This window comes from Mesorhizobium sp. L103C131B0 (assembly GCF_000502275.1).
Lineage (GTDB): Bacteria > Pseudomonadota > Alphaproteobacteria > Rhizobiales > Rhizobiaceae > Mesorhizobium.
The window spans coordinates 389,662-505,004 of the sequence record NZ_AYXC01000002.1 but is presented as its reverse complement, the minus strand read 5'-3'; the positions used below and the strand labels follow the sequence as shown (position 1 = coordinate 505,004).

Below are 115,343 nucleotides of genomic sequence, written 5' to 3'. Positions count from 1 at the left end.
TCATACCGCTTCAACGAGGCGGCAGCGGCTGCCTACCGCTTCGTCTGGAACCTGTTCTGCGACTGGTATCTCGAACTGCTCAAGCCGGTGTTCATGGGCACTGACGAGGCGGCCAAAGCCGAAAGCCGCGCCTGCGTCGCCTTCGTGCTCGACGAGATCTACAAGCTGCTTCACCCCATGATGCCGTTCATGACGGAGGAGCTGTGGGCGCAGACGGCAGGTGAGGGCAGGACGCGCGCAACGCTGCTGTGCCACGCCGCCTGGCCGTCGCCCGACTTCGAGGACGCCGATGCAGCCGCCGACATCAACTGGCTGGTCGATCTGGTCTCCGGTATTCGCTCCGTGCGCTCTGAAATGAACGTGCCGCCGGCGGCGATCGCGCCGCTGGTGGTGGTCGGCGCCAGCGCCGAGACTCACCAGAGGCTGGAACGCCATGCGTCCGCCATCAAGCGGCTGGCGCGGGTCGGCGACATCTCGCTGCAGGATGCCGCACCCAAGGGCTCGGCCCAGATCGTGCTCAACGAGGCGACGATCTGCCTGCCGCTCGGCAGCCTGATCGATCTCTCCGCCGAGGCGGCGCGGCTGCAGAAGGAACTGGCCAAGGTGACCGAGGAAATCGCGCGGCTGCACAAGAAGCTGTCGAACGAAAGATTCGTCGCCAGCGCGCCGGAAGAGATCGTCGCGGCCGAGCGCGAAAAACTCGACGAATACCGCGATCAGCAGGAGAAGCTTTCGGTGGCGCTGACCAGGGTGCGCGACGCCGGTTGACGGCCGGATTCGCGAGACGCTTGCAGCGCTTCGCGAAGGTTCTTTTGCTCGAAAAATAGGCGTTCCGTTGCGTTAATATTGACGTAAACGGAAAGTTTCGACCCCATTGTTGCCATAATGTAACAATGGGGCCGAATGCCAGCAAAATAGCCGGTTTTGGTGCCGTTTTGAGCGGTTTTTTCTGATTTGTTCCCCAGTCTGCCGCCCAAATGGTCATTTTCGAACCTACCGGCCAGGCCGCCACTGTGTTCGAAATGCGGTCCGCAAGAGTGTACATGTACGCTATGTGAATTCATTGTTGCGCCGTTAACCCGAATTGGTTCTAGCTTGACGCACTAGTATTTCGGGGAGGACATCCATGAACAATTTGCGTTTGAAAACACTGCTGGGGGCGGGGTGTTTTTCGCTGGCTTTGATCGGTTCCGCGATGCATCCGGCGCGTGCCGGCGGCCTGGAGCGCGGCGGCTACGATATCGATCTGCTGTTCGATGCCTCGCCGTTCGCGACGGAAGCCGAAGCGACTTATGTGATGCCGGATCGCAAGTACAAGAATGCCCTCGGTCCAGCGAAGCAAGACCTTGGCCTGGGCACTTCGGCCGATGGTGCCGAGGGCTATTGGGTGCCGCGTATCGGAATGAAAGTTCAGGTTGTGCAGGGTGTCGACTGCATGGTCGACTATTCGCAGCCTTGGGGTGCCCACACTGCGCCCGGTGCCGCTTGGAACGGTGCGTTTTCCAATACAGAAACCGATATCAAGAGCAACAACTACGCCGGCACCTGCTCATACAAGTTTGATGCCGGTAAGGGTCAGCTCCGTTTTATCGGTGGCGTGTTCTATCAGGATATCTCGGGCTTCAAGGAAAGCCTAGTGAACCTCCTTCCGGCGTTGACAGGTCGTGTCGACCTGGAGACCAGCGGTTGGGGCTGGCGCGCTGGCGTTGCTTACGAAATCCCCGACATCGCGCTGCGCGCGAGTCTGGTCTACAATTCACAGGTTAAGCTCGACAATATCTCTGGCTCGCTGACTTTGCCGGATGGCTTGGGAGGGACCATCGTCAGGCCCATCTACGGCTCCACGCAGTACATGCCTGATTCCTTGGAGTTGAAATTGCAGTCGGGTATCGCTCCAGGCTGGCTAGCCTTCGGTTCGATCAAGTGGGTGAACTGGAGTGTGCTGCAAAGTGTTCCAATCTGCCCGACCGGCCTCGCTCCCCCAGCGGTGTGTTTCACGAACGGTCCGGGTCAAGTGACGTCGCTCGATCTGATGTATCGTGATGGCTGGACTGTTTCGGGCGGTATTGGTCACAAGTTCAACGATCAGTGGAGTGCTGCCGGTCAGCTAGCTTGGGATAGGGGAACTTCGCATGGCTACGGTGCGCAGACCGACACTTGGACGTTGGGTGGCGGCGTCGCCTATACACCGACCCCAAACGTTGAAGTTCGCTTGGGCGGTGCGGTCGGCGTGCTGACCAGCGGCCATTCCGGCACATTGGCCGGAGAGAATGGTTATGTTGCTGGCGAAGACTCCAGCTATGATTTCGGCAACGATCTGGTCACAGCTATTTCTGGTGGCGTTAAAATTAAGTTCTAAGTCTTTGGAAATAAAAACAAAAGGCCGGGTAGCGCTCGGCCTTTTTGTTTGCGCGGTTAGCGTCAGATCGGATCGGCAAGGGCCAGCGTTGCAAATCCGTCGCATCACTTCACCTCTCGCAATTGTGACGTTTTGGCAACAGTTCCCGACCAACCCCCGCGCTACAGCCTCGACCGAAGAAATTGCCCATTTCCCGCCATAAACCCGGCGCACCTCGAATTCGTCTCGGGACACGCACCACAAGGCTCGGCGATGAGGCAGGCCGCACCGCCCGCGGCAAGGAAGAGAATGGACGCCAAAGTCATTTCCAAGGCTAAGCTCCCTAGCCGCCATGTGACCGTCGGTCCGGCGCGTGCGCCGCACCGTTCGTATCTCTATGCCATGGGCCTGTCTGCCGCCGAGATCGCACAGCCGCTGGTCGGCGTCGCCTCCTGCTGGAACGAAGCGGCGCCTTGCAACATCTCGCTGATGCGCCAGGCGCAAGTGGTCAAGAAGGGCGTCGCCGCAGCCAACGGCACGCCGCGCGAATTCTGCACCATCACCGTCACCGACGGCATCGCCATGGGGCACCAGGGCATGAAGTCGTCGCTGGTGTCGCGCGATGTCATTGCCGATTCGGTCGAACTCACCATGCGGGGCCATTGCTACGATGCGCTGGTCGGCCTTGCCGGCTGCGACAAGTCGCTGCCCGGCATGATGATGGCCATGGTGCGGCTCAACGTGCCGTCGATCTTCATCTATGGCGGCTCGATCCTGCCGGGCTCCTATCGCGGCCGCCAGATCACTGTGCAGGACGTGTTCGAAGCAGTCGGCCAGCATTCGGTCGGCACGGTCAGCGATGCCGAACTGCTCGAGATCGAGCAGGCGGCGTGTCCGTCCGCCGGCTCCTGCGGGGCCCAGTTCACAGCCAACACCATGGCCACCGTCGCCGAGGCGATTGGCCTCGCGCTGCCCTATTCCTGCGGCGCGCCGGCGCCTTACGAGATGCGCGACCGCTTCAATTTCGCCTCCGGCGAAAAGATCATGGAGCTGATCGCCAAGAACATCCGGCCGCGCGACATCGTCACGCTGAAGGCGCTGGAGAATGCGGCGACCGTGGTCTCGGCCACCGGCGGCTCGACCAATGCGGCTTTGCACCTGCCGGCGATCGCGCATGAGGCAGGCATCAAGTTCGACCTGTTCGACGTTGCCGCGATTTTCGAGAAGACGCCCTACATCGCCGACCTCAAGCCGGGCGGCAAATATGTCGCCAAGGACATGTTCGAGGCCGGCGGCATTCCGCTGTTGATGAAGACGCTGCTCGACCACGGCTATCTGCATGGCGACTGCATGACCGTGACTGGCCGTACTTTGGCCGAAAACATGGAGCATGTTGCCTGGAATGATAGCCAGGATGTGGTCCGTCCCGCCAACCGACCAATCACCCAAACCGGCGGTGTCGTGGGCTTGAAGGGCAACCTTGCCCCCGAAGGCGCGATCGTGAAGGTCGCGGGCATGACGGAGCTGAAATTCTCAGGTCCGGCACGGTGTTTCGATTCGGAAGAGGAATGTTTCGAGGCGGTCACGCACCGCAACTACCGGGAAGGCGAGGTTCTCGTCATCCGTTACGAAGGTCCGCGCGGCGGCCCGGGCATGCGCGAGATGCTGTCGACGACGGCGGCGCTCTACGGCCAGGGCATGGGCGGCAAGGTCGCCCTCATCACCGACGGTCGTTTTTCGGGCGCGACGCGCGGTTTCTGCATCGGCCATGTCGGGCCAGAAGCTGCCGTTGGCGGCCCGATCGGACTGCTGAAGGATGGCGACGTGATCTCGATCGACGCAACCAAAGGCACGATCGAGGTCGACCTGTCCGAGGCTGAACTGGCAACGCGGGCGAAGGCCTGGAAGGCGCGCACGACCGACTATCAGTCGGGCGCGATCTGGAAATATGCACAGACGGTAGGGCCAGCCCGCGACGGCGCGGTCACCCATCCCGGCGGTGCCAAAGAAACACATTGCTATGCGGATATCTGAGTTGTTGAGGTCGTCTGTCCTTCCGGCACTGGTCGCTGTTGCGATCTTTGGCGCCGTGGGCCAGGCCATGGCCTTCGACGACAAGGTGTTCGACGACAAGACCGGCGTGAAGCCGCAATCGAGCCCATGGGCCGTGTTCCAGTTCGGCTTCTCCGCCTACAAGAGCGGCCACAAGGAACAGGCGGTCGAGGCCTATAAATACGCCGCCGAAAACGGCCAGATCGGCGCCACCTGGAAGCTCGCGCGCATGTATGCCGAAGGCGACGGCGTGACGCGCGACGACTATGCGGCGTTCAAGTTCTTCTCCGAGATCGTCGATCAGGATGTCGAGCCGGGGTCGCCGGAGGAAAGCTATGTCTCCGACGCGCTGGTGGCGTTGGGCGACTATCTCAGGACAGGCATTCCCGGTAGCCCGGTCGAGGAAAACGAGGTCGCGGCGCAGGAATATTACATGCGTGCGGCCGCCAACTACCGCAATCCGAACGCCCAGTTCGAGATGGGCCAGATGTTTTTGAAGGGCGAGGGCGGCGTGAAGGCCAGCGTCAAGCAGGCCGGTCGCTGGTTCCAACTCGCCGCCGAAAAGGGCCATGCCGGCGCCCAGGCGACGCTCGGCAATCTTCTGTTCCAGAGCGGCAAGATCGTGCGCGGGCTGGCCATGATGACCGCCGCGCTCGAACGCGCCTCGCCGAGCGACCAGCCGTGGATCCGCGGCATGCAGGAAGAGGCATTTGCCGCCGCCGGCGAAGCCGACCGCCGCACGGCGATTTCGCTTGCCGACGATATTCTCACCAAGGGTGGTGACGACCAGTGAAATTGCCAATCTCCCCCTCAAGGGGGGAGATTAGCTCACATCCATCAGTTCTCGGTGAGTTCCGCCGGCACCGCTCTGTGCACCGGCATCGAGATCGGCGTGACGTGCAGATGCGGCTTAATCGTGCTGTCGGGACAGGTATTGCCGATCTTGGTCCATGAGGTGTTGTTGAGCACCAGGTCGCAGCGGGCCATATGGCTCTTGTCTGAAACCGTCAGGCAGGTGACCTGGCCGACCTGGTAGGACTTGCCATTGGCCAGGCACTGCTGGTCGGCAAGTGCCGCTGCAGGGGAGGCCATGGCAAATGCTAGGCCGATCGGGCAAAGGAGGAATCGTAGTGCCATGGAACCCCAGCCGCCATGCTGATCTCTGACTGAATGGCGCGATTGTGGCGATATCAGGGTTTCGGCTGATATCAGGCCGGCAGCAGCGCCAGATCGATCGCCACCGGCACATGGTCGGAAGGCTTTTCCCAGGCGCGCACATGCTTTTCGATCGAGGCCGAGGAAAAGCGGTTGGCCGCTTCGGGCGACAACAGCAGATGGTCGATGCGGATGCCGTTGTTCTTCTGCCAGGCGCCGGCCTGGTAGTCCCAGAAGGTGTAGACGTCGGCCGCATCGGTGACGGCGCGCACCGCCTCTGTAAAGCCGAGATTCTTCAGCCGCCGGAAGGCCTGCCGGGTCTGCGGCTGGAACAGCGCATCGCCAAGCCAGTTCTCGGGGAAGCGCGCATCGACCGGCTCGGGGATGACATTGTAGTCGCCGGCCAGCACCAGCGCCTCCTCCAGAAGCAGCCGCTGCTCGGCCCAGCGATGCAGCCGTTCCATCCAGGCCAGCTTGTAGGGAAACTTCTTCTCATCATCGACCGGGTTGCCGTTGGGCAGATAGAGCGAGGCGACGCGCAGCGCGCCCTGGTCGGTCGAGAACACGCCCTCGATGAAGCGCGCCTGCTCATCAGTCTCGTCGCCTGGCAGGCCTCTGATAACCTCGTCGAAGGGAAGCTTCGACAGCAGGGCGACGCCGTTAAAGCCCTTCTGGCCATGGGTTTCCACGTTGTAGCCAAGCGCCTCGATCTCGGCGCGCGGGAACTGCTCGTCGACCGACTTGATCTCCTGCAGGCAGACGATGTCGGGCTGGCTTTCGCTCAGCCAGTGGGTGAGGTTGCCGATGCGGGCGCGAATGCCGTTTATGTTCCAGGTAACGATTTTCATGGGCGGCCTCAGGGATGTTCGGGCGAAAGACGTTCGACAAGCCCGATCGTATTGCCTGCCGGGTCCTTTAGAAAGGCCATCCACTCGCTTTCCCCCGCCGTTCCGAACGTGCCTTCGGTGTCGTTGTGGACGAGCGCCGGCGGTGCGGTGAAGGGAACGCCGGACGCTTTCGCCTCGGCGTGGAAGGCTTCGAGCCCGGCTATATCGAGATAGACGGTGCCGGCCGGAACGCCATCGGTGAACAGCAACCTGATATCACCGGCCATGATGAAGGCGATGCCCGGCGGATCGTAGCGGGCGTGAACGTTGAGGCCGAGCACATCGCGCCAGAAGGCCAGCGTGACGTCGAGGTCGCGCCCGGCCGACAGTGCTACCTGACGGACCGGGCCGACGCCGGACATCTGCCTAGATGGAGAAACTGGTGCCGCAGCCGCAGGAGGCGACTGCATTGGGGTTGCGGATCTGGAACGATTGGCCCATCAGATCGTCGACGAAGTCGATCACCGAGCCGCCCATATAGACCAGCGACAAATCGTCGATCAGCACGGTGGCGCCGTCCTTTTCGATGGCGACGTCGTCGTCATTGCGCGTATCGACCAGGTCGAACTTGTAGGAAAAGCCGGAGCAGCCGCCGCCCTCTACGGAGACGCGCAGCGCCGTCTTGCCGGCCTCGCCAGAGACGATTTTCGCAATCCGCCTGGCGGCGGCGCCGGTCATCTCGACTTTCATGGCAGTCTTGGCATCAGCGCCCATGGCGTCACCTTGCTTTCGGTTTCACATGATAGGTATGAAGCGGGAAGGGGCAAGTCAACTGCGGCGGCATCAGCCATGACAAATGAGCTTGGCGACATTGGGTTCGGCTATCGGCCGCGCGCGGCCTATGCCAGCGACCCAGCCAGGTCGCGCGGGCGGCTCTATGACGAGGTCGAGAGCCCGACTCGCACGCCATTCCAGCGCGACCGCGACCGTATCATTCATTCGACTGCCTTCCGCCGCCTGAAGCACAAGACGCAGGTGTTCGTCGCCCATGAAGGCGACCACTATCGCACCCGGCTGACGCATTCGATCGAGGTGGCGCAGATTGCGCGGGCTCTGGCGCGAGCGCTGCGCGGCGACGAGGATCTGGCCGAGGCGGTCGCCTTGGTGCACGATTTCGGTCACACGCCGTTCGGCCATACCGGCGAGGACGCGCTGAACGAGCGGATGGCCCAATGGGGCGGCTTCGACCACAATGCGCAGTCGCTGCGCGTGGTGACGCGGCTGGAGCGGCGTTATGCCGAGTTCGACGGGCTGAACCTGACCTGGGAAACGCTGGAAGGCCTGGTGAAGCACAATGGCCCGCTGACCGACGCCAAGGGAAAAGGGCTCAAAGGCCCGGTGCCGCAGGCGATCCGCGACTATTCCGAGCTGCACGACCTCGAACTCGACCATTTCGCCGGCATCGAGGCGCAATGTGCTGCGATCGCCGACGATATCGCCTACAACACCCATGACATCGACGACGGCCTGCGCTCCGGCTTCCTGACATTGGACATGCTGGAAACGGTGGCGCTGCCGGGATCGATCCTGGCAAGCGTGCGCGCGCGCTATCCGGGCCTGGACGATGTGCGCACCGGCCATGAGCTGATGCGCCGGCAGATCACGATGATGGTCGAGGATGTCATTGTTTCCACCACCGCCAATCTTGAGCGCATCAAGCCTGACAGCGCCGAAGCGGTGCGGGCGGCGGGCGAAACGATGGTGACCTTTTCCGCTGACGTGGCGGCGACCGAGAAGGAATTGAAGACCTTTCTCTACAAGCATCTCTACCGGCATGACGAGGTGATGCGCGTGCGCACTCAGGCCGAGCAGATCGTGCGCGACCTGTTCGATGTCTATTACGCCGATCCGCGCGCCATGCCGGACGGCTGGCGGGAGGGGCTCGACCGGGCGGAGGACCGCATCAAGGCGCGCAGCGTCGCCGATTTCCTCGCGGGGATGACGGATACCTACGCCTTGAAGGAACACCGCCGTCTGTTTGACCATACGCCCGATTTAAGCTAGGGCGGGCGCGATTTGCCGGCCAATGAGCCGGTTCCCCTGCACAGTCCGCCAGAGCAAGACCCATGAACATCTTCGCCGATTTCAGCGCGCGAATCACAAAAGCCGTCGAAGCGCTTGATTTGAAAGACAGTAATGGCGTTTCGCCCGACCTGTCGCGCATCGCCGTCGAGCCGCCGCGCGACGCCAGCCATGGCGATCTCGCCACCAATGCGGCGATGGTACTGGCCAAGCCGACAGGGCACAACCCGCGGGCGCTGGCCGAGCGGCTGGTGGAAGTGCTGCGCAGCGACGCCGATGTTGCCGAAGCCGACGTCGCCGGTCCCGGCTTCGTCAATCTCCGGCTCAAGGACGCTTTCTGGCAGGCACATCTGACCGCGGTGCTCGGCGAGGGGCAAAACTACGGCCGCTCGACCATTGGTGGCGGCAAGAAGACCAATGTCGAATATGTCTCGGCCAATCCGACCGGGCCGATGCATGTCGGCCATTGCCGGGGCGCGGTTGTCGGCGACACGCTCGCCAATCTGATGGCCTTCGCCGGCTATGACGTCACCAAGGAATACATCATCAACGACGCCGGCGCGCAGATCGACGTGCTCGGGCGTTCGGCCTTCCTGCGCTACCGCGAAGCGCTGGGCGACGACGTTGGCGAGATACCGGCCGGCCTCTATCCCGGCGATTACCTTGTGCCGGTCGGTCAGGCGCTGGCTGCCGAATTTGGCCGCAAGCTCTTGCAGATGCCCGACGATGAGTCGCTGGCAATCGTCAAGGACCGCACGATCGACGCCATGATGGTGATGATCCGCGAGGATCTGGCGTTGCTCAATGTGCATCACGACGTTTTCTTCTCCGAGCGCACGCTGCATGCCGACAATGCCAAAAAAATCCGCTCGGCGATCAACGATCTGACGCTGAAAGGCCATATCTACAAGGGCAAGCTACCGCCGCCCAAGGGCGAGAAGCCGGACGACTGGGAAGACCGCGAGCAGACGCTGTTTCGCTCGACGGCGGTCGGCGACGACATGGACCGGGCGCTGGTCAAGTCCGACGGCTCGTTCACCTATTTCGCCGCCGACGTCGCCTATCTCAAGGACAAGGTCGACCGCGGTTTCGTCGGCCTGATCTATGTGCTGGGCGCCGACCATGGCGGCTACGTCAAGCGGCTGGAAGCGCTGGCGCGGGCGATTGCAGGCGATGATCTGAAGCTGCAACTCACGGTGCTGCTGTGCAATCTGGTGAAGCTGTTTCGCGATGGCGAACCGATTCGGATGTCGAAGCGGTCGGGCGACTTCGTGACCTTGCGCGAAGCGGTGGAGGAGGTGGGCCGCGATGCGATCCGCTTCATGATGCTCTACCGCAAGAGCGATGCGCCGCTCGACTTCGATTTCGCCAAGGTCACCGAACAGTCCAAGGACAATCCCGTGTTCTACGTGCAGTACGCTTCGGCGCGCTGTCATTCGGTGTTCCGGCAGGCGAGCGAGCAACTGGGCGAGGCCAATTTCGACCGCAACAGCCTGGCCGCGGCCTCGGCGTCGCTCACCGATGAGGGCGAGATCGGCCTGATCCGGAAGCTGGCTGAATATCCCCGGCTGGTCGAATCTGCGGCCCTTGCGCTGGAGCCGCACCGGCTGGCATTCTACCTCTACGATCTGGCTTCCAGCTTCCATGGACACTGGAATCGGGGCACCGAGAATGCCGACTTACGTTTTATTAAGGTTAACGACCGACAATTGACTCATGCCAGACTAGGGCTGGTGCAGGCTGTTTCGGATGTTTTGACCTCCGGCCTGACGCTGATTGGGGCTGATGCGCCCACTGAGATGCGTTAGGTTTAACTAAAACACCTGTCACCATTTGCCCACATTGCGCTGGTAAGGGCCAACCCTACGCGACGTCCATGGCGTCCGAATGAGTGCGAGTTCGGGAACAATAATGGCAGACAGAACCCAGCTGAGAGTAGCCGACAACAACGACATCGCCGAAGATGATCCGTTCGCTGAACTGACCAGGATCATGGGTTTCGATCCGCGCCAGCCGGTCAAGCCGCAGGCGCCAGCCGTCGAGACGGCTGCGGACGAGGGCGATTTCGACATCGACCTCGAGAAGGAGTTGATGGGCGAATTCGGCGATGAAGTCGGTTCCATGGAGGCCAGCCAGCCAGCTCCCGAGGTTCACCAGCCTGCCGCTGAGCCCTACGAACCTGCTGCCGAGATTCGCGAGCCGGCTTTCGAAACCACCGATGCCGCGATGGACGATGCGCTGGCTGCTTCGCTGGAATATGATTTCGTCTTCGACGATGCCGCCGATCTGGATTTCGGCGCTGCCCCGCAGGCTGCGGCTGCTCCCGTTGAACCCTCGTTTGCCGAACCTTCGTTTGCCGAGCCCGCATTCGACGAAGCTGCATTCGACGATGATTTCGACAATGCCGTGGCCAGCTCGCTGGAAAACGTATCGCCGCTCGAAGACGACCTGCCGATGGACGACGACCTTGCCGCTTCGCTCGAGCAGGGGTTGCTGCTCGATGACGATGCGACCGTCGCCCATGCCGCAGATGTCGCCCAGGTTGCTGCTGCGCCCGCCGACGATGTCGCGTTCGACGATGATTTCGACAATGCCGTCTCGATGTCGCTGGAAGACGAGCTGACGCTGGACGGTCCTGCGCCGGCGCAGGACCAGTATGCCGCGCCAGTAGCCGAGGCGCCGGTCGTCGGAGTCGCCGACCACACTGTTGCCGACGAGGATTTTGCGGGTCATTTCGATGACGCGATGGCCGATGTCGACATGGACTTTGCGGCCCAGGATTTTGCAGCCCAGGATTTTGCGGCCGAGCATTTCGAGCCGCAGGCTTTCGAGGCTCAGCCTGTTGAGGCCGAGGATCCGGAAGAGAGCGATCTGCAGGTCAGCGCGCCGGTTGAGATGGATGCGCCGGAAGTGGACGAGACGCCGGCCTGGACCGTGGAGGCCAGCCCCTCTCATGAGACTGCGCACGAAGCATTCGACGATTTCGATCTGAGCATCGATGATGCGCTTGCCGATCACGAGCCGGTAGCCGAGACCGCACCCGCTCCGGTTCAGCTAGCTCCGGTCGCACCAGCCTATGTGGCGCCTACCAATATGGCGACCCCGGCCGCTCCGGTCGCTGACGAACGGACGTTGGAAGATGAACTCAACGCGCTGCTTGGCGCCATGACCACACCACGCCCGGCGCCAGTCGCGCCGATTCCGCTCGTCACCGAGCCCACCAGGGCTGCCGCCATCGAGCCCACCAGGACTTATGAGTCGGTTGCCCCGGTGCAGCGGTCCGTCGCAACGCCGGTCGCTCCGGTCGATAATCTCGACTGGGACCTGGACGAACACGCGCCGGCTCCTCAGGAGGCCCAGGCGGACGATGCCGATTTCGACGATCTGCTTGCCGGCGAACTCGAGGGCCATGAGCCCGAGATCGAGTTCGATGATCATGCCTTCGATGCGGCGCTCGCCAAGGGCATCGATCTCGGTAAGGACACGGCAGCACCGGTCGCTGGCGATTGGCGCTCGACGCCGCCGGAGCCGGCGCGTTCGTGGAGCCGCGTGACTCCCACCCCGGCCCAGCCTTCCTTTGCAGCGCAGCCGCAACCTTCTTTTGCAGCGCAGCCGCAAGCTTCTTTTGCAGAAAAGCCGTCCATGCCGCCAGCGGCAGCGCCAAGCTATCGCGACCAGCCGGTTGCCGCTGCTGCCTATGTGGCGCCGACGCCATCGCGCCAGGCGCCGCCTCAGGCCTATGACGAGATGCCGGATGTCGAGACGGTCGATGTGCCGGAGCGTGTGGTGGCGATTGCCGACGACCTCGACATTCCAGAACTCAGCTTCGAGCAAGACGAGCCCGCCGCCTATGACGACATCGACGCCGAATTCGCCGGCATGCTCAACGAGATGAACGCGGTGGAAGTGGCGCCGCCCACTGCCGCACGCAGTGCCGGCTATGATGACGATTCCTACAGTTCCGGCTTCGGTTCGGGCCACGAGCTCGACCAGCGCGCCTATGCGGCGCGGCCAGCCGAAGTGCTTGCAGCCACGCAAGCTCACCACGCCGATGCCGCCGGCGGCTTCGACATGGACGATCTGCCCGGCAGCCAGCCGGTTTCGCAGGCCGACGATTTCGCGGTCGACGAACTCGACTACGATCCGGATCTGGACGAGGCAATGGCGGTGCCGGGCCTCGCCGAGCAGGAAGCCGCACGGCCGCGCAGGAGCGGCCTGCTGGTCGCGGGCGTCGTTGCTGCGGTTGCGATTGCCGGCGGCCTTGGCGCCTTCGCCTTGTCGTTCGGCGGCAAGGGCGGCAGCGATGCGCCGGTCATTGTCAAAGCCGACAACAGGCCGATCAAGGTCAAGCCCGAAAATCCGGGCGGCGCCGTGGTGCCGAACCAGGACAACAAGGTTTATGATGCGGTCGCCAAGGGCACCAAGCCGGCCGAGCCGGTTCAGGAGAAGCTGGTCACCAACACCGAAGAGCCGGTCGATGTGAAGGCGCAGGAGCCTGAAAGCCGCGTCGTCGATCTGTCGCCCGACGATACTGCCCCAGGCCCGGACGCTGCCGGCAACCCCGAAGCTGCCGTCAACCCCGACGCTGCCGGCAACCCCGACGCGGCTGTCGCGCCGGCGCCAAAATCCGAGGACCGCATTGCGCAGGTGCTGCAGGAAGCCGAGAAGAACCCCGATACGGTCGCCGTTGCCCCGCGCAAGGTGCGGACCATGGTGGTCAAGCCCGACGGCTCGTTGGTGGCACGCGAGGACTCGACGCCGGCCGCGCCGCAGGTTGCGGCGACTGAGCCGCTTGACCCGGCGCCGCAGCACGTCGCCCCTTCGGCCGATGCCGAGCAGACCGGCACCGTGGCGCCTGCCGATCAGGCAAATAGCGACCAGGCAAGTGCCGAGACCGCCAAGCCGGTCAAGCCGGTAAAGCCGGCGGCTGCGCCGAAGGCTGAGACCCAGTCCGCCAACACGCCGCAGACGGTTGCCGTAGCGCCGCAGCGCCCGTCCGACCAGCCGGTCGACGTGGTCGGCGAGGTCAAGCCCGACCAGGTTGCCTCCATCCCGGCGACGGCTTCGACATCGGGCGGTTCGTGGTCGATGCAGATCGCTTCGCAGCCGACGGTCGAAAGCGCCCAGGCCAACTACGCCGACCTGCAGCGCCGCTATGGAAATGTGCTCGCCGGTCGCACCGCCAACATCGTCAAGGCGGAGATCGCCGGCAAGGGCACCTTCTACCGTGTCCGGGTGCCTGCGCAATCGCGCAACGATGCGATCAATCTGTGCACCAGCTACAAGGCTGCCGGCGGCAACTGCTTCGTGTCGCGGTAAGGCCGGATCCAATTATCAGAGCCGGCGCGTTCCCAAGGGTCGCGCCGGCTTTTTCATGTGGATGGGCGAGAGGTTGAGGCGCTTGCCGTCCGGGGAGATTCCCTTTGCCGGCGCGAAGCCCTAAACTGGCGGAATGACCGAATCAAAATCCATGATCCTCGGCTGTGCCGGGAAATCGCTGACCCGCGAAGAAATCCGTTTCTATCGCAATGAATGCCCGTGGGGCTTCATCCTGTTTGCGCGCAATATCGGCGAAACGGAGCAGATCCGCGATCTGGTCGCCGAAATGCGCGACTGTATCGGGCGCCCCGATGCGCTGGTGTTCATCGATCAGGAAGGTGGCCGGGTGCAGCGCCTGCGGCCGCCGCTGGCGCCGAACTATCCCGCCGGCGGTGCGCTCGGCGCATTGTGGCGCAAGGACCATGATGCCGGCACCCGGGCTGCCTGGCTGATGGCACGGCTGCACGCCTTCGACCTGTTGCGCTACGGTATCTCTGCCGATTGCCTGCCGGTGCTGGACGTGCCGATCGAGGGCGCCAGCGACGTCATCGGCGCGCGCGCCTATGGCAAGGAACCGCGCCCGGTCATCGAACTCGGCCGGGCGGCAGCGGAAGGGCTGATGTCGGGCGGCGTGCTGCCGGTCATGAAGCACATTCCGGGCCATGGACGCGCCTTTGCCGACACGCACTTCGAACTGCCTGTGGTCGATGCCTCCCTGAGCGACCTGCAGCGGCATGATTTCGCCCCTTTCCGCGAGCTTAGCCATCTGCCGATGGCGATGACGGCGCATGTCGTCTACAGCGCCATCGATCCGAACAACCCAGCGACCACCTCAGGCAAGGTCATCGACGAGATCATCCGCCGCGAGATCGGCTTCGACGGGCTGTTGATGAGCGACGACACCTCGATGAAGGCACTTTCTGGGGATTTCCCGACAAAGGCGGCCTCGATCCTTGCGGCGGGCTGCGATCTGGTCCTTCACTGCAATGGCGTTTTCGAGGAGATGGCGGGCATCGCATCGCGAACCACGGGACTTGAAGGGACGTCGCTGGAGCGCGCCAAGCGGGCGCTGACCTATATAAGGGATCGCGACCGGGCCGACGAAACCGAGATACGCGCCGAGTTTGCCACCTATTTCGATGCGGTGGCCTAGAGACGGATGATTTCAGGTCTGTTCGACCTGAAATCTGAATCCGTCTCTAAATTAGATAGAGAGAGCATGATGTCGTCCGAAAACCGCTTCACACTTTTCGGCATCATGCTTTAACCAGAGGTAAAGGAACAAGTGGCGGAGACATTGGACAGCAAGGCTGCGAAGGCCGCACCGATGGACCGTCTGTGGGCCGAGAACGACGATTCACGGGTCACCGGCGACCCGTCGCTGGTCGTCGACGTCGCCGGGTTCGAAGGTCCGCTCGACCTCTTGCTGCATCTCGCCCGCAACCAAAAGGTCGATCTGTCGCGGATTTCCATCTTGGCGCTGGTCGAGCAATATCTGACCTTCGTCGAGACGGCGAGGGCGCTAAGGCTTGAGCTTGCCGCCGACTACCTGGTGATGGCGGCGTGGCTGGCCTTCCTCAAGTCGAAGCTCCTCATCCCCAAGCAGCCCGGCGAGGAAGGCGAAAGCGGCGAGGAACTGGCCGCGGTGCTGCAGTTCCGGCTGAAGCGTCTGGAGGCCATGCGCGACGCCTCGGCAAGGCTGGTCAACCGCAACCGGCTCGGCCGCGACGTGTTTGCACGCGGCATGCCTGAAATGGTCATCGTCGAGAAGCGTAACGCCTATTCGGCCTCGCTCTACGATTTGCTCACCGCCTATGCGCAGCAGCGCCAGAAACAGGCGATCACCAATGTGACAATTGCCCGGCGTGGCGTGTGGTCGCTCAAGGATGCGCGCGATATCCTGACCCGGCTGATCGGCTCGCTGCGCGACTGGACGGCGCTGGACAGCTATCTGATCAATTACCTGACCAGCCCGGACGAACGGCGTACCGCGATTGCCAGCTCGTTCGCGGCGTCGCTGGAACTGGTGCGCGAAGGCAGCATCGAGATGCGACAGGACCAGGTGTTCGCGCCGCTCTATCTGCGCGGCCGCGCGCAACCAATCAAGGCAGTCGAGGTGGCATCATGAGCGAACGCGCCAACGCTTCGGTCATTCCGTTCAAGGTCGAAGAAGAGACCGAGGAGGGCATTATCGCCCAGGACCCGACTGATACCCTGCTTCTGAATCCTGGCGAACGGCTGCATATGGCCGAAGCCATACGCATGGCCGAGGCGATCGTGTTCGCCAGCGCCGAGCCGGTCAGCGAAAAGCAGCTCGCAGCCAGATTGCCCGATGGCATCAGCATTGCCGCTGCCATGGCTGAGCTGCAGCAGATCTATGCGCGGCGCGGCGTCAATCTGGTTCGGGTCGGCGATGCCTGGGCGTTCCGTACCGCCGGCGATCTCGCCTTCCTGATGAGCCGCGACACGGTGCAGCAGCGCAAGCTGTCGCGCGCCGCGCTCGAAGTGCTGGCGATCATCGCCTACCACCAGCCGGTGACGCGCGCCGAGATCGAGGACATCAGAGGCGTCGAGACCTCGAAGGGCACGCTGGATACGCTGCTCGAAACGGAATGGGTGCGCATGCGCGGCCGCCGCCGCACGCCCGGCCGTCCCGTCACCTACGGCACGACAGACACTTTCCTCGACCATTTCGCACTGGAGGAGATCCGCGATCTTCCCGGGATGGACGAACTGAAGGGGGCAGGGCTGCTCTCCGGCCGCATGCCGTCGAATTTCGCCATCCCGTTGCCGCCGGCCGATCCGGACGCGCTGACCGAGGACGAGGATGCGTTGACCGACATCGATCTCGAGGAACTCGGCCTGCTGACGCCGCGCGTCACGGAAGATTGACCGCAAGCCGCTGTCAAAAAGCTGCATTGCTGCGGTAGATGCGCCGATTGGTAGCGGGCAGCTTTGCCGAAAATGCGTGACATAAGCCGCGCCTTCATAAACTTTGTCGCTGTTGTGTTTGAATCCCAACGCGAAAACGCATAGATCATCGCCAGGGAAAACATTCGAGAGAGAGTTACAATGGGTTCATTTTCGATTTGGCACTGGATGATCGTGCTGGTGATCGTGCTGCTGGTGTTCGGCCGCGGCAAGATACCCGAGCTGATGGGCGACATGGCGAAGGGCATCAAGAGCTTCAAGAAGGGCATGGCCGACGACGATACCGCCGAAGACAAGCGCACCGTCGAGCACCGCCCGGACGAGACCGTTTCGGCAGTGAAGGAAAAGGCCAGCAAGAGCTGAGCCCGAGGTTGTTGCTTTTGAGCAAGTCGTGTCCAAAAGCCGCTTCGCACTCTTGGGCGACAAGCACTAGTCGGAACTGATTGCCATGTTTGAAGTCGGCTGGACCGAAATGCTGGTGATCGCGATCGTCATGATCGTGGTCGTCGGACCCAAGGATTTGCCCAATATGCTGCGCACCTTCGGCCGCACGACGGCGAAGCTGCGTGCCATGGCCTCCGACTTCCAGAAGCAGTTCAACGAGGCGCTGAAGGAAGCCGAGCTCGACGACGTCAAGAAGTCGGTCGATACGCTGCGCGGCCTCAATCCGGCGGCCGAGATCCGCAAGCAGCTCAATCCGTTCGAACAGGCGGCAGCAGAGGTTCGCTCCGGCGTCGATGCGGTGATGAAGCCGAAGCCCGCCGTCGATCCCGCAACGCCCGCGGCAGAAACACCACAGGCGGCCGAGCCGCTCAAGAACGGCGCGACGGTGATGCCGGGTCTCAACGGACCGGAAACAGCGCCGGCGGCGCCGATCCTTCCGGCGATGACCGACGAGGCCGTGGTGACACCGGCTGCAGCAACAGCAGCGCCACGAAACGCGCGCGCCAAGGGGGCTGCGATATCAAAGGCCCCGGCAACCAAAACAACGGCAGCCAAGGCAGCACCGGCAAAGCCGGCGCCTGCGGCGAAGGTTGCGGCCAAGCCGTCAGCGGCGCCCGCCAAGGCTGCACCCGGAAAAGCCGCCACCAAGCCCGCTGCGGCACCGAAGGCAGTCGCAAAGGCTGAGCCGAAGCCTGCGCCGGCCACGAAGCCCGCGTCCAAGAAGACGGCGGGGGCCGCCAAGTGAGCATTACGGACAGCGAAAAGGACGAGATCGAGAAGTCGTCGGCTCCGCTGATGGAGCATCTGATCGAACTGCGCCGGCGGCTGATCTGGTCGATCGGCGGTTTCTTCGTCGCCTTCCTCGTCTGCTTCTTCTTTGCCAAGAAGCTGTTCAATCTTTTGGTCGTTCCGTTCAAGTGGGCCACGCAGTGGGCCGGGCTCGATCCGCACAAGGTCGAGCTGATCTATACGGCGCCGCAGGAATTCTTCTTCACCCAGGTCAAGCTCGCCATGTTCGGCGGCATGGTCATCGCCTTTCCGCTGATCGCCACGCAGATCTACAAATTCATCGCGCCAGGCCTCTACAAGAACGAACGCAACGCGTTCCTGCCGTTCCTTATCGCATCGCCGATCCTGTTCCTGATGGGAGCGTCGCTGGTCTATTTCTTCTTCACGCCGATGGTGATGTGGTTCTTCCTCGCCATGCAGCAGGCCGGCACCGACGACCAGGTGCAGATTTCGCTGCTGCCGAAAGTGTCGGAATATCTCAGCCTGATCATGACGCTGATCTTCTCCTTCGGCCTGGTGTTCCAGCTGCCGGTGGTGACCAGCCTGATGACGCGCGTCGGCATGCTGTCGTCGAAGGCGCTGGCCGAGAAGCGCAAATGGGCGATCGTCATCGCCTTCGTCGTCGCGGCGGTGCTGACGCCGCCTGATCCGATGAGCCAGATCGGTTTGGCCATCCCGACCATCCTGCTCTACGAGGTGTCGATCTGGGCGGCCCGGCTGATCGAGCGCGATCAGGTCAAGCAGAAGCTGGCGCGCGAGAAGCAGGAAGCCGCCGAAGCCGTGGCCGAAAAGGCGGCGGACGCGTCCTCAAAGCAGGCTCGTTCATAGGCTGTCGCGTTCGGGTATCCGCGTTAGCGGAAAAACGCGACAGCCGCTGACCCTCATCTTGCATCGATGAAGGATGCGGTTTACCCCCTCAGCCTTATTCTGAGGACGAACCAACCATGCTTGATATCAAATGGATTCGCGACAACCCGAAGGCCCTTGTCGAGGCGCTGGCCAAGCGCTCGTGGTCGGCTGACGAGGCGCAGTCCACGGTCGATGAGCTGATCAAGAAGGACGAAGCGCGGCGCGAGCACGTCACCGAGCTGCAGACCAAGCAGGAACGCCGCAACGCCGCCTCGAAGGAGATCGGCAACGCCATGCGTTCGGGCGACACGGCACTTGCCGAAAAGCTCAAGGCCGAAGTCGGCGATATCAAGACCTTCATCCAGAATGGCGAGGCGCGCGAGCGCGAGCTCGACAAGGCGCTGAACGATGCGCTGGCGGTGCTGCCGAATGTGCCGCTCGACGACGTGCCGGTCGGCAAGGACGAGCACGACAATGTCGTCAAGCATATCGTCGGCGAGGTGCCGACTCGGCCGAACTGGGTGAAGGAGCATTTCGAGATCGGCGAAGCGCTCGGCATGATGGATTTCGAGCGGGCGGCAAAGCTGTCGGGATCACGCTTCACCGTGCTGAAGAGCGGGCTGGCGCGGATGGAGCGCGCCATCGGCCAGTTCATGCTCGATCTGCACACGACCGAGCATGGCTATGAAGAAGTCATCCCGCCACTGATGGTGCGCGACGAAGTGCTTTTCGGGACCAACCAGCTGCCGAAATTCGAGGACGACCTGTTCTTCGTGCAGCATGGCGATGGCCGGCTCGGGTTGATTCCAACCGCCGAGGTCCCGCTCACCAACCTGGTGCGCGAAGAAATCACGGCCCATGAAAAGCTGCCGCTGCGCTATACGGCGCTGACGCCGTGCTTCCGCTCGGAAGCGGGCTCCGCCGGCCGCGACACGCGCGGTATGTTGCGCCAGCACCAGTTCTACAAGGTCGAGCTGGTTTCGGTCACCGACCAGGAGTCTTCGCTCGCCGAGCACGAGCGGATGACGCAGTGCGCCGAAGAGGTGCTGAAGCGACTGGAATTGCCGTTCCGCACCATGGTCCTGTGCACGGGCGACATGGGATTTGGCGCGCGCAAGACCTACGACATCGAGGTCTGGCTGCCGGGACAGAACGCCTATCGCGAGATCTCGTCCTGTTCAGTGTGCGGCGACTTCCAGGCCAGGCGCATGGATGCCCGCTACAAGGACAGGGACGGCAAGGGCAACCGCTTTGTGCACACGCTGAACGGTTCGGGCACCGCTGTCGGCCGTGCGCTGATTGCCGTCATCGAAAACTACCAGAATGAGGATGGCAGCGTAACCATTCCTGAAGTGCTGCGGCCTTATATGGGCGGTCTGGCGAAGATCGAATCGAAATAATGCGCATTCTTCTGACCAATGATGACGGCATCCATGCGGAGGGCCTCGCGTCGCTCGAACGCATCGCCCGCACGCTGTCGGACGATGTCTGGGTGGTGGCGCCGGAGCAGGACCAGTCCGGCTACGCGCATTCGCTGTCGATCTCGGAGCCGCTCCGGTTGCGCAAGATCGGCGAGAAACACTACGCCGTGCGCGGCACGCCGACCGACTGCGTCATCATGGGCGTCAAGAAGATCCTGCCAGGCGCGCCGGACCTGATCCTGTCGGGCGTCAATTCCGGCGCCAACATCGCCGACGACGTGACCTATTCCGGTACCGTCGCCGGCGCCATGGAAGGCGCGCTGCTCGGCATCCGCTCGATCGCACTCAGCCAGGGTTATTCCTATGTCGGCGAGGACCGCGTCGTTCCCTACGAGACCACCGAAGCGCTGGCGCCGGCGCTGCTGAAAAAGCTCGTCGCCATGCCGCTGCCGGACGGTGTGCTGCTCAACGTCAACTTTCCCAACTGTCTGCCTGACGAGGTCGCCGGCACCGTCGTGACGTCGCAAGGCAAGCTGGTGCACAGCCTGTGGGTCGACGAGCGCCGCGACGGGCGCGGCCTGCCTTATTACTGGCTGCGCTTCGGCCGCGAGCCGGTCGAGGGCAAGCAGGGCACCGATCTCCATGCTCTGCGCAACCGGCTCGTGTCTGTGACGCCGCTGCAGCTTGACCTCACCGCGCATGAAATCCGTGACCAACTGACCAAGGCGCTGTCTGAATAAGGTGTTCGCATGAAGAAGGTTCTGGCATGAACTTGCCGCTCGACGATCGCGAGGGTTTTGCCGCTTTCCTGCTGCGCCTGCGCGGCCAAGGCGCGGTGCCGAAGGCGCTGATCGCAGCCTTCGAGGCGACGCCGCGGCGCGGCTTCCTCAACGGCCAGTTCCATTCCATCGCCTGGTCGGACGGCATGCTGCCGATCGAATGCGGCGAGGCGATCGAGGGCGCCGATCTGCAGGCGGCGGTGATTGCGGCCCTGGCAATAGAGCCCGGCAACCGGGTGCTCGAGATCGGCACCGGCTCGGGCTACACGGCAGCGGTGATGTCGCGGCTCGCGGCTCGGATCGTCAGCGTCGACCGCTACAAGACGCTGGCCGAGCAGGCCAGGCAACGCTTCGAGGCGCTCTGCATCGGCAATGTCATCGTGCGCCAGGCCGATGGTTCCACCGGCCTTGCCAACGAAGCGCCGTTCGACCGCATCGTAGCCTGGGCGGCTTTCGACAGCCTGCCGCGCTTCCTGCTCGACCAATTGTCGAGCGGCGGCATCGTCATTGCCCCGATCGGGCCGGAGGAGGGCGAGCAGGTGCTGGCCAAGCTGACCAAGGTCGGCAGCCGCTTCGAGCGCGAGGATATCGGCACCGTGCGCCTGCAGCCGATCCTGCGCAGCGTCGCGGCGGTTATTTAGGTGAACTGATATTCAGGTGAGGCCGGCCTGCAAATGCCAGCTTCCTGCGCTTCCGGTGCTCACGTGTTTGAGTACGCTCCGCTCCGGCCTTCGCCGGCCGAAGCCGTCATAAATGCCTCCGCTCTATGAAGGCTACGGCCGGCGTAGGCCGGTTCTCAGAACCTGTCATTTTCGACTCGGGCCGATCTGAATCAACGCAGCTTCGGCGCATTCGAAAATGTTTTAAGAAAATTCGCGTCTGATTCTATGGGGTTAACCCGCCAGTAACATTAACGCGCTTTAATCATGACCAGTGTGTACCGGGTCTGCGGGTTAGTGCGATGCAATTCAGTGTTATGAAGGCAAACGGGCGTACTCTGTCGCGGGGCTGCGCTGTCCTCATGCTAGCCGGAATGGCAGCGGGGTGTAGCTCCCAGGTCTCGCGGTTCAACGGTGTCGACGACGTCTTCACCTCCTCGACCAACAATCAGCGCGCCATCATCGACAAGCAGAGCACCGCGCAGCCCTATCCGGGCGATGTGGCGCCCGAGCCGATCGCTGCAGCACCTGTCGATGGCAGCCATAACCAGTCGGTCAGCCGCTCCAGCCTGGAGCCGGTCACCGTCCAGCAGCTGCCGCCGCCAAGCGCGCCCAAAGCCGCTCCGATGCGCACCGCTTCCGCGCCTGCACTTGCGCCGGCACCGCATGTCGACAGGACGACCACCGGCACCGTGCAGCCGGCAAGGCCGTTCAAGAATGCCGGTGACTCCGATCCGAAACCAGTTGCCGCCGGCACGCCGCACGCCACGGAGATCGTCGTCAGGGACGGCGAGACCATTTCCGGCATCGCCCATCGCTATCACGTGCCGGCCGACGTCATCATGAAGGTCAACGGCTTGAGCGCCACCAAGGGGCTGAAGACCGGCCAGAAGCTGGTCATCCCGGCCTATGCCTATTCGAGCAAGGGGACCGAGCCGAAAGTTGCCGACGGCAAGCCGGCAAACAGCCCCAAGGCGCCGGCGCCGGAGAAGATCGCCGTACTGCCGCAGCAGCCGAAACTCAAGGACGGCAAGTCCGCCGCGCAGGTTGACGCTTCGGCAGCGAACAAGCCGAAGACCGACAAGCCGGCGCAGACTGCCTCGGCCGCGCCAAAAGCCGGCGCGGGCACCTACACGGTCCAGTCGGGCGACAGCCTGTCCTCCATCGCCAGGAAGACCGGCGTTGGCATCGTGGCGCTGAAGCAGGCGAACGGCATGCAAGACGGCCTGCTCAAGATCGGCCAGACGCTGAAGGTTCCGGCAGGTGGCACCGCAACGGTCGCCAGCGCCAAGCCGGCCAAAGTTGATCCGGTGACGACCGCGACCACCCAACCGGCGGCAAAGCCGACGGAGACGCTCGCCACCTACACGCCGCCGAAGAAGGACGCCAAGGTTATCCAGCAGGCCGAGGACGACGATGCTGTTGCGCCCGATGCCACCGGCATCGGCAAGATGCGTTGGCCGGTGCGTGGCCGCGTCATCTCCAATTTTGGTGGCGGCAAGGATGGTGTCGACATCGCCGTGCCTGAGGGGACGCCGGTCAAGGCGGCCGAAAACGGCGTGGTCATCTATGCCGGCGACGGCCTCAAGGAATTCGGCAATACGGTTCTGGTGCGCCACGAAAACGGGCTGGTCACCGTCTATGGTCACGCCAGGTCGATCGAGGTGCAGCGCGGCCAGAAGGTCAAGCGCGGCCAGGAAATCGCGCTGTCGGGCATGAGCGGGACCACCGACTCGCCGAAACTGCACTTCGAAGTGCGCAAGAACTCGGCCCCGGTCGACCCCTCTGGCTATCTCGAATAGAACAATAAACGTTTTGCAGGCCGTCTGACCTCCAGTCCGGCCCGCCGGCTCAGCCCGCTCCGCAAGGGGCGGGCTTTTTCAGTGACCTGACGCAAATCAATCAGTCGTTCAGCGGCTTGCCGAGCCGGCCGGCCAGATCCTGGGCGAACTGCCAGGCGACGCGGCCCGAGCGGCTGCCGCGCGTCGTTGCCCATTCCAGGGCGTCGGCGCGCAGCTGCTCCGGGTCGATAGTGAGCCCGTGATGGCTGGCATAGCTGTTGACCATGTCGAGATATTCGTCCTGCGAACATTTGTGGAAGCCGAGCCACAGGCCGAAACGGTCGGACAGCGAAACCTTTTCCTCGACCGCCTCGGACGGGTTGATGGCGGTCGAGCGCTCATTGTCGATCATGTCGCGCGGCAACAGGTGCCGGCGGTTCGACGTGGCGTAGAAGATGACATTGGCCGGGCGGCCCTCGACGCCGCCTTCAAGGGCTGCCTTCAGCGACTTGTAGGAGGTGTCGTCATGGTCGAAGGAGAGGTCGTCGCAAAACAGGATGAAGCGAAACGGCGCCGCCTTCAGCAGGCCCATCAGCCTGGGCAGCGTGTCGATATCCTCGCGGTGGATCTCGATCAGTTTGAGCGGCAGGTCGGATTTGGCCTGGGCGTTGATCTGCGCATGCACGGCCTTGACCAGCGAGGATTTGCCCATGCCGCGCGCACCCCACAGCAACACGTTGTTGGCGGCGTGGCCGGCGGCGAAGCGCTCGGTGTTTTCGACCAGAATGTCGCGCACGCGGTCGACGCCGCGGATCAGGCCGATGTCGACGCGATTGACCTTGCGCACCGGCTCGAGATAGCCGGGGTCGGCCTGCCAGACGAAGCAATCGGCCACGGCAAGATCGGTCTGCGGCACCGGCGGCGGGGCGAGGCGGGTGACCGCCTCGATCAGGCGGTCGAGCTTTTGGTTCAGGGCCTCGATGGTGCTGTCGGTCATGTCTCGTCTTTTATGTTTCTGCACGAACGTGCGTAGGGGCGGAAATCGTCCTGGTGGAAGCTGCATGAAAACCGCTTCCAAGCTTTTGTTTGAGCATGATCTTTTGCGAAAACCACGCCGGCTTTCCGGGAGCATGCTCTAACACGGGTCAACCGGCCGGAAAAGCAGCCGAAAGCCAGGCCTCGCAGTTGCATTGGCAACTTTACCCACTATATTCCGGCCAAATTTGGCGGGGCCGTCTCGTGGCCCTTTTTCGTATCCCAGTTCATATCCCAGGAGTTCTTGATGTTCGTCACACCGGCATACGCCCAAGCTACCGGAACTCCGCTTGGTCCGTTCGGGGATATCGGCATGATACTCCCGTTCGTTCTGATCTTCGTGATCATGTATTTCCTCATCATCCGGCCGCAGCGCGCCCAGTTGAAGAAGCGCCAGGAGATGATCTCGGCCGTGCGCCGTGGCGACACGGTCATCACCGGCGGCGGCTTCGTCGGCAAGGTGACCAAGGTGATCGACGACAATGAGCTTGAGATCGACCTTGGCGGCGGCACCAAGGTGACGGCGCTGCGCTCGACGATCGCCGATGTTCGGGTCAAGGGCGAGCCGGTGGCCAATCAGAACGCCAAGAAGTAAGCCAGTTTCCCAAGCGGAGCGATCCGCGGGCAGAGCTCTGACAAAAGACGGCGTATGGTCCATTTTTCGCGCCTGAAAATGATCCTGATCTGGCTTGCTATGGCCACAATGCTCGTCGACGCGCCCAGTCTTCACGCTGCCGGCGCGGACGTGCTGCTTCGATTGGACGCGACCGATGTGATCGATCGCCGGTTGGAGGCGACGCGTGACGAAATCAGGACGCTGCTGCGCGATGCAAGGATCGGCTATACTGGTCTTGCTAAGTCGGGTCGGGCCGTTCAGGTGCATATCACCGACGCCGCTCAGGTCGGCGCGGCCAAGATGGCATTGGAGGCGGTGACTGATCCTGTCCTTGGCAGCGCTGGTCCGGTCCAGGAAGTGATCCTGGATGATACCGGAGCAGCGTTGCTCAAGTTCACGGTAACAGACACAGGTATCAAGTATCGGATGTCGATCGCGCTTGCGCAGTCGATCGTGGTCATTAAGAATCGCCTGCGTGATCTTGGTGTAGCCGACCCAGTAGTGCGGCCAGAGGGCGAAGACGGTATGCTGGTCCGGACCTCGGGCGTTGCGGATTTGCAAAGGCTGAGGAGAATTCTCACCCGAACCGGAATGCTGACTTTTCAGTGGGTTGATGAGTCGATGCCGGTCGCTGATGCGATCAATGGCCGGACGCCCGCTGGCTCGGTGGTGGTTTATTCGAAGGACGATCCACCGGTTCCCTATCTGGTTGAGAGCCGAACGATCGTTTCCAGTGACGACATTGTCAATGCTCAGGCGACTCCCAACTCCGTCACAAATGAGCCGGCGGTTTCGTTCACCTTCGATTCCAGGGCAACGGCACGCGTTGCGCAGGCGACCTCGCAGAATGTCGGCAAGCTATTTGCGATGATCCTCGACAACCAAGTGCTTTCGGTGCCAGTCGTCCGCGAGCCAATTCTTAACGGCCGCGGCCAGATATCGGGCAACCTCACCAAGGAGAACGCCGATGATCTGGCCTTGCTTTTGCGTTCCGGACCGATGCCTGCACGATTGAAAATAGTCGAGTAGCGCACGATAGCGCCCGGCGGTGATCAGAATTAGAATGGAACCGACAGAGGCGATTGACGCCGAAACCGCTGCCGGCGGCAGCGCCAAATTGACCTCAGCGCGCTCGACAATCGGCGAAGTGCGGGTTAAGGGCGAGCCGGTGGCAAATAAGAACGCCAAGAAATAACCGAATTGTCGGCGGAACGATCCGCCAGTACGCCCTGACGGACAACGCCATATGCTGTATTTTTCGCGCCTGAAGATGATCCTGATCTGGATCGCCGTGGCCGTCACATTCATCCTTGCCGCGCCAAATCTCTTCCCGGCCAGCACATTGGCGCAATTGCCCAACTGGGTGCCGAAGCGGCAGATGACGCTTGGTCTCGATCTGCAGGGCGGTTCGCACATCCTCTTGCAGATGGACCAGAATGATCTCGTCAAGGCGCAGCTGGAAACGACGCGCGACGAGATCCGCACGCTGCTGCGCGATGCCAAGGTGGGCTATACCGGCCTTGGCGGCACCGGCAGGACCGTACAAGTGCGCATCACCGATCCAACCCAGATCGATGCCGCCAAGGCGGCGCTTAAGCCGCTGACCGATCCGGTCGCCGCCGGCCTGTTCACCGGTGGCTCCATCCAGGAAATGTCCCTGGATGATTCCGAAGCCGGGCTGCTCAAATTCACCGTCACCGACGCCGGCATCAAATACCGCACCTCAGCCGCATTGGCGCAGTCGATCGAAGTCGTCGAGCGTCGCGTCAACGAACTCGGCACCACCGAGCCGATCGTGCAGCGGCAGGGCGACGACCGTGTGCTCGTCCAGGTGCCGGGCCTGCAGGATCCGCAAAGGCTGAAGGAGATCATTGGCCAGACCGCCAAGATGACCTTCCAGATGGTCGATACCTCGATGTCGGTGCAGGATGCGCTGAACGGCCGCCCGCCGGCAGGCTCCTCGGTGCTTTATTCGCAGGACGATCCGCCGGTTCCGTATCTGGTGGAAAATCGCGTCATCGTGTCCGGCGAGGATCTTGCCAAGGCCACCGCAACTTATGATTCCCGAAACAACGAGCCAGTGGTTTCGTTCGTCTTCAACTCGCGCGGTGCGACACGGTTCGGCCAGGCGACGCAGCAGAATGTCGGCAAGCCGTTCGCCATCATCCTCGACAATCAGGTGATTTCAGCGCCGGTGATCCGCGAACCGATCCTCGGCGGCAGCGGCCAGATTTCAGGCAATTTCACCGCCGAAAGCGCCAACGACCTCGCCGTGCTGCTGCGCGCCGGTGCGTTGCCGGCAAAGCTGACCGTGATCGAAGAACGCACGGTGGGCCCGGGCCTCGGCCAGGATTCGATCCATGCAGGCAAGGTCGCCGGCATCATCGGCTCCATTCTCGTCGTCGCCTTCATGTTCGTCGCGTACGGACTTCTCGGCTTCCTCGCCAACATTGCGCTCGCCGTGCACGTGGCGATGATCGTCGGGGTCTTGTCGCTGCTTGGCGCGACGCTGACCTTGCCCGGCATTGCCGGTATCGTGCTGACCATCGGCATGGCGGTCGATTCCAACGTGCTGATCTATGAGCGCATCCGCGAGGAGCGACGGGCCGGCCGTTCGGTCATCCAGTCGATCGACACCGGCTTCACCAAGGCGTTGGCGACCATCGTGGATTCCAACGTGACGTCGCTGATTGCCACGGTCGTGCTGTTCTATCTCGGCACCGGACCGGTGAAGGGCTTCGCCATCACCTATGCCATCGGCATCCTGACCACGGTGTTCACCGCCTTCACCTTCACCCGTCTGCTGGTGTCGATCTGGCTGCGCCGCGCGCGTCCGAAGGAATTGCCGCGTGCGCCGGTGACCTTCGTTCCGGCCGGCACGAAAATCCCGTTCATGGGCATCCGCCGCTGGACCTTCGCACTGTCCAGCCTGCTGTCGATCGCGTCGGTTATCGGATTCCTGACCATCGACATCAACTACGGCATCGACTTCAAGGGCGGCTCGATCATCGAGGTGCAGTCCAAGCAAGGCGACGCCGATATTGGCGATATCAGAAGCCGGCTGTCGGAGCTAAACATCGGTGAAGTGCAGGTCCAGCAATTCGGCGCGCCGAACGACGTGCTGATCCGCGTCGGCACCCAGGATGGCGGCGAGAACGCCGAGCAGACCGTCATCGACAAGGTGCGCGGCGAGCTCCAGGACAATTACGATTTTCGCCGCGTCGAGGTGGTGGGCCCGACGGTTTCGGGCGAGCTGGCCAAGCAAGGCACGATCGCCATGATCATCGCGCTGATCGGCATCCTGGTCTATGTCTGGTTCCGCTTCGAATGGCAGTTCGCGGTCGGCGCGATCGTGGCGACGGTGCACGATGTGGTGATGACGCTGGGCTTCTTCGTCATCACCGGGCTCGAATTCAACCAGTCTTCGCTGGCTGCGATCCTGACCATTATCGGCTATTCGCTCAATGACACGATCGTCGTCTATGACCGTGTTCGAGAAGATTTGCGAAAATACAAGCGAATGCCGCTCCCGCAATTGTTGAACAACGCCATCAACGAGACGCTTTCGAGAACGACGCTGACTTCGGTGACGACCATCCTGGCGCTGCTGGCGCTGGTGTTGTTCGGCGGCGAGGTGATCCGCTCGTTCACCATGGCGATGCTGTTCGGCGTCGTCTTCGGCACCTATTCGTCGATCTTCATCGCAGCGCCCTTGCTGATCCTGTTCAGGCTCAGGCCGCAGGGAGCGAGCGCCGATGAGGAGAAGCCGGTTGGTGGCGGCAAGGCCATGGCGACCTGACGGCCGCGCTGGTGGCAAAAGGCATCGTCATTCGCGAGGCGCATTTCCCCGGACGGGCGCCGATCGAAGCCTACGGCAATGGCGGCTTCCGCTTCGCCGACATGTCGCATCGCGGCTCGCTTCTGTGCCTGCCCTCCGGCATCCACGGCTGGGAGCCGGCCGATCCGCTGGCCCTGACGGCGGCGGATTTCGACCTGCTGCTGGCCGAGGCCGGCAAGGTCGAGATCCTGCTGGTCGGCACAGGCAAGGATTTGCGGCCCTTGCCGACAGCACTTCGGGCGGCGCTGAAAGCGGCTGGCATTGGCTCCGACCCGATGTCGACGGGGGCAGCGGTGCGGACCTACAATGTTCTGCTTGCCGAAGACCGCGCCGTGGCCGCGGCGCTGATCGCCGTCGACTGACGTGACCGATACAGCTGACATCGTCATGGAGACGGTGCGCGCCGGCGACCATGACCGCTATGTCAGCGCACTCTATGCACCGGCCAACAACCGCGCGGCGCTGTTTTCGCTTTACGCCTTCAATGCCGAGATCGCCTCTGTCCGAGACCGCATCCACGAGGCATTGCCGGGCGAAGTGAGGCTGCAATGGTGGCGCGATGTCATCGCTGCTGAAGCCGCAGCCACAGGCAACCCGCTCGCCGATGCGCTGAAGGCGGCGATTTCTGCCCATGGCCTGCCCAAAACTGCCTTCGACAACATGCTCGAGGCCCGCATCTTCGACCTCTATGACGATCCGATGCCGTCGCGCACCGATCTCGAGGGCTATTGCGGCGAGACGGCGGCCGCGCTGATCCAGCTGGCGGCGATGGTGCTCGATCCCAATCAGGCGCCGCGCTTTGCCGAACTGGCGGGCAGGGCCGGCTGCGCCCAGGCGATGAGCGGCCTGTTGCTGCTGTTGCCGCTGCATCGCCGACGCGGGCAATGCTTCGTGCCGGCGGATATCCTTGCCGCGGTAGGCTCATCGCCGGAGGAGTTCGTCAGCGGCGACGGCGGCCCCGGCGCTCAGCGCGCGGTGGCTGCGATGATTGCATTGGCGCAGGAGCATCTCCGCGCTTTCGAGCAAGGGGCGTCCGCACTTCCGGAAACGCTGCGTCCGGCGTTCCTGCCGCTGGCGCTGACCAGCGCCTATCTCGGCAAGATGGCCAATGGCCGCTCGCCGCTTGGTGGCGCAGCCCGGCTTTCGGCTCTGCGCCGTCATTGGCTGTTGCTCAGGCGCGCAACGCGGGGTTGGCCAGCGAGTTAACGTAAACGTCAATCGCGTTAGGAGTCTGAGACTTGGCTATTCAGCAGCTTCCGCTGTTTGCGCCGGCAGCCCTAGCCACTCCCGACACTCTGCCCGCGCGCGTGAGGTGATCGCGTGGCGCTTGGCCACCGTCTTGTCCTTGCCGCGCAGGCGTTTGCCTTCGGTCTTCGGTGCTTCCACCGGCGGGAACAGGCCGAAATTGACGTTCATCGGCTGGAACGAGCGTTTGCCCGGCTCGTCGTCGGAAACGATGTGGCCGCCGGTGATGTGGTTGAGCAAGGCGCCGAAGGCGGTGGTGAGCGGTGGCAGCGATGGCGCGTGGCCGAGCCGCTCGGCGGCGGCGAAGCGGCCGGCGAGCAGGCCGATCGCCGCGCTCTCGACATAGCCCTCGCAGCCGGTGATCTGGCCGGCAAAGCGCAGGCCCGGCCGCGACTTCAACTGCAGCGAGGCGTCGAGCAAGGTCGGCGAATTGATGTAGGTGTTGCGGTGCAGGCCGCCGAGACGGGCGAACTCGGCGTTTTCCAGACCCGGAATGGTGCGGAACACGCGCACCTGCTCGGCATGCTTCAGCTTGGTCTGGAAACCGACCATGTTGTAGAGCGTGCCCAGCGCATTGTCCTGACGCAGCTGCACCACGGCATAGGCTTTTACCGTCGGATTGTGGGCATTGGTCAGCCCCATCGGCTTCATCGGCCCGTAGCGCAGCGTCTCGACGCCGCGCTCGGCCATGATCTCGATCGGCAGGCAGCCGTCGAAATAGGGCGTGCCTTCCCACTGCTTGAATTCGGTCTTCTGGCCGTCGACCAGCGCCTTTACGAAGGCGAGATACTGGTCCTTGTCCATCGGGCAATTGATGTAGTCCTTGCCGGTGCCGCCGGGCCCAACCTTGTCGTAGCGCGACTGGAACCAGCAAATGTCCATGTCGATCGTGTCGAAATGGATGATCGGGGCGATGGCGTCGAAGAAGGCCAGCGCGTCGGCGCCGGTTGCCTCGGCGATCGACTGGGCGAGCGACGGCGCGGTCAACGGGCCGGTGGAGATGATCGCCTGGTCCCATTCCGTTGGCGGCAGGCCCGGCACTTCCTCCCGCTCGATGGTGATCAGCGGGTGCGCTTCGAGCCTTTTCGTCACCGCGTCGGAGAAGCCGTCGCGATCGACGGCCAGCGCGCCGCCGGCCGGCACCTGGTTGGCGTCGCCGGCACTCATGATCAGCGAGCCGGCCAACCGCATTTCGGCATGCAGCAGGCCGACCGCGTTGTTCTCGGCATCGTCGGAGCGGAAGGAATTGGAACAAACGAGTTCAGCCAGCCCATCGGTCTTGTGCGCATCGGTGCCGCGAACCGGGCGCATCTCATGCAAAATGACGGGAACACCGGCTTGTGCTGCCTGCCAGGCGGCTTCGGAGCCGGCAAGGCCGCCGCCGACGATGTGGATTGGATTTTTGCTCATGAGCGCCGGAATAATCGCTTGGCGCGCTGTTTGCAATTGGCCGGCTGCACGCGTGGGTCATTGTCGTGCAACTACGGAGCTCGACTTTCTTATGTCCGCGGCGACGCTCTGATGGCGGCGTAAAGCGCCTCGATCGACTGCATGCGCATTGAAAAGCCTGCCCAAAAACAACAACACCCGCCGCGGGAGGAGGTGCGGCGGGTGTCGTTTTTGGGGCCGATCCTCGGGAGGAGGTGGGGATCGGCCGTATTCGTCATCGCCGGGGAGGAGGTCGGCTTGACGAAATTCTTTTCGCCGGATCGAGGGAGGCGAAATCCCTGGAGGACGAACTGCGTTCACTTTGGAGACGAACTGCGTTCGCTTTGGAAACAGCGCCCGCCGCGGGAGGAGGTGCGGCGGGCGCCGTTTTGGTGGTCAACCCTCGGGAGGAGGTGAAGGCTGACCGTATCCGTCAGGGTCGGGGAGGAGGTCGACCCTGGCGAAATTCTGGTTAGATCGTCGCCCTGCGGGCGATGATCTTGATCTCGTCGCGGACGATGCCGAGATCATGGAGCTGACGGTTCGAAAGGCGACCCAGCTCGGTAACGGTGTCGCGGTAAACGCGCCAGTTACGATAGTTGCGGATCAGGTTCATTGTCGTTCTCTTTTTCAAAACTGGTTCGGATCATTTGCGATCCGAAGAGGATTAGACCGCCTTGCGGGCGACGTAGTGGATGTCACTGCGGCTGATGCCGAGGTCGGTCAGTTCACGGTTCGACAGGCGGCTCAGCTCGGAGACGGTGTCCCGGTAGCGGCGCCAGTTGCGGTAGTTGCGGATCAGGTTCATGGTAGTGCTCGTTTCGTCTTTCTTCGGATCATTCCGTTTGTGTACGAACAGTAAATAGGCTGGGTAATATCGATTTAAAAGTGCTGTTGGCGCATGGCAGCAATGCAAATTGTGCAATGCAACATTAACGCGCGTTCACGGCTTCGTCATGAAGAAACCCGAATCGGAAAATGACGTTGCGTCAACGATTTGGGCGGATCGGCTGTCAGAAAGACCAAGCTGGGGGAGAAGCGGCATGGCGAGTTATTCGTCACGGGCGAGGGCCGATATCGGGCGGTGGCTGCAGGCTGGCCTGATCGACGCGAAGACGGCCGATGCGCTTAAGCGCGACATCGACGCAAACGAGCGCAAATCGCTGAGCTTCGGCACTATATTGGCCATGATGGCAGCGCTGCTGTTCGGCGCCGCGATCCTGCTCTTCGTCGCCGCCAACTGGGACGCCATCCCGCGGCTGGTGCGGGTCGCGGCGCTGTTTGCCGTCATTCTCGCCGGCTATGTCGGCGGCGCGGTGTTGAAGATGCGCGACCATGCGGCGATCGGCGAGGCGCTGTGGATCGTGGCCGCCGCGGCCTTCGGCGGATCGATCGCGCTGATCGGCCAGATGTACCATCTCACGGGTGACGAAGCCTCGGCCATCGTCACCTGGGGCATCGGCACGGCATTAGCCGCGGTGGCGTTGCGCTCGAACCCGCTGACGGTCGCTGCCGTCGGCATATCCGTTGCCTGGCTGTTCGTGCGCGCGTTCGACTTTTATGACAGCCCCGTATTTCCGGATTTCTTCGTTATCATGGCGTCGGTGCTTTTTGTCGTCTCGTTCTGGACGCGTAGCCAGCCGGCACGCCACTTGATCATTCTCTCGGTCATTTTCTATATCGCGGTGCGCGGCCTGGACCAGAACACGCTCGCCCTGGCTATTCCTCTGGTCGCGGTGTCGGCGCTGCTGTTTGCGGTTTCGATCTTCGCCGCCGGGCCGGCCGACTGGATCTTGCAGCTCGGCGGGCGGCTGCCTTTGCACGCCTTGACCGGCTTTCTCACCGGGCTGGCGATGATCCAGATCGAACTGGGCGATGACAACGCCTTCAGCAACGGCTTTGCCGTCGCCTCGGTTATCGCGCTGGCCGGGATTGCGGCGGCGATCGTTCTGGGCGGGCGCGAGAGCAGGGGGCTGCGCTGGGTTGCCTATGCCGGCTTTGCCTTCGAGCTCGCCATTATCTACGTCGTGACCTTGCAGACGATGCTCGGCACGGCCGGCTTCTTCCTGGCTGCCGCGGTGCTTTTCGGCATCCTGGCTCTCGTTATCATCCGTGTGGAAAAACGCATGAAGGCCCCGGAAGGAGCGGCAGCATGATGTCGGGAAAGAAACTTGTCATCTCGGCGCTGGTCCTGGCGCTCGTCCAGATCGGTTTCCTGAGCTGGATCATCGCCGGCCGCGCGGCGATCCTGCGCAACGGCAAGGAGGTCTTGCTGAAAGTCGAGCCGGTCGATCCGCGCGATCTGTTGCGCGGCGACTATATTATCCTCGGCTATGAAATATCGCGCTTGCCGATGAAGCTGATCGCCAACATCCCGGCCGGCCAGCTCGTGAGCGAGAACACGCCGATCGTGGTCCGGCTGAAGCCGGGCGCCGACGGCTATTGGCATGCGACCACGGCCTGGTTCGGCAAGGCTCCGACGCCGGCAGCCGCCGACGAAGCCGACATCGTCGGCCAGGTCGCGCCGGGCTGGACGCTTGATCCTGAATCCACGATCGCACCGCAATACGGCATCGACCGCTTCTACCTACCTGAGGGCCAGGGCATGGCGGTCCAGAACGACATGCGGGTGCGGCCATTCGGCGTGCGCGTCGCGCTCGCGGCCAGTGGCCAGGCACAGATCAAGGCGCTGATGGACGGCGACAAGACATTGTTTGAGGAACCGCTCTACTAGAAGACATTACCCAGGGCATGGATTTCGGCAACGATCGATCGCTTCGCCCTCATGCAAACCAGACGGGCGAAGACAATGCCGATTACGGTGACGACGCGCGAAGATATCAATCTCGATGCCGTTTTGCGCGTCGCCTGGAGAAACGACACGGTCGAAATCGGCGACAAGGCCTTGCAACGCATTGCCGAATGCCGCGCCTCGTTCCTGAAACTCATTGAGTCCGATCCGCCGCCGGTCATCTACGGCGTCACCACCGCGATGGGCGAGCTGGCAAGCCGCAAGCTCGAACTTGACGAGCGCGACCGCCATGCGCGCATCAAAGCGTATGCCGCCGCCACATCCTTCGGGGAGCCGTTGCCCGAGCGCGTGGTCAGGGCGATCGTGCTGGCACGGCTGACCAATTTCATCGAAGGCAATGCCGCCACCACGCCGCGCATCGCGCTAGCCGTTGCGGCGATGCTCGACGGCGGCCCGATGCCGGTGGTGTCGTCGCAGGGGCAGGGCGGCGCCGGCGAGATCCTGGCGCTCTATCCGCTGTTTGCTGCGCTTACCGCCAGCCTTGAGCTTGAGGTGAAGGAGCGGGGATCGCTGATCAACGGCTCGCCTTGCGCGGCGGCACTGGTGGCGGACGCAGCACTTGCCGCGCGTCGTCGCCTCGCCATGGCGCACAAGGTGTTCGCGCTGTCGATCGAATCGTTTCGCGCGCCGCTCGAGCATTATGATGCAGCTCTCGACGGGCTCTGGGGCGACGCGCACGAAGCGGCCGCCTTGCAAGGGTTGCGGCAATACCTGGTTGGCGCCGGCGACGGCCGGCGCAACTATCAGGCGCCGGTCAGCTACCGCATCGTGCCGCGCGTGCTCGGCCATGCGCATCGGGCGCTGGCGGGCGCCGAGCAGGCGGCGACTGTGTCGCTGGCCTCGATCTCGGACAATCCGGTCTATATCCCGCCCGACGATGCGCATCCGCTGGGACGCTGCATCTCCACCGGCGGCTACCACAATGCCATGGCGACACCGGCATTGGACGATCTGGCGGCGATCTGGGCCGATCTCTGCCTGCTTTGCGACCGGCACGCCTCAAAGCTGCTGAACGGCAAGGTGTCGCTGCTGCCCGATCTGTTGATGACCGGACGGCATTGGGCCGACAGCGATGGCCATGGCAATGTCGGCTATGTCCCGATGGCGATCACCAGTTATCTCGAACAGGCCAAGCTTGCGGCGCAGCGCACCTTCATCCCGGGAACCGAATCGGCCGGCGCCGGCCAGGACGACGTCGCCACGACGGCATTCTTCGCCTGGACCAAGGAGGCGACCGCCGGCCGCTGCCTCGACGCGGCGATGGCCATGCTGGCCATGATCGCCTCGCAGGCCCTGTATGTGACTGAACGCGCCGCGCCGCCGGCATTGCAGGATTTTGTCGCGGATATCAGGAAGATCGTGCCGCCGGTCGAGGATGACCGCGTGCTGGGACCGGAGCTGGCAAAGCTGGCCGAGTGGTTCACCGGCAAGGTGTTTGAAGTGTAGGCCGTCGCCGCCAGTCCTCCTACGCCACGGCTTCGGAGGACACCCTTCTCTATATCAAGCTCCTGGGTGGCCTGCCACCCGAAGCTCGATAGAGCGAAGGGTGGTGCGGATGAAGGGACTCGAACCCCCACGCCTTTCGGCACTGGAACCTAAATCCAGGGCGTCTACCAGTTCCGCCACATCCGCATTTGTCGGCAATCCCATGTAGCCATCATTCTGTCAATGTCGGGGCGAAAATGTCTGCCGTTGGGGCGGTCATTCGCTGCAACGCGAAGATGGTTGAAAATTGGCCTCGCCTGTGACAAAAGGCGTGTCAAATGTGACGGGACGCGCCGATCCGCTTCTGCAGAATGTGATAAGAAGTAGGAAAAACAAGAACTTATTCACATCTTGGAACGCAGTTTGGAAGAATTTGAGCCGTAATTTCGGTCAAATCGCCAGGTTCCGTACCAAAAGCCATTCCCGGCAAGATTGTACCGGCAGGCTGTGAACGGCAAGACGCCGTGGCAGCCTCTTTGGTGAAGATAAAGGTTTTACGATGCAGGTCACCGAAACGCTCAACTCCGGTCTCAAGCGCGAGATCAAGATCACCGTGCCGGCCGGTGATATGGAAGCCAAGCTGATGGCGCGGCTGTCCGACGCCAGGAACAAGGTCCGCATCAACGGCTTCCGTCCCGGCAAGGTGCCTGTGCAGCATTTGCGCAAGGTCTACGGCAAGTCGTTCATGGCCGAAGTGGTCAACGAAATCCTCAACGATTCGACCCGTTCGATCATCACGGGGCGCGGCGAAAAGGCCGCCATGCAGCCTGAAGTGATCATGACGGAAGACGAGAAAGAGGCCGAGAAGATCCTGGCCGGCGGCGCCGACTTCGAATTCCGCCTCAACTACGAGGTCATCCCGGCGATCGAGATCAAAGATTTCTCCGACATCAAGGTGACGCGCCAGGTATTCGAAGTGCCGGACAGCGAGATCGACGAGCAGGTCCAGCGCGTTGCCGAATCGGCGCGAAGCTTCGAGCCGAAGACCGGCAAGGCCGCCGAAGGCGATCGCGTTTCGATCGACTATGTCGGCAAGATCGACGGCGAGGCCTTTTCCGGCGGCGCCGGCACCGACCAGCCGCTGGTTCTGGGGTCCAAGGAATTCATTCCGGGCTTCGAGGACCAACTGATCGGCGCCAAGGCCGGCGACGAGAAGCAGGTCACGGTCACTTTCCCGGAAAACTACCAGGCAGCGCATCTGGCCGGCAAGGAAGCCACCTTCGACGTCACCGTCAAGGAAGTGTCCAAGCCCGGCGCGCTGGAAATCAACGACGAAATGGCCAAGAACCTCGGCCTGGAATCGCTGGAGCGCCTGCGCGACGTGGTGCGCGGCCAGATCGAGAACCAGTTCGGTTCGATGACGCGCCAGAAGGTCAAGCGCCAGCTGCTCGACCAGCTTGATGCGGCCTATTCGTTCGAGGCGCCGTCGAAGCTCGTCGATGCCGAGTTCAACAACATCTGGACCCAGGTCAACCGCGATCTCGAAGCCGCCGGCCGTACCTTCGCCGACGAGGAGACGACGGAAGAAGAGGCACGCGCCGAATATCTGCGGCTTGCCGAGCGCCGCGTGCGCCTCGGCCTGGTTCTTGCCGAGATCGGCGAGAAGGCCGGCGTCACCGTTTCCGATGAGGAACTGCAGCGCGGTCTGTTCGAGCAGGTGCGCCGCTACCCGGCCAATCAGCAGCAGGAGGCGTTCGAGTTCTATCGCAGCAATCCGGAAGCCCTGAACACGCTGCGCGCGCCGATGTTCGAGGAGAAGGTCGTCGACCATCTGCTCAGCCAGATCTCGGTCACCGACGTCAAGGTCAGCAAGGAAGAGCTGATGGCTGACGACGAAGAGGGCGATGCCGCCAAGGCCAAGCCGGCGAAGAAGGCCGCTGCCAAGAAGGCCGACAAGGCTGAAAAGGCCGACGACGCGGAAGAGCCGAAGAAGAAGGCAGCCCCGAAGAAGAAGGCCGCCAAGGACGCCGAATAAGCGTCTGACGACAAGATCAGATAAGGCCGCCCTCGAGGCGGCCTTTTTCGTTGTGGCGGATGTGCCTTGAGCCACCGCAGCCCACCTGAACCTTTGTACGGTCGACCTGTTCTACCTACCGGCCAGATTCTGTGGTACACAGGTGGCGCAATTCCATCTGGGGAGGAGCGGAGAATCTATTCTGCCGTGCAGGGCGCATGCTGGTGCTACCGGCATGTGCAGACCGTCTGAGGAAAATTTGACGATCAGGGAGGAATGCCATGCGCTTGGTTGCGTTTTTCGCCGTCGTTTCCGTTGCAACTTTCATCGCCAATCCATCGCGGGCACAGGACGCCGCGGCGGGCGAGAAGGTCTTCACCAAATGCAAGGTCTGCCACGTCGCAGACCAAGACACCAACAAGATAGGCCCTTCGTTGCATGGCGTTATCGGCCGGACGGCCGGCACGCATCCGGATTTTAAATATTCCGAAGCCATGATCGCGGCCGGCACATCCGGCGTCAAATGGGATGAGCCGACACTGACGACGTATCTTCACGACCCCAAGGCAATGGTCAAAGGGACGAAGATGGCGTTTCCCGGCCTCAAGAAGGACGAGGACGTCGCCAACGTCATCGCCTATCTGAAGCAATTTTCCCCGTAACCTGGCTCTTCGGCCGGCCAGAGCGTTTCACCGTTTCACGGAAACGGCGATCCGCTCGATCTCTTTGTTCTTACGCAATTCCGGGCGGAAAACCCCATACACTTTCCTGGAATTGCTCTAGGCTGCCCGGTTTCCATCGATGGTCGTCTCAAATGTCGGTCAAGGAAAGCCTCAAGGATACCGGCGTCCGCCTCTCGGAAGCGACGGCCAGTGATTTCTTTGCGCTCTTGAAGCCTCGGGTCATGGCCCTTGCCGTGTTTACCGCCTTCGTCGGTCTGATGGTGGCGCCCGGCGCGATGAACCCGGTCATCGCCGTGATCGCCATAGGTGCGATTGCGGTTGGAGCGGGAGCGGCCGGCGCGCTCAACATGTGGTACGACGCCGACATCGACGCGCTGATGTCGCGCACGTCAAAGCGGCCGGTTCCGTCGGGCCGCGTCACGGCGGGCGAAGCCCTCGGCTTCGGCCTGGTGCTTTCCGCACTTTCGGTCATGACGCTCGGCGTGCTGGTGGGCTGGCTTGCCGCGTCACTGCTGGCCTTCACCATCTTTTTCTACGTCGTCATCTATACGATGTGGCTGAAGCGCTCGACACCGCAGAACATCGTCATCGNCGTCATCGGCGGCGCGGCGGGTGCCCTTCCTCCGATGATCGGCTGGGCGGCGGCCACCGGCGCCATCGGCATTGAAAGCCTCATCCTGTTCCTGATCATTTTCCTGTGGACGCCGCCGCATTTCTGGGCGCTCGCACTGTTCAAGGCCGGCGACTATGCCGCTGCCGGCATCCCGATGATGCCGAACGTGGCCGGCCAGGCCTCGACCAGAAGGCAGATCTTCGCCTATTCACTGCTCCTGGCACCGATCGGAGTGCTGCCCTGGGCGTTCGGATTTACGAGCGGGGTCTATGGGATTGTTTCGGCTGCGTTGGGCGCGGGTTTCATCTGGCATGCCTGGAACGCCCTGGTCATCCTCGACAAGGAGATGAAACCGGCCAAGGCGCTGTTTGCCTATTCGATCTTCTATCTTTTCGCGATCTTTGCGGTGCTGCTTGCCGATACCATCGCGATGCGCGCGTTCATGTCAGCCGGAGGGTGACGGCATGACGCTGTGTTCGGAAACCTCGCCTTCCGGGAGCCTTTTGTAAGAACGGGCGACAAGCTCCAGTCAATGGAGTATATTGATTGCGGTGCAGGTCGCGGTTCGCGTGGCCAGTCATGCAGAACGGCAGCACCGTGAAACCGCGACCTTGCCGGACCTGGTCTGGAGGAACGGGCATGACAAGTTTTCACGTGATTGCAGGCGCCAGCGAAACGCTGGAACACACCAAAATCCGAAAAATCAGTGTTTCCGATCTTTTCGATGCGCTCAAGCGCGGTGTTGACGATTTTATGGTCAAACCGTCGCACATCGTCTTTCTCTGCCTGATCTATCCGCTTGTCGGCGTGGTGCTCGCTGCCTGGACTTCGGGCGCCAATGCGTTGCCGATGTTGTTTCCGCTGGTGTCCGGCTTTGCGCTGATCGGTCCATTCGCGGCGATCGGCCTCTATGAGATCAGCCGCAGACGAGAAGCCGGGCTCGACACCTCCTGGACGCACGCTTTCGAGGTCAGGAATTCTCCGGCCCTGCCAGCCATCGCCGCAGTCGGGATCATGCTGGTTGCAATCTTCATCGCCTGGCTTTTGGCGGCGCAGGTGTTTTACGAATATCTCTTCGGCCCGGCTCCGCCTGTATCGATTTCGGGCTTCATCAATGAAATATTTGCCACCGGACGCGGGTGGTCTCTGATTGTCCTGGGGCACGCCATCGGCTTCGTCTTCGCCGTGGTGGTGTTGTGCACGACGGTCGTCGCCTTCCCATTGTTGCTCGACCGCGACGTCGGCGCCTACGAAGCCATCCACACCTCGGTGCGAGTTGTGCTGGCGAACCCGATCCCCATGGCTGTCTGGGGACTGATTGTCGCCGTCGCCTTGATCATCGGCTCGCTGCCGGTGTTTGCCGGGCTGGCGGTCGTGCTGCCGATCCTGGGTCACGCCACCTGGCATGTCTACCGCAAGGTTGTGGAGCCGCCATCGTCCGCGAGGACGGTCGGCCTCTGACCCCGCAGATCAACTGATGGGAAGCTTCATCTCCGGTCTTTGACCGGAGATGAAGCTGTGCGTCAGGGCCCCGGTCCGAAGAAGGACAACCGGGTGAGAAGCGTGTAGTCCGCTTCGAAGAGCATCATCGCCACGAACACCAGTATCAGAAGCGGCGGCAGGATGATCGCATAGGTCAGCGCCAGCCGCTCCCAGGCCATGTGCATGAACACGGCGACGATCAGCCCGGCCTTGAGGATCATGAAGATCAGGATCAGAGACCATCTGAGATAGCCGTGGATGCCGAGATAATCGACCATGTAGGAGCAGGCGCTAAGGATGAACAGCCATGCCCAGACCACCAGATAGAGCTTGATCGGATGTTCCTGATGAATCTCCGCGACGCCGGTCGATGACCCTTCATGCGCATGATCAGAGTGCAGCGCGTGTTGCCCGAGGCCGTTTGCGGTTGCTTCAGCCATGTCAGCCTCTCACCAAAGATAGAAGAATGCGAAAATGAACACCCAGACCAGGTCGACGAAATGCCAGTAGAGCCCCATGATTTCGACGTTCTCGTAGCGACCCCTGCGGCTGGTGAAGAAGCCGGGGCGACCGACGTCGTAGTCTCCACGCCAGACCTTTCGCGCCACGATGATGAGGAAGATCACCCCGATCGTCACATGCGTGCCGTGGAAGCCGGTGATCATGAAGAAAGTCGAGCCGAATTGTGCCGCGCCCCAGGGATTGCCCCACGGCCGTACCCCTTCGGTGATCAGCTTGGTCCATTCGAAGGCTTGCATGCCGACGAAGGTGGCTCCTAGCGCTGCCGTCAGAAGCATGAGGATTGCGGTTTTGCGGCGGTCGCGGCGATAGCCGAAATTGACCGCCATGGCCATCGTTCCGCTGCTCGATATCAGCACGAAGGTCATGATGGCAATCAGGATCAGTGGAATGTCCGAACCGCCGATGCGAAGCGCAAAGACCTCGCTCGGATTGGGCCACGGCACACGTGTGGAGACGCGCGCGGTCATGTAGGAGAGCAGGAAGCAGCCGAAGATGAAGGTGTCGCTGAGCAGGAAGATCCACATCATGGCCTTGCCCCAGGACACGTTCTTGAACGCGCGCTGATCCGAGGACCAGTCGGCGGCGATGCCTTGCCAGCCTGCGGGCCGCGTCTCCGTTTGGCCGGTATGCGTCAGTGTCGTTTCTGCCATGCTCCTCGACCTCCTAGGTCAGCAACTGCCGGCAAATATCGATGAACGTCGCGGCCCAGCCGGCTAAAAGAGCGAAGATGGCGAGCCAGACGAAAAGCAGGAAATGCCAGTACATGGCGCATAATTCGACGCTGAGGCGAAGCCGTTCCGGCCGTGCCCCGTTCCAGGCGCCGGCGGTTGTCCTGCCCAGGCCCACCAGCCCTCCCACTATATGCAGGCCGTGCATCCCGGTTATCAGATAGAAAAAACTGTTGGCCGGATTGGAGGCCAGAAAATAGCCATCGGCGGTCAGGTCCCGCCATGCCATGAACTGCCCGATGAGGAAGGCGATCGCGGTGAGCCCAGCCGCGGCAAGGCCGAGCCTGACCGTGTCCATCTGGCGCTTGCGCGCCGCGATCGAGGCGCATTGCAGCGCAACGCTGCTCAGCACCAGCATGCCGGTGTTGAGCCAGAGCAGGCGTGGGATGGGCAGCGGCTGCCAGTCCGACAGCGCCATACGCATGAAGTAGGCGCTGGTGAACAGCGCAAACAGGCAGCCGACCACGGCGAGGAAGACACCGAGGCCAATCTTGGCGGTCGGCAGGCTCGATCGGTCGAAGGCGACAAAATCTCCTGCCACACCTTGCTCGAGCCATGGTTTCGCCATCAGCCGCTGATGCGAGAGCCACCAGCCGGCAAAACCGGCGATCACGAGCAGGAAGACCAGAATGACGCTCATGCCGGCTCCCTGGAGGGGCCGAACGTGCCCGGCATGTTTTGCGGAATGAAGTCCTCCTTCGCGCCCGGCACGCTGTAGTCATAGGCCCATCGATAGACGATCGGCAGATCCTTGCCGAAATTGCCATGCGCCGGTGGCGTCTGCGGTGTTTGCCATTCGAGTGTCGTGGCTCGCCATGGATTGCCACCGGCCTCGCGCCCATGGCGGATGCTCCAGATAAGATTGAACAGGAAAACGATCTGGGCGAAGCCGACGATGAACGCCATGATGCTGATGAACGAGTTGAGGTGATGCGCCGACTCCGTCATGACCGTCACGTCGGTCAGTTCGGCATAGCGCCGCGGCACGCCCATCAGGCCGATGTAATGCATGGGAAAGAAGATCAGGTAGGCGCCGAGGAAAGTGACCCAGAAATGGAACCGGCCGAGCGTCTCGTTCAGCATCCGGCCGGTGACCTTCGGGTACCAGTGGTAGATCGCGCCGAAGATGACGACGATCGGAGCAACACCCATGACCATATGGAAGTGAGCGACGACGAACATCGTGTCCGACAGCGGGACGTCGACGACGACGTTGCCGAGAAACAGCCCGGTCAACCCGCCATTGACGAAGGTGACGATGAAAGCCATGGCAAACAGCATCGGTATGGTGAGGTGGATGTCGCCCCGCCACAGCGTCAGCACCCAATTGTAGACCTTGATCGCTGTCGGGATGGCAATGATCAATGTCGTGGTGGCGAAGAAGAAGCCGAAATAGGGGTGCATGCCGCTGACATACATGTGGTGCGCCCAGACCACGAAGCTCAGCGCGCCGATGCCAACGATGGCCCAGACCATCATCCGGTAGCCAAAAATGTTCTTGCGCGCATGCGTGCTGATCAGATCGGAGACGATGCCGAAGGCCGGCAGCGCCACGATGTAGACTTCCGGGTGGCCGAAGAACCAGAACAGATGCTGGAACAGGATCGGGCTGCCGCCATTGTGCTGTAGCTGTTCCCCCATCTCGACGACCGCGGGCATGAAAAAGGAGGTTCCAAGCGCGCGGTCAAGCAGCATCATCACGCAGGCGACGAACAGCGCCGGAAAGGCGAGCAGCGCCATGACGGTGGCGGTGAAGATGCCCCAGACGGTCAGCGGCAGGCGCATCATCGTCATGCCGCGCGTGCGGGCCTGCAGCACCGTCACGACATAGTTCAGACCGCCCATGGTGAAGCCGATGATGAACAGGATCAGCGAGACGAGCATCAGGATGATGCCCCATTCCTGGCCGCCAGGTGTGCCGGTCATGATGGCTTGCGGCGGATAGAGCGTCCAGCCGGCGCCGGTCGGTCCGCCGGGCGCAAAGAAGCTCGACACCAGCACCAGCACGGCAAGGAGGTAGATCCAGTAGCTCAGCATGTTGACATAGGGAAAGACCATGTCGCGGGCGCCGACCATCAGCGGGATCAGGTAGTTGCCGAAGCCGCCGAGGAAGAGTGCCGTGAGCAGGTAGATCACCATGATCATGCCGTGCATGGTGATGAACTGGTAGTAGGCCTCGGGGGTGATGAAATCGAACGTGCCGGGGAAGCCGAGCTGCAGCCGCATCAGCCAGGACAGCACCAGCGCGACCAGGCCGATGGCCGTTGCGGTCGCCGAATACTGGATGGCGATGACCTTGGCGTCCTGCGAGAAGACATACTTCGTCCACCAGCTGTGCGGATGGTAAAGCTCCATTTCCGCGACTTCGGCGGGCGGGACGGCATCTGCAGGCGTGATATCGACCATAGGCGGAGCACCTCCGTGCCCTTCAGCGGGACCCGACAGTTTCGAGTTTTGCCGCAACTTCTAGAGCTGACGCCGTCGCGTTGCCCGGCGCCTGTTCCACCGAGCCCGTCTGCTGCGGCGCCGACAACTGCGCGAACGTCTGCTGCTGGTCGAGCCAGGCCACATAGTCCTGCTCGGTATCGACCATGACGATGCCATGCATCATCGGGTGCCCCTGGCCGCACAGTTCGGCGCACAGAACCTGGAAGGTCCCGGTCTTGGTGGGGGTGAACCAGAAATAGGTGACCGAGCCCGGTATCATGTCCATCTTGGCGCGGAATTCCGGAACGTAGAAATCGTGCAACACATCGATCGAGCGCAGCAGCATCTTGACCGGCTTGCCGACCGGCAGATGCAGGTCGGCCGCTTCGACCACGACGTCGTCCTGGCCGCTGGGATCCTTGGCGATCACGCCCAGCGGATTTTCAGCGGTGACGTCGCGGGTGTCGGATGTGCCGAGTTTGCCGTCCTTGCCGGGCAAGCGGAAGCTCCACTGCCATTGCTGGCCGACGACTTCGACCACGGTTGCGTCGCTTGGAACGTTGACGAACCGGCTCCAGACAAACAGGCCGGGAACCAGCATGGCGGTAACACCCACTCCGGTGACGATCGTCAGCCACCATTCGAGCCGCTTGTTCTCCGGTTCGTAGGCCGCCTGGTTGCCTTCGCGGTGACGGAAGCGGAAAACGCAATAGGCCATGAATAGGACGACTGCGGCGAAGACGACGCCGGTAATCCAAAAGGTGATGATGATGGTGTTGTCGATATAGTCCCAATTCGAGGCAATCGGAGTCCACCACCATGGGCTCAGGAAGTGGAACAACACCGAGCCCACGACGATCAAAACGAGTACAACCACTATGGGCATGTCCCGTTCCTCCCGGTATTTCAGGGGGCGCGAAGCCGTCCCGGGAAAATACCAAGTGCATCATGCGTGATTTGCGATCGAAATTCTAGAGCCGGTTGTGGAAGGAGCGAAAAATTGCTTCTGCGGCGCCCGGACCTTGCTTCGTTGGTGACGCCGGAGCGACACCTGACCCCCAAATCAGGGAGGGCAGGGACTGGTTTGATTCGGCTTGCCTTGTTCCAGCGGGATCAAAGCGCCTTGATGATGATGCAGCCGGCCAAAAGCAGCACGACGCCGGCGAGCCGCATGCCGGAGACAAGCCGCTGCGGCAGGCGGAACCAGCCGAAGGTGTCGACGAAGATGCCGGCGACCTGCTGGCCGGCCACCGTCAGGCTGACGGCAGCTGCCGCTCCGATGACGGGGATGGCGGTGAACACGGTCGTGACATAGGTGGCGCCGGCAAAACCTCCGAGCCAGCCCCACCAGGGCATCGACGACAGGCCGGCGAGGCGAGGGCGGGGCGTCTTCGTCAGGGCAAGCGCGATCAGAAGCACCGCGGCCATGGCCAGCATCGCCACCAGGAACGAGATGGTGCCGACCGCAAACGGCGCGCCGCCAAGGTCGTGCCGAAGCAAGGCGTTTACAGCGCCTTGCACCGGAAGCACGGCGCCTGCCAGCAGCGCCAGTCCGATCCACCCTGGTCTTGAGGATGCGGTATTGTCGGCCGCGCCCTTCTGTCCCAGAACGATGAGGGCAGCCCCGGCAAGCAAGACGAGCATGCCGAAGGCAGGCCCGGCTCGCAGTCCGGCGTCGGGGATCCCGAGCCAGCCGAACGTGTCGAGGGCGAAGGATGCAAGCATCTGCCCAGCGATGAAGAGCCCGACGGACACGACGGCGCCAAGGCGAGGGAACAGAAGAATGGTCGAAACAACGTAGAAGGCCGAAGCAATGCCGCCGATCGCATGCCACCATTCGGCTTGCCGAACGGCAAGCAGAGCCGGTGTCGTTCCGGTGAGGGCCGTGATCGACAACAGCACGATGGCGCCGACCGCGAGCTGAAGCGTGGTCGCGGCAAAGGGAGAGCCGACCGCCTTTGAAAGTTGGGCGTTGGCGCCAGCCTGCACTGCGAGCAGGCCACCGGCGACAAGCGCCAGAGGGATGAAGAGGATTTCCACGATCGTTTTCCTTGAATGCGGGGTGCGGCGGCTAGGGCATGATCCCAAAAAGTGGGTGCCGGGTTTTGGAAAAGATCATGCTCCAACAAAGGGTTAGGTTATGATGAGATTTCAACCAAATCTCATCATGATCTAAGCGGCAGCCGATGCTTCGGGCAGGGCGGGAACGGCAATGCCTCTGACAACTGCGGAGCGTCGGCCTATGGCGGCATACCAACGCGCCAGGTCTGGCGCGTCATCGAGGCCGAGGCCGAGCCTGGTGACGGCCGCGTTGATCCATGGCCATGTCATCACATCGGCGATGCCGTAGCTTTTGCCGACAATGTGCTCATGGTGCTTTAGCCGGCTATCGAGAACGCGGAAGACACGTCCGGTTTCGCGCTCAAAACGCTCGATCACGTAAGGGATTTTTTCCGGCGCGAAGACTTTGTAATTCCACAATTGGCCAAGCGTCGGGCCGACATGGGCCGCCTGGAACAAGGTCCAGGTCAGCGTATCGTCCGCTTCCTGCGCGCCCACCGGCTGAAGCTTGCCCGACCGTCGCGCCAGGTAGTGCAGGATGGCGCCGGATTCGAAGACCGTGCGGCGGGCGTCCCGGTCGACGATCACCGGGATCTTGTTGTTGGGATTGAGCGCCAGGAAATCAGGCTTGGTCTGGTCGCCCTTTTCGATGTCGACCAAGCGGACCGAGTAGGGCAGGCCGACCTCTTCCAGCATGATCGAGGCCTTGTGCCCGTTGGGTGTCTGGCAGGTGTAGAGTTCTATCGGCGTCATGGCTCTTCTCCGCGACCGTTCTTTCGTCGTCGGACTCCATATGGCGTGCGCGCATGCGCAGATCGACATGCCGATTCGCCCGCTTGCTCTGCGTTTTTGCACAGTGAAGCGTCATTTGACTCGCAGAGCGCAACGTTTTCTCTTATCTTTCTGCAAGAATGCACAGCTCACGCGATATCGACTGGGAAGATCTGCGCATGGTGCTGGCCGTCGCCGATGGCGCTTCGCTGGCGGCGGCGGCTCGGATCCTGGGCGTGAACCACACGACTGTGCTGCGGCGCGTCAACGCCTTCGAGGCGCGGCTGGGTATCCGCCTTTTCGATCGGTTGCCGACTGGTTATGCCCTCACCCCGGGCGGCGAGGAACTGCTGGGCGCGGCACGCGCAATGGCCGAGACGGTCAATGAACTGGCGCGCAAACTGTCGGGGCAGGATCTCAGGTTCGAAGGCAGGTTGCGGGTCACCACCACCGACACGCTGATGGCGTCGGTGCTGCCGCCGATCCTGGCGGCGTTTCATAAGCTCCATCCCGGCATACGGGTCGAGGCGATGACGCAGAATTCCATCGCCAACCTGACGCAAAGGGATGCAGACGTGGCGATCAGGCCGGTGTCGCAACCGCAGGAAATCCTGGTGGGCCGGCGCATTTCGGGCGTCGCCTTCGCCGCCTACGCGACACGTTCCTACGCCGAAAAGCTACCCCCGGAGCCGAGACTGGGTGCGCTGCGCTGGATCGCGCCCGACGACAGCCTGGCCAACACCGGCGTCGCCCGCTGGATGCGGTCGTCGCTGCCCGATGTCGAGATCGCCATGCGCGCCGATTCCCTGGTGACGATGTCGCATGCGGCGGGCGCCGGAATCGGGGTTGCGGCGCTGCCCTGTTATCTCGGCGACAGCCTGCCCGGGCTTGTAAGGGTCGGAGGGCTGATCGAGGAGATCGGCTCGGCGCTATGGGTGCTGGTGCACGACGATTTGCGCCGCACGGCGCGCGTCCACGCCTTCACCAAATTCGTCTCCGGCGAATTGCAGCAGCGGCGCGACCTTCTTGAGGGCAGACTCGGCGCCGGAGCTTGAGACGCACGCCAGCTGACGCGCGGGCTCAGCTCCGCAAGAGGTTCCCAAGCTCGGCAACCGTCATCACGCGCCCGAACACCTTGCCTATGATGTCGAGGGTTGCATTGTGCGATGCCTCGTCCAGTCCGCCATTGGCGTCGCTGATGAAAGCCACCTTGTAGTCGCGCATGAAGGCGCTCCGCGCGGTGGATTCGCAGCAGACGCTGGTCACGGTGCCGATGATGATCACCGTGTCGACCCGGCCTGCGCCACGGATGTTGCGCAACACGGTCTCGAGCTGCGTGTTGTGGAAGGCATCGTAGCGGTGCTTTTTGATGACGACATCCCCAGGCAAGGGCGCAAGCGCGGCGACGATTTCGGCGCCGGCGCTGCCTTCCCGCATGCCTTTGGTTTTCAGCTTCGGCTGATAGCTGGTTCCAGCGGCGAGATATCGAAATGGTCGCTGAGCACATGCTGGGTGTAGATCACCGGGACGCCTTGCGCGCGGCAAAGCTCGACCACCTGCCGCATCGCCGGAATGCGATGGCGGGCCATGGCCACTTCCATGACGGCGCCCTCATCGACGAAGTCGCTTTGCATGTCGATGACCAGGAGGGCTGCGCGTGGCTTGTCGAACGGCCATGGTTCGTCGCCGGGCTGGGGCATTGCGTGTTTCCTGTTTCCGACGTTGATCAGGTGAGCAGCAGGCTCTTCATCGAGACATCGCAATTCCTGCCGATGACGATGTGATCGTGGATGGATGGAGAGATCAAGGTCGTGGCAATCTCGCAGCGAGTTCCGGGATTTGGTTTGGGCGACTTGACGCGTCCTCGCTTGGCCTACGGGTCGATGACCGCGATCGCATCGATCTCTATCAGGTAGCCGGGAGACATCACCGCTATCCCGACCACTACGTTTGCCGGCTTGTGATCGCCGAACAGCTCGATCTGGGCCGCTTCGATGATCGGCACGTGTTCGTCGCGTTTGTAATCGACGATGTAGATCGTGATCTTGCAGACTTGCTCGGGCCGAGCGCCGGCGGCAGCAAGCGCACGGCCAAATTCCCGAACGCCAGGCGCGCCTGGACTGCGAAATCACCATGGCCAACGAGCTTGCCGTGTATGTCTTCTGGCTGCTGGCCCGAGACGAACACAGCTTGCTTCCTGTCGCAACGACGACCTGGGAGTACATTTCCGGAATCGGCAGATCATTTGGATTTATGCATTCGAGCGTCATTGAATAGATCTCCTGCAATGGCTGACGGGAACTGGCTGCTTCGTATTCGCGAGTCTACGACATTGTCGCCGAAGCGGGCGCTTCCGTCACAATATCACTTCTACACCGCAAGCGTGGGCGTTTGAGCCAAGCCGGAATGTTGCTGATTGGCTCGCGAGCGGTGGCGTTTGGGTTGACGGCGCCGGCGAGCGTCGGGCTCAGATCAGCAGCAGGCCCTTCATCGAGGCATTGCCTTTCTTGCCGATGATGATGTGGTCGTGGACGGCGATGCCGAGCGGCTTGGCGCTGTCGATGATCTGCTTGGTCATTTCGATGTCCGCACGCGATGGTGTCGGATCGCCGGAAGGGTGGTTATGCATCAACACACTGGTGCGATATTTATATTATCTATCAAACACTTGTAACTTAGTTATGGGAAGTGGTGCCGTTAACTGGGGCATGTATCGAGTGACTATTTGTGGTCTTTCACCCTTGGACATGATCGCGTTTGCTCAGCACTCTGACGTCCCGATCAAGCACGGATTCCGAACGCGTATTTCTCTAACCCACGGTCTCTCGGGTGGTCGAATAGACCGCCTCTCTGCTACCCTGGCGGTGAACTCTTTTCCATCGGCAATGCACGCGTGGGTCTGCAGACGACGACGATCGATCTCGTTGATGTCACTAGCGAATGCCACCGGGTCTACACGCGCAACATATTCCGAGCGCAACGACGCGGGAGTAAAGACCTGCCGGTCTGCAAGTGTTGCGCCGTGCGGCTGGACATGGTCGACACGGCCCATGACTGCGGCGACAGCGATACCGCCATCCCGCAGTCGGCGTTTGGGGATTGTGACTCCGATGTCGATCAACGGAATCAGGAAAGCTGCTCGATAAGATCGCAGATCTGCCGACCCTCGGACGAATCCGCGCATGAAAAAGATGACGTCGGCCCTCGCGGCCGCAAGAACGGCATCCCGCGCGAAAATCTTATCTTGCTTGAATCTGGCTGATGTTCAGCTGGAGAAGCAAATCCCTTACTTTATCGCTCGGCTTATCTGGGAACTTGCTGCCATCTGGGCCTCCGGCGGCGAAGCCAAACGTTATCTTGTCGGTATTCACGATACCAAACGTGCCTAAATTTCCCGGCCCTTTAAAGTGAACGAGTGTCCATGTCGGTCCGACACTGTTGACGTTCTTGGTAACTACGAAAGAGACGAAGCCTCCAAACTGGCCGGCATTATTCTGAAGCTTGGCCTGCTGTGCACGATCAGGCGCGGTAAAGGCCAGTTCCACAGATTCCTTGATACCGAGATTTCCGGTCAGATTCGTCTCTAGGGGTGACGGGCATTTGCCGAATACGTCCGGCTCAGATAGTCCTTTGGCCTTCGCGTCGGCGATCGCCAGGTCCCACTGCTTAGCCAAGACGGGCATCGAATAGTAGAGGTTGACTGTGAAATTCTGCTGGTGCGCGCGCGAGTACTTTAGCCCAAAGTTAAATGCGTAAGCCGCCGTTTGAGGGAAGTTGAAAGAAGGCGCCAACTCACCCGACGAATTGACATCGAGGCTCAATTGCAGTCCGACCTCAAAATTGTTCTGAACTAGCTCAGCGCGCGTGAAGGCGTCAGGCTTAACGAGTGCGATCAGCTCGCACTTAATCCGGTTCACAATGTGCGTTACGCTCGGTCCGCCCTCGTCGCGAGGCACATCGAAGGCTGGCACTCCGCAACTCGAGAGAGTCGCTGCGACCCCGAGAATTGCGCCCACTCCGCCATAGCGCCGCATCACATTTGCTCGCAGCGCTTGATGGTTGGCATTGTGTACACATTTGGGTTCTCCAGTTGAAGCTGAAGACCCCACGACGCGCAATCTTCCGGCCCCAAGTTTCTGCAGAGCTTCTTTCGCCCGCCGAGGTATGCGATGCAGCCATTCGCCGGGGTCGCATGCGCTACCGTAAGGTTCACGTTTAAGTCAAGCGACGCCCCAGGTGTGGCATCCCGCTGCAACACAGCATCTAACAGCGCCAAGGCTTTGCGTTTGCTTACACTTCTAGGCATGCATTCCCCCGAATTTGAAGGCTGCCGTTCGACAGTCAACGTTAATGAGTTTCAAGCAACTTGGGGGTAAGGACAATGGATCAACCGAGCCGCAGAACGTTATCCCCGTATTTATATTTTCAACACCTGTGCTGTGTCGGGGCCAAGCCAGACTTCGAGTATTTTGGCTTCAAGCCCCAGCTATAGGCAGATCGAATGTAACTTCGAACATGATACGCCATCGAGCGCCTGCCGCGTTCGTGGATGGGGCGGATGATCGCGGTAATCTCTTCGTGCTCAATGTCCTCGGGCACGGCGGTTGCGGAGAAATCTGACACCCTTTCCAACTATCTGTAACTGCGAAGAAAAGCTGCGTCGAGACGCTGCTGATTGATGGGACTGGGAGCTGTTTCGAGAGCCGTAGCGTGATGACCATGCTCGTTCATTGCCGTTCATCGTGAAGTCGTTTGGCTCTTGGCGAACCACCGATGTGGCTGGTCCCTGCTCCCCCGCCACACCATCGCCCGCACATAGACGCATTATGAGGAGGTTGATTAAACCATTGTGCTGGCTAAACCCGTGGGCCGATCCGGAGTGTTGAAGCAATGCTGGTGGAACCAAAGGGAACTATTCGCAGAGTCCGGGCACCTTCGGCATCGAACTCCGGCATCTTGAACCCTAGAAGTCGCGCAATGATCACGGCAGCGGATGAGCGGCTAGGCCAACTCCTAAAAACGGCAATTTGACAACCTCGGTCTCGAACCCTCGGAACCAACGCGCCAGCTGCTGGCCAAGCGGCTTGAAAAGCTAGCGTTATAGGGTCCATTACAAAACACATTCTCATGTCCGCCGGCGCTTCAGCAGCGCCACACTGGTATTGTCCATGCTTGTCGAGTTCTCGCTCTAGGCTCAGCGGCAGATCGCCGCCTAACTCGTCGATACGGCGCGTTAGCCTGCGTCGCTGTTCGGCAAACAGTTTGCTCGAGGGTCGAGAGGCGGCGGTCGGTAACAACGACTAACTTTTAGCTGTACCGGCAGCTTCCGTGGGCCGTCTTCGCTGGAGCTAGCAGAAATGGTCCTTGCTGCAATGATGCGTGCTTGCTAATGACTCCATCTGCACGTCGGCGGGCTAAACACGTCGATTTCCACGCTGAGCGAGATCGCGCCCAAGGAAGAATTCGAACCGTTGCATTAGGTCGTGACCCTAAGGCAATAGCGGGCCAGATATTGGCGGGCGGCGGTATCCCAATTGTTCGCGGAGGTCGGCCGCAGTCCGAGCATATTTGCCAGCCGCGTCGGAGTCCGCTTCGAGTGTATAAAGCCTTGAGAACGCATCGGCGGCTTCGGCTTGCAAGATCATGGAACGCGATTCTTCCGCGATCACTTGCGCTTCCACCACATCCGCCCTGAAATGGGTCAAATCGTCAGCCGAAGAACCGCTGCCTGAAAGAGCGACGCGTGCGATTAACGCCATTGCCAATTCTTGATTCTGACCCGTGCCTCGTAAAACTCTGATCGCTCCATTCAAAAGCGAGGTTGGCTCTGCAGCCGAATCCGGGTTCAATTTATGCAGCGCGCGGGCGAGAACAACCTCACAAATGGCCTTTGCGATCACGGCCCCTTCGTCCTTTCCAAGCTGTTCCACGATCTCGCGCAAACGAGAAACAGCCTCCTCGACTGATCCAATGGAAATGAGGTAGTCGCAGAATTGCGCGCCGTTCAGAGACTTTAGGCGAGGGCTCCCCGATTGCCGCCTGGCTTGAACCTTTTCTGCCTCTTCGAAACTGAGCCGGGCGCCGCTCATGTCGCCCGCGAAGTGTTGTACGTTCGCCAGTGCGCAATGCGAATACATGAGCTCGAAGTCCCTCTTGCACCGCTTGGCGAAGGCAACGGTCTCACGTGCAAAACTCAGTGCAGAGGCGATCTCACCAATGTGTAGATAGGTTTCCGCCAAGACGTCCGTGGTCGCGGCGCATTCTCGTATCCGATCCATCCGGACGCCTTCGTCGAGGGCCTGCAGAAGGATCGGAATCGCATCGTGAAGTCTCCCTAGCGCCCGCATCTCGTACGCCACCTCAAGCAGAACGTAGATCCTGTCCGCCCCGTCGAGCTCCGATCGCACGGACCTTCTTTCCTCATCAAAGAAACAATACAGAGCGGAAAGATGCTGTGTTGGAATACCGAACCGCTTCGTAGAATAATAGGTGGTTCGTCCCCGCTGAATTCGATCAATGTAAATGCTCCGCAGTGCTTCCTTATAGCGCCCTGCTTTGCACCCATGATTGATGGCAACGAACAGGGGGAACATTGCAACGAGCGTGTCGGGTTGCTCGACTGTACTGGAACTGAGGTGAGCCAATATCCTCTCATGTCCTTCAATCCATGCCTCCCCGTTCGTCTCGCGGAAATCGGAACCGAAAAATTCCCGAATAAGGGGATGAGTATCGAGTTCGCCCGCGCGCTCAGGCGTGGCCGCGAAGATCAAACCCGCTCGCCTCAATGCGTGGATTTCTGTAGCCCAAGTCACATGGTCCAGAACACCATCTGTTAGTCCGGTGATTGGAGGAGCTCTGCGCACCGCGCTGAGGCTGGCCACGTCGGCGGGACGGTCGAAGAGCCCCAAGATACGAAGGATCTGCAATGCCGGGCGATCGCCGAACCAGCGCTTGTAGGATTCCATGATCCGGCGGGCTTTCCCCCCCTGTTTGCTGTCCCAAGCCCGAAGAGGAATTTCCACGCGACGTTCGACCGACCCGTCATGCACGATCGTCAGGAATGTACCGAGCAGCAGAAGGGCAAGCGGGTGCCCGTCGTACTCCGAAACCGCGAGCGCAAGTGACGTGTCACTTCCGCGTACGCCGAGAGACCTGAGCAGTTCGATGCCATCCTCCGCCTGCAAGCCTGCAATCTCGATCTCAGCCACGCTGGCGCCAAAGCGTTCGAGATTGGGGATATGGTAGCGTGTCGTGACCACGCAAAGTCCGGAGTTATCTGACGCGAGTGAAGCGAGGAGCGCCTTCAACGCAGGATCGGTAACCTCCCCGCCAGACTGCCCAGGAGGTGACTGCAACGGTTCGAGACCATCCAGCACCAGGATCGTGGGTCGCGCCCTGACAAGGGTCGCAAGCCGTCTTCCCTTCTCATTTTCGTCGCCAGTCGGCGGTTCCGGATCGCCGAACCACGTCAGCGCCGCCTGAATGAATTCGCTCGATGTCGAGAAGTCATGGGTCACACCCTGTGCATAGAACGACCAGCCGAATACGCGCGCGCCATCATACGAATGAGCCGCGATCTCGGAAAGCCAGTGGTTCACCAACGCCGACTTGCCCAGGCCTCCAGGGGCAACGATGCTGACGAGATTGGCTTTTCCATCCCGCCACGCGTCGTTCAAATTGAGAACTTGCTCGCCTCGACCAACCAGGCGGCCATATGTCGAGGGGAGTCGCGATATCTCGACGAGATTCGCGGACCGAGAGTGTGATTTTACAGTTAGCTGGCTTGCCTTCCACGACTTGAGAACGTCTTCAGTGTAGGTGTTTGGCTGGTCATCGACTATCTTATGATGCGTGGGGCAAAGGATAATAAGGTTACTGGCGTAGTTGACCTTTTTGTCTGCTTTTCCAACACCGGCTCGCGGACCCCCGGGACTCGCGGCTACTATGTGGCAAATCTCCCCTGTTATCACACCATCATCGCCGTCCCAGTGCCGCGATACGACCGGAGTTATGCAGCCGGGAAATGCGCATCGGTTGCCGCTCTCGGCAAAAACTATTTTCTTGGTCTTTTCGGAATATGTACGAATCGACTTGACCAAGGCGGTTCCCACATTTGAGTCGGGGCAGCGGAATGTTCGGTACCTTATCTATCCATAACGAAAATTGAACGCCGATCGAGGTCGAATTTGGACGTGTGGCAGCGCGTCATTCCGCAACCTACCACGTAATCCTTTGACGCAACATCGGTAGGTTTGCTTACGGCCAAGCCGAGATCACAGGACTGATGGGCTGAATGCCCGCTATTTGCTCGGCCAGACGCAGAAGCAGTCGGGCCGTTTCCGGCCCAATTAGCGGAAATGCGCTTCATCCCAGTCTTTCGATCGCCGGATCCCGGGACCGGCCGCCCGGCGAGTCCAAGCGCGGGCCGATCAAGAAGGCTGGGTTGGGAACCTTCCTGCCGATCTGCTATCGGAGCAGGAAAATCGGAAGCAGTCGCTAGATGCAAGGACGCATCCCGTTCTGGCAAAAAAAGGAGCAAAGTCTGCCCCGCTCTATACTCTGAGTAGGCAATGCTCGGATGGCGATCTACGAGGCGCAGAGTGCGGTAGGCGGGAATCGTTCGATCAATAAAGGCGGGGCCGAGGCGGAATCGGAAAATTTCGAGCGAAGACAATGCTGGCGATGCCATCGAAAGGAGACGACCGGTAACAGAGCAATTTTACTTACTGTCTAGCCACGAGGCGTGCTTTGCGTTACTCTTTAGGCGAGGTTTTGTCTTACATCGAATTGTCGCATCTTGATTCCGCTCGGGTGGGTGGGGGGATTTTGCAATGCTCGACATTCCGCGGCCGTCACTGCGTCCATTGAGGATCTATGCGACTGATCCGGCGCGTGGTTACAAAGTCGCTCGAACGACCACAATCGGCATTGAGAATGAACCGCTCGATGCTGGGCCGATAGGGGCCCGTCTAGAAGTCGTCGACTACGACGCTGAGAACAACTTGTTCTACGATGCCGTAAATCTCGACCATCCTTCAATCCTAATGCAGTCTGGCCTCGCGCCCTCGGAAGCTGATCCGCATTTCCATCAACAGATGGTGTATGCGGTCGCCTCGCGCACCCTGACCAACTTCGATCGGGCGCTCGGTCGCCGAGTTTCGCTGAAAAAGAGCGATGTCCGGAATAAGCTTCGCCTGCTTCCGCACGCCTTCGAAGGTGAGAATGCCTTTTACGACCGCGACCTCCACGCGGTGCTGTTCGGCTACTTCTCGGCTGATCCAGCCAAGCCTGGACCGAACATCCCTAATCAAACGATTTTCACCTGTCTAAGCCACGACATCATCGTTCACGAGATGACGCATGCGATCGTCGATCGGCTCCGCCGCTATTTTCTGGAGCCGTCAAACGTCGACGTTCTGGCGTTTCACGAGGGCTTTTCTGACATCGTGGCGCTTCTCCAGCACTTCTCCTACCGCGATCTGCTGATCGATGAAATTCGACTTGGGCGAGGCGATATCGTCGATGGCTCGCTGTTGGTGAACCTGGCAAGACAGTTCGGCGAAGCAACCGGCACCGGCAAAGCTCTCCGCTCGGCGATAGACACGGCAACGCCAGACCCGCGCCTTTACGGCAATGTGACTGAGCCGCACGCGCGGGGCGCTATCCTGGTCGCGGCTGTGTTCGATGGGTTCCTGACCACGTTCAGGTCACGCATTGCGGACCTTGTTCGCATCGCCACAGGCGGCAGCGGGAAGCTTCCGCCAGGCGAACTCCATCCCGATCTCATCGCCAGGATTGCGAGCGAGGCGGCGCAGACGGCGCAGCGTCAGCTCAATATGTGCATCCGCGCGTTCGATTATCTCCCGCCGGTAGACATAACTTTCGGGGACTATCTGCGAGCGCTGGTGACCGCAGATTTCGAACTCGACCCAGACGACGCCTGGGGGCAGCGCGCAGCACTAATCGAAGGATTTCGGCGACGCGGCATCTGTCCCGATGGGGCGACGTCGCTCGCAGAGGAATCGTTGCGCTGGCCTGCCGCCGAGCCCGGAACGGCACCAATCGTCGACAGCCTTAGCTCCCTCTTGCCGGAACTGCTGCGGCGTGAAGCGGCTCGCTTCACAAAGATCTCGAGTGACCCCAAGATTGCGAAACGGTCGGATGAGCGGCCCGCGTCAATAAGCGATGATATGAACGAGGAAAGCGGCAGCGACGTGTCGAAGACGATGCGAGACGCGCTGGTAGCTTATGCGCAGCAAAACAGTGCGGCGCTGCAGCTCACAGGGCGACCGGATGTGTATGTATCGGCATTTAACGCCGTATTCCGCGTCGCGCCCTCCGGTGCGCTCCAGATCGAGCTTGTCGCGCAGTTCGTCGAAACTGACAAGACGACCGCCTCCGACCCTGAATGGGGAGGCGTTCCGGTGAGGGGAGGCACCACTGCCATCATCGGTGTCGATGGGACCGTGCGCTATGTCATAGCGAAGCCCTTGCCAGCGCACACACTCGACCCTGCGATTTCGGCCCGTGCGGATGCTCGGGTGGCCAAGCAGCGTGCTTTCGTCGAAGATCTCGATGAGGCTGATCCACGAACCAATTATCTCAGCCAGTCCGAGTATAAAAACCGCATGGCAGCTCGGATGAGCCTTCGAGCGCTGCATGAGGATGCGCTGTGATGCGACGCACGATCCGAATGTATGAGGTCGGATTCGGTGACTGCTTTTTGCTCGGGTTTCACGATGATGCGGGATCGAAATATGTGCTGATCGATTGCGGGACGATCACCGAAAAGAAGGCGCAGCTCGATAACATTGTTTCCGACATCATCAAGACTTCCGGAGAGCGCCTTGCCTTGGTGATCGCCACGCATCGGCATAAGGATCATGTTTGGGGTTTCGATGATCCGCGCTGGGCCAACGTCGAGGTCGGCGAGGTTTGGATGCCTTGGACGGAGGATCCGCAGGATCCGCGCGCCGCAAAAATCCGCGAACGCCATTCGGCTTTGGCGTTGGCACTTGCCGGCGCACCTAGCAACCAAAATCCGCTCGAAATCACGCCAGCACGAGAAACGATCGCTCAGGCGAGGGCACGCAACCTCCAGGCCATCGCGCTGAATGCGTTGACCAACGAAAAAGCAATGGCCACGCTCCACAGCGGCTTCGCTGGGGAGCCCCCGCGGGCGTTTTTGCCCATTGCGAATACAGCCTGCGAAGCTCGGACAGTAAATGGCCTGGCGGGCGTTACCTTCCATGTGCTTGGCCCGACGCGCGACGCGAAGGCGTTGGCAAGTATGGATCCGCCCGAGGGTGCGGGATATCTGAAGTGGCCGACACGCATTCCAAAGCGGCGCGTCGGTCCTCCGTTTTCCCAGCGCTACCAGATCAGCGAGCCAGATTACGTGCCGTTAGGGGCCCGGCAAACGTTTCGCCTCGAGGACAGGGCGGCAATCAAGAAGTCGCTGGTTGAGCCCTCTGGCATGTTGGCAGCAGCTCTGGACAAGGCCATCAACAACACAAGCCTGGTCATGGTCATAGAGGCGAATGGCCACTTCATGCTGTTTCCGGGCGACGCGCAATGGGGCTCGTGGCAAGCGATCATGGCCGATCAGAAATGCCGAGCGGTCCTTGAAAAGGTAGACCTGCTCAAAGTTGGACATCACGGTAGCCATAACGCGACACCGAGGGCTTTGGTTGAGGAGATCATCTCCAAACCATTGACCGCGTTGTTCTCGACAAAGCCGGTAAAGCAATGGCCGAACATTCCGCGCGAAAAGTTACTGGCCGCTCTCAATGAACGCCACGCGGAAATCGCGAGGACAGACGCCGAACTGGACGTCGCCGGCGCGGCGTTCTTGGTGTCGAAGGGGCTTTACATCGAGTGGACTGGTTGAGGATCAGAGCAAAAGATTAAGGGGGGATCATTTTATGGACGGCGCAGTTTGGGTCACGTGGGTCACGCTTGGCATGAGCGTCATCTGTTTCATCTTGTATGTCGTACAGAGCGTTGGGCTCTTCTCGCCGAAGCCAGTTGCCACGGGCAAGGCTATGGCCGAGCGGGCAAGAGGTTTGACGACGACGTCGGTTCCCGAAATGACCGACCTTTTGAAAGCGACGGCGGCGCTCGCCGATAGCCTTGGCAAGATCGGACCAGCTGTTACCTCTTTGATCGGCGCCATTCTATTCACAACGATCGCGGCGCTCGCAACGCATGCCTTGCCCGGCACAGAACCCAAGCCAACGCCGCCAGCAAAGGTCACGTCCGCCCCCGCGGCAAAGCCAGAGAAGCCTGCTGGACTGCCCGAGAACGCACAACAATAAAACACTTCCTTTGTGCTGCCGACCGAGTGATTTGTTGATTGAGAAAAGGAGATTGCAATGACGATCCGACTGACCTGCACGCCTCGACGGCTGCCCGATCACGTTATCGACAAACTGGTACGAACGGGCGTGGCTGCAAACCGCGCGACGTTGTCAGTTCTCACTCCCCGACGCTGGCCTGCAGGTGGGGTTCGGCTCACCGTCGGCTTCCTTGACGACGCGCCGGCGGACTTGCGCGCGCGTATCGTCCTACACATGAATGCTTGGGCCAAGACCGCCAACGTCTCGTTCGTTGAGACGAAAAAGCAGGCGCAGGTCCGGATCGCGCGCATCTCTGGCGGTGATCAAGGCGGCTACTGGTCGTATCTCGGTACCGATATCCTTCATATCGAGAAGGACCAGCCGACGATGAACCTTGAAGCGTTCACCATGACCACCAGCGAATCCGAGTTCAAGCGCGTCGTGCGTCACGAGACCGGGCACACGCTCGGCTTCCCGCATGAGCACATGCGTCGACAGCTTGTCGAGCTGATCGACCGCGATCGTGCTATCCAATATTTCGGGGAGACGCAGGGCTGGAGCAAGGAGGAAGTGGAGCAGCAGGTATTAACGCCGATCGAGGACGGTTCGCTACTCGGCACACCCCGCGCCGACAGCAACTCGATCATGTGCTATGAAATCCCTGGCGAGATCACGAAATCCGGCGAGCCGATCGCGGGCGGCACCGACATTGATGAACTCGACTACGAGTTTGCCAGCTCCGTCTATCCTAAGTGAGAGCGCCGTAGCGGAAGCGCTTGGTTCGGTGTTGATTGCTATCAAAGAGAACCTGCACCTGCCACTCTTGAGAACGACCATACCTTTGGTGCGGGAGTAGTGGCGAGTGTTACAGAAGCCGGAGGGTCGCGGTTTCTGTTCTGAACGGGTTTTGCATTGCGGCAGAGGCGGCTATTACATCGGGCATTGATTTTTTGATTGGTCGTTACATCATTCCATCGCTTTGGCACTCGATCTGACGGTAGTCTCGAGCGGAGGATGAAGTAGCGAACTTATGCCGCTTGCGACTGCGTACTGCACTTGTGCAGCAACAGCGGCCACCGTGTGCTTACAGGTAGCGGCAGAAGCCTCATGGGGCTGCTGCGGGTTGCGATTGCCTCAAGCACGAACATCGATCGATCTTAAGGCACCTGGCCACACCCTAAAGGTAGTACATGGGACGCAACATAGTCATTTGCTGCGACGGCACTGGCAACGATGTCGAGGCCGACGAAAGTAACGTTTTGCGCCTGGCAAGGATGCTGGTGCGCGATGACGATCAGGTTACCTACTATGATCCAGGCGTAGGGACCCAAGGGGCGCCTACGCTCGATTTCATCAGCCGACAGGAATTGCTCAGAGTCCTCGGCATGGGTCTCGGCATGGGCGCTTTCGATCGGATTGGGTCGGCATACCGGTTTCTTATGCGGACCTATCGGCCGGACGATCGAATATATATTTTTGGCTTTAGCCGAGGTGCCTATGTCGCGCGGGCGCTGGCCGGACTGGTCGCCAAGATGGGTGTCCTCGAAGCCTCGCGCGAGAATCTCGTGCCGTATGCCATGAAGCTCTATGCTGCGCCCGCGAATGCGCCGATTGTGGCCCCGTTTTGCGATACTTTTGCCACGTACCGCCCGGAGATTGCGTTCCTCGGCCTATGGGATACCGTCAAGTCGGTATACCAGTTCGATCCGCGCAGGGCAGCCTTCACTAGCGTGTCGCTTCCGCTCACGTTCGACAATTCCCGTGTCCGCGTAATCCGCCACGCCATAGCGCTCGATGAGCGGCGACGCTTCTACCGGACCAACTTGTGGATTGGTCATAGTCAATATACGAACGATCAAGATGTGCGGCAGGTTTGGTTTCCTGGCGTGCACAGCGATGTCGGAGGCAGTTACCCCGATGCGGAAGGTGGATTGTCGAAGATCGCACTGGAATGGATGGTGCGGGAAGCTCGGCACGCTGGGGTGCGCATCGACCAGTTAGTCTACGACCTAGTCGTACCGCTAAGACCAGTTGGGCCGGTGTCCTCGCCCGATCACACGGCAATGCTGCACAATTCTCTCACGGGCGTATGGCGGTTGTTCGAATGGTGGCCGCCATTCCCGAGGGGCAAACGGCGATTCGTGCCGGAAGGAGCTTTCATCCATCGTAGCGTCGCGAACCGCATCCGGGAAGTCCACGGCTACCGACCCTATCTTCCGCGGGGGCACGTGTTCGTAGACTGAATCTTGCGGTTAGTGCCATCGGAGACCGGTCAAGGCTTTGGATAACAGTAAAGAATGACGGTGCAATCGAACTGTACACAGGCAGTCTGGAGTAGGATATTAGCCGTGATCAGGATGAATCGCACTCTCAGCACTTGACGATGCTGACGGAGCTCAGCGCTCATGCTGCATCACAACGCTTTCCTCCGCAGATTTGCGCTGCATGGTCGCGCCGGAAGCTCACGTGGCTGCGGGCGGAAGGTTCTCAAGACGCTCTATCCAGGCGCGGGGTATTAACCTCAATGCTCTGTGATGGTTACATCCCCACCACTCTGTTATGTTCGGTAAGCACGCGGGAGAGATCATGTTCCTTGAAACGCTCAGGATACAAAATATCCGATCGATTGCAGACATAGCGGTCGACTTCGCGGATCGTTCGGTGTCCGAACCGGCAGTTCGCAAATGGTCTCTATTGGTGGGCCAGAATGGTACCGGAAAATCAACCATTCTTAAGGCTGCCGCGTTGCTTCTGGCCGGCTCGGACGCACTACCTGACCTGGTTCGGGATCCGAAGGAGTGGGTCCGCAACGGCGAGAGCGCTGGTCGCATCTCAGGGCGCCTTCGCACCCAAGACTGGGAGCCAAGAGATATCAGTCTCGACATAGTGTCTGCTGACGGGCGCAGCGATATCTTGAAGCGGAATGATGCGGGTCTTGCCGCGCTGGACCAGGCACTTTCCCATGCGTCCCAGAATTATTTCACCGCTGCATATGGCCCCTATCGCCGAGTCAGCGACGATAGCCGGGCACTTAGTACAGGTCAGCTACCTCGTGCGAATTGCCTCACAACGCTGTTCGACAAGAATGCGGTAGTCTACCCGCTCGCAACCTGGGCAATGTCACTGGACTATCAACTGGGGGAGGACGGGCTTGGGATCGTTAGAAAAGCGCTAGACGATCTTCTCCCTGGTATCCAGTTTTCTGGAATCGACAAGGGGCAAGGCAGACTGCTGTTCCAGACGGACGATGGGATCGTGCCGTTGGACCAGCTTAGCGACGGGTTCCAGAATGTCGCGGCGTGGATCGGCGATCTTCTCTATCGTATCACTGAGGCGTTCGCTCATCGCCGCGATCCATTGAAGGCAAGGGGCCTGCTTTTGATCGACGAGATCGACGCGCATCTTCATCCGGCCTGGCAGCGGCGGCTGCGCGAATTTCTTACCACGACGTTGCCCAATTTCCAGATCGTCGCGACCACGCACTCTGCACTAACACTACAGCAAGCCAAGCAGGACGAGACGATCATTCTCTCGCGTGACGCAAATCGGCGCGTCTTGGCTGCCCCTTTCCCCGGCGATCCCTCAAAGCTGAGGCTCCATCAACTCTACGACCTTGCCTTTCGGATTAGCTCTCTCGACAGCTGGGAGATTGAGCAAAATAAGGAGATCTATCGTGATCTCTCGGCGAAGCCTGCAGCGGCTCTCACGCCAGAGGAGGTTTCAGCACTCGAGAGCGCTCGGCAGACACTTGAGCTTGTGCCCGAGTCCAAAGTCGATGGTTTGGGCAATGAAGCACTTGAGAGTTATTTCACCAAGCTCAGTTCGGCGGTCGATGCACTCGAACGGAGCGCCCCTGGACAAGTACGGGCAGTCGAATGATTCAGTTAAGCCGTGATCGTGCCGCGGTGCCGACCGCGTTTCTCGAGCCAGGCTGCCGCGCTAATCTTCTCGAGCTCTATCGCGCCGCGCGCGACAATCAACTCGATTTGAAGGCCGTCAAAGACAAACTCTTTTCCTCAAGTCGCTGGGGAATCGCGAAGCAACAACTCGCAGTCGAGAGTGCGGGAAAGTGCGCCTTCTGCGAAAGCCCTACATCAGCCGCCTATTACGGAGATGTCGAGCATTTCCGACCGAAGGCAATCTACTGGTGGCTGGCATATTGTTACGACAATTATCTTTACAGCTGCCGCATCTGCAATGGGAAGAAGAGCGACAAGCATCTTCTATCAGGTAAGACTGCGGCTGGGCCGGTCGTTTTGCCGGACATGAACGACACATCGCTATTGGCCCTTGCGGCGACTGCATCGCCGCAGCCAAGTGATGTGGAAAGGATCACAGCACTAGCTGCACAGTTGCTCGGCGAAAGCCCCTGGCTTCCTCACCCCTACGATGAAGATGGCGAGACTATCTTTACTTGGAAGGAGGACGAAGTGCTCAGGGAAGTGAGGATCGCTGCGCGGCCGGGGACGGCGCGTGCGGCTTTGGCCCTGCAGGCGGTCGAGCAGATACTCGACTTGAATCGGTCCGAATTGCTTACCGCACGCTGGCAGGTCTATACGCAAATGAAGCGGCTGAACGACCTTGCCGGGTTAGGCGATGCCGTAGTGCGGGCCATTGCTATCACGGGCATCAAAGAGGCCATGAATGGCCGTTACCCTTACTCGGGAATGGTCCGGTATTACGGGCGTGAGCGCTGGAATCTAATCTGATGTCGCGTCATTCCGACGCTCGACATCAGGCGAAGCATTAAGAACACAAGGCTCAGCTTGAAAAGGCCGTTCTCGCAATGGCTGAGGTAGCGCCACTTCGGTACGCTTTGGGCGCCCAGTTTGGCGGCAGAGATGCTCAAGACACTGCTTCAAAGCGCTGAACGTGACTCGAGGTGATCCGGCATGTCCGACGGGTATCGAACGGGTTGGTTATGCAACTTCCTCTCTCCGTAAGCTATCTTGTTGAAAGGTATTGCAAAAATCCCTATCTCCAAGAACGTGAGGAGCGGCTTTTGGCGGCGGTACTGGATGCTCCTCCGTCACTAATCACGCTCACTCACCGCCGTTCATGCTGAATCGCTTTGACGCACGGCACGCCACTGTATTCTTTTGATCCCACGTCTCGAGTTCCTTAATTGGGTACAACACGGCTTTGCCAAGCTTGACGTACGCCGGTCCAATCCTCTTGGCTCGCCAATTTCGCAGCGTTCCAAGAGAGATGCTGCCGCGATAGCGTTCCGACACTTCCTCAGCTGTCAAAAACTTCCTGTTGTCCATCAAGCTCTCCAAATGTCCGACGTCGGGGACATGTGAGCAGGCTCAAGCACGCTCCCAAACCCTTGGTCATGCAGTTGCGCAGCCATGAGTGGGTATGTGCATCGGAAATAAAAGCCGCTGAGTGGGGGAGTAGAAGCAGGGGATACGTCTGGATAGAAATCGGATCAACTGCCAATAAAGTGTGCAAGGTCGGTCGACCCCGGGCCAACCGGAAAATGAGGAGTGCGATCTCCGGTACCATCGCCTCGACCCGTTAGTGCTTGGGGTTGACGTCCGAGTCGACGAATTGGAATGAGGCGACGCTTGTCGGCGAGTTTGAGCCAGCCAAGAGGGCTGAGCGGGGCGAGCTCAAGAAACGCGAGGCGAACTACTCTCAAAATCTCATCCCCATGTCGCAATGTAGGAGTGACGGGATAATCAGAGGATGAACGCACGGTGACCGCGGCACGAGTTGGAAGCCGAGGCCGTCATCGATCATCGCGAAGCCGCCTGATGACAATACCAAGCGCTGGCGACAGGTCCCTGAGACGTGTTCGCCGGCGGTAGCCGCAGGCGGTGACCAGCTACTATAGCCACAACCAAACCGGCACTGCCGCAGATTGACTAACCGACAATTGAAGTAATCATCTATTGCCGCCCCGCTAAGAAAAAAGGCCGGCTCCCCGCTGGGAGGTTGCCCGAATGGCGCCGGCCAGACGGTCCTTTTCAGGTCCGCCGCTCTCCAGATATAGCTGAGTCTTTCCGTTGCGTCAGGTGGTGGCGGACTACGCTCTGGCTTTCCGCTTGGCAGGTGCCTTCTTGGCTGGTGCGACGGGTTCAGCCTTGCGGCCAAGCCCGATGGACTTCGCCAATTGCGAGCGCTGAGCGGCGTAATTCGGAGCTGTCATAGGGTAGTCGTGCGGCAAGTTCCATTTGGCGCGATATGCCTCCGGTGTCAGGCCGAAGTCCGTACTAAGATGCCGCTTCAGGGATTTGAACCTCTTGCCGTCTTCGAGGCAGATAATGAAGTCCGGCGTCACCGATCTCTTCGGGTTGACCGCGGGAGTTTGCGGCTCAACGACAGGCGGAATCGGCGTGCCAAGTCCGGACAGCGAAGCATGAACCGATGCTATCATGTCCGGCAAGCCAGACACTGGCAATGGATTGTTGCTGACATACGCTGAGACAATGTCGGCGGTTAACTCAGCTAGTTCGGCAGAGCGGGTAGCGGATTCGTTGGTCATTGGTGGTCCTTTTGTCTGATTTATCCCTCTCTATTGGTTGATGTTCAACGACGCAACCGCCCTCCTAAGCTTGGTCTATCGAACTGCAGTGGAGCCGACGCAGAATTCGCCCTTTGATGTTATTTCAGAAGTAGTCGCTACCGTAGAACGAAAGACGCTCGTCGAGCGAAGTTGCCTGCCCAGCATCCGGTTTGGCTGGGGTTCTTGGAAGCTTTTCGAACTTTTTGCCTTGCGCCACCAGCCGAATTGCGGGCACTTGCGAAGGAGGTTGGGATGCGTGGATCCGATGTGGTGCAACCTTGATCCAAGCACTTATGGGGTTCGAGTCGGTAGACCGCTACATCGGGAGACCCACTATCGAAGAAGCACTCTTCTGCTATCGCCGACGCTCTGCATAGACCGTAACGTCGCCGAAGATCGATCGAAATTAGGTGGCAGGGCCCCCCACGGGCTCGATAGGCGGCCAACTGCTCCTCGCCGTGCACCCGAGGGCGCTGCTTGAACCACAATCGTGCGCACATCGCACATAGATGCTATCAATGAAGATGCGCAGGGAGGGCGAACAATCGAATGGAGAATGAGGACAGGTCGCGAACCACATCTGATCGGCGAATCGCCTTGCTCATCGATGCGGACAATGTGTCCCACGGCAAGATCGCAGCGATACTGGCCGAACTTTCAAAATACGGCACGGCCAATATCCGCCGCGCCTATGGCGATTGGGCAAGCGCCAATCTCAGGAACTGGAAAGACAAGCTGCACAATTTTGCAATTCGGCCCATTCAACAGTTCACCTATTCGGCCGGCAAAAACGCCACAGATATTGCGCTTGTGATCGATGCAATGGAGCTTCTCTACACGCAAAGGCTTGACGCTTTCTGTTTGGCTTCCAGCGACGCCGATTTCACACCACTAGTGATGCAGTTGAAGGCCAATGGACACGAAGTCTACGGATTTGGGGAACGCAAAACGCCCACTCCCTTCATCAATGCCTGCACGACTTTCCTCTACCTCGATAGCCTAGACGATGCTGAGCAACCGACAACTCCTGAGGCCCCCGGCGAGAAACCAAAGACCAAAGCGGAATCGGCGGCCAAATCTAAAACGCCCGCCGAAAAGTCCGCCGACAAGCGAACGGGAAAATCTCTGTCCCAAGATACGACCCTCGTGACGATCCTGCGTGGCGCTGTGGAAGCCACGGCGCAAGACGATGGATGGGCAGCTATGTCATCGGCAGGAAGCGCAGCGAAACGACAGGCGCCCATCGATCCACGAAACTATGGAGTCAAGAACTTTCCGGCACTCTTCGCGGCGACTGGCCTCTTCGACATAATGAAGATGGAGAATGGGCAGAGCTACGTCGCAGACAAGCGGAACAAGGACCGCTCACCACTGCCGAGCCGATAGGGATAAGAAATTCCATCATCGCCGTTGATGGCAAAGGCGCCGGCTGGTGCTTTTCTTACTTCTAACGCCTCTACCAACGACAGGCCGAAGCTTACATCTCTCCTCTGGGTATCGCAGGTCGGTTGCCATCGAGAAGCGCCGCAGCTGATGCGAGCATGGGCCAACTATGTCAATCCGGTCAAAGCCGAGAATGTGGTGCCTATTCACAAACGTGTCTCTGTACAGATTTTCGTCGCCCGCCCCGAAGCGGCTTAGGGTTGCGTCTCCCGCAGGCGACTCGATGAGGAGGTCAGTCGCGACCTACCTCAAGCGCGTCCCCGCAACCAATGCTATCATAAATCAATAACCGTCCCGGTCTAGCCGGGGCGATTTTTTGCGTTTTAAAGGCCCGGTCTCCTGCCTATTGATCTGTTCGCTCTAGTTCGCACTTATCGCGAAATTGGAGAGATGCAGAAACGACTAAATTTCATTGCCTTAGTTGCAAAAATTCGCATTTTTTGCTAATTAACGCAAATGACGAAAAGTCCTCCCCGTCTTCCCCAAGGTCGTTCCCAACTTGTCCGTGTGCTTTCCGCGGCAGGCGACGTCATTCACGTCGATGATGTAGTGGCTGCGCTCCAACTCGACCGCACCGCCGCCGCCCAGCGATTGTCGCGCTGGGTCGAGCAGGGATGGCTGAGCCGGGTGGGCCGGGGCGCCTATGTTGCAGCGTCAATTGATACGATGGGGTCGGATCGCGTCCTTGATGATCCATGGGTGCTCGTCCCCGCGCTCTTCGCGCCAGCCTATATCGGGGGTCGCACCGCGGCCGAGCATTGGGACCTCACCGAACAAATCTTCAAGGACATTCTCGTGATGACCGCACAGGCTTTGCGACAGAAGCGCCAGGAGAGACACGGCACGCTTTTTTCGTTGAAGCACATCGATGAGCGGAAGCTCTTTGGCACGAAGAGTGTCTGGCGCCATCAGACGCGTGTGCCCGTATCGGACGTGCACCGTACGATCATCGATATGCTGGATGACCCAGCGATCGGCGGCGGAATCCAGCACCTGGCCGATTGCCTCGCTGCCTACCTACGCCGTGTCGACCGCGACGACCAGAAGCTCATCGAGTACGCGGTGCGTTTCGCCAATGGCGCCGTTTTCAAGCGCCTGGGCTTTCTTGCGGAACGCTCCCCCGAAGGAGCGACGCTGGCGCGCCTTTGCGAACACCATCTCAGCGGCGGCCACGCCAAGCTCGACCCCGCCCAGGACGGGCCGCACGTTGTGACAAAGTGGCGACTGCGCGTTCCCCCGAGCTGGGCTCGCGAGGGAACGACATGATCGAAAAGCGCGAAATCCTCGCCATCGCCCAGCAGACATCCCTCACGCCACATGTCGTTGAGAAGGACTACGTCCTCGGATGGATGCTCGCCGGTATCTACCAACACGAGGATCTCGTGGAGAATTGGGTGTTCAAGGGCGGCACGTGCCTGAAGAAATGTTTCTTCGAGACCTATCGCTTTTCCGAAGACCTCGATTTTACGCTTATTAAGCCCGACCAACTCGACGCCGACTTTTTGAAGAGCACGTTTTCTGAAATCGGTGAATGGATCTACGAACAAACCGGCATCGAGATTCCAGCCGACAAGCAAGAGTTCGAGATCTATCAGAATCCCCGTGGACAAATCTCGTGTCAGGGTAAGATCAGCTATAAGGGGCCTGTCTCATCACCCCACGCGCTTCCGCGCATCAAACTCGACCTGACTGCTGACGAACGTGTCGTTCTACCGCCTGTCCGCGCGCAGATATTCCACCAGTATAGCGACGTTCCAGAAGACGGTATTGAGGTCTTGGCCTATGACTACGTCGAGGCCTTCGCCGAAAAATTCCGGGCGCTCGCAGAGCGGACACGCCCACGCGACCTCTATGACGTCGTGCACCTCTACCGAAATTCCGAGGCACGCCCTGACCCGCAGCGCTTTATGGAAGTCCTACGCGCCAAATGTGACTTCAAGGGCATCGATATTCCGCGCATAGCTGACCTCGAGCCGCACCGCACGGATCTTGAATCGGGCTGGATCCACATGCTGGAGCACCAGCTCCCGGCGCTCCTGCCGGTCGCGATCTTCTGGGAGTCGCTCCCAGAAATTTTCGCCTGGCTCGAAGGCGCCGTCACGCAACCACTCGCGGCGATGCCTATAGGCATTGGTGACACGCTCATCCGTGAACGGATCATCAGTTTGCCAGCGGGCGTTCGAGGCCAAACCTACATTGAGATGATCCGCTTCGCTGCGGCTAACCGGCTCCTTGTGGAAATCGATTATCAGGACAAGCAGGGCAACCGCTCGACGCGCGCGATCGAAGCTTACTCCCTCCGACGCTCACAAGCAGGAGACGTGCTGCTCATGGCGGTGCGCGCAGACAACGGGCAACCGCGCAGTTATCTAGTCGAAAGCATTCTTGGGGTCAAAGCCACCCAGACGCCCTTCGCGCCGCGCTACCCAATTGAACTTACGCCATCTGGCCTTCAAAGCATTCCACGGACCGCGAGTTCAGGCTCAGGAGCAACTTTCGCGGCGCGCCGCCCGCCAGTTATTCGGCGTTTGCCCGCTCTTAGATCGACCCGAAGCTCGAGTTTCGCCGCAGCAAATGGCCCAACCTACGTCTTCAGGTGCTCCGTCTGCGGAAAGACGTTCAACAAGAAGAGCTACGATGCGACTTTGAACAAGCACAAGAACAATCGGACAGGTTACGAATGCTACGGAACGTTTGGTACGTATGTGACAACAAAATACTAGTTGCCGGAAACAACCCCGGGTTCTCTGTCAAGAGGTGGTTAAGAAGGGCGGCAATGCTCGCTGGCTGGTGATGCTGATCGACGAAGCCAACGCTTGCCTTCTGCGAATCAGTCCTCGTTCGTATCGCCTTCAGCCTTATGTTCACGAAAGGCGTTTGCCCAGCCGCGGCGCGTATCCGGCAATGGGTCGCTTTCAATCGCCTCGGACCAGGCGGCGCGCATGGCCGGGTCGCCGCGGTTGCTGCGGTCCATCGCACTGACTAGCGCGGCGCTTAGATATCTCGCGAGGAACGGATCATAGCGCAGATGCTCTGCCGGGCCTGTCATCTCGGTTTCGTCGAGGATCAGTCTAAGCCCGATACTCAACGCCTCATCAATTTCGGCAGGTATCCGCGCCTGGTCCTTGCGCATCGAGGATGCCAAGAAACGGATCACGCACATTAACGGTGCCGGCGTTCGCACCGCCAGCACCTGCGCGATCTCGCGCCAGAACACCGCTTCAAAGTCAGGATCACAGCTTTTCGACCAGTACATTTGATCCAGCAGGGCCGAGAGAACCAGCGTATCGGTCTCATCGCCACTTCCAGTCAACGCGCGCAGCCCCTCTATGGCAGCATCCACCGCCACAATGCCCAGATCGAGAAGCCAAGGGTAGGCTGGTTCCAGACGAAGCGGATATCGATCGAGTATCGCCAGGGACTGCAATTTCTCGGTCGCAGCCGAGCTTGATCTCGCGCGTATCGCCAGGTTCGCTACGATCCGCCCGCATTCCTGTGCTAAGTTCCGATCACTACTGCTGAACAGGTCTGGTCTTGCCGATACGGCAGCGTGATCTGCAATGTAAACGTGAAGACGCTCGATTAGCGCAACGAGTTGAGCCTCGTCGATCAAGAACTGTTTCCCTCTGAGCAGGTTTGCCAGCGCACCGCTCTTGAGATCTGCATCCGTGAGCGGAGTGTCGGAAATAAACCTGGCGCACAAGGCTCCGTGCACATCCGCGCTGGCCGGCTTTGGAAATGAGAGGAAGGCACCGGAGAAGAAGACAGTCCCGCTGGGCAGGCCGTCTTCAACGTAAGCTGGATCCCACAATCCTTCGCCAAACACCTGTAAGTCTTTTTCATTGAGAAGCTCGGCATTGAACAGCCATGCCGCTCGCGACGAGGCCGCGAGCCGTGTATCGGCCTGACGCAACGCCGCGAGTGTATCTGAGACGATCGTCCGCCATTTCGGATCGGGTTTCCCCACTTTGACGTCGCCCGGGAGATTCTCCTCCGGATCGCGAACGCCATGGGCGAAATTGCCTAGGTTCTTGGTGATCGGATGTTCGAAGATTGCCAGCAGCATCGCATCGTACGCGGGGATCTCTGCAGCCTCAAAGCAGCGGCTCACCATCTGGCCTAGCTGATCGCCCAGATCGATGCTCCGGGGAAATCGGGGATCAGCATGTAAGGTAAGTCCGATCTCCAGCAACTTTGGAGCACGATGCGGCGTGCGCAGGACCACGCGCGAAGCGATTTCGAGAGCGGATTTGAGCCGTTCCATCCAAAAGCGCGGCTCCATGTTTCCCGCATGGACACGCTCCTTCGCCGCATCGATCAGGCGGAGAACGCGATCGATTAGACGGTCCGCCTCGCCCGCGTTGATCCTGGCGATCGTCGAACGGGAGAAAAGCGTGTCGAACTCCTTGCTCGTCAATCCAGCTGAGGCCCGAAGAAAAGCATCGATCGCCCTTGTTGGTGCCACATCCATCAGCCAGAGCGCAGCTTCGAACACGACTTGCCTGGCGACCGCTGCATGTCCAATGCGAAGCGGCAGGCCTCCCTCTTCCTGGAAACGGAGAGCCTGATAGGCAAGAAGCCGGTCAACGCGTGGATCTAGTGGTCCAAAATTGAACGTTCGATATATCGAGCCCAGATCAAATCGCCGCGTGCTTTCGCGCTCCTGCTTGAGCGGCGGCGGCGGCTGAGCGAGGCGCTCCATGAAGTTGAAGAAGTCGCTGCGACCCGGGCAGCCACGCGCTTGGAGTTCCTCCTGGCGCATGTCGAATCGGTCGCGCGCGGGCTTGTTCTCGTGCCAATCGCCGATCGTGCCGTACAAGACGGAGCTGCGGAACAACAGGGCGAAGCTCTCACGCGACCAGGACGCGATGTCCTTGGCGCCCCGCTGAGTTTGCTCGCGGATCGCGTTGAGTGCCTGCGCCGACAACAGTGATGCTTCCTCGTCGCGCCCAAGATCCGCCAGCAAGGCCGCCTTGCGCAGCAGCCAGAAGCTGTCGCCCTGGACATTCCACTTTTTGAGCGCTGCCTCGAGCCCATCGATATCAAAATCTGCGCGCAGGCGCAGGCAGCTATCATAACTCAGCCGTTCAAGCCCTTCTTTGTCCTCAGCAAGTCTGGGCTTGAGCCAATCCGCCCAGCGCGTGTAAAGGCCGGCGTCGTTCTCCTCGCGGGCGTGGCGCAGGATAGCGAGCGCAAGGGCGCGGAATTGTCGTGCCTGCTCGGGAAGTAATTGTTCGTAGCGGCCGATCGAAGCGTCCAAAAGTTCGAGAATTACGTCATCGACGGTCAGGACCAGCGGTACCAGCGCCGCCTCCTGTTGCCAGTTGAGCTCAAACAATGCCTCGAGCCGCTCCTCCTCGCCGAGCGCACGCAGTCCGTCGACGATTACGCCCAAACGCTCCCATAGGCGTTGCCAGAGCAACTGGCTCGTGCCAAAGGGCGGCACCACCCAGCCGGGATAAACGGTCCGGTTCTGCCGCCACTGTGTGACTAACTCACGAACCATTTGAACGGGCGCATTCGTCTCGGTCGACTCCCGATCCGGCATTGGTGATCTTGAATCGGGAACCGGGGTCACATGCACAAGAGGCGGTACGAAACCTGCTGCCGGCCGCGGCCAGCGTTGCGCGCGGTACGGCTCGGCCGCCCGCAAGGACTCAAGGAACCATTGGTGGGCATTCTCCATCCGCTGGCTCTGCGGCCAGGTCTCGAACATCTCAAGCTTCGCGAGATCGATTGGCTGGATGCGGCGACTTTCAAGCATCTTGCGCTTCGGTGCGCTTAACCCAAGCGCTCCGACCAGATAGATCAGCGGCGCCTTCGGCCCTAGGCGATCGCGGACCCAGCCAGACCAGAACAGGAAGTTCGGATCGTCTCCTGAGAACCCCAGCAGCACCAAAGTATTCTCCATCGCGAGCTGCTGCGCGAGATTGACGAATGCCCCAAAACGCGCCGGATAGGTCCTGAAATCCTCTTCCGTGAAGATGAACGGGCGATGGGAGGGGAAACTACCGTGCAGCTTGATTACTCTCGGTGCCCGTGCCTCCGGGATCTCCTCGACTGTGCGCAAAACGCTATAGACGCGCTCCTCCGCCCTCTCAGCCGCACGGTCCAGCAGCGTGTCCCAGTTGGTCGTCATAATATCCGCCCAAGGGAGCTGGACGAGCATCTTGTGCAGTTTGCCCGGCTCGAACTGAGGGTCGGGCACATTAGCCAATATCAATTCGTCGAGCGCGTTGCGTCCGAACTGTGCCTCGAATTCTTCTGCGACTCGTAGATACGCGCTGGTCGCGCCACTCTGCCGCAACAACCATTCGCGGTGACCGACCTCAGCGTCATGAATGTCGCCTGTCGCATTCCCGGAGGGGGCCGGGTAAAGCTGGATTACCATTGTTTCATAGATGTCGTTCCAGCCCGGCATCGTGCCCCCTGAGGCCCGCACCGGCGTAGCGTTGCGGCTGAAACCAGCGCCGACCAACAAAGCTGCCGACCCCACCGGCTCCCGCGCCCAAAGAGCTTTAGCGATTCGCGCAATATGCGGTGCGTCAGTAAAGGTACTCATCGTTCTAATCGCGTCCCCTTGCATCCCGGCAGTCCGCAGGAATGGAGCGTCGCAGTTTCGCAAGACTGGGATAGCCTCGAAGCGAGATTCTTGCCAATAATTTGAGTCGATCAAACTGGTCGATCGGACTCGCTGACGAGCAACAGTTTAGAAGGGAAAAACGTGGATCTCGCTCTTCCTTGTTATCAAAGAGACCGGTTCCATGACGTTCGGAACTGATGAACGATTGAAAAGCTATCTGGATACCAACCAGTTGCAAAGGGAACGGATGTGCACCGCTGTCCTAGCCTTGGACAAGCGGTTCACGAATGTTCGGCCACGTCACCCTCGGGGTGGACCTGATGGCGGTCGAGATATTGAAGCTATCTTGAGTGGGGAACAGAAAACCTTTGGTGCTATAGGGTTTGTCAATCAAGCCAACGACTCGACGGATCACAAGAAAAAAGCTCAGAAAAAATTCTCGGCGGATTTGGCGAGCGCGACCGCTGCCGATCCTGAAATGAAGGCCTTTGTCTTCTTCACAAACGTGAATCTTACAACCGGCGAAAAGAATGCCCTGGTTGAGAAAGCCACGAAAAGCGGGTTGGCCTATTGCGAAATCTTCGATCGGGAAAGAATTCGCCTGGTTCTTGACGGCGCAGATGGAATGGCGATCCGATTTCAGTCACTCGGCATCCCAATGTCTGACGCCGAACAGGCGACATTCTTCGCGCGATGGGGCGACGATATCCAAAGTGTGATTGTTGATGGATTCAGCGAAATCAGGAGATCGCTGAACCGAATGCAATTTCTGCATGAGATGAATGCTCCTCTTGAGCGGTTCCTTGTCCTCTTGGAGCTCGACCGCGAATACAATGGTAGTGAAATCGGCCACTTCCGGTTTTTCGTGAGCATGAGTCTCGCCGAGCCGCGAGATGGGCTCCTTATGGTAACTTTTGGAACATCGGATCGTGCTGACAGAGCGAGCGCAAAATCTGTGGCCGACGTTGAGGCCATGCCCGCGGGAATCTTGCACGGAATGATGGGTGCCAAGTGGGAGCGACGTATTCCGACGTCGGAAGATGAGCCGGAAGAGGATGCTGCCGACTCAGATGAGAGTGTCGTTGACGGAGAGGGCACCAGCGCCGGCACATTCACGTCAGTTGGGTTGGAGAATGTGCGCTTTTTGCGTGCTGAGTTTGGGTATGGAGGCGGAAGCTTTCGCTTCGGTCCCTACCTCCGTCTCTCTGACATTGACGACAGCATGATTGCTCTGTTCATGAACAAGTCATTGGCTGAAAAGATCAAAGCCATTCATTTTATCGGCAACCAATACAAGCTTGCCGAATACGGCCGTGACGGTTTTCGAATTGACATGCACGGCAAATGTGAGCCGACTCTGATCTTTACGCCGTCCGAGCTGACTGACGACTGGCGCCGGATCATGCGGAATTCCGGTCCATTTAGCGTTCGATATTCAGAAATGACGCCCGTCAGACTCTTCGAACCAGTCGAAGCGAGCAACTCCCTGCCAGGGCGGCGGTCAAGGAAGCCGAACATTTAGCATGAAAATGCATGCCCGAGTCCACATGATCAAGGTTGAGGAATGCGTAGCGCTGCAGTGGCTGCACTCGAGATCCACAAGTTGCACGTTGCTGTCTGCGCCGAATTGCCGACGAGCCATGCGGCGCCGCAGCGAAGGCTTTAAGCAGGCATCATACGATGCCACGCTTTGTCAGCGATGCTCGACATAATTCACAGGCTCCTCTGGCACTAGCCTTTTTTGCTGTGCGTGACGGAATCAAGCCTATGCAAATGATGGCTCAGACGGCTCTCGCTTCTGCAATATCTCGGATGGAGCCTATGCGAAGCGTAATCTCGTCAGCCTTTAATTTAGCGATGTCGGCGTTGCGCTGATGAAGCCTGTTCACGATGACCTGATTGAGTTCGTAACCTCCCCGCCTGGCAAAGACATACCTGTATTCCTGCTCCGCAGCGTAGGTATAGCGCTTCAAAAAAGGAAGGTGTGTCGGGTTCTTGATATCGACCCCTTCGGCCACGGCGGCATCAGTTCGGTAGTAGGTAATTCGATCCGCTCGCAACAATGGTCGATCGAGCCGGGTAAGACGGCTCCGGCGCACTAATGCGCCAGCGATGCGGTCGTGCAATGCCTTCTCATCGGTAATTTCTATGCAGGCTCCCCCGAATTTTCGCAAACCGGCGTCATAGGCCATAGAGAGGCAAAAGCAGAAAATGAGTTCCGGCCGTCTCAGCTCGTTGTGGTAGGCGAAGCGGCCAACAATCTTCTGCCCGGTCGTTACGTTAGTGAGGGTTACATCGCTGTTCGGCGCGTCCACATGCATGCCCTCGTAGGCATCGACGCGCGGGTCGCCTTCGATTTTCATGAAGTACGGCAGGTTACGAAACAGGAGGTTCCCATCAAGGACGCTGCTGGCATACTGCTCTGGTAGATATTTGAAAAGTCTCAGGTTGGCAGTTCCTTGTGTTCTTCACCAGGACAAATAGCCCGGTGCTTCTGCACCGCAGCGAGCCAGTTGGCTGCGCGATAGTTGGCAATGATGTCTGCTTGTCTAAAAAGCTGGCGAAACCGCGCCCGAATCTCAGAACGGGCTTCCGAACTCGTTCTCCCATTGCGTCAGTCTCGCGCAGGCCTTCTGAAACGTCCTTTCGTCTTTCACGTATTGCAGCGGGGCCCCGATATCGTCTTCACGTGCCTTCAGAAACGCCGTCGCGTCCGCGGGGGAAAGTCGCGCTTCTGCCAGCTCACGGATCTTGTCCTGATATTCCGCTTTCTCGGACGCAGCCTCGGCTTCCCTACGGCGCTGCCTAACGAAGACCGACAGAGCCTCCCGCGCGCGGGTCAATCCAGACTCGCTGTCTTCCGCCAGTTCGACGGGCGTCATATCGTTCATGTCCGCTCGTCTGGTGTGCAGAAACGCGCTTCGATCCTCGCCGTTCAATTCCGTTTCCGCATCGACGCATAAACGATCACGCCGCGAGTGACGAAGGCGACTTGCCTCCAAAAGCTGCCGTTGGCGGCGTACTTCGGCCTGTTCTTCCATCTTGACTTTGCGGCGGGAAATCGCGTTGCTGATAGGCAGCCCTGCGCTCCCATAGAAAAGAGGACCGTTTCCTTCCAGCATCTGCACAATGGTTGCGATTTCGCCGATGATCTTGGGAGCCTCGACCTCCGAGCGCAGTGCCTTGTCATAGGTCAAACCGGATTCCTGGCGGATCGATTGCAGCCACTGGTCGACCGTTGTGCCGGCTAGTTCGTCGGCAGGAAGCTCGCCAAGTATCCACCCTACGCGCTGCACCGTCTCCTGAATCAAAGCGGTTCTTTGGTTTGCAGCCAGGGTCCTCGCGTTCCATGGTTTGGCGAACGCCGGGGCGAGTATGATGCCGAAGCCTTGCGGGACAAGGACACCCTCGCCGAGCAGATACTTCAGATAATTGTCGACCGCCTTCCAAGCCGGAGCAAAGCGGGCGTCGATCGCGGTGACCTCATCCGCCACCTCACTGGAAACACGGAGAAAGGCTTTTTGGATCAGCCGGCGCTTTTCCAAATGGTTGACGATCGGCACGGCTTTGCACTGGGCGTTGCCGAGGCAGCGATCATGAAAGACCTCGGCTAGGATGATGGCTTGCCATACCGCCGGCGGTTGGGAAAAACATGCGAAGCCTGGGACGTCGCGGCCGACAAACTTTGCAAGACCGATCGCTTGAAGCTCGACCTCGCGTGGGACCACGAAATCTCGGCCGACCGGCTTCGCCAATGCCTGTCTGTATGCTGCTGCAGTTTGCTCGACCCGGCTTCGGTATCTGGCCGTCTCGGCAACCTCGCGCCTACACCGCTCCTGCTGCCATTTGAGCTCATCTGCGTCTTGCTTGGCCCGCGCAGCTTCGATGCCTGGATGATAAAGCCACCGACGCGTTGCGGTTTTCAGCACCGCCTCGTTGATGGCATCCCTTAGCGAGTCACGCGGAAGCTTGGACAGATCGATCTCGACGGCGGGGATCTTGTGTTCCTTGAGGCGCTGGATTTTGGCGCTGTCCGCGAAATGGGTGACGGCGACCTCGACGAACAGGTCATAGCCAAGTGCGCGAATATAGAGGTCGGGAATGATGGTCTTGGAATCGTTGTACTCGAGCCGAAGAAATTCGGTTTCGACCTCTATGCTGGGCTTCATCACCAGGCGTTTGTTGTCGAGCCCAAGCCGCTCTGGCAGGATCAGTCTCGGATTGATGCGAAACGCTTCCTTTGCCAGCAAATGCAAAACCGTCTCCGGACCGCCTCCACAGGCCTGAACATCGTGGTGGGCGAAATGCGCCACCCGGTGATCCTCCTTCAACCGGGCCACCAGTTGCCCATTGCAGGCCGGGCAGACGCAGCCGCAAGCCAGCCCGCGCGGGACCTCGCCTATATGAGGGAATGTCCCGTCAGGGCGCCTTCCGTAGACGAGTTGCGCTCGATCGGTGCCGTAGGACTTCTGCGCTTGCTCGTGATCCATGCTTGCGACCTGGGAGCGTTCATTCGATCAAATGGGTTCAAGTTCCGCCAGGAATTCCGGCATGGCTTCGGATATTCGATTGTACGCAAGTTCGAACAAGCCGAGCGAGCCAAGCAGCGCATTGGCGATCATGTCGACGGTTCCCTTTGTATCCCTCAATCCGCGTCCGAAATCTGTCAAATACCGTGGAGGGTCGGGCTTAGAATATAGTCCGGCGACGCCGGACCAATTCGGATGTGCGATTTCACTCAGGCTATCATAGCCGGCACGCACCCCGGGTACCGCTTTGTCCATGCGGTCGATACAGCTCAGGATCTGCATGGCCTGTGGCCCATCCGGCCACTTACGTGAGCCCACGAGCAGCCGTATCAGCAGATCGTTCAGGTCTTGCGGTGAATGGGTATGCCGCGCATCGAGAATCTCCCAGAGTTTCCACACCAGGGCAGCATTCTCGGTAAGCGCTCGGGTCAAAAGGGCGGCAACGCTCAGGTCCTCGCGTCCAAGAGCATCGCATGCATTGCGTGCCAGCTCTTCGCTCCGCCAGATCAGCGCTTCGCGTGCGCACAGCAATTGGAATGGCGCTTTGGACCACACTCCTAAAGCGGCCGCGTCGATTCGAGCCGGCAGATTTTCGCGCAGCCGGGTTGCAAACTCGCGTGCTTCGACAAGCTCTGCAGAAACCATGTTCGGGGCGGCCTCTTCTCCTGACCCATCTTACCTGAGTCCCTCCGATCGGCGAACTCCAGCCAAAGGATCGGCCGGGTACCCGCAATCCGAAGACCAAGTTCGTTGACCTGGAGAACGCCATCCGTCATCCGCCGAAGGCGTTTGGCATTCGCCTGGGGCAGGGTCGGACGAGGGGCTTTCGAGCAGGCGGTGCGCCAGGCGGTGGCGGACGATCCGCTGTCAACCGAACTGATGGACGCGATGCTGTCGGCGCGCGGCACTGTGGAAACAGTACTGCTGTCTGCACGATCTCGTCGTCAGAACGGTGGCGCGCAGCGAGCCATGTCGATGCTTCATGGCCATCCCCGGCGTCGGCCGATGACGGTGCTTTCATTTATGACAGCAATTGACGATCCGACGCGCTTCAGCCGCTCGCGCGACGTCGCGGCCTACTTCGGGCTGACGTCGCGGCGCTGGCAGTCGGGACTTCAATCGATGTTCAGGGCCGCATCTCAAAGGCGGCGACGCGGACGTTCGGCGCGCGCTCTACGAAGTGGCATCCGGTTTGATGACGCGCTTCAAGGGGCAAGGACAGGGTCAAGAACTGGGGCCGGGAGATCGCCAAACGCTCCTGCCACCGCAAAGCCTGTGTCGCGGTGGCGCGCAAGCTGGCGGTGATCACGTACGCCATGTGGAGCGACGGCACGTTCTACGTCGGCGATCCGGCCGCGGGTGAGGGCGACGCCGCGCAGCGCGCTCATGTCAAGGACCGCAAGCTGCTGGGAGCGCATCGATGAGCGGTGCGGCGGCAAATGAAACGCATGGTGGCCGCACGTTGACGGGCGCTCTCTGAACAAGGAGATCCGCTCCGGCGGATGAGGACCGGTGCAGACAAGGAACGACGGAACGCAAATTATCCTGCCTGCGGCCGCACCGATCGACAGACGGCCGGACTGCGCTCGATTGCTTGTGACGATGCTCCGTCAGTCCGATGGAAAAAGTGCGCCACGAAGGTTCGAGCGCTGCACTCGTGCAGCCAAACATCCCGTAGCAGAGCGCGGAAGATTGCACGGCGCATGGGAACTCCACGCTCAAAAGCGGAATCGTAGCAGATAGAATAGATTCGTATATTATCGCAGCCGAAAGTAGGAACGACGGTATTTACAAAGTATCTCCAAACACGACCGATTAAGATGGCGAGATAAAAGGCCGCGAGGTGCGGCGTCGGTCGGTTGTGTTATTCCAATAGGTTATTCCCAATTTTCGCGAGGTGCAGGTTTTCCCTGCACCTCCCAAGATCGTCGATTTCGTTCTTCGTCCATAGCTTAGTGCGATGTGCGGCCACCCGGCTGGCCTTTGCGGGGGCTGGGGCCGGGAAGGAGGGCGTGGTGAGATTGTTCTTGAGGTGGCCGCTCGTCGTTAGATAACGAGCTGTTGGGTAAACTTCGTTAGCAGCTCGCCGACTTAGCCTGAGGTGGCCCGCGATCGGCGAACCCGCTGTAGCAGAGGGGCGTCACTTCGGCCCGTGGAGCCGACGTCGCCGGCGCCGGCCGCAGGATGGCGGCCGAGCGCAGGCTTGTCGGCTGGCGTCATCTTCCGCATTGCGGATGCATAGGCTTCACGCCCAGTGGAAGCGAGCCAGTCGCGACACGTCCGCCCTCAAATCCAAGGTTCCGTCGGAGTGTTCGTCGGGCACGGCATCCTATCCGAGATGCAGGCGCTACGCATCGCCCGGCCGCACTGGCTCTCGACTGCTTGGGTCTGCTGATCCTGACACGAATGCGCAAACCGTCGTGTTACGCTTTGATGGTTTTACGCCACTGGCGTGATGGCCATCAATGCAAATGGGAGAGGTTGCCATGTCTAGGATCAACCGCCGCGCCTTGCTCCTCCACTCCGGCAGCGCAGTCGTCGCGTCGTCAATGACGGCAACGGCGCTCGGTGCAGAGCCGCCGAGCCGAGACCAAGAACTGTCTAACAGTCTTCGAGCGCTGATTGAGGCGCACAAGACAGCCTATGCTGAGTTCGGCAAAGCCCTGCACGAGTTAGGCGGTGGCAGCGGCGACCCCCTCAGAGCCAGCCGGCAAGAGGAGAGAGCGCTGCTCGCCATCTGCGCCTATCCGGCTGTTGGGGAAGGGAATCGCTTGGCCAAGGCCCGATATCTTTTGGAGATTGAGGCGCGCGGTGAACTAGACCACCCAGAGCACATGCGGGCCGTTCTCCGATCGACGATTTGGAAGGGATGATGCGACCGGCGCACGGACGGTCGGTAATGAACGTCTGGGTATGCGCCTCATATTGGACGCAGAAGGTTAGTTTGCCGTTGCCCGTAACGCGTCTCACAAGAGGCGCATCGGTTTGCTACTGCAGCGTGATGACCGTCGGGTTGCGACGACCACGTTCAGGCCGCTTAGATATTGCTGGCTAAACCCTGAAGGCGCTTCCACCTCTTCCTGGGTCACGGGCTTCTCTCCCGACACAAGCGACCGAAGTCTCAGCCCACGAGTTTGCGCATATCCATGTGCGTAGACTTGGCAACTTACACATGTTGAGTTTATCAACTTCTTTATTCGTCAAGCTCCGACTTCGATCCCTGCAGATCAGCTGAGGGTCGTTTCAGCAATTCTGCGGCGTCCACGCCCAGCACTTCGGCCAGCCTATCAACGACATCGATGCTGGCATTATACACGTTGCGTTCCAACGCACTAATGTAGGTGCGATCGATCCCTGCCTGATGCGCAAGCTCCTCCTGTGACAGGCCTTTGGTCTGCCGCAAAGCTCTCAGGTTTCGCGCGAACACCTCTCGGATTTCCATAGATCCGAGAGCATTGCCTTGAAGAGTATTTCACCACGGAGTATTCTCGACAATCGACATTCGGAGACCCAGATTCCGTGATTGGTTTTGGACAGGAGAGCTTCCGCTCGGGTTCATGCTTCTCATCGCGGTCGGCCTGCGGCCGCCGCAAGATGGGATTGGAAAGGCTGGTGAGCCGGATCTCTAACGCCGCCATTAAGGTATTCTTTCTGCGGCTGAGACGAGTATCGCTGGGCTGCAAGACCCTACTGGCGATTGGGTGCCGCCAAAACGGCATCAAACTCTCTGACCATTTGGGTAATCCGGATTACCCAAACCAAATGCCAGAACGCCGGTCAGGAAGGTTTCGCACTCCCTGATCATTTGGAAGTTTGGTGAGCTTCGCGGGAGCGCAGCACGACGAACTTTCCAGTTTGGAGTGATAGATGCAGCATCAGAAGATTTTTCCGGAATCGAAGCGCACCAGATTCGAGGTGTGGGAAAGGACCGGAGCGGAGAGCGCGCCTCATCCCGCCGATCAGCACGTCGGCAGGCAGATCGCGGTCGTTCGCGTCCAGTCGGACGTCTCGCAGGCCCAGCTTGCCCGATCCATCGGTATCAGCTTCCAACAGCTCCAGAAATATGAGAACGCGAGGAACCGGGTGAGCGCATCCATGCTCTATGAGATCGCTAAGTCGCTTGGCGTTCCTGTCAGGCGCTTTTTCGAAGGCCTGCCCGGAAATAACGAAACCAGCCTTAACGCTTCGCCTCTGCCGGTCGATGAGCGCATCAACTTTATCGCCAGCGCGGAAGGCCGGCGCCTGATCGAGGGGTTGATGCAGATTCCTCCACGGGTGCGTGGTCGCGTGGCAGCCGTAATCGTTGCATTGGGAGAGGAATTGGCGGGACCCGACGCGAATAGGGACACCAAGGCGTCGGACAAATCCGCTCCGTCTGACCGCAATACCGCTTGATACGCGGTTGCGGCGTTTTCGTAGTAACTCGCGAGTTCGTGAGTATGTATTCAAAGCGGGGCGGTTCCCATGCCCCAGCTTCGCACCGGCCATCTGCCGTCTGCCCTCTTTTCCTCTACCGTGAAGTAAAAATCCCTGAATCGTTTCGCCTCGAAGCGTGGCAGCATGTCCGAAAATTGCGCTCTGGTGACGTCAAGGGACAGACTCAGCGACGGCAGCTGATCGGCTTCAAAAAGCGCGCCCGCGTCGGGATGTTCCGTCTTCATGGGAGTTGGGGCCATGATCATGACGACGCCAGGCCATCTGAATGCTGCGTTCGGCATGACGAGCAAGGCGGGCAGTATGACATAGGTGAACTCGACTGATTGGCGGGGCGGGCCTTGCTGCACGACCTGGCCAAAATTTATGTTGGCTGAGCCGACGATCTCACCGCGCTATTCGCCCGCAACGAGCGGCGGCAGCTGAAGACGGGTTGCCTTCTTTCGGACGGTCATTTCATAGGTTTTGCGTCAGGAAGCCGGCAACATCAACACCCCGCTGCCTCAAGCCTACACCGGCTTCCCGCGACGACTGCCAGCCCAGTTCGTGCGAATCTGATGGGGCCGTGTATTGACCAAGAGGAAAACAGGCGGGCCACCATTCGCCAGGCTGCGATATGGTTCGAAGGAATGTCCGTACTTCCAAAACCGACTGAAAAACCGGTTGAATTCTGGAATTCAAGCCGGTGCGGTCGCGTTGGCGAAGCCAAAAAGGCAAGCGATTTCAATCGGTGGAATGGCGCGCCCGAAGAGATTCGAACTCCTGACCCCCAGATTCGTAGTCTGTTCCCCAGGTGAAGCTCTACCCCTGCCGGCGATCACAGATGGTCATGCAGCTTCCTCGAGTGCGGCTTTACGCTTCTTCTTCATCATGATCTCGCGGACAAACTTGTCCCACCGCGCCATGGCAGCACGCTTTTCCGGCATATAATTCCAGCGATCGTAGCTCTTGGAACTGACGTCCTGCAGAGTGTGGTTCTGCAATCGGTCTCGGATCTCTTTCGAGAGCCCTGCCTTTCCGGCAAGCGTCTTCCAGGTTCGCCGGAGATCGCGGTTTGTCACGACGGGGATGACCTCGCGACCGCGTTGGCGCCACATGAACGAATAGAGCGTGCCATGGCTGACTGGTTTGGACGGGTCGGTTGCGGATGGAAAAAACCAGCCAAATTCATTCGGCTTGATCGACCCGATAAGCTCGGCCGCGATCTTGGGCACGGGGATGGCGTGAGGCTTTCCATTCTTAGTTTTGGACCAATCGATGATGCGCTCGGCCGCATCCCATTGATCGACGTGTAGCCGAGCGATCTCCTCGACGCGCTGGCCGGTCAGCATAAGAATTCTTACGGCACGCGTGTAAGGGGGGTGGACCGGGGCATCGGGAGATTCGAGCCAACGATAGAGACGGATAAATTCCTCCTCGTCCAACCAGCGTGTTCCAACGTTTTTTGGTTCGGTTGGAATACCTGCAGCTGGATTGTAGACGAGACGAAAGCGACGGACCGAGGTTGAGCGGTAGTCATGCTCGGATTTCAGCCCCCAACTGAAGGCCGATCGAATATAGCTGCGAACATGATCGGCCATGGACCGTTTGCCTCGCTGATAAATCGGACGAATGATGTCCCTGATCTCCTCAGGCTCGATGTCGCGGGCAGGGCGGTTGCGGCCGAGCGAATCGGCGATCTTGTTCAAGCCCTTTTCAGCCTCCTTCCAGGACGGTTTTCCATCTGCCTTGAGCGACGCGACGTAAGCCTCGAACAGATCGGCGACCGTGCCGGGGCGCGTGTCGCCCGCAATCTTAATGCTGCGTCCCTTCTGGATCATGTCGGCGAAGTCGCGTCTGAAAATCTCACGGGCTTGGCTGAGGCCCATTGACGGATACGAGCCGAGCTTTTTCTTGAGACGCTTTTGGTCTCGCCACTGCTGGGCCATCCAGTCCGCCGTTACGCGGGTCGGCATTGGCTTTATCACTAGCACGAGGCGGCCTGTTCCGTGGCCCTCGCCATCGACAAGGTTCTGCTGCCTTCCGGTCTCCACGACCTGCTTCAAAGCGCGGCGAATCTCTCCATCGGTAAGGCTTGGCACTGGGGTCTCCCGTAGGCTTTCGAGTGGGATCGGCTGACGGGTAGTAGGGGTCTGTGGTTGGGTATAAAATGGGCTTCGATCCCCCTAAAACCGACCCCAATATGCCACAATGTCCGACTCTGCGACAAGTCGAAAATGCAATATGTATCAATGTGCTAAAGCGTGATTGTGCGTGATCGAAAAGAAGCGAGTGGGATGGTTATGCACCAGGATGACGGCGCTGGCCGACAGTTCCAGCGCGCGCTTGATCACTTCGCGCGGATAGACCGGCGTGTGGTCCACGGTGCCGACCTGCTGTACCTCGTCGGCGATCAGCACGTTCTTCTTGTCGAGGAACAGGATGCGGAAATGTTCGCGGTTCTCGAACGCCATCGCCGAGCGGCAGTACGCAAGAAGCTGCGTCCAGTTGGACAGCACCTCGCGGTCGCGAACCTCGGTCCGCGCCATGCGCTGCGCGGCAGCGGCAATCACCTTCAGGTCGACCGCCACGGCGGGGCCGATGCCCTTCACCTCCTGCAGCAGCGCCACCGGTGCGCCAAGCACTTCGCCAAAAGTGCCGAAGCGCGCCAAAAGCGCCTTGGCGATCGGCTTGGTGTCGACGCGCGGGATCAGGCGAAACAGCAGCAGTTCGAGAAGTTCGTAGTCGGGCAGGGCGTCCGCGCCGCCGGCAACGAAGCGCTCGCGCAAACGGTCGCGATGGCCGTGATAGTGTGGCTTCTCCGCCGATTTGTCTCTTGGTGCCTTGTCCTTCGCCGGTGGTTCAAGCCACCGCTCGGAGAAGAACCCCCGTCCGTCGTCACCGCTGTTCCCCATCCATCCCCCTCACTCCCCGAGGCTTCGACGGCAGATTAGAGCGGTAAGCAGCGCGCGGTCGAGTTTTTTCGGCGACGGCGCCTCAAAGCTGCGGCTTGAGGCGATCTTGTTTTCAGCTGACCGGCGGCAGGCCGGGGCGGTCGAGCTTGTTTGGCGACAGGGTGAAAATCTCGCAGCCAGTTTCGGTGACGCCGATCGTGTGTTCGTACTGCGCCGACAGCGAGCGGTCGCGCGTCACCGCCGTCCAGCCGTCCGACAGCACTTTCACATGCGGCCGGCCAAGATTGATCATGGGCTCGATGGTGAAGATCATGCCCGGCCGCATCTCGACGCCTTCCGAGGCGGTGCCATAGTGCAGGATGTTGGGTGCGTCGTGGAACAGCTGGCCAACGCCGTGGCCGCAGAAATCGCGCACCACCGAGCAGCGCTCTGCCTCGGCATAGGTCTGGATGGCGGCGCCGATGGCGCCGGTGCGGGCGCCGGGCCGGACCGCCGCGATTCCGCGCATCAGGCACTCATGAGTGACTTCAAGCAGGCGTTCGGCGGCGCGCTTGATGGTGCCGACGGGATACATGCGCGAGGAATCGCCGTGCCAGCCGTCGAGGATGTAGGTGACGTCGATGTTGACGATGTCGCCATCCTTCAACGGCTTGTTGTCTGGAATGCCGTGGCAGACGACGTGGTTGATCGAGGTGCAGGACGATTTGGTGTAGCCGCGGTAGTTGAGCGTCGCCGGTAGCGCGCCTTGGTCCATGCCGAATTCGAAGACGAAACGGTCGATGGTCTCGGTGGTGACACCCGGCTGGACCATCGGCACCAGTTCATCAAGGCAGCGCGCGGTGAGATCGCAGGCCTTGCGCATGCCGGCAAATCCTTCTTCGCCGTAGAGGCGGATCTGGCCGGTGTTCCTGAGGGGTGCCGTGGCGGCGTCGAGATAGGTGACCATAGTGTCCGTTTGCCTGTAAGCGGGCGGCGCATATCAGCCCGTTAGAAAATTTCCCCAGATTTGGCACTGCAAGCCGCAAGGTTCAAGGAAGAACTGCCGGCAATGGACTGATACTGGCGATATTCCTGGCTTGCGCGGCCGCTCAGATGACATCCAGGTGCGCGATCTCCTCCGAATGCCGAGATCGCACTGACGACACATTTTCGCGCAAAAGCAGCCAAAGCAACTTTTGACGACGAACGGCGTTGCTGTGGTCGACGCCAGTTCGGGAGATATAGAATGGACAGATTGCAATTCGAGGTGCCGGTGCGCATCGCGCCCGCGCCCGGGCTGCCGGTAGAGGAAATATACAGCGTCGAACAGGCGCTGGATATCCTGCATGACTGGCCAACGAAGCGACAGGGCAAGGTCTATGAAGCGGCGTTCAATGCCTGTTTCGGGGCCACGGTGGATGTGGTCAGGACTGAGGACGCATGGCGCGCCTTCATGGCGTTTTGCCGGGTCAGTGGCCTGCTGGCCAGGGACATGATGGTTACGGCCAAGCGCGCCGGCGAGGCGAGGGGCCTGAGGGTCTAGAGTTCTGCTTGGCCTGGAGGCCGGCCAACCGACTCGTTCCAATCGGCGCGGACTCCGCGGCGTTAAGGTTCCGTTTCCGACTTCACAGCTAGGCATGAGCCATAGAGCAGCGTCTGATTCGTTGCGTCGGTTTCATGGTGCAGAACATGTCTTCAGCCAATGTGCGTACCTTCCCGCTAGATCGGCAGACCGTGCTGGTGCGCGAGGTCGCCGCAAGGCTGGGCAGACTGCACGGCGACACGGCCACGTCGTTCTGGAAGGCCACGGCGCGCGAACTCCTCGACAAGGCGGTCGCGGCCGGCTGCGATGCGGCTTCGGCGGCCAACGATGTCCGCCGGTTTTTCGCCGCGGTCCAGGACGAGATGCATTTCAAGGCGGACGATGCCGCACCAGGGCAGCGCCGGACGCGCACCCGCCCCTAGCCTCAAAACACACGCGCTCATCATTGTGTGGCCAACCGTGGACCGGTCTTGGCGTCGACGTATCTCGGGTCTTACGCTGTCGATTGTGCCGTCCCAGCCACGGCGAGCGCCTTGTTGAACGCGAGACAGGCGATGAAATACTGGTCGCGCTCGGCCCTGGCGACGTCGGTCATCGCCAAGGAAATCGTCGAGCGCTATGGCGGGACTATCATGCCGGAGACCTGCCTGACGGCCGCCTTTGCAAACAGTGGGTCTCAAGGCGGCTTAGCGCAAGGCGTCGGCCTCTCGGCGATCCCTGTGCCGACCCGATCCGAATCGGCTATGCCTGCGCGATGCAGGAAACGTCTCTCTACATCCCGGTGAAGCGGTTTCTCGAGAGCCTGGAGTTCACGGTCAAGGGCGAAGTCGGGCACTGCGATATCGTGGCGGTGCGCGACGGCGAGCCGCCTGTGCTGGTCATCTGCGAACTGAAATTGCAGTTCAACCTCGAACTGGTGCTGCAAGGTGTCGATCGCGCCGCGGCATGCGACGAAGTGTGGCTGGCCGCGCGCATGTCGGCGCGTGGCAAGGGCCGCGAGCACGACCGCCGTTTTCGCGCGCTGTGCCGGCGGCTCGGCTTCGGGCTTCTGGCTGTCAGCGGCAAGGGGGAGGTCGAATTGCTGCTCAGCCCGGCCGCTCTGCCGCCGCGTCGCGATCCAAAGCGGCGCTCGCGGCTGATGGAGGAACACCGTCGCCGGCGCGGCGATCCGGTGGTCGGCGGTGGCTCGCGCGCCCCGATCATGACCGCCTACCGGCAGGATGCGCTGGCCTGCGCCGCAGCCATGACCGATGGGCCGAAACGCCCGCGCGATCTGAAAGCGATTTCGCCGCGCGCGCCCAGCATCCTATTGGACAATGTCTATGGCTGGTTCGCCAGGGCCGAGCGCGGCGTCTACGCGCTGACCGAGGGTGGCCACGCGGCGTTACAGCGCTGGCCGCAGGTAGCGCACGACCAGGGGTGAGTGGCCGGAGATTGCCGCGAGCAGGCGCCGAGGGAAACCTCGGCACGGCAGCCGCTGTTCGCCGTTTCAACCGATGCGCCGCGCCACCCTTCCAGCCGCTGCTAGTTCGGCGGCTGCCGCGAGGCTTCCTGTTTTCCTGAAAGATCTGGTACGCCCAAGGGGAATCGAACCCCTGTTACCGCCGTGAAAGGGCGGTGTCCTAACCGCTAGACGATGGGCGCGCTCAGACGAAGCGGCTTATAATTGCGTTGTTGCCAACCGGCAACCCATCAGCCGCCAGATGCCAAAACTTTTTTCAAGAGGGGCGAAAACGGCCAGTTTGGTGAGCCAGCCCAGGTTTTCTGCCCTCGCGTCATTGCACATCTTTGGAGATTAGCCTGAACGCCCCGCGCAGTCGTCATCCTATGGTCTGCGCTGCGTCGCTGCGCGCCTTGCTTCGCCATAGGATGACGAAGTCGCGGGTGCCTCGGCTAATCTCGAACGTCGCTGATAGCTAATCGGGAAAAACGGCAGGCTGCTAACGGCCCCTCGGCCCGTTTGCCGAATGGGGATGCTAACCCCGCCGGCGGCAGCGCCAATTCCAGTCGCGCTCGGGGCCGACGTCGACGTGAACGGATTCGGTATGGCAGTAGGTGCCGACGCCGCCGCGGCCGGGCATGGTTCGGATGTAGCTCGCCAGTTCCCATTTGGAGACGCCGGGAACCTGGATGTCGGCGGCGGCGCAATACATGTGCAGCGAATTCTTGGCGCCGTTGGCGCGCCGGTTGCGGGCCGGGTCGCGGTAGCCTGATGTGACCATCATCTTGCGGCCGTAATGGCCTTCGATGGTCTTCAGCACACGCACCAGCGACGGCTTCAGGCAGGCGACGTCGACGCTCTCGTTTTGCTTCAACAGGCCATTGGGCGCCAGCCGGGCGAGGCCGGCGGCGGAGGCCACCTGATAGGCGCCGCCCGAACCCTCGTCCTCGTTCAGGTCGACGTCGCTTTCGTCGTCGAGGCCGGATTTGCGCTTGATCTCGAACAGCGCCGTCTGGCGCACCCCGGGCAAGGCATCGCTGCCGGTGATGTGGTTGCTCTCGTTGCCAAGCGAGGCAAGCTGCAAGGGCTTGTCGGCGGAATTGGCTGACGCTAGCGTGATGATCGGCTTTGCCGGGACGGCCTTCTGGGAAGCAACCGCAGGCTGTTCGCCCGAGCGCGAGTTGACCAGCGGAGCAGGTGCCGCGGAGGTTGGCGTGGTGCTGAACAGTGAGGCCAGGAAGCCCTTCTTCGGCGTGTCGATCTGCTGGGGCGCGGCGGTCACGTAGACCTCGTTGGTCGCGGGTGCCGCTGCCGTCGCTTTCGGTGCGGTCACGCCGGCATCGGCGGCGGCGATCCTCTGCGCCACGGCGTCCGTTGCGGCCGCGGTCTGTGCTGACTGCTGCAGCGACTGCGGCGTCTGGCCGACAATGGTTTCGGAGCCGGCGGGAACATTGACCGGGAAGCCGGTGCCGGGCTTGGCCACCGGCACATAGGCGACCTGCTCGGGCAGTGTCGCATCGCCCGCTGCCGTCATCATCATCTGCGGCCCGGTGGATGTGACCTGCACGGTCGAATCGCCCGGCGCCGCAGGGCTGGCGCCGGAAGCCGCGGCGATGTCAGAAGCGGTCGCGTTGTAGCCAGGCATGCCGACGGACATTGTGGGGTCGCCAGCGGAGGTGCAGGACGCCAGAAGCACGGAGAAAAGCGCTGCCGCTATAGTGCGACCTTCTCTCCCCGCGAGACGCGATCCTGCTGATTTCAAAACTAAATTCCCCCTCGGTGTCCGGTCGGCCTGCTATTGGTGCGGCGTCGAAACGTTCACATCCAATAACCTTGTGTTCCCAAACCGGAAACGAGACTTGTGTCAATTCTGCAAGCCTCTGAATTATTTGCTCGTTGGAGGCCAATTGAGGCTTCTTGAAGGTTGACGACACCATTTCGCCCCGTTTTGCCGGCTCGTCAACTCACCAGACATTACATTCCGTTACACACAGGCACCTGCAAAAGGTGCCGGCCGTTACACGCGCACCTTCACATAGGTGCCGGGGGCATCACCCAGGGTTTTCATATGCTTGCCCGGTTTCCGGGCCGGAACGAGGGTGTCGTCCTGGGTTTCAATCCAGTGCTGCCAGTGCGTCCACCAGGAGCCGGGATGCTCCACCGCCGAGGCGAGCCACTGGCCAAAATCGCCTGTCGGTTTGCCGCCGGTCCAGTACTGGTATTTCTTGGCTGCCGGCGGGTTGACCACACCGGCAATGTGGCCGGAACCAGCCATCACAAACTCGACGTCGCCGCCGAAATATTGCGAGCCGAGAAACACCGAAAGGGCCGGCGCGATGTGATCTTCCTTCGACGCCAGGTTGTAAACCGGGATGGTGACGTCGGCCAGCGACACAGTGCGGCCGGCGAGTTCCATCACGCCACGAGTCAGATTGTTCTCGAGATAACAGTTGCGCAGGTAGAAGGAGTGGTTTGCAGCCGCCATGCGGGTGGAATCGGCGTTCCAGTAGAGCAGGTCGAAGGGCAGGGGATCCTTGCCGCGCATGTAATTGTTGATGACATAAGGCCAGATCAGGTCGCCCGAGCGCAGCATGTTGAAGGCGGTCGCCATCTTGGTGCCGTCGAGGTAGCCCTTTTCGTTCATCGATTTCTCGACCGCTGCCACCTGGTCCTCATCGACGAAGACTTTCAGGTCGCCGGCATGGGTGAAGTCGACCTGCGTGGTGAAGAAGGTCGCCGATTTGATGCGGTTGTCGCCTTCCTGTGCCAGCAGTGCGAGTGCGGCCGCCAGCAGCGTGCCGCCGACGCAATAGCCGATGGCGTTGACCTCTTTCTCGCCGGTCGCCTTCTCGATCATGTCGAGGCCGTATTGCAGGCCTTCCCGTATGTAAGCTTCCCAGCCCTTGGCGCCGTGCCGCTCGTCGGGATTGATCCAGGAGATGACGAACACGGTATGGCCTTGCTCGATCGCCCAGCGGATGAAGGACTTTTGCGGGTTGAGATCGAGGATGTAGAACTTGTTGATCCAGGGCGGGCAGATCAGCAGCGGGCGCTTGAGCACCGTCTCCGTCGTCGGATCGTACTGGATGATTTCGGCGACATCGCTGCGGCCGACCACCTTGCCGGGAGATGTCGCGACGTTCTTGCCGATCTCGAAGGGCGAATAGTCAGCTTGTCTCAGCTTCAGGTCGCCCTTGCCGGCGGCGATGTCTTCGGCCAGCATCTTCATGCCGCGCACCAGGTTTTCTCCATTCGAGGCGACGGTTTCTCGAAACAGCTCCGGATTGGTCAGGATGAAGTTCGACGGCGAGATGGCATTGGACACCTGCTTGACGTAGAAGCTCGCCTTGTGGCGGGTGTGGTCGTCGAGGCCTTCGGCGTGCTCGACCAGGTCGGCCGCCCAGCGCGAGGTGACGAGATAGGCCTGTTTGAGGAAATCGAAGAAAGCGTTGCGACCCCATTCGGGGTCTTGAAAACGCTTGTCGCCGCGCTCGGGCTTGACCGCATCGTCCGGCGCTTCAGCATTCGGGCTAACCTTCTGGATGGCGTTGCCCCAGACCGTCATGTAGCCGGCGAACAGTCGCGTCTGCGCTTCCAGCGCGCGTTGCGGGTCGGCCAGCCAATATTCGCTGAGCTTGGAAAAGGTTTTGACCATGTCGACCACGGGTTCGGCGACATGATCGCGCACCTCGCCTTTTTCGCGCGGCTCGGCCCAGGCGGAGGCGGCTTTGCCGGCCTGTTCGACCATACGCGCCATGTTCAACGCGAAGCGTTCCGGGTCTTTCACCAGATATTGCTCGACGGTCGAAGATTGATCATCTTCCGCTTTGCTCGAATCAGGTGTTTTGGACATGGCTCGCGGGGTTCCTCCCGAGGCGTTTTCTTGACATATTATCATGGGACATCTGACCGGGTCCAATGCGCTGTACCCCGGCTGCCAGGAAAACAATATGACGATTAACACCGGCAAGACCATTTTTTCGGGGGCAGGCCGCTTTTGCCGCGTCGCGGTTGCAATCGCCTGTCTGGCGCCAGGGCTGCTGGCGGCAAGTGGCTGCACGAGCGCCAATACCGGCAACGGGATGAATGTCGGCCTGACGCAGGGCGCGCAGGACACCGGCTCTTATCCCAATCTCAACATCCCACCGCAGGTGGCGGCAAAGCAGCTCACCCCTGAGGAGACGCAGGCCAAGCTTGCCCAGTTGAAGGGCGAACAGCAGGGGCAAGTGGCCAAGGGCGGCGGCGGTGCCCCGTCCACCAGCCCGGCGGCGCTGAACTCGCTGGCGAAGAACCATGGCAAGGACACGCTGAAGCAGATCGAAGCCAAATGCGATCCCGCCCTCGACCCTACCTGCAAATAAGGCTATATCGCGCGCCGAAAGCGGTCTTTGCCAAAGGCGCCTAGCCAAGCCAACTGTGCTAAAGCCAATCTTAAATCGTCTGGAACTGACATGGAAGAATTTCACAAGGTCCGCCGGCTTCCGCCCTACGTGTTCGAGCAGGTCAACCGGCTGAAGGCCAGCGCCCGTTCGCGCGGCGCCGACATTATCGACCTTGGCATGGGCAATCCCGACCTGCCGACTCCGAAGGCGATCGTCGACAAATTGTGCGAAGTGGTGCGCGATCCGCGCACGCATCGCTATTCCTCCTCGCGCGGCATCCCAGGTCTGCGCCGCGCCCAGGCCGCCTATTATCAGCGCCGTTTCGGCGTGAAGCTCAATCCCGACACGCAGGTGGTGGCGACGCTCGGTTCGAAGGAAGGCTTCGCCAACATGGCGCAGGCGATCACCGCGCCGGGCGACGTGATCCTGTGCCCCAACCCGACCTATCCGATCCATGCTTTCGGCTTCATCATGTCGGGCGGCGTCATCCGTTCGCTGCAGGTCGAGCCGGATGACGGCTTCATCCCGGCGCTCGAGCGCGGTGTCCGTCATTCGATCCCGAAGCCGCTGGCATTGATCCTCAACTATCCGTCGAACCCGACGGCGCTGGTCGCCTCACTCGATTTCTACAAGGACGTGGTCGCCTTCGCCAAGAAGAACGACATCATCATCCTGTCGGACCTTGCCTATTCGGAGATCTATTTCGACGGCAATCCGCCGCCTTCGGTGCTGCAAGTGCCGGGCGCCATCGATGTCTGCGTCGAGTTCACCTCGATGTCGAAGACCTTCTCCATGCCCGGCTGGCGCATGGGCTTCGCCGTCGGCAATGAGCGGCTGATCTCGGCGTTGACGCGGGTGAAGTCCTATCTCGATTACGGCGCCTTCACGCCGATCCAGGTGGCGGCGGCGCATGCGCTGAATGGCGACGGCGCCGACATCGCCGAAGTTCGCGAGGTCTATTTGAAGCGCCGCGACGTCATGGTCGATGCCTTCAGCCGCGCCGGCTGGACCATTCCGGCACCGGCTGCCTCGATGTTCGCCTGGGCGCCGATCCCGGAGCCGTTCAAGCATCTCGGCTCGCTTGAGTTTTCCAAGCTCCTGATCGAGCACGCCGACGTGGCGGTGGCGCCGGGCATCGGCTTTGGCGAGCATGGCGACGATCATGTCCGCATCGCGCTGGTCGAGAACGAGCACCGGATCCGGCAGGCGGCGCGCAACATCAAGCGCTTCCTGGCGTCCAGCGCCAAGCAGCCGAACAATGTGGTGCCGCTCGCCGCGCATCGCTAAAGTCGCCGCACATCTTATTCGAGCAGATTTTTTGAGGGGCGTCGCCGGGCATGGCTGAAGCGTTGCGTGTTGGAATTGCGGGTCTGGGTACGGTTGGCGCCTCGGTGGCGCGCGTGCTGCGCGACAAGGCAGCGGAACTGACGCGCCAGTGCGGACGCGATGTCATCGTCACCGCTGTTTCGGCTCGCAATGCCAAGCGCGACCGCGGCGTCGACCTCAGCGCCGCCAAATGGTTCGACGATCCGATCAAGATGGCGCAGACCGCCGATATCGACCTCTTCGTCGAACTGATCGGCGGCGACGAAGGGGCAGCGCGCGCGTCGGTCAAGGCAGCACTTGAAGCCGGACGTCATGTCGTCACCGCCAACAAGGCGCTGTTGGCCAAGCACGGCGTGGCGCTTGCCGAAATCGCCGAGAAGAAGGGCGTGCTGCTCAACTACGAGGCGGCAGTTGCCGGCGGCATCCCGGTCATCAAGACGATGCGCGAGGCGATGGCCGGCAATTCGGTCACCCGCGTCTTCGGCATCCTGAACGGCACCTGCAACTACATCCTGACCCGCATGGAGGCCGAGGGCATCTCCTTCGACGAGTGCCTGAAGGACGCGCAACGGCTGGGCTACGCCGAAGCCGATCCGACTTTCGATATCGAGGGCCATGACACGGCGCATAAATTGTCGATCCTGACCAGCCTGGCCTTCGGCACCAAGATCGCGGCCAACGACATCTACATGGAAGGCATTTCCAATATCAGCCAGGCCGATATCCGCGCTGCCGCCGATCTCGGCTACCGGATAAAACTGCTCGGTGTCGCGCAGCGCACCGACAGCGGCATCGAGCAGCGCGTGCACCCGACCATGGTGCCGACCGCGTCGGTGATCGCACAGGTGCATGGCGTGACCAATGCGGTGGCCATCGAAACCGACATTCTGGGCGAGCTGCTGCTCTCCGGCCCCGGCGCCGGCGGCAACGCCACCGCGTCCGCCGTGGTCGGCGATATCGCCGACATTGCCAAGAGCCGGCCGGGCTTCCAGCACGGTCCGGTGTTCGGCCTGCCGGCCAAGGAACTGCGGCCCTACAAGAAGGCGCAGATGCGCAGCCATGCCGGCGGCTATTTCATCCGACTGACCGTGCATGATCGCATCGGCGTCTTTGCGGCGATCGCCAAGCGCATGGCCGACAATGATATTTCGCTGGAATCGATCGTCCAGCATGCCGTCAGCGGTGAGACCGACGCGCAAAAGACGGTGATCCTGGTCACCCACGAGACGACGGAAGCAGCGGTGCGCAAGGCTGTCGACGGCATCACCAAGGACGGCCACCTCACAGACAAGCCGCAGGTTATCCGCATTGAGCGCGCTGGTTAGGCCAAGTCATTTTTCTCCTTTAACCGATTGATATTCCTGCTGAAAGGTGGTTCGGACGCCATAATGCTCTATCTCTTTGATTTGGAGCCGGATTGAGATTTCAGGTCGAACCCACCAGTCATGATCGGGCTCTGGCGGAGGCGTGAGCCGCGAGATCAACGCGCGTCACCAGGAGGTGGAAAAGTTTGAGACTTTCCTGTTTAGCCGTCGCATATTGCCGGAAATGACAATCTGTAGACTACGCCTCCTATGACGGGCGACAAACGCCTCTTCCTCGATGTCAGGCAGTCGGCAACCGGTGTTTCCTGGGAACACCGGTTGAGCGAGCGGCAGGACATGACTGCGCTCGCCATAGCGCAGGGCCACGGCGTGCCCGACATTGTGGCGCGCGTGCTCGCCGGGCGCGGCGTCACCGCGGACCAGGCCGAGCGCTTCCTCGATCCGACGATCCGCAACCTGTTGCCGGATCCGGCTTCGCTGACCGACATGGGCAAGGCTGCGACCCGCATCGCCGAAGCGGTCATGGCCAAGGAGAAGGTAGCAATTTTCGGCGACTACGATGTCGACGGCGCCGCCTCTTCGGCGTTGCTCAAGCGCTTCTTGACGCATTTCTCGGTGCCTTCGGAGATCTACATTCCCGACCGCATCTTCGAGGGCTACGGCCCCAATCCGGAGGCTATGCGCGAACTGGTCTCGCGCGGCGCGACGCTGATCGTCACCGTCGATTGCGGCACCAACAGCGCTGTCTCTATCGATGCCGCCAAGGCCGCAGGCGCCGATGTGGTGGTGCTCGACCACCATCAGGTCGGCGGCCCGCTGCCGGAGGCGACCGCAGTCGTCAATCCCAATCGCGAGGACGACCTTTCCGGGCAAGGCCATCTGTGCGCCGCCGGTGTCGTCTTCCTCACTCTGGTGCAGACGGCGAGGGTCCTGCGCAGCCGATTGCCCGACGCAGCGCCACCGGACCTGTTGTCGTTGCTCGACCTGGCGGCGCTGGCCACGGTTTGCGATGTGGTGCCGCTCATCGGCGTGAACCGCGCTTTCGTCGTCAAGGGACTACAGATGGCGCGGCAGCAGAAGAATGAGGGGCTCGCCGCACTGGCGCGGGTGTCCCGCATCGGTGAGCCGATAAGCACCTTTCATCTCGCCTATCTGATTGGGCCGCGCATCAATGCCGGCGGCCGCATCGGCGATGCAGCACTTGGCAGCCGGCTGCTCGCCACCGACGATCCGGTTGAGGCCGGGACCATTGCCGAGACACTCGACCGGCTCAACCAGGAACGCCAGCAGATGGAGCTGGAGATGCTGGCAGCGGCGCGCGCCGAGGCTGACGCCGAACTTGCCGGCGGCAACGGGCCGGCCATCATCGTCACCGCCAGCACCAATTGGCATCCCGGCATTGTCGGCTTGATCGCCTCGCGGCTGAAGGACCATGCGCGGCGGCCGGCCTTCGCCATCGCCTTCAACGCCAATGGCATCGGCACCGGCTCTGGCCGTTCGGTGTCGGGCTTCGATCTCGGACGGCTGGTGCGCGCAGCCGCCGATGCCGGGCTGATCGTCAAGGGCGGCGGCCACGGCATGGCCGCCGGCATCACGGTGGAACGCGCCAAGCTCGGCGAACTCCGTGCTTTCTTCGAGGAGCGCGCGGCGACCGAAGTGTTCCGGCTGCAGGACGAAGAAAGTCTGGCCGTCGACGGCGCGCTCGCCGCCGAGGGCGCGACGATTGCTTTGCTCGATGCATTGGAAAAGGCCGGGCCTTTCGGCGCCGGCCATGTCGCGCCGGTGTTCGCGCTGCCGCGCCATCGGCTGGCCGACGCGCGGGCCGTCGGCACCAACCACATCCGGGCTGATCTGCAGTCGGAAAGCGGCGGCCGCATCCAGGGCATCGCCTTTCGATCCGTCGATACCGCGCTGGGCGAATTCCTGTTCAAGAACAGGGGCAACACGATCCATGTAGCCGGCTCGCTGTCGGGGAATTATTGGAACGGCAACCGCACGGTGCAGTTCCGCATCACCGATGCGGCCAAAGCCTGACATTGCCGAATTGTTTTAAGCGAGAACCGTCTGCAGCCGCTTCAACTCGCTGATCTGCGCCATCGTCGCCTGGTAACCGACGCTGATCGCCTCATCCGCGCGGTGGAATTCGGTCAAGCCGATATGGCTGAGTTTCGGTTGGAGCGACATGTCGGGCGGATCGCCCGCCAGCCTTGCGCGTGAAATCCGGTCCTGGATGATGTTGAAGGCTTCGACCATGACGCCGGTGATGCCGAGACGGCTCTGGTGCGGCTGGTGGTCGGGGCTGGCCTGGCCTGGCCGGGGCGCGTCCTTCTCGATGAGCAGTTCGCCGGCGCTGTGCTTGATGACGGCGGCGCGGCCGAACAGATCGTAGTGAAGGTTGACCGCGACGACCAGCGGCTGCTCGTAGGCGCGGCAGACCGAAACCGGAACCGGGTTGACCAGCGCGCCGTCGACCAGGATGCGGCCGTTGCAATTCACCGGTTCGAACACGCCGGGCAGCGCATAGGAAGCGCGCATCGCGGTGATCAGGGAACCGCTGGACAGCCAGATCTCATGGCCGGTGCGAATTTCGGCGCCAACGGCGACGAAGGGTTTTGTCAGATCCTCGAAGCGGATGCCTGCCATGTGCTCGCGCAGCCTGACGTCCAGTTTCATGCCGCCGAACAGGCCGCTGCCGCGCAGATTGAGATCGAGCAGGCCGAAGATGCGCCGCTTGGTCAGGCTGCGGGCGAACTCCTCGAGTTCGTCCAGCTTGCCGGCGAGATAGCAGCCGCCAACCAGCGCGCCGATCGAGGTGCCGGCGATCATCGAGACTTCGATGCCGGCTTCGTCGAGCGCGCGCAGCACGCCAATGTGCGCCCAGCCGCGTGCGCAGCCGCCGCCCAGCGCGAGCGAAATGCCTGTCTTGCCCGCGGGTTGCGGGTCAGGCACGCCGCCGGACGATGAGGGGCCATTGGCCTCCCGCACGTCCGGTCTGCTACGCAATGACGCCCACTCGAGCATCATGATCTCCCTTGTCCCGCGTCCGTTCTACAGGAAGGACGTTTGAGAATAGTGAATATGAGTGGTTTGCGACTGTTGAATGGTTCACGCGGGCTTCCGATACGTTTTTTCCGCATCGAACAGCGGCGTGCTGCCATCGTCGGCAAGCGTTGCCTTGCCGCCGATTAGCCCCACCGTCCGATAAAAACATGAACGCCGGCCGGTGTGACAAGTTGCGTCGTGGCCCAACACTTTGACGCGCAACCATATGGCGTCCTGGTCACAATCCGTGAGCATCTCGACGACGGTCTGAAAATTGCCTGATGTTTCGCCCTTCTTCCACAGCGCGTTGCGCGAGCGCGACCAGTAGTGCGCGATGCCGGTTTCGAGCGTCAGCGCCAGCGCCTCGGCATTCATATGCGCGACCATCAGCAGCATACCGTCAGCGGCGTCGGTGACGACGACGGTGACCAGCCCGGCAGCATCGAAGCGCGGGGAAAACACCGCGCCTTCTTCGAGAGCCTTCTTGTCCGATGGAGCCTTGGGAAATGTTAGTGCCGACATCGCCGGTCCTTGATCTAGCGATGGCGGCGAGCGGCTTACGCCCCGAGGCCGCGCACCATGGTGACGAAACGGACCTGTTCCTCGGGCGTGTCCTTGAATACGCCGGTGAAGGTCGAGGTCAGCGTGGTGGAGCCCTGCTTGCGGATGCCGCGCATGGCCATGCACATATGCTCGGCCTCGATCATGACTGCGACACCGCGCGGATTGAGCACGTCCTGGATGACGCCGGCGATCTGTGCAGTCATGGCCTCCTGCGTCTGCAGGCGATGGGCGAAGATATCGACCACACGGGCAATCTTGGACAGGCCGACGACCTTGCCGTCCGGGAGGTAGCCGACATGCGCCTTGCCGATGATCGGCACCATGTGGTGCTCGCAATGCGAGTGGAACTGGATGTCCCTGACGATGACGAGATCGTCATAGCCGGCGACTTCCTCGAAGGTGCGGCCGAGTTCTTCGGCCGGGCACATGTCATAGCCGTTGAACATTTCGAGAAAGGCCTTGGTGACGCGCTTGGGCGTGTCGATCAGGCCCTCGCGGTCCGGATTGTCGCCGGTCCAGCGCAACAGCGTGCGCACGGCGGCCTCGACCTCGGCTTCGCTCGGCCTGTCGGTGACCGGCTTGTCCAGATAGTCGGAAGGGGGCATGATTTTCTTGATGACGGCATCCATAAAGGCGTCTCCCGTAGTTCCTCTCTCAGAAGGAACGAGTTGAACGGACCACGACCTTTCGGGTGCTGAAAACTCGCCCTGTTTCCAGCCCGCAAGCGGCGTGAACGAAACGGGCAAGGACGGCGGCTTTGCGTTGCCTTGTCGATACCCGACTGCCAGCATTATATATGGTCGTGCGCAGCGAATGAAAGACGCCACAGCGGCAATCGCTGTTCGCTTGGCGGCGACGGATTGGAAAAATATGATTGACGACGTCTACAATGCGAAAATTCTGGGTTTTGCCGGAAACATCGCCCGCATAGGCCGGCTCGATCATCCGGATGCGAGCGCCAAGGCCCATTCCAAATTGTGCGGCTCGACGGTGACCATCGACCTCAAGATGGACAATGGCGTCGTCACCGATTTCTCGCATGACGTGAAGGCCTGCGCCCTCGGCCAGGCCTCGTCCTCGATCATGGCTCAACATGTCATCGGCGCCAGCGCCGACGAATTGCGGGCGGTGCGCGACACCATGCTGAAGATGCTCAAGGAAAACGGCGCGCCGCCGCAAGGCCGCTTTGCCGATCTGAGATATCTGGAGCCGGTGCGCGACTACAAGGCGCGCCATGCCTCGACCATGCTGACCTTCGATGCGGTCGTCGATGCCATCGGTCAGATCGAGAAGAAACGCGCCGAACAAGCGGTGATGTTGGTACATGACGGCTCCTCCAACAGCCGGTGAATTGTCAAAATTGGGCGCTGAACACGTCGAGGAGCTTCTCACGTAACCGGGCTCATGCCTTGGTTTGCTGCGCCCGTCTGCTTTCGGCGAATTCGCTTCTCACCCAGTCTGCAAACGCCTTAGCCGGCTCCGGCAGGTCCTTCAAACTCCTGGCCACCAGCCAGTAGGCGCCCGATGCGACGTCGATGTCGAACGGCTTGATCAGCGCGCCGGAGGCAATCTCCTCGCCGATCTGCAATAGGTCTCCGAGCGCAACGCCGTGGCCGAGCAGGGCCGCCTGCTTCGACAGCGACACATCCGCCAGCATCGGGCCGCGCGCCGGAATGGCGTCGGCAGCGACGCCGGCGGCCTCGAACCAGCGCGCCCAGCCCTGGCGGTTTTCCTCGTGCAGCAGCGTGTAGCGGGCAAGGTCGAGCGGCTTTTCGAGGGTAGGGCCTGATGCCAGCAATGCCGGCGACAGGACCGGCGAATCAACGGTCGAGGCGAGCCATTCGGCCTCGCTGCGCGGCCATGAGGTGGCGCTCGCGCTGAAGCGCAAGGCTAGTTCAGGCTGATCGCTGCGGAACTCGATCGGCCTTGGGTCGACCTCGAGGGAAACGTCGATATCAGGCCGCAACTGGCTGAACCGGTTGAGCCGCGGCAACAGCCACACAGAGGCCAGCGACGGCTCGACACTGACGCGAACCACCGACTGTGCCGGGGCCGCCACCAGGTCCGAAAGCAGCCTGTCGATGTCGTCGAAACTCCTGACCAACTGATCGAGCAGGCGCTGGCCGGCCTCGGTCAGCTCGACGCGGCGGTGATGACGGCGGAACAAGGGCTGGTGCAGGAACTGCTCGAGCTCGCGGATCTGCCGGCTGATGGCGGCCTGCGAGACGAACAGCTCCTCGGCGGCCCGGCTAAAGCTCAATTGCCGGCCGGCTGCCTCGAAACTTCGCAAGGCCGTCAGTGGCAGCCGTCCGCGCTTCATTCGCATAACCCAGAGTTATCCGAAACGGAAATTATACTCGTTTGAAGGCGAAGGCCAGTGGGCGTCTAATCCGCTCTTAGAGGAGACACGGACATGATCCAGTTTCTGGAAATCTTTGGCGATGTGATGCGGATCGCGACGTTTCAATGGCGTGGCGACAGGCAGCATCATGTGCAGCGCACCGAGCAAAGGCCGGCCACCCGCTGGGCGGCTCCAGCGGAGCGGCATCCCTTTCGCCGCTCGCGACCCTGAAGCCGACAAACAGGCGAGTGAGTGAAGAGGATTGCGTTTGCCGGCCGAAGCTCACATCTATCGGTTTGGAAACGCAAGCTGACCCGGAAGCCGGTTTCGGGTCGCGTTCGGAAAGAGACTGCGGTGGGCGACCAGCATCGGCATGTGCATGCCGCCGGACGGACCCGGCGCGGGCGCAACTGGCCCGGTCCCTGGCGCAAAACACCCGGCCGCATTTTCGGCACGTCGCTGGTGCGCCTCTATCAACTGACGCTGTCCGGATTTGTCGGCAATTCCTGCCGGCATCTGCCGACCTGTTCCGAATACGCGCATGAGGCGATCGCCCGCCATGGTCTGTGGGCCGGCGGCTTCATGGGGCTGTTCCGCGTGCTGCGCTGCGGCCCTTTCGGTTCGCATGGCATCGATCGCGTGCCGGAGGTACTCGATCAGCGCTATGTCTGGTTCATGCCATGGCTTTATTGGCAGATCGGCAGGAAGCGCGGCGAGGCCTGACGGCGGGCGCGCTGGCCCCTGATCCAGATCGCCAGCGCGGCATTTCTTTACAATCCGGTAAGGTTAACAACGGGCTGCACAAAGACTGCGCATTTGAGTCAAAATCGAGCCAAGACACTTCGCTAAGCGCCTCCTGTTCATTCCCAGGAGAGCCCACATGCGTCGGATCGAAACCCACCCCTTCATCATTGCCGCGGTCCTCTTCCTGCTGGCCTGGTTTCTGGGATTTCCGATGCGGGCGCAATCGGCGCCGCTTGGCGATTTCGCCTGCACGCTTATCCAGGACGCGGCGAGCGGCGAGACGCTCTATCAAAGCGGCGTCTGCGACCAACGCGTCAGCCCGGCGTCGACCTTCAAGGTGCCGCTGGCGCTGATCGGCTACGACAGCGGTGTCCTCAGCGACGCGCATACACCGAGCTGGGATTACAAGCCTGAGTTCAACGCCGTGAAGCGCGACCACAAGGCCGTCGACCCGACGATCTGGGAGCGCGACTCGATCGTATGGTATTCGCGCGAGATCGTGCGCCGGCTCGGCGCAAAAAGCTTTGCCCTCTACGTCTCGAAATTCGGCTACGGCAACATGGATGTCTCGGGCGATGCCGACAAGGACAACGGGCTCACGCAATCCTGGATAAATTCCTCGCTTGAGATATCGCCGGTCGAACAGACAGCCTTCCTGCGCCGGCTGCTCGCCGGCAAGATGCCGGTTTCTGCCAAGGCACATGAGATGACCCGAGCCATCCTGCCGAGTTTCCAGGCCGACGGCTGGACGGTGCAGGGCAAGACCGGCAGCACCAGGCTGGGAAACAGCAAGGACAAGCGCTCGCTGGGCTGGTTCGTCGGCTGGGCCGAAAAGGGCGGCCGGCGGATCGTCTTCGCCCGGCTGGTCGTCGATACCAAACCGATCGACACACCGAAGGGCCCGGCGACCCGCGGGGCGTTCCTGAGGGATTTGCCGCAACTGGTGAAGTGAGTTGCCGCGACAAATCCCGGCGGCTGTGCCAATGACCGCTGCGGAAATGTATCAGTCGACGTTCCGGCTCGTGGACTCTGTCGGCCGTCGCCCTTACAATCCCGGTCCTGTTGCTCTTGAAAGCAATGCACCACATGACCGAAGGACGCGTCCAACGCCGTCTTGCCGCAATTCTGGCCGCTGACGTGGTGGGGTATACGCGCCTGATGGGCAGCGACGAGGCCGGCACACTTGCCGATCTGAAGGAGATACGGGCCCACCTTATCGACCCAAATATGGCCGAGCACCAAGGTCGCATCTTCAAAACGACTGGCGACGGCATCCTCGCCGAGTTTCCAAGTGTCGTGAACGCCGTGGCTTGTGCCGTTGCTATGCAGCGTGCCATGTCGGGTCGCAGCGCAAAACTGTCCGAGGACCGAAGAATACAATTCCGCGTTGGGATCAACCTCGGTGACGTAATCGTCGAGGATGACGATCTGTTGGGTGACGGCGTGAACGTGGCGACAAGGCTCGAAGGCATCGCTCCTGTTGGAGGTGTTATGGTTTCGGGCACGGTGCGAGATCACCTAGGAAACCGGCTTGAACTTCAATTCGACGACATTGGTGAGCAGATACTTAAAAATATTGAACGCCCCGTGCGAGCTTATGCGGTGCGCCTCGACGGTCCCGAAGCGGCCCCCACTTCGCCGGCGTCGCTTGCTGATAAGCCATCCATCGCTTTGCTGCCGTTCGTCAATATGAGCGACGACCGTCAGCAGGACTACTTTGCGGATGGGATCACAGAGAACGTCATCACCGGATTGTCTCGGTTTCGCGATCTTTCCGTCATAGCCAGTAATTCGACGTTTGCTTACAAGGGCAAAGCCACGAAGATACAGGATGCCAGCCGAGAGCTGGGTGCCCGCTATATCTTGGAGGGCAGTGTACAGAGGTCAAAGGACCGGGTCCGGATTACCGCCCAGCTCATTGACGGCAAGACTGGGCGGCACCTTTGGGCAGAGCGCTACGACCGAGGCATCGAGGACATCTTTGCCGTGCAGGACGATGTCACTGAAAGAATAATCGGCAGTTTAGCCACAGCGTACGGAGGCCGACTGTTAAAGGCGTGGCAAGAGCGCCCGGAAGTCGCGGGGACGCGGAATTTTGAGGCGCTGGACTATTTCGTGCGCGGCATGGAGTCTCTCAACCGCTACACAAAACAAGACAACTTGCGTGCTCGGGAACTCTTTGAGAAGGCAGGCGAACTCGATCCGAAGTTCGGAAAGGCGTTTGCCAAGCTCGCTTGGACGCACATGATCGACGCAAGCGACGGTTGGAGCGCGAATCCCGAGGCTTCACTGGCATGTGGCCTGAAATACGCCAATTTGGCGATCGAACGGGACGACGCCGAGGCATGGGGGCACTATGCGCTCGCAGGGCACTGCCTATTTTGCGGACAATACGAACGCGCTATCGTTGAGTATCAACGCGCCCTTGAGCTTAATCCAAATGACGCCGACGTGCTGTTGGATTACGGTTCCTGCCTAAGCTATTGTGGGAGGGCACAGGAAGGCCTTGAGACGGCGCAAAAAGCCATGCGTCTCAACCCTCACTACCCCGAGTGGTACATCCTACAGATTGGCCAGATTTACTACGACGTTCGCAGATATCGTGAAGCGATCGCGGCGTTGGAAGGTCTACGAACCCTCGACACCGTATACCAACACTTATACCTGGCAGCGAGCTACGCGGCTTTAGGGAGCGAAGACGAAGCGCAGCAGGTCATCGAGCACATTTTGCAGCTGGAGCCGCGAGCCACAATCACGATGAGAACGACCTCGGACATGGCGCCATACAAGAACTCAGGTGACTTGGAACATCTTCGCGAGAACTTGCGCAAGGCAGGCCTGCGCGAGTGAGTGAAAGCTCGCGCTAGCCTTGAACGGCTGCAAAGTGGCGGTCCTTGGTCGTTCCGATCGGGGAGGCCAATGGCAACGTTCCAACTGGAATTCAAACTGACACACTACCAGCGCTCTTTACCTCACACCGTGCTGCCTCTAAAACCCGCCCGCTGCCGGATGCCTCCGGCTTCACACCACGACCACCCGCGCTCGTTTGCGGGACTGGATAGGAGATACAAATGCTGAATTCCGTTTCCCTGACATTTCCCGATGGCTCCGTCCGCGACTGTGACGCGGCGATGACCGGTGCAGGCCTCGCCGAATCGATCTCGAGGTCGCTGGCCAAGAAAGCCGTCGCCTATGCGATCGACGGCACCGTTCGCGATCTTTCCGACCCGCTTGGCAAGTCCGGCAAGGTCGAGATCATCACCCGCAGCGATCCGCGCGCGCTGGAGTTGATCCGCCACGATGCAGCACACGTGCTGGCGGAGGCCGTGCAGGAACTGTGGCCGGGAACGCAAGTGACCATCGGGCCGGTGATCGAGAACGGATTCTACTACGACTTCGCCCGCAACGAGCCGTTCACGCCCGACGATTTCCCGGTGATCGAGAAGAAGATGCGCGAGATCATTGCGCGTAACAAGCCGTTCACCAAGGAAGTCTGGTCGCGCGACAAGGCGAAAAAGGTCTTTGCCGAGAAGGGCGAGCGCTACAAGCTCGAGCTGATCGACGCCATTCCCGAAGACCAGGATCTCAAGATCTATTCCCAGGGTGACTGGTTCGACCTCTGCCGCGGCCCACACATGGCCTCCACCGGGCAGATCGGCAACGCCTTCAAGCTGATGAAGGTGGCCGGCGCCTATTGGCGTGGCGATTCGAACAACCCCATGCTGACCCGCATCTACGGCACGGCCTGGGCCGAGCAAGCTGAACTCGATGCCTACCAGACGATGCTGGAAGAGGCCGAGAAGCGCGACCACCGCAAGCTCGGCCGCGAGATGGACCTGTTCCATTTCCAGGAAGAGGGGCCGGGCGTCGTCTTCTGGCACGCCAAGGGCTGGAAGATGTTCCAGAATCTGGTCAACTACATGCGCCGCCGCCTCGACGAGCAGGGCTACCAGGAGGTCAACGCACCGCAGGTTCTCGACAAGAGCCTGTGGGAGACGTCGGGCCACTGGGGCTGGTATCGCGATGCCATGTTCAAGGTGACGGTGGCCGGCGACGACACCGACGACGACCGCGTGTTCGCGCTGAAGCCGATGAATTGTCCGGGCCACGTGCAGATATTCAAGCATGGGTTGAAATCCTATCGCGATCTGCCCGTAAAGCTTGCGGAATTCGGCAATGTGCATCGTTACGAACCGTCCGGCGCCTTGCACGGGCTGATGCGCGTGCGCGGCTTCACGCAGGACGATGCGCACATCTTCTGCACCGAGGAGCAGCTGGCCGCGGAGTGCCTGCGCATCAACGATCTGATCCTGTCGACCTACGCCGATTTCGGCTTCGACGATGTCAGCGTGAAGCTGTCGACGCGGCCGGATAAGCGCGTCGGCACCGACGAGGCCTGGGATCATGCCGAGGCGATCATGGGCAACGTGCTGGATACAATCAGGACGCGCTCGGGAAACCGCATCAACACCTCGATCAATCCGGGCGAGGGCGCTTTCTACGGGCCGAAATTCGAATATGTGCTGAAGGACGCCATCGGCCGCGAATGGCAGTGCGGCACCACGCAGGTCGACTTCAATCTGCCGGAACGCTTTGGCGCCTTCTACATCGGTTCGGATTCGGAAAAGAAGCAGCCGGTGATGGTGCATCGCGCCATCTGCGGTTCGATGGAGCGCTTTCTCGGCATCCTGATCGAGCATTATTCCGGCCATTTCCCGCTGTGGTTCGCGCCGCTGCAGGTGGTTGTGGCCACGATCACCTCGGATGCTGACGATTATGCGCGAAAGGTTGTCGCACAGATGAAGGCGGCAGGACTTTTGGCCGAACCGGATCTGCGCAACGAGAAGATCAACTACAAAGTGCGTGAGCATTCGCTGGCCAAGGTTCCTGTGATCCTCGTCTGCGGCAAGCGCGAGGCGGAGGAGGAGACGGTCAACATCCGCCGGCTCGGCTCGCGCGATCAGGAATCGCTCAAGCTGGCGGAGGCGCTGAAGCTGCTTTCTGACGAGGCTGTTTCGCCCGACCGCAGGCGAAGCGCGGCCTGAGCAAACAATGTTTCGTAGAAATGGCGGTGGAGCGATCCACCGCCATTTTCACATGCCTGTCACGCGAACCTTGTAACGAGCCCCCATGCTCAAGCTGAAGATACGGGAAAGACCGTTTCCCGAACTCTCCTACGCCAATGCGAGCCAGCCGGCGCTGACGCGCTGGTTTATCCATTCCATTGAAGGCCTCTCGGGGCGCGACCGGTATGCCGCGCTCTACGATTTCTGGCGCCGCCAGGTGGCGCCGACGGGCGAGCGGGTGTTCAGCCGCATGCTGGAGCTGATCGACGTCAAGGTGCGCAGCACCGATCGGTGGCCGCCGGCGGGGCTGCCGGACACGCCGCTGGTGATCGTCGCCAACCACCCGTTCGGCATTGGCGACGGCATTGCCGTGCTGTCGCTGGTCGAGCAGCTCGGGCGTCCCTTCCGCGTCATGATCCACAAGGATCTGCTGAAGGTCCGCGAAATGGAACCGTACTCGCTGCCGATCGACTTTTCCGAGACCAAGGACGCGGTGAAGAACAACATGGCGGTGCGCCACGAGGCAGTGCGGCTGTTGAAAGAGGGCGTCACCATCGTGGTATTTCCGGCCGGCGGCGTCGCCACCGCGCCGAGAGGCTTTGGCCGGGCGCGCGACCTGCCGTGGAAGATGTTTCCGGCGCGCCTCGTGCAGGACGCCAAGGCGTCGGTGGTGCCGATGCATTTTTCCGGGCAGAACGGCCGGCTGTTCCATCTGGTCAGCGGCCCGATGAACATGGGGGAGCGCGAAGGAAGGCTGGCGGAATTCGTCGGCAAGGCGTCGCTGACGTTGCGCCTTTCAATGCTCATCCGCGAATTTGCGCGGCTGTCCGGCAAGGCGATCGACGTGCGCGTCGGCGATGTGCTGAGCTGGGATGAGTTGGAGCCATTGCGCGACCGCAAGACGCTGCTCGACCGTCTTCATCGCGGTGTCTTCGACCTAGCGCCCGACGCGCCGCGCGGCCGGGTCCACTTCCTGCAGCGCCGCCTGTGCAAGGCCGCCTGACGTAGCCCTGAACTACCACTTCAACTGAGCAGCCAAACCGATGCCAATGGGCGCGCCGGTCAGTCGGCGCCTTCCTCCGGATCGATCGCAGAGGCATCAGTGGCCAGCACCTCGATCTCCTGGTTCTGCCCAGCGACCACGGTGAAATCCTTCTGGTAGATGCGGTCGCGGTTCTTGGCGATGATGGTGTATTGGCCTTCGGCCAGCACCATCGAGGCGAAGGCGCCGACGGCCTCCTTGATCGGATCGCCGGATTCGTTGAGCAGCGACCAGGATGTATCGGCGATGGCCTCGCCGCCGGTCTCGCGCACCAGCTTCATGGTCTCCTCCGCCGCGCGATGCTCGACGGTGGCTTCGGTCAGCTTGCCGGCTTCGACACGGATGTCAGAGCGAATAACGGCATTGACCGCGCCATAGGTGGAGACGACATGATAAACGCCGGCGTTGAGCCGCACGACGCTGTTCGGCTCGACATCGGGAATGATCAAAGCGCGGTCGCCATTGGCCTCGGCGGTGCCCTCATAAATGGAGAAGCGCAGTTTTTTCGGCGGAATACGCGCGCCGCCCGACAGCACCGCGTCGAGCTTGAGGCCGCCGGCATCGAGCACCAGGCTTTCGCGCCTGGCGTCCTTGCCGACGGTGATGCGCTTGGTGGCGCCGGCGCGTCCGTATGAGGCGTGGACCAGATAGCTGCCGGGTTCGAGCTGGAACACGGCGCTGCCGCCATGCGCGGAAGCCACCATCGGCAGCTTGCCGTCGCCGGCGGCCTCGGGCTTGAAGACGCGCCAGACGATGCCGCGCGTGATGTCGGCGCCCTTGTCGGTCAACTGCGCCGACAGCGTTATGGCACCGCCGCCACCGAGTGCCAGCGGCGTCTCGCCCTTGGGCGGTGCATAGCTCGAAATATCGGGGAGTTTCAGATTGCCGATGCCGTCGGCATTCTGCGCCATGGCCATCGAGGCCGGCGCAAACAGCGCTACGGCGAGCCAAATCAGGAAAAGGCGCGATCTCCCCTCAAACATGCCTTGCGTTGAAGCCCAAGGCGGTGGCAATTTCAAGGCTTAAGAGTCCGACCGCCTTGGCAACAGGTTCTTTCGTCCGGCGCGCCCGCGCCAATGCCCGAGCCGCCCCGATCCGCAATGGCGCGCTTCAGCTCAAAATCGAGTGCTTTAGGAGACCTGGCCCCCATGGCGTCGCCGATCATCGACTTCCTGCTGACCCGAAACTCCGCACCGATTCCTGAATTGAAGGAACCGGCGCCCAGCGATGGCGATATCGCGACCATGATCGCGGCTGCAAGCCGTGTGCCCGATCACGGCCGACTGGAGCCGTGGCGCTTCATCCTTTATCGCGGCGAGGCGCGATTCGAGATCGGCAGGAAGCTGGCGGCGCTCGCCGAACAGCGCGAAGGGCCGCTGCCGGAAAACCGCCGCAACCAGGAGCTTGCGCGGTTTTCCCGCGCGCCGCTGGTGATCGGCGTGGTGTCGGTTCCGAAGGACAATCCAAAAATCCCGCAATGGGAAATGTTCCTGTCCGGCGGCATGGCGGCGCTGAACCTGATGATTGCAGCCAATGCGCTGGGCTATGGCACCAACATGATCAGCAACTGGTATTCCGATGTGGCCGAGGGCAGGGCAATCCTGGGGTTGGCGCCGCAGGAGCGCGTCGTCGGCTTTATCCATATCGGCTCCTACCAGGGCCCGGCGCCGGAACGGCCGCGACCCGATCCGGCAAAGCTCTATGCCGATTATGAGGGGCCGTGGAACGGCTGACACCCGAAAGCGATTCCCCTTTATTTAAACACAGGCTAAGACAGCGGCTTCGGCGAGCGTTGGGGTTGGCGCATCGACCATAGGGATATTGGGGGACGCCGGCGACATGAAGAAACGAGACTCGCTGGGAACCCGGCTGCGCTACGGGTTTGACAAGAGCATGGCCGCCGGCCCTATCGCGCTGATCGGCTGGCTCGCCGTCGCTTCCCTGCTGATCATCATCGCCGCCGCGGCTTTCCTTGCGGTGACCCGCATCGCGCCGGAGGGCGGCGAACCGCTGAACTTCTTCGAAGCGTTCTGGGAATCGCTGATGCGCACGCTCGATTCGGGCACGATGGGCGGCGACACCGGCTGGGCCTTCCGTCTCGTCATGTTGTTTGTCACGCTTGCCGGCATCTTCGTCGTGTCGGCCCTCATCGGCGTGCTCAGCGCCGGCGTCGACAGCAAGCTCGATGAATTGCGCAAGGGTCGTTCTCGGGTGCTTGAGAGCGACCACACCATCATCCTCAACTGGTCGCCGTCGATCTTCGACGTCATCTCCGAACTCGTCATTGCCAATGCCAGCCGCCGCCATCCGCGCATTGTCGTCATGGCCAATATGGACAAGGTGGCGATGGAGGACGAGATCGCGGCCAAGGTCGACAAACTGGGCAATACGCGCATCATCTGCCGCAGCGGCGACCCGACCGACCTCTACGACCTAGCCATCGTCAACCCGCAGAGCTCGCGCTCGATCATCGTGCTGTCGCCGGAGGGCGACGACCCGGATTCGCAGGTCATCAAGACAGTGCTCGCGCTGGCCAACGACCCGAACCGGCGCACGGCGGCCTACAACATCGCCGCCGAGATCCGCGACGGCAAGAACGCCGAGGTCGCCCGCGTCGTTGGCGGGGCCGAGGTGCAGCTTGTGCTGGCCGACCAGCTGATCTCGCGCATCGTCGTGCATTCGAGCCGGCAGTCGGGTCTCAGCGGCGTCTATTCGGAACTGCTCGATTTCGACGGCTGCGAAATCTACACGACCGAGCAGCCTGATCTCACCGGCAAGACCTTCGGTGAGGCGGTGATGGCGTATGAGCATTGCACGCTGATCGGGCTCTGCGACCAAACCGGGCGCGTCAATCTCAACCCGCCGTCGGATCTGGTGATCGGCAAGGACATGCGCGCCATCATCATTGCCGAGGACGATGCCGCTATCAAGCTGGGAGGCGCGGGGGCCAAGATCGATACCGCGGCAATCCTTCGCCATCAGCTTGTCGACGCGAAGCCGGAGCGCACGCTGATCCTTGGCTGGAACCGGCGCGGTCCGATCATCACCTATGAACTGTCGCGCTACGTCGCGCCGGGTTCGATCCTGACCATCGCCGCCGATACGCCAGGCCTCGAGCAGGAAGTTGCCGGCCTGCCGGTCGTCGGCGACAATCTGTCGGTTTCCTGCCGCATCACCGACACGTCGAGCAGCACAGCACTGGCAAGCCTGGACGTGCCTTCCTACGACCACGTGCTCGTCCTTGGCTACAGCGAAACCATGGCAGCGCAGCCCGCCGATACGCGCACGCTGGTGACGCTGCTGCATCTGCGCAAAATCGCAGACGATGCCGGCACGCACATCTCGATCGTCAGCGAGATGATCGACGTGCGCAACCGCGAGCTGGCGGCGGTGACTAAGGCCGATGATTTCGTCGTCAGCAACCGGCTGGTCAGCCTGATGCTGGCGCAGGCATCGGAGAACCAGCATCTCGCCGCGATCTTCGATGATCTGCTCGACGAGGAGGGCTCCGAAATCTACATGCGTCCGGTCGGCGACTATGTCGCCATCGACCATCCGGTGACGTTCTGGACGATCGCGGAATCGGCGCGTCTGCGCGGAGAGATCGCCATCGGGCACCGGCGCGTTCGCGCCGCGCAGAATGATGAGCGGGCTCTGGGCGGCGTCACCGTCAACCCGTTGAAGTCGCAAGCGCTGGCCTACCTGCCGGAGGACCGGGTCATCGTGCTGGCGCGGGACTAAACCCCGGCTGCCTTGGCGCGAGCCAGAAGCCGCTCGGCAAGCCTGAGATGCGGCCGGTCATACATCTTGCCGTCAATGCCGACCACGCCAGGATTTCCGGCCGCCTCGAAGGCCGCGACGATGGCCTGCGAGCGTTGCACTGCCTCCGCCGACGGTGTGAAGGCGGCGTTGATGACCGGCACTTGCGCCGGATGGATCGCCATCTTGCCGGTAAAGCCGTCACGCTCGGCCTCCGTGCATTCGGCTTCGAAGACGGCCATGTCGCGAAAGGCGGGGAAGACCGTGTCGATCGCCGCGACTTCGGCCGCGCCGGCGGCGAGGATGGTCATGGTGCGGGCATGGCGGAAGACATCGGTGTAGCGGCCGTTGTCGTCGCGCGCAGCCCGCGCACCGATCGCCGCGGACAGATCTTCGGCACCCCAGGTGAGGCCGGCAAGCCGGGCGCTTGCCCCGGCGTAGGTCGCGGCGGCCAGCAAACTGGCAGCCGTCTCGGTGATGATCGGCAGGATCTTGATCGCGCCATCCGGCAATCCGTTTTCGGCCTCATGCACGCGGAGCTTTACGGACAGCTGCTGGACATCCTGGCCGCTGTTCGACTTCGGCAGCATGATGCCGTCGGGTTTGACCGGAACCAGGGCGGCCAGATCGTCGTCGGTCAACCCGGTCGAGAGATCGTTGACGCGGATATAGATGGCGGAGCTTGTCTGCTGCCGGTTGCCGCCGATAAAGCGTGCCGCGATGTCGCGTGCCGACGCCTTGTTTTGTGGCGCCACGGAATCCTCAAGGTCGACGATGACCACGTCGGCGCCGGCGCCAAAGCCTTTGTCCAGCTTCTTTTCGGAATCGCCGGGCACAAACAGCAGCGAGCGCATCAGGCCGCCTTTTTCATCATCATCGCCTGGCGCGTGCATTTGGCGACGAGCACATCGTTCTGATTGTAGGCGCGATGCTCGAACTCGACGATGCCGCGGTCCGGCTTGGATTTCGATTCCCTGACCGAGATCACAGTCGTTTCGACACGGATGGTGTCGCCATGGAAGACCGGGTGCGGAAACACTGTCTCCCTCATGCCGAGATTGGCAATTGTGGTGCCGACGGTGATGTCATTGACGGAAATGCCGATCATCAGGCCGAGCGTGAACAGCGAATTGACCAGCGGTCTGCCCCATTCGCTCTTGGCGGCGAAGTCGAAGTCGATGTGCAGCGGCTGCGGGTTCAGCGTCATCACCGAGAACAGCATGTTATCGCTTTCGGTGACGGTCTTGCGCAGCGTGTGCCGAAAGACATGTCCGGCGACGAACTCTTCGAGATAAAGCCCGGGCATCGTTTTTCTCCTCCGCTGCCTGACGGTTGATAGGCGCTGCCCATGCCACCCGCAAGCCAGTTAATAAACATGGTGAACCGTTCGTAAACCATTTCTGCCTAGGGTCATTCCTGGGGCCGGAAGCTTTCCGGCAAGGGGCGTAGCAGGCAGTATGGTTGTCTCGCATTTTCTCAAATGGATCTACACCGCGAGAGTTTCGGAGCGCGCCGCGGCGGCAAGCGCGCTGGCCCGCGCCTACGTCAATTCCGACCTGCCTTTCGAAGACCGTTGCGCGGCCGAAGCGGCGCTGACGCTGCTGCTCGACGACGCCTCGTCGAAGGTGCGGCTGGCTATGGCCGAAGCGCTGTCGATGAGCCATCACGCGCCGCTGCAGATCATCAGCGCGCTTGCCTCCGATCAGCCGGAAGTGGCAGCCCTGGTGCTGGCGCGCTCCCCGCTGCTGACGGACGCCGACCTGATCGACCGCGTCGCGGCCGGGCACAAGGCGACGCAAAAACTGATCGCCGACCGGCCGGTCGTTTCGATGGCGGTTGCCGCGGCGATCGCCGAGATCGGCGAACCGGAAGCGTGTGCGGCGCTGCTCGCCAATGACGGCGCCGACATAGCCTCGCTCTCCTTCCGCCGCATCGCCGAGCGGCATGGCCATATCGCTCATTTGCGCGAGGCAATGGTCACGGATGTGCGGCTGCCGGCCGACTGCCGGCACATGCTACTGGTCAAGCTCGGCGAAACGCTGAAGGCTTCGCCGCTGGTGATGGCGCTGATGGGGGCGGCCAGAGCCGAGCGCGTCACGCGCGATGCTTGCGTCAAGGCTTCGGTGCGGCTGGTCGAAGGCACGCGCGCGGAGGAACATGCGGCACTCATCGAACATCTGCGCCTGCGCGGCGACCTGACCGCAAGTTTCATCATCCGCACCATTGCCCACGGCAAGGTCGACTTTTTCGGCTCGGCCCTGGTCGCGCTCAGCCAGCAGTCGGAGCAGCGGGTGCGGGCCTTGCTCGCCGGCGGCCAGGACCTTGCGTTGCAGGCGCTGTTCCGCAGCGCCGGCCTTGCCGCTTCCACCCATGCCATCATCCTGCGCGCGCTCAAGATCTGGCGCGAAGTCGCCAACGGCAAGCGCCTCGCCGGCGTGCAGGAAGTCAGCTGGCTGATGCTGAAGGAACTCGGAGGTCAATCCACTGAGGGCGATCTCGCCGGCCTGGTCAAGTCGATCCATCTCGACGCGCTGCGGGAAAACGCGCGCGGGCATGCGCTGGCGATAGCCGCGGCCTGACGCCCTAGCCACGGCCCCTGGTGAAGAAATCCGGGAAATCCTCGATCGCGGCGGCGATGATGCGCAGCCAGGCTGCGATCTGCAGCATATCCGCACCGCCGCTGCGCTCTGAAAGGCTGGCTGCATATTGCCGGGCCACAGTGACAGTTGCTGTCTGTGGATCGCCGGTTGCGCGAAAGAGCAGTTCACGCGCGAGGCCGCGCAGGAAATTGGCGATCGAGAGCGCGGTGTCGGTAGGAGTGGACGGGCTCTGCTGCGCGGCGCGCAGACGCAGGATTTCAAGGCCGACGGTAACGGCGGCGACCCCGCCGCCCAGAATCGCATCGCCTTTCCTGCCGGCATTTTGCAAGAG

The 115,343-nt window shown here is 61.1% G+C and carries 103 protein-coding genes, 2 tRNA genes and 4 pseudogenes (2 of these 109 only partly in view); 62 read left to right on the top strand and 47 right to left on the bottom strand.

All coding sequences use genetic code 11. The annotated features are described in order from the left end of the window. Positions 1–768: the final stretch of a valine--tRNA ligase gene (locus X730_RS158815; protein WP_023825721.1), read on the top strand. The gene continues 2,016 nt to the left of window position 1, outside the view; 768 of the gene's 2,784 nt are visible here — the last part of the coding sequence; its start codon lies beyond the left edge, outside the window; it ends in the stop codon at positions 766–768. Here the strand turns inward: X730_RS158815 and X730_RS1000000168070 are convergent. Beyond that, complete coding sequence (locus X730_RS1000000168070) at positions 717–977, bottom strand: hypothetical protein (protein ID WP_196814797.1); 261 nt, start codon at positions 975–977, stop codon at positions 717–719. The two genes, X730_RS158815 and X730_RS1000000168070, sit on opposite strands and share 52 nt — an antisense overlap. A 149-nt stretch (positions 978–1,126) precedes the next feature. Between X730_RS1000000168070 and X730_RS158820 the strand changes: the two genes are divergently transcribed. The 3 genes from X730_RS158820 (at position 1,127) to X730_RS158830 (ending at position 5,183) form a co-directional block, all read left to right on the top strand. Further along, a complete protein-coding gene (locus tag X730_RS158820; protein ID WP_023815403.1) occupies positions 1,127–2,359 on the top strand; it encodes an OmpP1/FadL family transporter in 1,233 nt (410 codons plus the stop codon). A gap of 288 nt (positions 2,360–2,647) precedes the next feature. Continuing rightward, entirely contained in the window at positions 2,648–4,372 is a 1,725-nt protein-coding gene (gene ilvD / locus X730_RS158825) for a dihydroxy-acid dehydratase (protein ID WP_023688211.1), read from the top strand. Next, positions 4,359–5,183 (top strand): tetratricopeptide repeat protein, encoded by an 825-nt coding sequence (locus X730_RS158830; protein ID WP_023805344.1) that lies wholly within the window; start codon positions 4,359–4,361, stop codon positions 5,181–5,183. The genes ilvD and X730_RS158830 overlap by 14 nt, the downstream gene beginning before the upstream one ends. A 44-nt stretch (positions 5,184–5,227) precedes the next feature. Here X730_RS158830 and X730_RS158835 read toward each other — a convergent pair whose 3' ends face one another. The 4 genes from X730_RS158835 to erpA all read right to left on the bottom strand — a co-directional run bounded on the left by X730_RS158835 (position 5,228) and on the right by erpA (position 7,146). Further along, a complete protein-coding gene (locus X730_RS158835; RefSeq protein WP_245261303.1) occupies positions 5,228–5,482 on the bottom strand; it encodes a hypothetical protein in 255 nt (84 codons plus the stop codon). A gap of 116 nt (positions 5,483–5,598) precedes the next feature. Next, positions 5,599–6,393 carry an exodeoxyribonuclease III gene (gene xth / locus X730_RS158840; protein ID WP_023688213.1) on the bottom strand — a complete coding sequence of 265 codons (795 nt, stop codon included), beginning with the start codon at positions 6,391–6,393 and terminating at the stop codon, positions 5,599–5,601. 8 nt (positions 6,394–6,401) lie between these two features. Then, positions 6,402–6,794, bottom strand: a complete 393-nt coding sequence (locus tag X730_RS158845; protein ID WP_023667697.1) for a VOC family protein — start codon at positions 6,792–6,794, stop codon at positions 6,402–6,404. A gap of 4 nt (positions 6,795–6,798) precedes the next feature. After that, positions 6,799–7,146: an iron-sulfur cluster insertion protein ErpA gene (gene erpA, locus X730_RS158850; RefSeq protein ID WP_031196640.1), complete on the bottom strand. Its 348-nt coding sequence runs from the start codon at positions 7,144–7,146 to the stop codon at positions 6,799–6,801. Positions 7,147–7,221: 75 nt separating this feature from the next. Here erpA and X730_RS158855 point away from each other — a divergent pair, with 75 nt between their 5' ends. The 13 genes from X730_RS158855 (at position 7,222) to X730_RS158915 (ending at position 23,447) form a co-directional block, all read left to right on the top strand. After that, positions 7,222–8,436, top strand: a complete 1,215-nt coding sequence (locus X730_RS158855; protein ID WP_023688214.1) for a deoxyguanosinetriphosphate triphosphohydrolase — start codon at positions 7,222–7,224, stop codon at positions 8,434–8,436. A 62-nt stretch (positions 8,437–8,498) separates the two neighbouring features. After that, positions 8,499–10,262 (top strand): arginine--tRNA ligase, encoded by a 1,764-nt coding sequence (gene argS / locus X730_RS158860; protein WP_023825719.1) that lies wholly within the window; start codon positions 8,499–8,501, stop codon positions 10,260–10,262. A 103-nt stretch (positions 10,263–10,365) separates the two neighbouring features. Continuing rightward, the gene (locus tag X730_RS158865; RefSeq protein ID WP_023815401.1) at positions 10,366–13,773 is read left to right on the top strand and encodes an SPOR domain-containing protein; all 3,408 of its coding nucleotides are present in this window, start codon (positions 10,366–10,368) and stop codon (positions 13,771–13,773) included. Positions 13,774–13,906: 133 nt separating this feature from the next. Continuing rightward, positions 13,907–14,926, top strand: coding sequence for a beta-N-acetylhexosaminidase (gene nagZ / locus X730_RS158870; protein WP_023681654.1), 1,020 nt, complete (start codon positions 13,907–13,909; stop codon positions 14,924–14,926). A 174-nt stretch (positions 14,927–15,100) separates the two neighbouring features. Next, positions 15,101–15,901: a ScpA family protein gene (locus X730_RS158875; RefSeq protein WP_023667690.1), complete on the top strand. Its 801-nt coding sequence runs from the start codon at positions 15,101–15,103 to the stop codon at positions 15,899–15,901. Continuing rightward, entirely contained in the window at positions 15,898–16,665 is a 768-nt protein-coding gene (gene scpB / locus X730_RS158880) for an SMC-Scp complex subunit ScpB (protein WP_023667689.1), read from the top strand. The genes X730_RS158875 and scpB overlap by 4 nt, the downstream gene beginning before the upstream one ends. A 180-nt stretch (positions 16,666–16,845) precedes the next feature. Continuing rightward, complete coding sequence (locus X730_RS158885; RefSeq protein ID WP_023681650.1) at positions 16,846–17,067, top strand: twin-arginine translocase TatA/TatE family subunit; 222 nt, start codon at positions 16,846–16,848, stop codon at positions 17,065–17,067. Positions 17,068–17,152: 85 nt separating this feature from the next. Next, positions 17,153–17,893 (top strand): Sec-independent protein translocase protein TatB, encoded by a 741-nt coding sequence (gene tatB / locus X730_RS158890; RefSeq protein WP_023825718.1) that lies wholly within the window; start codon positions 17,153–17,155, stop codon positions 17,891–17,893. Beyond that, complete coding sequence (gene tatC / locus X730_RS158895; RefSeq protein ID WP_023667686.1) at positions 17,890–18,765, top strand: twin-arginine translocase subunit TatC; 876 nt, start codon at positions 17,890–17,892, stop codon at positions 18,763–18,765. Before tatB ends, tatC begins: the two co-directional genes overlap by 4 nt. Positions 18,766–18,881: 116 nt before the next feature. Next, the gene (gene serS, locus X730_RS158900; RefSeq protein ID WP_023825717.1) at positions 18,882–20,186 is read left to right on the top strand and encodes a serine--tRNA ligase; all 1,305 of its coding nucleotides are present in this window, start codon (positions 18,882–18,884) and stop codon (positions 20,184–20,186) included. Beyond that, positions 20,186–20,947, top strand: a complete 762-nt coding sequence (gene surE / locus X730_RS158905) for a 5'/3'-nucleotidase SurE (protein WP_023710683.1) — start codon at positions 20,186–20,188, stop codon at positions 20,945–20,947. Before serS ends, surE begins: the two co-directional genes overlap by 1 nt. A gap of 26 nt (positions 20,948–20,973) precedes the next feature. Next, complete coding sequence (locus X730_RS158910) at positions 20,974–21,627, top strand: protein-L-isoaspartate(D-aspartate) O-methyltransferase (RefSeq protein WP_023825716.1); 654 nt, start codon at positions 20,974–20,976, stop codon at positions 21,625–21,627. Between the two features lie 320 nt (positions 21,628–21,947). Continuing rightward, the gene (locus tag X730_RS158915; protein WP_023825715.1) at positions 21,948–23,447 is read left to right on the top strand and encodes a peptidoglycan DD-metalloendopeptidase family protein; all 1,500 of its coding nucleotides are present in this window, start codon (positions 21,948–21,950) and stop codon (positions 23,445–23,447) included. A gap of 100 nt (positions 23,448–23,547) precedes the next feature. On the opposite strand, the gene X730_RS158920 is transcribed toward X730_RS158915, so the two are convergent. Beyond that, positions 23,548–24,423 (bottom strand): ATP-binding protein, encoded by an 876-nt coding sequence (locus tag X730_RS158920; RefSeq protein ID WP_023825714.1) that lies wholly within the window; start codon positions 24,421–24,423, stop codon positions 23,548–23,550. Positions 24,424–24,708: 285 nt separating this feature from the next. Here X730_RS158920 and yajC point away from each other — a divergent pair, with 285 nt between their 5' ends. The 5 genes from yajC (at position 24,709) to X730_RS158945 (ending at position 30,121) form a co-directional block, all read left to right on the top strand. Next, positions 24,709–25,056, top strand: a complete 348-nt coding sequence (gene yajC, locus X730_RS158925) for a preprotein translocase subunit YajC (RefSeq protein WP_023667680.1) — start codon at positions 24,709–24,711, stop codon at positions 25,054–25,056. Positions 25,057–25,110: 54 nt separating this feature from the next. Beyond that, positions 25,111–26,106, top strand: coding sequence for a hypothetical protein (locus X730_RS158930; protein WP_023744782.1), 996 nt, complete (start codon positions 25,111–25,113; stop codon positions 26,104–26,106). A 217-nt stretch (positions 26,107–26,323) separates the two neighbouring features. Next, positions 26,324–28,876 (top strand): protein translocase subunit SecDF, encoded by a 2,553-nt coding sequence (gene secDF / locus X730_RS158935; protein ID WP_023667677.1) that lies wholly within the window; start codon positions 26,324–26,326, stop codon positions 28,874–28,876. Between the two features lie 11 nt (positions 28,877–28,887). After that, on the top strand, positions 28,888–29,277 hold the full coding sequence (locus X730_RS158940; RefSeq protein ID WP_023688226.1) for an Mth938-like domain-containing protein: 390 nt from the start codon (positions 28,888–28,890) through the stop codon (positions 29,275–29,277). Between the two features lies 1 nt (position 29,278). Continuing rightward, positions 29,279–30,121, top strand: a complete 843-nt coding sequence (locus X730_RS158945) for a phytoene/squalene synthase family protein (RefSeq protein WP_031196638.1) — start codon at positions 29,279–29,281, stop codon at positions 30,119–30,121. 36 nt (positions 30,122–30,157) lie between these two features. On the opposite strand, the gene trmFO is transcribed toward X730_RS158945, so the two are convergent. The 3 genes from trmFO to X730_RS1000000165805 form a co-directional block, all read right to left on the bottom strand. Next, positions 30,158–31,570 carry a methylenetetrahydrofolate--tRNA-(uracil(54)-C(5))-methyltransferase (FADH(2)-oxidizing) TrmFO gene (gene trmFO / locus X730_RS158950; protein ID WP_023825712.1) on the bottom strand — a complete coding sequence of 471 codons (1,413 nt, stop codon included), beginning with the start codon at positions 31,568–31,570 and terminating at the stop codon, positions 30,158–30,160. A 490-nt stretch (positions 31,571–32,060) separates the two neighbouring features. Then, on the bottom strand, positions 32,061–32,204 hold the full coding sequence (locus tag X730_RS1000000165810; RefSeq protein WP_023667673.1) for a DUF1127 domain-containing protein: 144 nt from the start codon (positions 32,202–32,204) through the stop codon (positions 32,061–32,063). A 51-nt stretch (positions 32,205–32,255) separates the two neighbouring features. Then, entirely contained in the window at positions 32,256–32,396 is a 141-nt protein-coding gene (locus X730_RS1000000165805; protein ID WP_006335194.1) for a DUF1127 domain-containing protein, read from the bottom strand. Between the two features lie 235 nt (positions 32,397–32,631). Between X730_RS1000000165805 and X730_RS158955 the strand changes: the two genes are divergently transcribed. The 3 genes from X730_RS158955 (at position 32,632) to X730_RS158965 (ending at position 35,846) form a co-directional block, all read left to right on the top strand. Further along, on the top strand, positions 32,632–33,744 hold the full coding sequence (locus X730_RS158955) for a DUF2157 domain-containing protein (protein WP_023825711.1): 1,113 nt from the start codon (positions 32,632–32,634) through the stop codon (positions 33,742–33,744). After that, positions 33,741–34,322 carry a GDYXXLXY domain-containing protein gene (locus tag X730_RS158960; protein ID WP_023805337.1) on the top strand — a complete coding sequence of 194 codons (582 nt, stop codon included), beginning with the start codon at positions 33,741–33,743 and terminating at the stop codon, positions 34,320–34,322. The genes X730_RS158955 and X730_RS158960 overlap by 4 nt, the downstream gene beginning before the upstream one ends. A 75-nt stretch (positions 34,323–34,397) precedes the next feature. After that, complete coding sequence (locus X730_RS158965; protein WP_023825710.1) at positions 34,398–35,846, top strand: aromatic amino acid lyase; 1,449 nt, start codon at positions 34,398–34,400, stop codon at positions 35,844–35,846. A gap of 101 nt (positions 35,847–35,947) precedes the next feature. Here the strand turns inward: X730_RS158965 and X730_RS158970 are convergent. Beyond that, positions 35,948–36,032, bottom strand: a tRNA-Leu gene (locus X730_RS158970). A gap of 352 nt (positions 36,033–36,384) precedes the next feature. Between X730_RS158970 and tig the strand changes: the two genes are divergently transcribed. From tig to X730_RS158990, 4 genes are all read left to right on the top strand, one after another. Beyond that, entirely contained in the window at positions 36,385–37,860 is a 1,476-nt protein-coding gene (gene tig / locus X730_RS158975) for a trigger factor (protein WP_023825709.1), read from the top strand. Positions 37,861–38,120: 260 nt separating this feature from the next. Continuing rightward, positions 38,121–38,501, top strand: coding sequence for a cytochrome c family protein (locus X730_RS158980; RefSeq protein WP_023667668.1), 381 nt, complete (start codon positions 38,121–38,123; stop codon positions 38,499–38,501). Positions 38,502–38,653: 152 nt separating this feature from the next. After that, entirely contained in the window at positions 38,654–39,595 is a 942-nt protein-coding gene (locus X730_RS158985; protein ID WP_023825708.1) for a heme o synthase, read from the top strand. A gap of 179 nt (positions 39,596–39,774) precedes the next feature. Continuing rightward, the gene (locus tag X730_RS158990; protein WP_023805334.1) at positions 39,775–40,596 is read left to right on the top strand and encodes a DUF2189 domain-containing protein; all 822 of its coding nucleotides are present in this window, start codon (positions 39,775–39,777) and stop codon (positions 40,594–40,596) included. 62 nt (positions 40,597–40,658) lie between these two features. On the opposite strand, the gene X730_RS158995 is transcribed toward X730_RS158990, so the two are convergent. The 7 genes from X730_RS158995 to X730_RS159025 all read right to left on the bottom strand — a co-directional run bounded on the left by X730_RS158995 (position 40,659) and on the right by X730_RS159025 (position 47,108). Further along, positions 40,659–41,057 carry a cytochrome C oxidase subunit IV family protein gene (locus X730_RS158995; RefSeq protein ID WP_023681633.1) on the bottom strand — a complete coding sequence of 133 codons (399 nt, stop codon included), beginning with the start codon at positions 41,055–41,057 and terminating at the stop codon, positions 40,659–40,661. Positions 41,058–41,066: 9 nt separating this feature from the next. Next, the gene (locus X730_RS159000; protein WP_023667664.1) at positions 41,067–41,789 is read right to left on the bottom strand and encodes a heme-copper oxidase subunit III family protein; all 723 of its coding nucleotides are present in this window, start codon (positions 41,787–41,789) and stop codon (positions 41,067–41,069) included. Positions 41,790–41,802: 13 nt separating this feature from the next. Continuing rightward, positions 41,803–42,507, bottom strand: coding sequence for a cytochrome c oxidase subunit 3 (locus X730_RS159005; RefSeq protein ID WP_023744786.1), 705 nt, complete (start codon positions 42,505–42,507; stop codon positions 41,803–41,805). After that, positions 42,504–44,273, bottom strand: coding sequence for a cytochrome c oxidase subunit I (gene ctaD, locus X730_RS159010; protein ID WP_023681631.1), 1,770 nt, complete (start codon positions 44,271–44,273; stop codon positions 42,504–42,506). The genes X730_RS159005 and ctaD overlap by 4 nt, the downstream gene beginning before the upstream one ends. Before the next feature lie 22 nt (positions 44,274–44,295). After that, the gene (locus X730_RS159015; protein ID WP_023667661.1) at positions 44,296–45,180 is read right to left on the bottom strand and encodes a cytochrome c oxidase subunit II; all 885 of its coding nucleotides are present in this window, start codon (positions 45,178–45,180) and stop codon (positions 44,296–44,298) included. A gap of 227 nt (positions 45,181–45,407) precedes the next feature. Next, on the bottom strand, positions 45,408–46,334 hold the full coding sequence (locus tag X730_RS159020) for a DMT family transporter (RefSeq protein ID WP_023729892.1): 927 nt from the start codon (positions 46,332–46,334) through the stop codon (positions 45,408–45,410). Between the two features lie 132 nt (positions 46,335–46,466). After that, positions 46,467–47,108 (bottom strand): glutathione S-transferase N-terminal domain-containing protein, encoded by a 642-nt coding sequence (locus X730_RS159025; protein ID WP_031196636.1) that lies wholly within the window; start codon positions 47,106–47,108, stop codon positions 46,467–46,469. A gap of 158 nt (positions 47,109–47,266) precedes the next feature. Between X730_RS159025 and X730_RS159030 the strand changes: the two genes are divergently transcribed. Then, positions 47,267–48,181: a LysR family transcriptional regulator gene (locus tag X730_RS159030; RefSeq protein WP_023825706.1), complete on the top strand. Its 915-nt coding sequence runs from the start codon at positions 47,267–47,269 to the stop codon at positions 48,179–48,181. Positions 48,182–48,206: 25 nt separating this feature from the next. Here X730_RS159030 and X730_RS1000000165185 read toward each other — a convergent pair whose 3' ends face one another. The 4 genes and pseudogenes from X730_RS1000000165185 to X730_RS1000000165800 all read right to left on the bottom strand — a co-directional run. Beyond that, positions 48,207–48,563 (bottom strand): isochorismatase family cysteine hydrolase, encoded by a 357-nt coding sequence (locus X730_RS1000000165185; RefSeq protein WP_023729889.1) that lies wholly within the window; start codon positions 48,561–48,563, stop codon positions 48,207–48,209. Positions 48,564–48,574: 11 nt separating this feature from the next. Beyond that, positions 48,575–48,826 carry an isochorismatase family protein gene (locus X730_RS1000000169060; RefSeq protein ID WP_023729888.1) on the bottom strand — a complete coding sequence of 84 codons (252 nt, stop codon included), beginning with the start codon at positions 48,824–48,826 and terminating at the stop codon, positions 48,575–48,577. Between the two features lie 173 nt (positions 48,827–48,999). Continuing rightward, the gene (locus X730_RS1000000168500; protein WP_245261308.1) at positions 49,000–49,158 is read right to left on the bottom strand and encodes a RidA family protein; all 159 of its coding nucleotides are present in this window, start codon (positions 49,156–49,158) and stop codon (positions 49,000–49,002) included. Positions 49,159–49,593: 435 nt separating this feature from the next. Further along, positions 49,594–49,761: pseudogene (locus X730_RS1000000165800) on the bottom strand (JAB domain-containing protein); the annotation flags it as partial. Between the two features lie 258 nt (positions 49,762–50,019). Here X730_RS1000000165800 and X730_RS1000000167390 point away from each other — a divergent pair. Next, a complete protein-coding gene (locus X730_RS1000000167390; protein WP_155922407.1) occupies positions 50,020–50,388 on the top strand; it encodes a hypothetical protein in 369 nt (122 codons plus the stop codon). Here X730_RS1000000167390 and X730_RS159040 read toward each other — a convergent pair. The 3 genes and pseudogenes from X730_RS159040 to X730_RS159045 form a co-directional block, all read right to left on the bottom strand. Then, complete coding sequence (locus tag X730_RS159040; RefSeq protein WP_023825702.1) at positions 50,366–51,097, bottom strand: hypothetical protein; 732 nt, start codon at positions 51,095–51,097, stop codon at positions 50,366–50,368. The genes X730_RS1000000167390 and X730_RS159040 overlap by 23 nt on opposite strands. Before the next feature lie 493 nt (positions 51,098–51,590). Continuing rightward, positions 51,591–51,716, bottom strand: a pseudogene (locus tag X730_RS1000000168495) (site-specific integrase); the annotation flags it as partial. Between the two features lie 899 nt (positions 51,717–52,615). Then, the gene (locus X730_RS159045; RefSeq protein WP_023825701.1) at positions 52,616–54,802 is read right to left on the bottom strand and encodes a hypothetical protein; all 2,187 of its coding nucleotides are present in this window, start codon (positions 54,800–54,802) and stop codon (positions 52,616–52,618) included. A gap of 1,155 nt (positions 54,803–55,957) precedes the next feature. Between X730_RS159045 and X730_RS159050 the strand changes: the two genes are divergently transcribed. The 7 genes from X730_RS159050 to X730_RS1000000165175 all read left to right on the top strand — a co-directional run bounded on the left by X730_RS159050 (position 55,958) and on the right by X730_RS1000000165175 (position 64,173). Continuing rightward, complete coding sequence (locus X730_RS159050) at positions 55,958–57,802, top strand: hypothetical protein (RefSeq protein ID WP_023825700.1); 1,845 nt, start codon at positions 55,958–55,960, stop codon at positions 57,800–57,802. Then, positions 57,802–59,016 (top strand): MBL fold metallo-hydrolase, encoded by a 1,215-nt coding sequence (locus X730_RS159055; protein WP_155922406.1) that lies wholly within the window; start codon positions 57,802–57,804, stop codon positions 59,014–59,016. The genes X730_RS159050 and X730_RS159055 overlap by 1 nt, the downstream gene beginning before the upstream one ends. A gap of 34 nt (positions 59,017–59,050) precedes the next feature. Beyond that, positions 59,051–59,443 (top strand): hypothetical protein, encoded by a 393-nt coding sequence (locus X730_RS159060; protein WP_023825698.1) that lies wholly within the window; start codon positions 59,051–59,053, stop codon positions 59,441–59,443. Positions 59,444–59,500: 57 nt separating this feature from the next. Then, the gene (locus X730_RS159065; protein WP_081731512.1) at positions 59,501–60,220 is read left to right on the top strand and encodes a M12 family metallopeptidase; all 720 of its coding nucleotides are present in this window, start codon (positions 59,501–59,503) and stop codon (positions 60,218–60,220) included. A gap of 434 nt (positions 60,221–60,654) precedes the next feature. After that, positions 60,655–61,707 carry a DUF2235 domain-containing protein gene (locus tag X730_RS159070; RefSeq protein WP_023825696.1) on the top strand — a complete coding sequence of 351 codons (1,053 nt, stop codon included), beginning with the start codon at positions 60,655–60,657 and terminating at the stop codon, positions 61,705–61,707. A 343-nt stretch (positions 61,708–62,050) separates the two neighbouring features. Then, the gene (locus X730_RS159075) at positions 62,051–63,343 is read left to right on the top strand and encodes an AAA family ATPase (RefSeq protein ID WP_196814795.1); all 1,293 of its coding nucleotides are present in this window, start codon (positions 62,051–62,053) and stop codon (positions 63,341–63,343) included. Continuing rightward, positions 63,340–64,173: an HNH endonuclease gene (locus X730_RS1000000165175; protein WP_023825694.1), complete on the top strand. Its 834-nt coding sequence runs from the start codon at positions 63,340–63,342 to the stop codon at positions 64,171–64,173. The genes X730_RS159075 and X730_RS1000000165175 overlap by 4 nt, the downstream gene beginning before the upstream one ends. A gap of 333 nt (positions 64,174–64,506) precedes the next feature. Here the strand turns inward: X730_RS1000000165175 and X730_RS0133245 are convergent, their stop codons facing one another. Both X730_RS0133245 and X730_RS159080 read right to left on the bottom strand, forming a co-directional pair. After that, complete coding sequence (locus X730_RS0133245; RefSeq protein ID WP_031196632.1) at positions 64,507–64,731, bottom strand: helix-turn-helix domain-containing protein; 225 nt, start codon at positions 64,729–64,731, stop codon at positions 64,507–64,509. A gap of 764 nt (positions 64,732–65,495) precedes the next feature. Continuing rightward, positions 65,496–65,954, bottom strand: a complete 459-nt coding sequence (locus tag X730_RS159080) for a MucR family transcriptional regulator (RefSeq protein ID WP_023825692.1) — start codon at positions 65,952–65,954, stop codon at positions 65,496–65,498. A 618-nt stretch (positions 65,955–66,572) separates the two neighbouring features. Between X730_RS159080 and X730_RS159085 the strand changes: the two genes are divergently transcribed. The 3 genes from X730_RS159085 (at position 66,573) to X730_RS1000000165170 (ending at position 70,141) form a co-directional block, all read left to right on the top strand. Next, entirely contained in the window at positions 66,573–67,361 is a 789-nt protein-coding gene (locus X730_RS159085) for an NYN domain-containing protein (RefSeq protein ID WP_196814794.1), read from the top strand. Positions 67,362–67,874: 513 nt separating this feature from the next. Beyond that, positions 67,875–68,684 carry a type IV toxin-antitoxin system AbiEi family antitoxin gene (locus tag X730_RS159090; RefSeq protein WP_031196630.1) on the top strand — a complete coding sequence of 270 codons (810 nt, stop codon included), beginning with the start codon at positions 67,875–67,877 and terminating at the stop codon, positions 68,682–68,684. Beyond that, positions 68,681–70,141 carry a nucleotidyl transferase AbiEii/AbiGii toxin family protein gene (locus X730_RS1000000165170; RefSeq protein WP_023825689.1) on the top strand — a complete coding sequence of 487 codons (1,461 nt, stop codon included), beginning with the start codon at positions 68,681–68,683 and terminating at the stop codon, positions 70,139–70,141. The genes X730_RS159090 and X730_RS1000000165170 overlap by 4 nt, the downstream gene beginning before the upstream one ends. Positions 70,142–70,248: 107 nt before the next feature. Here X730_RS1000000165170 and X730_RS159095 read toward each other — a convergent pair whose 3' ends face one another. Continuing rightward, positions 70,249–73,980 carry an SIR2 family protein gene (locus tag X730_RS159095; RefSeq protein ID WP_196814793.1) on the bottom strand — a complete coding sequence of 1,244 codons (3,732 nt, stop codon included), beginning with the start codon at positions 73,978–73,980 and terminating at the stop codon, positions 70,249–70,251. Between the two features lie 202 nt (positions 73,981–74,182). Between X730_RS159095 and X730_RS159100 the strand changes: the two genes are divergently transcribed. Continuing rightward, entirely contained in the window at positions 74,183–75,523 is a 1,341-nt protein-coding gene (locus X730_RS159100; protein ID WP_023825687.1) for a hypothetical protein, read from the top strand. A gap of 259 nt (positions 75,524–75,782) precedes the next feature. Here the strand turns inward: X730_RS159100 and X730_RS159105 are convergent, their stop codons facing one another. The 3 genes from X730_RS159105 to X730_RS159115 all read right to left on the bottom strand — a co-directional run bounded on the left by X730_RS159105 (position 75,783) and on the right by X730_RS159115 (position 79,175). Beyond that, positions 75,783–76,364 (bottom strand): hypothetical protein, encoded by a 582-nt coding sequence (locus X730_RS159105; RefSeq protein ID WP_023825686.1) that lies wholly within the window; start codon positions 76,362–76,364, stop codon positions 75,783–75,785. Between the two features lie 216 nt (positions 76,365–76,580). Further along, positions 76,581–78,491, bottom strand: a complete 1,911-nt coding sequence (locus tag X730_RS159110; RefSeq protein ID WP_155922404.1) for a hypothetical protein — start codon at positions 78,489–78,491, stop codon at positions 76,581–76,583. Between the two features lie 27 nt (positions 78,492–78,518). Further along, positions 78,519–79,175 (bottom strand): hypothetical protein, encoded by a 657-nt coding sequence (locus X730_RS159115; protein WP_023825684.1) that lies wholly within the window; start codon positions 79,173–79,175, stop codon positions 78,519–78,521. 92 nt (positions 79,176–79,267) lie between these two features. Here X730_RS159115 and X730_RS01000000164190 point away from each other — a divergent pair. Both X730_RS01000000164190 and X730_RS159120 read left to right on the top strand, forming a co-directional pair. Beyond that, positions 79,268–79,954: pseudogene (locus tag X730_RS01000000164190) on the top strand (transposase); the annotation flags it as partial. Positions 79,955–81,016: 1,062 nt separating this feature from the next. After that, entirely contained in the window at positions 81,017–81,403 is a 387-nt protein-coding gene (locus X730_RS159120) for a hypothetical protein (RefSeq protein WP_081731522.1), read from the top strand. A gap of 121 nt (positions 81,404–81,524) precedes the next feature. Here X730_RS159120 and X730_RS1000000168490 read toward each other — a convergent pair. Together X730_RS1000000168490 and X730_RS159125 are read right to left on the bottom strand one after the other, a co-directional pair. Continuing rightward, a pseudogene (locus tag X730_RS1000000168490) lies at positions 81,525–81,639 on the bottom strand (helix-turn-helix transcriptional regulator); the annotation flags it as partial. 84 nt (positions 81,640–81,723) lie between these two features. Beyond that, complete coding sequence (locus X730_RS159125) at positions 81,724–81,972, bottom strand: helix-turn-helix transcriptional regulator (RefSeq protein WP_023825680.1); 249 nt, start codon at positions 81,970–81,972, stop codon at positions 81,724–81,726. A gap of 425 nt (positions 81,973–82,397) precedes the next feature. Between X730_RS159125 and X730_RS23985 the strand changes: the two genes are divergently transcribed. Then, positions 82,398–82,925: a helix-turn-helix transcriptional regulator gene (locus tag X730_RS23985; RefSeq protein ID WP_023825679.1), complete on the top strand. Its 528-nt coding sequence runs from the start codon at positions 82,398–82,400 to the stop codon at positions 82,923–82,925. A 50-nt stretch (positions 82,926–82,975) separates the two neighbouring features. Here the strand turns inward: X730_RS23985 and X730_RS159130 are convergent, their stop codons facing one another. The 4 genes from X730_RS159130 to map form a co-directional block, all read right to left on the bottom strand. After that, entirely contained in the window at positions 82,976–83,212 is a 237-nt protein-coding gene (locus tag X730_RS159130) for a hypothetical protein (RefSeq protein WP_245261301.1), read from the bottom strand. 579 nt (positions 83,213–83,791) lie between these two features. After that, positions 83,792–85,045 carry a site-specific integrase gene (locus X730_RS159135; protein ID WP_023825677.1) on the bottom strand — a complete coding sequence of 418 codons (1,254 nt, stop codon included), beginning with the start codon at positions 85,043–85,045 and terminating at the stop codon, positions 83,792–83,794. 147 nt (positions 85,046–85,192) lie between these two features. Then, positions 85,193–85,858, bottom strand: a complete 666-nt coding sequence (radC, locus tag X730_RS159140; RefSeq protein WP_023825676.1) for a DNA repair protein RadC — start codon at positions 85,856–85,858, stop codon at positions 85,193–85,195. Positions 85,859–85,970: 112 nt separating this feature from the next. Further along, on the bottom strand, positions 85,971–86,804 hold the full coding sequence (gene map / locus X730_RS159145; RefSeq protein WP_023681623.1) for a type I methionyl aminopeptidase: 834 nt from the start codon (positions 86,802–86,804) through the stop codon (positions 85,971–85,973). A 279-nt stretch (positions 86,805–87,083) separates the two neighbouring features. Between map and X730_RS159150 the strand changes: the two genes are divergently transcribed. The 3 genes from X730_RS159150 (at position 87,084) to X730_RS159160 (ending at position 88,803) form a co-directional block, all read left to right on the top strand. Further along, positions 87,084–87,380 carry a DUF982 domain-containing protein gene (locus X730_RS159150; RefSeq protein WP_023753347.1) on the top strand — a complete coding sequence of 99 codons (297 nt, stop codon included), beginning with the start codon at positions 87,084–87,086 and terminating at the stop codon, positions 87,378–87,380. A gap of 146 nt (positions 87,381–87,526) precedes the next feature. Continuing rightward, a complete protein-coding gene (locus X730_RS159155; RefSeq protein ID WP_023681621.1) occupies positions 87,527–87,802 on the top strand; it encodes a DUF6074 family protein in 276 nt (91 codons plus the stop codon). Positions 87,803–88,134: 332 nt separating this feature from the next. Continuing rightward, the gene (locus X730_RS159160) at positions 88,135–88,803 is read left to right on the top strand and encodes a DUF2161 family putative PD-(D/E)XK-type phosphodiesterase (protein WP_023705981.1); all 669 of its coding nucleotides are present in this window, start codon (positions 88,135–88,137) and stop codon (positions 88,801–88,803) included. Positions 88,804–88,949: 146 nt separating this feature from the next. Here X730_RS159160 and X730_RS159165 read toward each other — a convergent pair. From X730_RS159165 to phaC, 3 genes are all read right to left on the bottom strand, one after another. After that, a tRNA-Glu gene (locus tag X730_RS159165) sits at positions 88,950–89,024 on the bottom strand. A 332-nt stretch (positions 89,025–89,356) separates the two neighbouring features. Further along, the gene (locus X730_RS159170) at positions 89,357–90,478 is read right to left on the bottom strand and encodes a YcbK family protein (RefSeq protein ID WP_245261300.1); all 1,122 of its coding nucleotides are present in this window, start codon (positions 90,476–90,478) and stop codon (positions 89,357–89,359) included. Between the two features lie 360 nt (positions 90,479–90,838). Beyond that, the gene (gene phaC, locus X730_RS159175) at positions 90,839–92,674 is read right to left on the bottom strand and encodes a class I poly(R)-hydroxyalkanoic acid synthase (RefSeq protein ID WP_023681617.1); all 1,836 of its coding nucleotides are present in this window, start codon (positions 92,672–92,674) and stop codon (positions 90,839–90,841) included. Positions 92,675–92,771: 97 nt separating this feature from the next. Between phaC and X730_RS159180 the strand changes: the two genes are divergently transcribed. From X730_RS159180 to recJ, 4 genes are all read left to right on the top strand, one after another. Beyond that, a complete protein-coding gene (locus X730_RS159180; RefSeq protein ID WP_023681616.1) occupies positions 92,772–93,182 on the top strand; it encodes a hypothetical protein in 411 nt (136 codons plus the stop codon). 90 nt (positions 93,183–93,272) lie between these two features. Next, positions 93,273–94,490 carry an LL-diaminopimelate aminotransferase gene (locus X730_RS159185; RefSeq protein WP_023681615.1) on the top strand — a complete coding sequence of 406 codons (1,218 nt, stop codon included), beginning with the start codon at positions 93,273–93,275 and terminating at the stop codon, positions 94,488–94,490. A gap of 50 nt (positions 94,491–94,540) precedes the next feature. Then, positions 94,541–95,854, top strand: coding sequence for a homoserine dehydrogenase (locus tag X730_RS159190; RefSeq protein WP_023825674.1), 1,314 nt, complete (start codon positions 94,541–94,543; stop codon positions 95,852–95,854). A 249-nt stretch (positions 95,855–96,103) separates the two neighbouring features. Next, entirely contained in the window at positions 96,104–97,888 is a 1,785-nt protein-coding gene (gene recJ, locus X730_RS159195) for a single-stranded-DNA-specific exonuclease RecJ (protein ID WP_023825673.1), read from the top strand. 15 nt (positions 97,889–97,903) lie between these two features. Here recJ and X730_RS159200 read toward each other — a convergent pair whose 3' ends face one another. The 3 genes from X730_RS159200 to folE all read right to left on the bottom strand — a co-directional run bounded on the left by X730_RS159200 (position 97,904) and on the right by folE (position 100,089). Further along, entirely contained in the window at positions 97,904–98,875 is a 972-nt protein-coding gene (locus X730_RS159200) for a patatin family protein (RefSeq protein WP_023667624.1), read from the bottom strand. A gap of 84 nt (positions 98,876–98,959) precedes the next feature. After that, entirely contained in the window at positions 98,960–99,418 is a 459-nt protein-coding gene (gene hisI / locus X730_RS159205) for a phosphoribosyl-AMP cyclohydrolase (protein WP_023825672.1), read from the bottom strand. Positions 99,419–99,453: 35 nt separating this feature from the next. Next, positions 99,454–100,089 carry a GTP cyclohydrolase I FolE gene (folE, locus tag X730_RS159210; RefSeq protein ID WP_023667622.1) on the bottom strand — a complete coding sequence of 212 codons (636 nt, stop codon included), beginning with the start codon at positions 100,087–100,089 and terminating at the stop codon, positions 99,454–99,456. Positions 100,090–100,330: 241 nt separating this feature from the next. Here folE and X730_RS159215 point away from each other — a divergent pair, with 241 nt between their 5' ends. After that, positions 100,331–100,810 (top strand): iron-sulfur cluster assembly scaffold protein, encoded by a 480-nt coding sequence (locus tag X730_RS159215; RefSeq protein WP_023825671.1) that lies wholly within the window; start codon positions 100,331–100,333, stop codon positions 100,808–100,810. A 52-nt stretch (positions 100,811–100,862) separates the two neighbouring features. Here X730_RS159215 and X730_RS159220 read toward each other — a convergent pair whose 3' ends face one another. Beyond that, entirely contained in the window at positions 100,863–101,780 is a 918-nt protein-coding gene (locus X730_RS159220; RefSeq protein ID WP_023825670.1) for a LysR substrate-binding domain-containing protein, read from the bottom strand. A gap of 93 nt (positions 101,781–101,873) precedes the next feature. Here X730_RS159220 and X730_RS1000000168065 point away from each other — a divergent pair, with 93 nt between their 5' ends. The 6 genes from X730_RS1000000168065 to X730_RS159245 all read left to right on the top strand — a co-directional run bounded on the left by X730_RS1000000168065 (position 101,874) and on the right by X730_RS159245 (position 108,614). Then, the gene (locus tag X730_RS1000000168065) at positions 101,874–102,032 is read left to right on the top strand and encodes a hypothetical protein (protein WP_023667618.1); all 159 of its coding nucleotides are present in this window, start codon (positions 101,874–101,876) and stop codon (positions 102,030–102,032) included. A 123-nt stretch (positions 102,033–102,155) separates the two neighbouring features. Further along, positions 102,156–102,524, top strand: a complete 369-nt coding sequence (yidD, locus tag X730_RS159225) for a membrane protein insertion efficiency factor YidD (protein WP_023825669.1) — start codon at positions 102,156–102,158, stop codon at positions 102,522–102,524. Positions 102,525–102,681: 157 nt separating this feature from the next. Beyond that, positions 102,682–103,497, top strand: a complete 816-nt coding sequence (blaOXA, locus tag X730_RS159230; RefSeq protein WP_023825668.1) for a class D beta-lactamase — start codon at positions 102,682–102,684, stop codon at positions 103,495–103,497. A gap of 134 nt (positions 103,498–103,631) precedes the next feature. Next, the gene (locus X730_RS159235) at positions 103,632–105,395 is read left to right on the top strand and encodes an adenylate/guanylate cyclase domain-containing protein (protein ID WP_023825667.1); all 1,764 of its coding nucleotides are present in this window, start codon (positions 103,632–103,634) and stop codon (positions 105,393–105,395) included. 221 nt (positions 105,396–105,616) lie between these two features. Beyond that, a complete protein-coding gene (thrS, locus tag X730_RS159240; RefSeq protein WP_023825666.1) occupies positions 105,617–107,590 on the top strand; it encodes a threonine--tRNA ligase in 1,974 nt (657 codons plus the stop codon). Between the two features lie 85 nt (positions 107,591–107,675). Further along, positions 107,676–108,614: a GNAT family N-acetyltransferase gene (locus X730_RS159245; RefSeq protein ID WP_023825665.1), complete on the top strand. Its 939-nt coding sequence runs from the start codon at positions 107,676–107,678 to the stop codon at positions 108,612–108,614. 59 nt (positions 108,615–108,673) lie between these two features. Here X730_RS159245 and X730_RS159250 read toward each other — a convergent pair whose 3' ends face one another. Further along, positions 108,674–109,636 carry a hypothetical protein gene (locus tag X730_RS159250; RefSeq protein WP_023701214.1) on the bottom strand — a complete coding sequence of 321 codons (963 nt, stop codon included), beginning with the start codon at positions 109,634–109,636 and terminating at the stop codon, positions 108,674–108,676. 165 nt (positions 109,637–109,801) lie between these two features. On the opposite strand from X730_RS159250, the gene X730_RS159255 reads away from it, so the two are divergent. Beyond that, positions 109,802–110,386, top strand: coding sequence for a nitroreductase (locus X730_RS159255; protein ID WP_023701213.1), 585 nt, complete (start codon positions 109,802–109,804; stop codon positions 110,384–110,386). Between the two features lie 106 nt (positions 110,387–110,492). Next, entirely contained in the window at positions 110,493–112,394 is a 1,902-nt protein-coding gene (locus X730_RS159260) for a hypothetical protein (protein ID WP_023825664.1), read from the top strand. Here the strand turns inward: X730_RS159260 and X730_RS159265 are convergent. Together X730_RS159265 and X730_RS159270 are read right to left on the bottom strand one after the other, a co-directional pair. After that, positions 112,391–113,266: a CoA ester lyase gene (locus X730_RS159265; protein WP_023825663.1), complete on the bottom strand. Its 876-nt coding sequence runs from the start codon at positions 113,264–113,266 to the stop codon at positions 112,391–112,393. The genes X730_RS159260 and X730_RS159265 overlap by 4 nt on opposite strands. Beyond that, entirely contained in the window at positions 113,266–113,718 is a 453-nt protein-coding gene (locus X730_RS159270) for a MaoC family dehydratase (RefSeq protein WP_023825662.1), read from the bottom strand. The genes X730_RS159265 and X730_RS159270 overlap by 1 nt, the downstream gene beginning before the upstream one ends. A gap of 151 nt (positions 113,719–113,869) precedes the next feature. Between X730_RS159270 and X730_RS159275 the strand changes: the two genes are divergently transcribed. Beyond that, a complete protein-coding gene (locus X730_RS159275) occupies positions 113,870–114,991 on the top strand; it encodes a DUF2336 domain-containing protein (RefSeq protein WP_023751529.1) in 1,122 nt (373 codons plus the stop codon). Between the two features lie 4 nt (positions 114,992–114,995). On the opposite strand, the gene X730_RS159280 is transcribed toward X730_RS159275, so the two are convergent. Then, positions 114,996–115,343, bottom strand: the 3' end of a protein-coding gene (locus tag X730_RS159280) for an FUSC family protein (RefSeq protein WP_023825661.1). Its footprint extends 1,719 nt past the window's final position; only the last 348 of its 2,067 coding nucleotides appear in the window; its start codon lies beyond the right edge, outside the window; its stop codon occupies positions 114,996–114,998.

Coding starts and splice junctions, on each gene's coding strand:
- trmFO (WP_023825712.1), bottom strand. CDS start 31,570: ATGAGCAAAAATCCAATCCACATCGTCGGCGGCGGCCTTGCCGGCTCC.
- X730_RS158820 (WP_023815403.1), top strand. CDS start 1,127: ATGAACAATTTGCGTTTGAAAACACTGCTGGGGGCGGGGTGTTTTTCG.
- X730_RS159075 (WP_196814795.1), top strand. CDS start 62,051: ATGTTCCTTGAAACGCTCAGGATACAAAATATCCGATCGATTGCAGAC.
- X730_RS159260 (WP_023825664.1), top strand. CDS start 110,493: ATGAAGAAACGAGACTCGCTGGGAACCCGGCTGCGCTACGGGTTTGAC.
- X730_RS159170 (WP_245261300.1), bottom strand. CDS start 90,478: ATGTCCGTCGGCATGCCTGGCTACAACGCGACCGCTTCTGACATCGCC.
- X730_RS158995 (WP_023681633.1), bottom strand. CDS start 41,057: ATGGCTGAAGCAACCGCAAACGGCCTCGGGCAACACGCGCTGCACTCT.
- X730_RS158910 (WP_023825716.1), top strand. CDS start 20,974: ATGAACTTGCCGCTCGACGATCGCGAGGGTTTTGCCGCTTTCCTGCTG.
- X730_RS159060 (WP_023825698.1), top strand. CDS start 59,051: ATGGACGGCGCAGTTTGGGTCACGTGGGTCACGCTTGGCATGAGCGTC.
- X730_RS159200 (WP_023667624.1), bottom strand. CDS start 98,875: ATGCTCGAGTGGGCGTCATTGCGTAGCAGACCGGACGTGCGGGAGGCC.
- folE (WP_023667622.1), bottom strand. CDS start 100,089: ATGGATGCCGTCATCAAGAAAATCATGCCCCCTTCCGACTATCTGGAC.
- nagZ (WP_023681654.1), top strand. CDS start 13,907: ATGACCGAATCAAAATCCATGATCCTCGGCTGTGCCGGGAAATCGCTG.
- hisI (WP_023825672.1), bottom strand. CDS start 99,418: ATGTCGGCACTAACATTTCCCAAGGCTCCATCGGACAAGAAGGCTCTC.
- X730_RS159265 (WP_023825663.1), bottom strand. CDS start 113,266: ATGCGCTCGCTGCTGTTTGTGCCCGGCGATTCCGAAAAGAAGCTGGAC.
- X730_RS159120 (WP_081731522.1), top strand. CDS start 81,017: ATGTCTAGGATCAACCGCCGCGCCTTGCTCCTCCACTCCGGCAGCGCA.
- X730_RS159105 (WP_023825686.1), bottom strand. CDS start 76,364: ATGAAAATCGAAGGCGACCCGCGCGTCGATGCCTACGAGGGCATGCAT.
- X730_RS1000000169060 (WP_023729888.1), bottom strand. CDS start 48,826: ATGCCCCAGCCCGGCGACGAACCATGGCCGTTCGACAAGCCACGCGCA.
- X730_RS158980 (WP_023667668.1), top strand. CDS start 38,121: ATGCGCTTGGTTGCGTTTTTCGCCGTCGTTTCCGTTGCAACTTTCATC.
- X730_RS158875 (WP_023667690.1), top strand. CDS start 15,101: ATGGACCGTCTGTGGGCCGAGAACGACGATTCACGGGTCACCGGCGAC.
- X730_RS159190 (WP_023825674.1), top strand. CDS start 94,541: ATGGCTGAAGCGTTGCGTGTTGGAATTGCGGGTCTGGGTACGGTTGGC.
- thrS (WP_023825666.1), top strand. CDS start 105,617: ATGCTGAATTCCGTTTCCCTGACATTTCCCGATGGCTCCGTCCGCGAC.
- X730_RS1000000165805 (WP_006335194.1), bottom strand. CDS start 32,396: ATGAACCTGATCCGCAACTACCGCAACTGGCGCCGCTACCGGGACACC.
- X730_RS159065 (WP_081731512.1), top strand. CDS start 59,501: ATGACGATCCGACTGACCTGCACGCCTCGACGGCTGCCCGATCACGTT.
- X730_RS159055 (WP_155922406.1), top strand. CDS start 57,802: ATGCGACGCACGATCCGAATGTATGAGGTCGGATTCGGTGACTGCTTT.
- X730_RS159110 (WP_155922404.1), bottom strand. CDS start 78,491: ATGGATCACGAGCAAGCGCAGAAGTCCTACGGCACCGATCGAGCGCAA.
- X730_RS159025 (WP_031196636.1), bottom strand. CDS start 47,108: ATGACGCCGATAGAACTCTACACCTGCCAGACACCCAACGGGCACAAG.
- X730_RS159090 (WP_031196630.1), top strand. CDS start 67,875: ATGACGAAAAGTCCTCCCCGTCTTCCCCAAGGTCGTTCCCAACTTGTC.
- X730_RS159030 (WP_023825706.1), top strand. CDS start 47,267: ATGCACAGCTCACGCGATATCGACTGGGAAGATCTGCGCATGGTGCTG.
- ilvD (WP_023688211.1), top strand. CDS start 2,648: ATGGACGCCAAAGTCATTTCCAAGGCTAAGCTCCCTAGCCGCCATGTG.
- xth (WP_023688213.1), bottom strand. CDS start 6,393: ATGAAAATCGTTACCTGGAACATAAACGGCATTCGCGCCCGCATCGGC.
- X730_RS159150 (WP_023753347.1), top strand. CDS start 87,084: ATGGACAGATTGCAATTCGAGGTGCCGGTGCGCATCGCGCCCGCGCCC.
- X730_RS159215 (WP_023825671.1), top strand. CDS start 100,331: ATGATTGACGACGTCTACAATGCGAAAATTCTGGGTTTTGCCGGAAAC.
- X730_RS159220 (WP_023825670.1), bottom strand. CDS start 101,780: ATGAAGCGCGGACGGCTGCCACTGACGGCCTTGCGAAGTTTCGAGGCA.
- surE (WP_023710683.1), top strand. CDS start 20,186: ATGCGCATTCTTCTGACCAATGATGACGGCATCCATGCGGAGGGCCTC.
- X730_RS1000000165810 (WP_023667673.1), bottom strand. CDS start 32,204: ATGAACCTGATCCGCAACTATCGTAACTGGCGCGTTTACCGCGACACC.
- X730_RS159255 (WP_023701213.1), top strand. CDS start 109,802: ATGGCGTCGCCGATCATCGACTTCCTGCTGACCCGAAACTCCGCACCG.
- X730_RS159130 (WP_245261301.1), bottom strand. CDS start 83,212: ATGATCATGGCCCCAACTCCCATGAAGACGGAACATCCCGACGCGGGC.
- ctaD (WP_023681631.1), bottom strand. CDS start 44,273: ATGGTCGATATCACGCCTGCAGATGCCGTCCCGCCCGCCGAAGTCGCG.
- X730_RS159155 (WP_023681621.1), top strand. CDS start 87,527: ATGTCTTCAGCCAATGTGCGTACCTTCCCGCTAGATCGGCAGACCGTG.
- X730_RS159100 (WP_023825687.1), top strand. CDS start 74,183: ATGACGTTCGGAACTGATGAACGATTGAAAAGCTATCTGGATACCAAC.
- X730_RS158865 (WP_023815401.1), top strand. CDS start 10,366: ATGGCAGACAGAACCCAGCTGAGAGTAGCCGACAACAACGACATCGCC.
- X730_RS158855 (WP_023688214.1), top strand. CDS start 7,222: ATGACAAATGAGCTTGGCGACATTGGGTTCGGCTATCGGCCGCGCGCG.
- X730_RS158955 (WP_023825711.1), top strand. CDS start 32,632: ATGGCGAGTTATTCGTCACGGGCGAGGGCCGATATCGGGCGGTGGCTG.
- X730_RS159270 (WP_023825662.1), bottom strand. CDS start 113,718: ATGCCCGGGCTTTATCTCGAAGAGTTCGTCGCCGGACATGTCTTTCGG.
- X730_RS158885 (WP_023681650.1), top strand. CDS start 16,846: ATGGGTTCATTTTCGATTTGGCACTGGATGATCGTGCTGGTGATCGTG.
- erpA (WP_031196640.1), bottom strand. CDS start 7,146: ATGGGCGCTGATGCCAAGACTGCCATGAAAGTCGAGATGACCGGCGCC.
- X730_RS1000000168065 (WP_023667618.1), top strand. CDS start 101,874: ATGATCCAGTTTCTGGAAATCTTTGGCGATGTGATGCGGATCGCGACG.
- X730_RS159250 (WP_023701214.1), bottom strand. CDS start 109,636: ATGTTTGAGGGGAGATCGCGCCTTTTCCTGATTTGGCTCGCCGTAGCG.
- recJ (WP_023825673.1), top strand. CDS start 96,104: ATGACGGGCGACAAACGCCTCTTCCTCGATGTCAGGCAGTCGGCAACC.
- X730_RS158830 (WP_023805344.1), top strand. CDS start 4,359: ATGCGGATATCTGAGTTGTTGAGGTCGTCTGTCCTTCCGGCACTGGTC.
- tatB (WP_023825718.1), top strand. CDS start 17,153: ATGTTTGAAGTCGGCTGGACCGAAATGCTGGTGATCGCGATCGTCATG.
- X730_RS159115 (WP_023825684.1), bottom strand. CDS start 79,175: ATGGTTTCTGCAGAGCTTGTCGAAGCACGCGAGTTTGCAACCCGGCTG.
- phaC (WP_023681617.1), bottom strand. CDS start 92,674: ATGTCCAAAACACCTGATTCGAGCAAAGCGGAAGATGATCAATCTTCG.
- X730_RS158965 (WP_023825710.1), top strand. CDS start 34,398: ATGCCGATTACGGTGACGACGCGCGAAGATATCAATCTCGATGCCGTT.
- X730_RS159080 (WP_023825692.1), bottom strand. CDS start 65,954: ATGACCAACGAATCCGCTACCCGCTCTGCCGAACTAGCTGAGTTAACC.
- X730_RS159015 (WP_023667661.1), bottom strand. CDS start 45,180: ATGCCCATAGTGGTTGTACTCGTTTTGATCGTCGTGGGCTCGGTGTTG.
- X730_RS159245 (WP_023825665.1), top strand. CDS start 107,676: ATGCTCAAGCTGAAGATACGGGAAAGACCGTTTCCCGAACTCTCCTAC.
- X730_RS158915 (WP_023825715.1), top strand. CDS start 21,948: ATGCAATTCAGTGTTATGAAGGCAAACGGGCGTACTCTGTCGCGGGGC.
- map (WP_023681623.1), bottom strand. CDS start 86,804: ATGGTCACCTATCTCGACGCCGCCACGGCACCCCTCAGGAACACCGGC.
- X730_RS159275 (WP_023751529.1), top strand. CDS start 113,870: ATGGTTGTCTCGCATTTTCTCAAATGGATCTACACCGCGAGAGTTTCG.
- X730_RS159125 (WP_023825680.1), bottom strand. CDS start 81,972: ATGGAAATCCGAGAGGTGTTCGCGCGAAACCTGAGAGCTTTGCGGCAG.
- serS (WP_023825717.1), top strand. CDS start 18,882: ATGCTTGATATCAAATGGATTCGCGACAACCCGAAGGCCCTTGTCGAG.
- argS (WP_023825719.1), top strand. CDS start 8,499: ATGAACATCTTCGCCGATTTCAGCGCGCGAATCACAAAAGCCGTCGAA.
- X730_RS159050 (WP_023825700.1), top strand. CDS start 55,958: ATGCTCGACATTCCGCGGCCGTCACTGCGTCCATTGAGGATCTATGCG.
- blaOXA (WP_023825668.1), top strand. CDS start 102,682: ATGCGTCGGATCGAAACCCACCCCTTCATCATTGCCGCGGTCCTCTTC.
- X730_RS159185 (WP_023681615.1), top strand. CDS start 93,273: ATGGAAGAATTTCACAAGGTCCGCCGGCTTCCGCCCTACGTGTTCGAG.
- X730_RS159070 (WP_023825696.1), top strand. CDS start 60,655: ATGGGACGCAACATAGTCATTTGCTGCGACGGCACTGGCAACGATGTC.
- X730_RS158920 (WP_023825714.1), bottom strand. CDS start 24,423: ATGACCGACAGCACCATCGAGGCCCTGAACCAAAAGCTCGACCGCCTG.
- X730_RS158930 (WP_023744782.1), top strand. CDS start 25,111: ATGGTCCATTTTTCGCGCCTGAAAATGATCCTGATCTGGCTTGCTATG.
- radC (WP_023825676.1), bottom strand. CDS start 85,858: ATGGGGAACAGCGGTGACGACGGACGGGGGTTCTTCTCCGAGCGGTGG.
- X730_RS158835 (WP_245261303.1), bottom strand. CDS start 5,482: ATGGCCTCCCCTGCAGCGGCACTTGCCGACCAGCAGTGCCTGGCCAAT.
- X730_RS159000 (WP_023667664.1), bottom strand. CDS start 41,789: ATGGCAGAAACGACACTGACGCATACCGGCCAAACGGAGACGCGGCCC.
- X730_RS159235 (WP_023825667.1), top strand. CDS start 103,632: ATGACCGAAGGACGCGTCCAACGCCGTCTTGCCGCAATTCTGGCCGCT.
- X730_RS0133245 (WP_031196632.1), bottom strand. CDS start 64,731: ATGGACAACAGGAAGTTTTTGACAGCTGAGGAAGTGTCGGAACGCTAT.
- X730_RS1000000165185 (WP_023729889.1), bottom strand. CDS start 48,563: ATGCGGGAAGGCAGCGCCGGCGCCGAAATCGTCGCCGCGCTTGCGCCC.
- yajC (WP_023667680.1), top strand. CDS start 24,709: ATGTTCGTCACACCGGCATACGCCCAAGCTACCGGAACTCCGCTTGGT.
- X730_RS23985 (WP_023825679.1), top strand. CDS start 82,398: ATGCAGCATCAGAAGATTTTTCCGGAATCGAAGCGCACCAGATTCGAG.
- secDF (WP_023667677.1), top strand. CDS start 26,324: ATGCTGTATTTTTCGCGCCTGAAGATGATCCTGATCTGGATCGCCGTG.
- X730_RS158990 (WP_023805334.1), top strand. CDS start 39,775: ATGACAAGTTTTCACGTGATTGCAGGCGCCAGCGAAACGCTGGAACAC.
- X730_RS1000000165175 (WP_023825694.1), top strand. CDS start 63,340: ATGATTCAGTTAAGCCGTGATCGTGCCGCGGTGCCGACCGCGTTTCTC.
- X730_RS159160 (WP_023705981.1), top strand. CDS start 88,135: ATGCAGGAAACGTCTCTCTACATCCCGGTGAAGCGGTTTCTCGAGAGC.
- scpB (WP_023667689.1), top strand. CDS start 15,898: ATGAGCGAACGCGCCAACGCTTCGGTCATTCCGTTCAAGGTCGAAGAA.
- X730_RS159180 (WP_023681616.1), top strand. CDS start 92,772: ATGACGATTAACACCGGCAAGACCATTTTTTCGGGGGCAGGCCGCTTT.
- X730_RS159005 (WP_023744786.1), bottom strand. CDS start 42,507: ATGAGCGTCATTCTGGTCTTCCTGCTCGTGATCGCCGGTTTTGCCGGC.
- X730_RS159095 (WP_196814793.1), bottom strand. CDS start 73,980: ATGAGTACCTTTACTGACGCACCGCATATTGCGCGAATCGCTAAAGCT.
- X730_RS158960 (WP_023805337.1), top strand. CDS start 33,741: ATGATGTCGGGAAAGAAACTTGTCATCTCGGCGCTGGTCCTGGCGCTC.
- X730_RS1000000165170 (WP_023825689.1), top strand. CDS start 68,681: ATGATCGAAAAGCGCGAAATCCTCGCCATCGCCCAGCAGACATCCCTC.
- X730_RS158845 (WP_023667697.1), bottom strand. CDS start 6,794: ATGTCCGGCGTCGGCCCGGTCCGTCAGGTAGCACTGTCGGCCGGGCGC.
- tig (WP_023825709.1), top strand. CDS start 36,385: ATGCAGGTCACCGAAACGCTCAACTCCGGTCTCAAGCGCGAGATCAAG.